Below are 113,801 nucleotides of genomic sequence, written 5' to 3' on the forward strand. Positions count from 1 at the left end.
AGCGTATAGAACGGAGCTTCATCGCAGATCTCCTGCTGAAGGTCGATGTTCTCCTTGATCTTGTGCATCGGGACGTGGCCCGGGCCCTCGATCATGGTCTGTACGTTGAAACGCTTGGCGATGGCGTTGAGTTCCCCGAGCGTACGCAGCTCCGCGAACTGCGCCTCGTCGTTGGCGTCCGCGATCGAGCCCGGCCGCAGGCCGTCGCCGAGGGAGTACGTGACGTCGTAGGCGGCGAGGATCTCGCAGAGTTCCTCGAAGTTCTCGTACAGGAACGACTCCCGGTGGTGCGCCAGGCACCACGCCGCCATGATCGAGCCGCCGCGCGAGACGATGCCGGTCTTGCGGTTCGCGGTGAGCGGTACGTACGCCAGGCGCACTCCGGCGTGGACGGTCATGTAGTCCACGCCCTGCTCGGCCTGCTCGATGACCGTGTCCTTGTAGATGTCCCAGGTCAGGTCCTCGGCCCGGCCGTCGACCTTCTCCAGGGCCTGGTAGAGCGGCACCGTGCCGATCGGGACGGGAGAGTTTCGCAGCACCCACTCGCGGGTGGTGTGGATGTTACGGCCGGTGGACAGGTCCATGACGGTGTCGGCGCCCCAGCGGGCCGCCCAGGTCATCTTCTCGACCTCCTCCTCGATGGAGGACGTCACCGCCGAGTTGCCGATGTTGGCGTTGACCTTCACCAGGAACCGCTTGCCGATGATCATCGGCTCGATCTCCGGGTGGTTGACGTTGGCCGGCAGTACGGCACGGCCGGCCGCGATCTCCTCGCGGACCACTTCCGCGGCCACGTTCTCCCGGAGTGCCACGTACTCCATCTCCGGTGTGATCTCGCCCCGCCGCGCGTACGCCAGCTGTGTGACCGCACCGCCGCCCCGCCCCCGGCGCGGCTGGCGCGGGCGCCCGGGGAAGACCGCGTCGAGATTGCGCAGGCCCCCGCGCGGTGAGGTGTGCTTGATCCCGTCGTCCTCGGGACGGACGGGGCGGCCCGCGTACTCCTCGGTGTCCCCGCGGGCGACGATCCAGTTCTCCCGCAGCGGCGGCAGCCCCCTGCGGACGTCGGTGTCGACGAGCGGATCGGTGTACGGGCCGGAGGTGTCGTACAACGTGACCGACCGCCCGTTGGTGAGGTGCACCTGACGGACCGGCACCCGCAGGTCGGGGCGCGAGCCCTCGACGTATGCCTTGTGCCAGCCGATGGACTTCCCGGCCTCCGCGGGCTCCTCCTGAGCGGAGTTCTGCGTGGAGGCAGGCGTGCGCGCGTCCTTGATGGTCATGAGACCTACTCCCTACGCCGGCATTACCCGGTAACAGGTTCGGCGGTCGACGCAGCGGCTTCCGTCTGCGGACGCTTCGTGGGATACATCACGCGGATGCGGTGACGTTTCCCGTGAAACATCGCTGGGACGAAGGTCAGCGCCCTCTCAGCCCGGTGCTCCGAGCTCCCGCGTGTACAAAGGTGCCTCCACGCTAGCGTCAATTCGGGCGCGGTGAACAGAGGGCTCCCCTCGTTCTTGCGATGATCGGTCGGTGACCACACCGCAGCATCCCCCCTTCCCGCCGCACGAGCCCCGCCGCGGACCAGCCGCCGAGGACGGCACCGGCCGCGAAGCCGGACCCGATTCCCATGGCGCCCACGGCCCACACGGCGGCGCGGGAGGCGGCAGACATGACGCCGGTGGCGGACACGGGACCGGTGGCGGACACGGGACCGGTGGCGGACACGGGCACTCCCACAGTCACGGTCCGGCGGCGCCCGTGTCCCGGCATCTGCGGAAGGTCATCGCCGCGGTCCTGATCCCGTTCGCCGCGGCGGTACTGGTCGGACTCGCGGTGCTGTGGCCGGGCGGCGCGCCTCCCCACGAGCGCACCGGGGTCGGGTTCGACCGCCAGACGGAACAGGCCACCGTCACCAAGGTGGTCGAGCTGAGCTGCCAGTCCGTCAACAGCTCGGGCGTCCCCCCGACCGGTGACACCTCCACCGCCGAGGGCTCCTCCGCGGTGCAGCAGGCGAACGGCGACTGCAAGCGGGCGACCATTCGCGTCGACAGCGGCAAGGACAAGGGCCGTACGTTCACCGAGATCGTGCAGCCGGACCAGTCACGGCAGTTGCGCCAGGGCCAGGAGGTGGTGGTCGCCTACGAGCCCTCCGCGCCGAGTGACCTGCAGTACTCGGTGACCGACATCAACCGACGACTGCCGCTGTCCCTGCTCGCCGGCATCTTCGCGGTCGCCGTCGTGGTCGTCGGACGGCTGCGCGGCCTCATGGCCCTGGTCTCGCTGGCCATCAGCTTCCTGCTGCTGAACTTCTTCATCCTGCCCGCGATCCTGCAGGGCTCGAACCCGCTGGTCGTGGCGGTCGTCGGGGCCAGCGCCATCATGCTGATCGCGCTGTACCTGTGTCACGGCCTGTCGGCGCGTACCTCCGTGGCCGTGCTGGGCACCCTCATCTCCCTGCTGCTCATCGGCGTCCTCGGGTCGCTGTTCATCGACTGGGCCGCGCTCACCGGCAACACGGACGACAACACCGGCCTCATCCACGGTCTGTATCCGACGATCGACATGAGCGGTCTCCTGCTCGCCGGGGTCATCATCGGTTCGCTCGGTGTGCTCGACGACGTGACGGTCACCCAGACGTCGGCGGTGTGGGAACTGCACGAGGCCAACCCGACGATGGGCTGGCGCGGGCTGTACCGCGCCGGCATCCGTATCGGCCGTGACCACATCGCCTCGGTCGTCAACACGCTCGTCCTCGCCTACGCGGGCGCCGCGCTGCCGCTGCTGCTGTTGTTCTCGATCGCGCAGAGCGGGGTGGGGACGGTCGCCAACAGCGAGCTGGTCGCGGAGGAGATCGTGCGCACCCTGGTCGGTTCGATCGGCCTGGTGGCGTCCGTGCCGGTCACCACGGCCCTCGCGGCACTCGTCGTGTCGGCCGATCGTCCGGCCGAAGGGAAGGCGGCCCAGGCCGCCGGGGCGGCGCCGGGCGCGGGCGCCGCCCCCCTGCGAGGCGGGCGGGGCCGCCGCCGTAAGCGCTGACGCGCCCTGGCGAAGCGTTACGCCACTCCCCGGCGAGCTGCTGGAACGGTTCAGCCCGCGCTCTGTTCCTCCGCCAGGATGCGGTCCAGAGCCTCGTCGAGGTGAGCGTCGAAGTCGGCGAGCGCCCCTTCCTGTCCCAGCGGCACCAGCTTGTCGGTCCGGTCGAGGAACGCCACCAGGGGCGCCGCCGACGAACGGAACAGCGCCTGGTCACTACCGACCTGAAGGCGGATCAGCACCTCGGCGAGCGGCTCGGGATCGACCGGTGCGATGCGCACGTCACCGTCCCCGCACGGCCTGCCCACCCCGTCGACCAACAGCTCCCGGCCGAAGGCCCACGTGACCGGAGCGTCCCCGGGCAGATGGAAGGTCAGGCGCACGGCATAGGGATCACAGGTCTCGTACCCCAGTTCCACCGGGATGCGGAACGAGAGTTCCTCGGACACGAGAAAGCTCATCATGACCTCTGCCTGTACGGACTCGCCCATCGCCTACCCCGTCATTCGCCGTCGACTGTCCGGGAATCAAACCTCTAACACTGAGGGCATCTTGCTCAACGTACACACCAGATCACAAGGAGTGAGTTTTCAGATACTGATAGAGAGCGCGAGCGACCCCAGGAGCCGCCCCACTTCGTCCTGCAGTCGCTGTGCCGCGGGAAGCAGCCGATCAGCCTGCTGAAGAGGCAGGGACAGAGCCATGGTCGCGGCCGTGGTGCCCACGGTGATCGGGAGCGCGGCGCAGACGGTCCCCAGCGCGTACTCCTGGCGCTCGGTCACCGGGGTCATCCGCCGCATGCGTTCCAGCCGCTTCAGCATGGCATTGCCATCACGCACCGTGTACGGCGTGACGGGCTGCACCGGGTAGCGGTCGAGGTGGTCGCGGCGGGCATCCTCGTCCAGCTGCGACAGGAGGCACTGCCCGATGGCATGGGCGTGCCCGGTCTCACGGAAATCCGCCCACTCCTCCACCGCCGGGTTGCCCGGGGTGTCGGAAACGCACACGACTTCGATTTCACCGTCCCGGTACACGGCGTAGTAGACGGGAACACCGATCGCATCGCGCCAGCGCGCCAGCGCGTCGACCACCGTGCTGCGACGTTTCTGCTCGGCTCCTCGGCCACTCAGCCGTTCGGTGGCCTCGCCGAGGAAGAACAGCCCCTTCTCACGGCGCAGATAGCCCTCGTGCACCAGGGTTCGCAGCAGGTGGTAGGCCGTGGGCAGCGCCAGGCGCGTCTCACGGGCCAACTGCTTGGCGGGAGCCCCGTACGTGTGCTCGGCGACACACTCCATCAGGCGCATCGCCCGCTGCACGGAGCCGATGAGGGTCGTGGAGGGAACGTCCGCGGCAGCAGTGGGGGGTGTCCGGGGCGTCGAGTGGGGCTGCGCGGGCAGGGCGAGTGGAACGCATGCGGTGTCAGCCGTGGCCAAGGGGCACTCCCGGAACGCGAGGGGGCAGCCCGTGCGGGGAACACGGGTGGGGTGTACGCCACTCGCGGGGTCGCCCCCGCGTGGAGTTCCGGACTCTAACCGCCGGTCACCGCCCGCCGACGGCCCCTGTGGGAAACTTCCCTCGCGCGAGGGAACCGGCGATTCCCGTTACCGCCACCGGTGTCCCACGGCTCTCACCAGTCGCTGCGCGACGACGAACCCGCCATGAACTTGCGTACGACGTAGATCAGTCCGCCGACGAGCGCGACGAAGACCAGCAGCTTGAACAGCAGTCCGATCACGAAGCCCACCACGCTGGCGATCAGCCCGCCGAACACGACCAGGGCGATGACCGGCACCGCGACCCACTTCACCCACCACGGCAGTCCCGTGAAGATCTCTCGCATCGCCCTCGTCCTCGTCTTTCCGCCCGTTCGAGTGCCGGGTCCTTCGTCGTCCCGGGCTTCCTCCGGGATCTTCTGGTGTCCTGCACTCGATGCTAGAGCCGCGAGGGCCGCGGCAGGGCCCTCGCACCCCTTGTCTCCCCCTGAGCGAACCCCTAGGGAACCCCGGGACTGCTGTTCAGCTCTCCGGCGGAGAGAACACCACCAGAACCCGCAGGTCCTCACTGATGTGATGGAACTTGTGGGCGACCCCGGCCGGCACGTAGACCACGCTGCCGCGGGCGACCTGGGTGGTCTCCATGCCCACGGTGATCGCGGCCCGTCCGCTCACCACGAAGTACACCTCGTCCTGCGCGTGGGGCTGCTGCGGATCGGACGTGCCCGCGTCGAGGGCGTACAGACCGACCGACATGTTCCGTTCGCGCAGGAACTGCAGATAGGCACCGTCGTTGGCGGCACGCTCCGCCTCCAGTTCGTCCAGCCGGAATGCCTTCATCGCCTCGTCCGCCCCTGCCTCACCGTTCGTCGCCGATCGTGTCTGCCACGATCAGACACATGAAGAATTTCCTAGTCAAGACGATCGCCAACGCGGGCGCCCTCGCGGTGGCCGTGTGGATGCTCGACAAGATCACCCTGACCGGAGGCAGCACCGGCGAGAAGGCCGTCACGCTGATCGTGGTCGCCCTGATGTTCGGCGTGGTGAACATGCTGGTGAAACCCGTCGTACAGGTGTTGACCTTCCCGCTGTTCATCCTGACGCTCGGCCTGTTCACGCTGGTGGTCAACGCGCTGATGCTGTTGCTCACGTCGTGGCTCGCGGACCGGCTCGACCTGAGTTTCCACGTCGACGGGTTCTGGACCGCCGTCCTGGGCGGCCTGATCATCTCGATCGTCTCCTGGGCCCTCAACGCCTTCCTGCCCGACGAGGACTGACCGCGATGACCTACCGCGTCTGCTTCGTGTGCACGGGCAACATCTGCCGCTCCCCGATGGCGGAGGCCGTCTTCCACGCGCGCGTGGCGGACGCCGGGCTGGACGGCCTGGTCGAGGCCGACAGCGCCGGCACCGGCGGCTGGCACGAGGGAGAGGGAGCCGACCCGCGCACCATGGCCGTCCTGGAGGAGAACGGCTACGTCCTCGACCACACGGCCCGCCGGTTCCAGCCGTCCTGGTTCGCCCGCCTCGACCTCGTCGTCGCCCTCGACGCCGGGCACCTGCGGGCGCTGCGCCGCCTCGCGCCCACGGAACGGGACGCGGCCAAGGTCCGGCTGCTGCGGTCCTACGACCCTGCCGCCGACCGCGCCGACCTCGACGTACCGGACCCCTACTACGGGGGCGTGGACGGCTTCACGGAGTGCCTTGAGAGGGTGGAGGCGGCGAGCACCGGACTGCTCGCCGCGGTACGCGAGCACGTGGAGGGACGGGCGGCATGAGTGATTCGGCTACGAGCAAGGGGTTCGGCACCGGCGCGGACGGCGGCCCGCGCGGCACCGGTGACGGCACGCGCGCGGTACGGGCCGGTCTGCCCGAGCCCGTCAAGCACGAGCCGACGCTGCCCGGTCCCGTGTTCGCCGCCCACTTCCACCTGCCCGGGGAGCCGACCGGTCCGTACACCTACGGCCGTGACGAGAACCCGACCTGGACCCACCTCGAGAACGCCATCGGTGAACTCGAGGGGCCCGGGCAGGACGATGTCGAGACGCTCGTGTTCGCCTCCGGCATGGCCGCGATCTCCTCGGTGCTCTTCTCCCAGTTGCGTGCCGGCGATGCGGCCGTCCTGCCCGACGACGGCTATCAGGCCCTGCCCCTGGTCCGCGCCCAGCTGGAGGCGTACGGCATCGAGGTGCGTACGGCACCGACCGGCCACGACGCCCAGCTCGACGTTCTGGACGGGGCAAAGCTGCTGTGGATCGAGACGCCGTCGAACCCCGGACTCGACGTCTGCGACGTCCGGAGGCTGGCCGAGGCGGCCCACGCGCACGGCGCCCTGGTGGCCGTCGACAACACGCTCGCCACGCCCCTCGGGCAGCGCCCGCTGGAACTCGGCGCCGACTTCTCGGTGGCCAGCGGCACCAAGCAGCTGACCGGCCACGGCGACGTCCTCCTGGGCTACGTGGCCGGCCGCGACGCCGACGCGATGAACGCCGTACGACGCTGGCGCAAGATCGTCGGCGCGATCCCCGGCCCCATGGAGGCCTGGCTCGCGCACCGCTCGATCGCCACCCTCCAGTTGCGCGTGGACCGGCAGAACGCCACCGCGCTCCAGGTGGCCGAGGCCCTGCGGGCTCGGCCCGAGGTCACCGGGCTGCGCTACCCGGGACTGCCGGACGACCCGTCGCACAAGATCGCCTCGCAGCAGATGCTGCGCTTTGGATGCGTCGTCTCCTTCACCCTGCCCACACGCGCGCGTGCCGATCGTTTCCTCGACGCACTGCGGTTCGTGGAGGGCGCGACGAGCTTCGGCGGGGTGCGGTCCACGGCCGAGCGGCGCGGCCGCTGGGGCGGTGACGCGGTACCGGAGGGCTTCATCCGGCTGTCCGTCGGTGCGGAGGACCCCGAGGACCTGGTGGCGGACCTGCTGCGCGCGCTGGAGGAATCGGCGGACTGATCGCTGCCGCGCTGCCGCCGCACGGCCGCGCGGCGCGGTACCGCCGCCGCGGACGTACTTCCTGGTCGCGCGTGCCGGCACCTTGCGATGCCGCACATCGCCCGGGCTCATCAGTGGCTGGTCCGCGCTGCCGTCGACTGGAACCGAGCCGACGCATTCACGCGATCACCCGCGATGTTTCACGTGGAACCAGCCGGGCCACATTTCTCCCATGACCGTCCGACCCGTGGTCAAGCGCACCGCCCGCGCCGTCCTCCTGGACGGCGACGATCTGATCCTGATCAAGCGCACCAAGCCTGGTGTCGATCCCTACTGGGTCACTCCCGGCGGCGGGGTCGAGCCGGACGACACCACTGTCGTGGACGCCCTGCACCGCGAGGTGTACGAGGAACTCGGCGCCAAGATCTCCGACGTGGTCCCCTGCTTCGTGGACACGGTGGAGCACATCGGCGAGGACGACGGCGCGACCGGGGTGAAGGTGCAGCACTTCTTCGTCTGCCACCTGGAGTCCATGGACTTGTCCCTGCGACACGGCCCCGAGGTCGACGAGCCCGCCGGTGAGTACGAGATCGTCCGGGTGCCGTTCACCAGGGTCGGGATCGCCTCCGTCCACCTCGTGCCCCTGTCCTTGCGGCACTACCTGGACGGCAACATCGAGGGTGTACGTGCGATGCACGCTCCCGACCTCGGCTGACCCCGGCGGTAACCGGCCGGTCGGCCCGTAGGGAGGCCGTCGGGTGGCGGGCAGCTGTGCGCTCGGCCACGACGTGGCCAAAAGCTCGGCTGTTCCACCGGAAAGTGGTGGACGCGGACGGCCCCTGTCGGACAGCCTGACCTGCGTGCCGACACCTTCCCTCGCCTCGCTGCCGATCCGCCGTCTGACGCTCCGCGACCTCAGCGCCTGCGCCGACCTGTCCGAGGACCGGGGCTGGCCCCGCGAGGAGCACAAGTGGGGGTTCCTCCTCACCGCCGGGAAGGGGTACGGCATCGACGATCCCGGCGGTGGTCTGGTCAGTGTCTGCACGGTCACCGAGTACGGGCCGCAGGAGCGTCCCTCCCTCGCCGCCATCGGCATGGTACTGGTCGCCGAGCGGCACGCTCGCCAGGGCGTCGGACGCCGGCTGATGCGGCACGTCGTCGGCGCTCTGGGAACGACGCCCCTGACGCTGCACGCGACCCCGAACGGCCGGCCGCTCTACGAGGAACTCGGCTTCAAGACCACGGGCCGGGCGGAGATGGTGCGCGGGCGGTTCACTCCTGGCGGGTCCGAGCCCACGCTCGTCACGCGCGCCGCCACCGCTGAGGACCTCACCGCGATCCTCCGCCTCGACGAGGAGGTGTTCGGCGTCGATCGCACCCCTGTCATCGCGCGGCTGCCCGCCTTCGCCGACCAACTGCGCGTCGCCGAGGAGAACGGCCGTCTCATCGGATACGCGGCGGCCTGGCCCAACATGGACACCCACGTGGTGGGCCCTCTGATCGCCCGTGACACCGGGACGGCCAAGGCGCTGCTCGGTTCCCTCGCCGCCCGCACCGACCGTCCGCTGCGCACGGACATCGACGTACGGCACGAGGAGCTGCTGGGCTGGGCCCATGAGCACGGCCTCGCCTCCGTCGCGTCCAACGCGGTCATGACGTACGGCATCACGGAGCTGCCCGGGGACTGGAACCGGCGGTTCGCTCCACTGACGGTGGCGGCGGGCTGACCTCGCGAGGGGCCGGTCCTTCAGTGGTGCGGTGCCTCGGTGCTGTGAGGCGACAGGGGCCACCGGGGCGCGGGGCGGCCCTGGCCCCGCACCCCGGTGGCCGGGTCGTTCAGTGGTGGGCGGCCGCCCGTCGCCCGGTGGGCGCGGAGCCGGTGACGACCTGGCTGGGAGCGCCGTCACGCCGTTCGAGCGCGGCCGAGAGGAAGGCAAGGACCAGAGCGGCGGCGGCGAGCACGGCTCCGACCCAGTTGGGCGCCGTGTAGCCGAAGCCGGCGGCGATGACGACGCCCCCGAGCCAGGCGGAGAGCGCGTTGCCGAGGTTGAAGGCGCCGATGTTCACGGCGGAGGCCAGGGTCGGGGCACCGTGGGCATGGTCCAGGACGCGCTTCTGCAGCGGCGGGACGGTGGCGAAGCCCAGGGCGCCGATCAGGAGGATGGTCACGGCCGACGCGATCTTGTTGTGCGCGGTCAGTGTGAAGAGGGCGAGTACGACTGCCAGCGCGCCCAGGGAGATGTACAGCAGGGGCATCAGGGCGCGGTCCGCGAACCTGCCGCCGATGAGGTTGCCGCCCACCATGCCGAGTCCGAAGAGGACCAGCAGCCAGGTGACCGAGCCGTCGGCGAAGCCCGTCACGCGGGTCATCATCGGCGCGATGTAGGTGACGGCCGCGAAGACGCCGCCGAAGCCGAGGACGGTCATGGCCATCGCCAGCAGGACCTGGACGTTCTTGAAGGCGGCCAGCTCGTGACGCAGTCGTACGCCCTCCACCCTGGGTACGTCGGGGACCAGCTTGGCGACCCCGGCCAGGCCGACGACCCCGAGGGCGGCGACGGCGGCGAAGGTGACACGCCAGCCGACGGACTGCCCGACGAGCGTCCCCAGCGGGACACCGACGACGTTGGCGACGGTCAGCCCGGTGAACATCATGGCGATCGCGCCGGCCTTCCGGTGCGGTGCGACCAGGTCGGCCGCGACGACCGAGCCGATGCCGAAGAAGGCGCCGTGGGCGAGCGAGGCGATCACCCGGCCGGTCAGCATGACGGAGAAGGCGGGGGCGAGGGCGGAGAGCAGGTTGCCGGCGATGAACAGGCCCATCAGCAGCATCAGCATCCGCTTGCGCGGGACCTTGGTGCCGAGCACCGTCATCAACGGGGCGCCGAACATCACGCCGAGCGCGTATCCGGTCACCAGGAAGCCGGCGGTGGGAATGGAGACCCCGTAGTCGCTCGCGACCTCGGGCAGCAGGCCCATGATCACGAACTCGGTCGTTCCGATTCCGAAGGCCCCGATCGCGAGAGCCAGTAGCGCGAGAGGCATGGAGAGGTGCACCTTCCCAAAGGATTGCAGGAGCGCTTTACACGCGATCACAATAGTTGCACGCGCGGGCAATAAGCAAACGCTGGCAATCGCGGCACTGGTCTACCCTGGTCTCAGCCGCTCCGGGACGGAGGAACCACATGACAGCGACGGACCCCGCGCTCACCGCCCTCTCCCAGGGCTGGTGCGCCCTCTCCCTGCTGCACGGGAGGATCGAGGCCCGCATCGAGCGCGCCCTGCAGGCCGGGCACGACCTGAGCGTGCGCGAGTACTCCCTGCTCGACGTGCTCAGCCGGCAGCACGACGGCGACGGAGGTCATCTGCAGATGAAGCAGGTCGCCGACGCCGTCGTCCTCAGCCAGAGCGCCACCACCCGCCTGGTCACCCGGCTCGAGGAGCGCGGACTGCTCGAGCGCTACCTGTGCCCCACCGACCGCCGCGGCATCTACACCAACGTCACCGCAGCGGGCCTGAAGCTGTTGGACGAGGCGCGGCCCACCAACGACGCCGCCCTGCGTGAGGCCCTCGACGAAGCCGCCGAGAACCCCGACCTGGCCCCGCTGGTCCGGGCAGTGGAGACCCTCAAGACGCCGGTGCCCGCCTAGAGCCCGACGCCCCTGTCCCGCCCGCTCCCATGGCCGCTCCGCGTAAGGTGCGGCCATGGGAGATCTGGAGATACGGCCCGCCGCCGAGAACGACGTTCCCGCGGTCGTCGCGATGCTCGCCGACGATCCGCTGGGCGCTCAACGCGAGTCTCCCGACGACCTGAGTCCTTACCTGACCGCGTTCGAACGGCTCAACGCCGACCCGAATCAGCACCTGGTCGTCGCCGTCCGCGACGGTCACGTCGTCGGCACCCTGCAGCTGACGATCATTCCCGGTCTGTCCCGCCGCGGAGCCACCCGGTCGATCATCGAAGGTGTACGCATCCACGCCGGTGAACGTGGCAGTGGCCTGGGTACACGGCTCATCGAGTGGGCGGTCGACGAGTCCCGCCGCCAGGGATGCCTGCTGGTACAGCTGACCTCCGACAAGACCCGCGTCGATGCACACCGCTTCTACGAGCGCCTCGGTTTCTCCGCCTCGCACATGGGCTTCAAGCTCCAGCTCTGAGCGGACGGTGAGACCAGCCCTCTTCGGTGGCAGGTCCGGTTGTTTCACGTGAAACGGGACGTGTCACCTGCGGGGCGCGGGCTTAGCCGATCCCCCGCCACCCCTCGGGGTCCACGCCTCCGGGCACGGCGGCCCCTTCCTCGTACGGCTGGCGCGTGAACACGAACGAGCCGAGGTCGAGGTGGCTCACGGTCCCGTCCGGTCGCCGCACGGCACGTAGTGCCTCCCCGGCGTAGTACCCCTCGAGCCCGGTCCACGTACCGTCACCGTTCGACCGGAAGCGTGAGCGGCGGCCCTGACCCGACAACGGCTCCAGCGAGACTCCCCCGTCAGGCGTCAGCCGCAGGGCGAAGGCATGTGTCCCCCAGTACCACTGCCCGGCCAACTCCAGCACGTCGGAGTCGGCCTCCGGCAACGGACGCCAGGGCTCGGGGATCCGGGGCTCCGCCTCGGCGACGATGCGGACGAGGTCGGCACCGACCCCGGCCGTCAGCGGTCCGGAGGTGCAGTTGGTCAGCACCACGGCGGCCACGTCGTCCTCGACGCCGATCGTGAGGTTGGCCAGGAAGCCCGGCAGGGACCCGGAGTGGCCCACGAGCAGCCGACCGTCCCGGTACTGGATCTGCAACCCCAGACCGTAGGCCGCGCCGTCCATGGCATCCGTGGCCTCGGCCGGTGCCGCCGGTACCCGCATCTCCCGCACGGTGTCCGCACTCAGGACCCGGTCGTCCCCCCGTGCCAGGAAGACCGCGAACCGCGCCAGGTCCCCGGTGGTGGACCAGAGCTGACCGGCCGGGGCCATCCGACCGAGATCCTCGGCGGGCTCGGCCAGCATCACGTCCGCCCACGGGTGCACCGCCCAGCCACCGGCATGCGGGGCCCGCGGTCGCCCGGTCGTACGCTCCAAGCCCAGGGGTTCCAGGACCTCGCGCCGCAGCACCTCTTCCCAGGGAGCACCGCGCAGCTCTTCGACCAACGCGCCGAGCAGGGTGTACCCGGGGTTCGAATAGTGGTGCCGGCGGCCCACCGGATGCACGAGCGGCCTTTCGCCCAGCACGTCGGCGAGCTCCGGCCGCAGGGAGCCCGGCGTCCGCTCCCACCACGGCGCGGGCGACTCGGCGGCCAGCCCGCCGGAGTGCGCCAGCAGCTCGGCGATGGTGGCCTCGCCCGCCCCGGTGCCGGGCAGGTGCTTCTCCAGCGGGTCCGTGAGGTCGAGCATCCCCTCGTCGCGCAGACGCAGGACCAGCACGGCGGTGAACGTCTTGGTGATCGAGCCGATCCGATACTGCACGTTCTCGTCCGGGTCGTACCCGTCGGCCGAGGACCGCGCTCCGTGCCACACGGCCCGCCCGCCCCGGACGACCGCCGCGACGAGCGACGGCGTACGCCCTTCCGACTGGGCCACGGCGATCCGGTGCAGGAGGGCCCGGCGGGTAGCGGGGAGCAAGTCTTCCCGAGGTGTCGTCATGCCCTCAGTCCACCGGCCCGGGCCCGGTACGTCGAGCCGATTTGTCCGCGCGGTTGTGGGCCCGCAATCAGAGTGCCCCGTTCCGTCGCAGTGGTCTGTGGGCTCTGTATGTCTCCTTCAGGGGACATCTCTTGCTGTCTCACGATCGTGTCCCTTTGAGGTTGCTGCAGGTCAGCGTCGTCCGATTCGATCCCCGCCGGGGACGACTCCAACGCGGGAAGCCCATCGACTCGAGCCGGGTATCCCCCCGTACGTAAGAGGGCTGCTCTTCGCGTGCGCCGTGCTGGTATTCGCCCTTCGCGTACTTGTCCCTGGCGTGTTCGACCTCGGCGGCGAATGCGAGAGGAGGGGCCCTGGTGGGGTCCGAGGGGCCTGGACCGTACCTGCGGTGACCGAGACGGCGTGGCAACGGCATCAGGAAGCGGGGACGGGCTCCAGCCGGTAGGCGTCCCCGTGGGCGACCACGCGGCCGGCGGTGGGCGGTGCGAAGTGGGTGCCGAGGAGGAGGGTGTCCGTGCCGGCGAGGGAGCCGAGCAGCTTGCGGCGGGTGGCCTCGGACTGCTGCGGGTCGATGTCGACGCAGGCGCCGATGACGGGGTGGGCGAGCTGGACGGGGTGGTGGATGCAGTCGCCGGAGATCAGCGCCGTCTCACCCTGGCCGGCCAGTTCCACGGCGACGTGGCCGGGGGTGTGGCCGGGAGTCGGGATCAAGCGCAGGCCGGGGGCGATCTCGGCCCCCTTGTGCGGGACGTCGACCGTGCTCAGCAGACCAGCCTGTTCGACCGGGATCACGGAGTCGCGGAACATCTGTTCGCGTGCCTCCTCCATGTCGTACGTTGCCCAGAACTCCCGCTCGGCGCGGGAGGTGAGGTAGCGGGCGTTGGGGAAGGTGGGGACCCATTCGCCGTTCACCTGCCGTGTGTTCCAGCCGACGTGATCGGCGTGCAGGTGAGTGAGGATCACCAGGTCGACGGAGTCCGGGGGGAAACCGGCGGCGGTGAGGCGCTCCAGGAAGTCGGTCCGCAGGTTGTGCCAGGCAGGGTTGGCCCGCGCCTTGCCGTTGCCGATGCCGGTGTCGACGAGAACGCGCAGCCCGTGCACGACGAACGCGAAGCTGTGGCTGTCGATGTGCAGAATCCCGTCCTGGCCGGCGAAGTGGGGGTGCAGCCAGGCCTGGGCGGTCACCACCTCAGGGGTGGCGTCGGGCAGCAGCCAGGGTCCGGTCGCGGGCGGCAGGGCGACTTCGTCGATGCGGTGGACGGTGACGCCGCCCACGGTCCAGGAGGGGATGGGGGTGGCGGCGGGGGAGGTGTGCATGGTGTGTCGTTTCCTTTGTTCTCTTCAGCGGAGGCGGTCGGCTACGGGGCGGGCCGCTCCACGTCGTGACGCGGTGAGTGCCGCCAGGGCCGTCAGGGCGAGGAGAGCGGCGGTGATGGCGTAGGCGTGCGAGGTGGTCCCCAGCCCGTAGTGCTGGGTGGCGGCGCCCGCGGCGACGGCGGGCAGGCTCATGGAGAGGTAGCTGAGGATGTAGTAGGCGGCCAGTGTCGCGGCGCGGTCCCGCTCGTCGAGCGAGGCGAGGAGCATACGCAGCGCCCCCTGGGAAACGGCGCCGAAGGCGATGCCGGCCAGCACCGCGCCGCCGTGGACGGCGGGCAGCCCGGCGCCGTGCAGACCGCTCAGGGTCAGGGCCGCGGCGGGCAGGACGGACACGCAGCCGCCGATCGCCGCGGCGCGGGGCGGTCTGCGCCGCAGCGCCCACACGGTGAGCGCGGCGGTGGCACTGAGGGTGAAGAAGACCATGCCGCGGGCTGCTTGCGGGGCGTCGGGGGCCACCAGGCGTACGAGGGCCGGGCCGAGGCAGGAGTAGAAGCCGCCCAGCGCCCAGACGGTGCCGACAGCGGCGCCCACGGCCGGCAGGGTGCGGCGGGCCGGGGGCGGGACGCCGACCCGCGGGCGCAGCGACCGCAGCGCTCCCGCGTGGCGGTGTGCTGTCTCCGTGGCGAAGGTGGCCGCGATCGCCTGGGCAAGGAACACCACCGCCAGCAGTACGTAGACGGTGACGGTGGGGGCGGGGGCGAAACGGACGAGCAGGGTGGAGACGAGCACGCCGGCGGCCATGCCGGCGGCCGGGGTGACGCTGTTGGCCAGGGCGGACCGGCCCGGGCGCCGGGGGTTTTCCAGGTCGAGGAGCGCCGCGCCCGCGGCGCTGGTGGCCGCACCGGTGGCCGCTCCTTGCAGGACCCGGGCGATGGTCAGGGAGCCCGCGCCGTCCGCTGCGGCCAGGAGGACCGTGGAGGCGGCCGCCATGAGCAGGGCGCCTGCCAGGACGGGGCGTCGCCCCAGGTGGTCGGAGAGCGCTCCGGTGGTGAGCAGGGCCAGCAACAGGGCCAGGGCATACGCGCTGAAGACCACGGTGACGGCGAGCGCGGAAAGGCCCCACTGGTCCTGGTAGAGAGGGTAGAGCGGGGTCGGAGCGCTGGACGCGGCCAGCAGGGCCGCGAGTATCGACACGTCGAGGGCGAAGGAAGCCGTGCGCCTCTTCGTACGGGCGCGGGTGGCCTGGTGAGCGATGTGCGCGGGTGCGTCGGAGATCGCGGGTGCGTCGGCCACCGCTTGTACGTCGGAGATGACGCCGGGCATGGGACTCCTTCCGTAAACGCAATGCATTTGCTTTAACCCGACCGTAGGGCCTACGGTCGGGTTAAAGCAAACCCTTAGCTTTTGTGGTGTAGTGCTTCGTTGCCGCGCCCCTGATCAGGAGAAACCTGTGCCCTCCGTTGAAATCACGCCGCCCGAGGCAGCCCGCTGGGCCGCCCGTGCCGGACTTCCGCTGCCCGACGACCGCCACGCCGCGGTCGCCGCCACCGCCAACCACATCCACTCCGTCGTCGCGGTCCTGCGTGGGCTGGACTTCGGGGACACCCCGCCCGCCGGCGCCTACCGCGCCGGAGAGGAGAAGCACGATGCAGCCGTATGAGCTGACCCTCGCCGGCGCCGCGCAGCAGATCAGGGCCCGCCGACTGTCCCCCGTCGAGCTGGTGGACTCGGTCCTCGACCGCATCGGCCAAGTGGACCCGCACGTCGAGGCGTACGTCGCGGTCACCGCTGAGCAGGCCCGCGGCGCGGCGCGGAAGGCCGAGCAGGAAGCGGCCCGCGGCGTGTTCCGGGGGCCGCTGCACGGCGTCCCGGCCGGGCTCAAGGACCTGATCGACGTCGCCGGTTCGCCCACCAGCGCCAGTTCCCGGGTCCGGGCCGGCCACCGCGCCGCCGCCGACAGCACGGTCGCCGCCCGGCTGCGGGCCGCAGGCTCCGTCCTGGTCGGCAAGACCCACACCCACGAGTTCGCCTACGGCCTGACCACCCCGCAGACGGGCAACGCCTGGGACCGCGGCCGGGTCGCGGGAGGCTCCAGTGGCGGGTCCGCCGTCGCGGTGGCGGCCGGGGCGGCGACCTTCGCCCTCGGCACCGACACCGGCGGGTCGATCCGGGTTCCCGCCGCGCTGAACGGAGTCGTCGGCCTCAAGCCGACCTACGGGCTGGTGCCGCGCCACGGCGTCACGTCGCTGTCCTGGTCGCTGGACCACGTCGGCCCGGTCACCCGCACCGTCGAGGACGCGGCCCTGGTCCTGACCGTCCTCGCCGGGCACGACCCGCGTGACCCCGCCTCGCTGGACACCCCCGCCGTCGACCACCGGCCGGAACGGAAGCCGGACCTGGCGGGCGTGCGCGTCGGGGTGCCGCGCAATTACTACTTCGACCATGTCGACGCGGAGGTGGAGACCGCCGTCCGCCAGGGCATCGCGCAGCTGGAGACGCTCGGCGCCCGTCTCGTCGAGATCGACATCCCGATGACCCGGTACATCCAGGCCACCCAGTGGGGGCTGATGGTGCCGGAGGCCACCGCCTACCACGAGGGCACCCTGCGTACGGTCCCCGAGCTGTACCAGGCGGACGTCCGCATCCTCCTGGAAGCCGGTGAGCTGATGGGCGCGGGCGACTATCTGCGTGCCCAGCGCTCCCGGACGCTCATGCAGGAGGAATGGGCCCGCATTCTGGAGAAGGTCGACGTGATCGCCGCCCCGGCGGTCCCGATGACCGCGGTGAAGGCCGGTCAGGAGAGCGTCACCTGGTCCGACGGCTCGACCGAGGCCGTCTCCGACGCCTACGTGCGTCTGTCCTCCCCGGCCAACATCACCGGAGTGCCCGCTCTGTCCGTCCCGGTGGGCCACGACACGGCGGGCCTGCCGATCGGCATGCAGCTGCTCGGACGGCCCTTCGGCGAGCGGCAGCTGCTGCGAGTGGGCCACGCCTACGAGCGGACGCGACCCGCCCGATCGCTCGCGCCGACCGCCTGAGAGCGGTGTGCGGGCCGGACGGTTCCGGCCCGCACATATGCCGCTCGGCTCCGGTCGGGGTCAGGACCGGATGTCCGCGGCGAGGAGACCGGCGAGGGGCCCTGGCGCGGCCGTCGGACAGGCACGCTCCCCTTAAACGCAATAGCTGTGCTTTAAGGTGGAGTCATGAGTCGTAAGCCGATGGTGCGCCCCGGCGGGCGCAGTGCGCGGGTCCAGGCTTCGGTGCACGCCGCTGTCCGCGAGCTCCTGTCGGAGCGGGGCCGCGACGCGGTGACCGTCCCGCTGGTCGCCCAGCGCGCCGGAGTCACCCCCTCGACGATCTACCGCCGCTGGGGCGACCTTCAGGAGTTGCTGTCGGACGTCGCGGTGGAGCGCCTGCGGCCCGACACCGCGCCGGAGAGCCACGGCGACCTGCTGTCCGACCTGACGGCCTGGGCCGAACAGTTCCTCGACGAGATGTCGTCCCCCTCCGGCCGCGCCTACATCCGTGACGCGCTGCTCGGCGACCCGGACGGCGGCAACGCCGGTCAGTGCTCGGCCTACGCGGCCGAACAGGTCGACGTCATACTGGCCCGCGCGATCGGCCGCGAGGAGGACACTCCCGACGTCGAGACGGCGATGGACCGCGTGGTCGCCCCCATGATGTACCGCATCCTCTTCCGCCCGGCCGGACTCGACGCCGCGTACGCCCGTCGGCTCGTGACCGAGCTGCTCGACGCGGGCGAAGAACCCCCCCTCCCTTGATCCACATTCCTCGCGGCCCGCACTGGAGACCGCCCAGATTCACCGTTGCTCATGCCCGCGGGCCATCGCAGCTCGGGCGAGGCGAGGGCCTTCGGCCGGTGACGAGGGCCGTGGGGCTCACCGAACCGGCCGGTATACGGCGCCGTGGCGGCCACGGGCTTCTCGCCGGGGCTGGTGAGCCGCATGGGGTGTTCGACTCCGCCGGGGACCAGGAGTTCCAGGAAATGGAAACCCACAGTCGAGCCGATGTGTCCGCGCGGCGACATCAGGTCTGTGCCATGTCCACAAAACGCGAGTAGTGGCCCTGGAAGGCAACGGTGATCGTCGCCGTGGGGCCGTTGCGGTGCTTGGCCACGATCAGGTCGGCCTCGCCCGCACGCGGCGATTCCTTCTCGTAGGCGTCTTCGCGGTGCAGCAGGATGACCATGTCGGCATCCTGCTCGATCGACCCGGACTCACGCAGGTCGGAGACCATCGGCTTCTTGTCGGTGCGCTGCTCGGGACCACGGTTCAGCTGGGAGAGCGCGATAACCGGAACCTCCAGCTCCTTGGCCAGCAGCTTGAGGTTTCGGGACATGTCCGAGACCTCCTGCTGACGGCTCTCGGCACGCTTGGAGCCGCCGGACTGCATCAGCTGGAGGTAGTCGATGACGACCAGTTTGAGGTCGTTGCGCTGCTTGAGGCGGCGGCATTTGGCGCGGATCTCCATCATCGACAGGTTGGGGGAGTCGTCGATGTAGAGCGGGGCGGCCGAGACGTCCGGCATCCGGCGAGCCAGGCGGGTCCAGTCGTCGTCCGTCATGGTGCCGGAACGCATGTGGTGCAGCGCGACGCGCGCCTCGGCGGACAGCAGACGCATGGCGATCTCGTTGCGCCCCATTTCTAGCGAGAAGATGACACTCGGCAGGTTGTTCTTGATCGAGGCGGCCCGCGCGAAGTCCAGCGCGAGCGTCGACTTGCCCATGGCGGGGCGCGCGGCGATGACGACCATCTGACCGGGGTGCAGGCCGTTGGTCAACGAGTCGAAGTCCGTGAACCCCGTGGGCACACCGGTCATCTCGCCACTGCGCGACCCGATCGCCTCGATCTCGTCGAGCGCACCTTCCATGATGTCGCCGAGCGGCAGATAGTCCTCACTGGTGCGCTGCTCGGTGACGGCGTAGATCTCCGCCTGAGCGCGGTTGACGATCTCGTCGACGTCGTCGTCGGCCGCGTATCCCATCTGGGTGATCCGCGTACCTGCCTCCACCAGGCGGCGCAGAACGGCCCGCTCGTGCACGATCTCGGCGTAGTACGCGGCGTTCGCCGCCGTCGGCACGGTCTGGACGAGGGTGTGCAGATAGGAGGCACCGCCGACCTTGTTGATCTCGCCGCGCTTGGTGAGTTCGGCGGCGATCGTGATGGGGTCGGCCGGCTCACCCTTGGCGTAGACGTCGAGGATCGCCTGGTAGACCGTCTCGTGGGCCGGCTTGTAGAAGTCGTGGCCCTTGAGGATCTCGACGACGTCGGCGATGGCGTCCTTGGAGAGCAGCATGCCGCCGAGGACGGACTGCTCGGCGTCCAGGTCCTGCGGGGGCACCCGCTCGAAGGACGCTCCACCACCGTCCCACGCGGCGTTGTCCGGGCCGCGCTCGTGCTGGTCGTCGCGGCTGCGTCCCCCGTCACCGCGGCGGCGGGAAGCGGGCAGACGATCACTGGGACCGCTGTCGGCCCACGGGTCGTCCAAGGGCTCGGAAATGCTCACCGAGCCACCTCCTCCCGTCCGCCGAGCGGACCTCGCCGTGCTCCTCATTTCTACGGCACGGCACTGACAAATAAGACGCCCAACTCCGGTTCTGGCGCGTCGGTTTTGTGATGGTTCACAAGCCGGCGGTCGGAGCGGGCGCCGGACCACCGTAGGCCTGCGGGCACCGTCAGCCAATCTGGTTATCCACAGGTCATGTGGACGACGGGCCAGATGCTGTGGAGAAGTGGTCGAAACCTGTGCACGACCCGGTGGACAGCCCTGTGAACAAGCCCTCGCCTCCCCCTTGAGAGCACCTCTGATCTGCGGCTTCGTCGTCCACGCCCTGTGCAGAAGAAAAACTTTCCCCGTCGGACCAAGATCGCTCCGAACCGTACTCGGAAGCACACACGGCGAGACCAGAGGTAAGGGTCACAAAAGCTTTACATCTCTTACCTGTGGACGATTAGATTGGTGCTCATGACACAGGCTTCCGCGCGTTCCCGGACCGTCCGGCGTCGGCACGACCGCGAGATCATCGCTCTGGCCGTCCCGGCCTTCGGTGCGCTCGTCGCCGAGCCCTTGTTCGTCATGGCCGACAGCGCGATCGTCGGCCATCTCGGCACCGCACAACTGGCCGGTCTCGGCATCGCGTCGGCGCTGCTCACCACAGCCGTCAGCGTCTTCGTCTTCCTCGCCTACGCCACCACGGCGGCTGTGTCCCGCCGCGTCGGCGCGGGTGACCTGCCATCGGCGATTCGCCAGGGCATGGACGGCATCTGGCTGGCTCTGCTGCTCGGCGCCGCCGTCATCGCCGTCGTGCTGCCCACCGCCCCCTCCCTCGTGGAACTCTTCGGCGCCTCCGACACCGCGGCACCGCACGCCATCACCTACCTGCGGATCTCCGCCCTCGGCATCCCGGCCATGCTCGTCGTGCTGGCCGCAACCGGTGTCCTGCGGGGTCTGCAGAACACCCGGACCCCGCTCTACGTGGCCATCGCCGGTTTCATCGCCAACGCCCTCCTCAACGTCGCTCTCGTCTACGGCGTCGGCCTCGGCATCGCGGGCTCCGCCTGGGGCACCGTCATCGCCCAGTGCGGCATGGCCGCGGTGTACCTGTGGGTGGTGGTCCGCGGAGCCCGCCGGCACGGTGCGTCGCTGCGCCCGGATGTCGCCGGGATCAAGGCCTCCGCTCAGGCCGGGGTGCCACTGCTCGTGCGCACCCTTTCGCTGCGGGCGATTCTCATGATCACCACGGCCGTGGCGGCTCGCCTCGGCGACGCCGACATCGCGGCCCACCAGATCATCCTGTCCCTGTGGAGTCTGCTCGCCTTCGCCCTCGACGCCATCGCCATCGCCGGGCAGGCCATCATCGGACGTTATCTGGGAGCCGGTGACGCCCAGGGGGCTCGCGCCGCCTGCCGCAGGATGATCGAGTGGGGCGTCGCGGTCGGCGTCGTACTCGGTGTGCTCGTGGTGCTGTCTCGTCCGGTCTTCCTGCCCTTGTTCACCGGCGATTCCGCGGTGACGAACACGGCCCTGCCCGCTCTCCTGATCGTGGCCGCCTCGCAGCCCATCTGCGGGGTGGTCTACGTCCTGGACGGTGTTCTCATGGGCGCGGGCGACGGTCCGTATCTCGCTGGAGCGATGCTGCTGACCCTGGCGGTCTTCACTCCCGCAGCACTCCTCGTTCCGGCACTCGGAGGAGGACTCACCGCCCTGTGGGCTGCCATGACGCTGATGATGACGGTACGCCTGGTGACCTTGTGGCTGCGCACACGATCGGGACGGTGGGTCGTCACGGGTGCGACGCGCTGACCGTTTCACGTGAAACACGTCGTTTCACGTGAGGCGCAGCCAGGAGGACGAGGGTGAAAGCCCCGCAGCGCTGGAGCCCTGGAGCCCTGGAGCGCTGGAGCCCTGGAGCCCTGGAGCCCTGAAAGCCTCGCCCCTGAGTCCCGGGCACTGGGCCCCCGGCCTCAGGGTCGGGTCCCTTGGGCCATGGAGTCAGTAGAACGTGACCATGAAAGATGGGGCCGTACCCCCGGGCGGGAGGTACGGCCCCATCTCATCGCTTCGGCGAGAGCAGAGCTCAGGCCGCGACGACCTCGATGCTGACCTTGGCGGCAACCTCGGGGTGCAGACGCACGGACGTCTCGTGAGCGCCCAGCGTCTTGATCGGCGCGCCCAGCTCGATACGACGCTTGTCGACATCGGGACCACCGGCGGCCTTGATCGCCGAAGCGACGTCGGCCGGGGTGACGGAACCGAAGAGACGACCGGCGTCGCCGGAGCGGACGGCCAGGCGGACCTTCACGCCCTCGAGCCGGCCCTTGACCTGGTTGGCCTGCTCGATGGTCTGGATCTCGTGGATCTTGCGAGCGCGACGGATCTGCTCGACGTCCTTCTCGCCGCCCTTGGTCCAGCGGATGGCGAACTTCCGCGGGATCAGGTAGTTGCGAGCGTAACCGTCCTTGACGTCGACGACGTCGCCCGCGGCACCGAGGCCGGAGACCTCGTGGGTGAGGATGATCTTCATTGGTCGGTCACCCTTCCCTTATCGCGCGGTGGAGGTGTAGGGCAGCAGCGCCATCTCACGGCTGTTCTTCACGGCCGTGGCGACGTCACGCTGGTGCTGGGTGCAGTTGCCGGTCACGCGGCGGGCACGGATCTTGCCGCGGTCGGAAATGAACTTCCGCAGCATGTTCGTGTCCTTGTAGTCCACGTACGTGACCTTGTCCTTGCAGAATGCGCAGACCTTCTTCTTCGGCTTGCGCACAGGCGGCTTAGCCATGATGTCTCTCCTGTGTGATCAAGAAGTGTGGAGGGAGCCCGCCTAGAAGGGGGGCTCGTCCGAGTAGCCGCCACCGCCGCCGGAGCCGCCGCCGGGGCCGCCGCCCCAGCCGCCGCCACCCTGGCCGCCACCGCCCTGCTGGCCACCGGCGGGAGCGCCGGTCGCCCAGGGGTCGTCGGCCGGCGCGCCGCCGCCCTGCTGGCCGCCGCCGGGGCCGCCGCCCCAGCCGCCGCCACCCTGGCCGCCACCGCCGCCGTAACCGCCCTGGCCGCCGCGGCCCTGGCCCGAGGTCTTGGTGACCTTGGCCGTGGCGCTGCGCAGGCTGGCACCGACCTCGTCGACGTCCAGCTCGTAGACCGTGCGCTTGACGCCCTCACGGTCCTCGTAGGACCGCTGCTTCAGCCGGCCCTGCACGATGACGCGCATGCCTCGCTGGAGCGACTCGGCGACGTTCTCCGCCGCCTGGCGCCAGACCGAGCAGGTGAGGAAGAGGCTTTCGCCGTCCTTCCACTCGTTCGTCTGGCGGTCGAAGGTGCGGGGGGTCGACGCGACACGGAACTTCGCGACGGCCGCACCGGACGGGGTGAAGCGCAGCTCGGGGTCGTCGACAAGATTGCCGACGACCGTGATGACGGTCTCGCCTGCCATGGGGGAACCTCTCGGCGGGTTTGCTGCTGGCTGCTTGTGCTGCTACTCGGATCCCGGGATCGACTGAGCGGGAAGGCTCAGTGCATCTCGGGACGGAGGACCTTGGTCCGGAGGACCGACTCGTTCAGGTTCATCTGGCGGTCGAGCTCCTTGACGACCGCAGGCTCGGCCTGCAGGTCGATGACCGAGTAGATGCCCTCGGGCTTCTTGTTGATCTCGTACGAGAGACGACGACGGCCCCAGGTGTCGACCTTCTCGACCTTTCCGCCGCCGTCACGGACGACAGAGAGGAAGTTCTCGATCAGCGGGGAGACAGAACGCTCCTCGAGATCGGGGTCGAGGATGACCATCACCTCGTAGTGACGCATGTGGAACCCACCTCCTTCGGACTCAGCGGCCACGGTCGTTCCGTGGCAGGAGGGTTGCGATGCGTTGGCACCGGCATCAGCGAGTAAAGCAGGACCCACTGACAATCGGGCCTCCTCCGGAGAGGCGACCCGGCCGTGGCCGGCAGCAGACACCAGTGCAGAAGGTACAGAGTACCCGGCCATCCGCCTGCGGTTGAAATCCGGCTGCGAGGGGACACAATCGGTACTCAGCGGTCGTGAAGGGCGAAGACACACTGCCTTCGGCAGGAGGTTCCCCATGGCACAGATCACGCGGTCCCCCAAGCCCCGTACCGGATTGCTGGCCACCGACGGCAAACCGCACCCCCTCCAGGACACGCTGCTGGCCGTGACCCTGGTGCTGGGCGTGCTGGCCCTGGCCACCGCGGGCTTCCGCGGCCTCCACATCCTGACCTCCTGGGCAGGTCTGCTGGGTGTCCTGACCGGCGGATACGGCCAGTTCATCTCCGTGACCACGCGTGAACGCTTCGGCCTGGTGGTGGGGCTGGGCGCCTGCGCGCTCGGGCTGTTCTTCGGCATCAACCACGGCGGGCTCTTCGGCTGAGCCCCGGCGCCCGCCCATCCGCCGGCCACCCCTTCCGCCCACCTTCCCCCCGTACGCCGAACGGGGCGCTCACAGGGCGCAGTAGGCTTCGCGCGAGAGCCGGAGCCCCTGTACCCATGGGGACACACCAGCCCGAGGAGCGCCCCGAATGAGCCTGACCCTGAGGACCATCAGCCGCGAGCAGCATCTGGCCTACATCCAGAGCCTGCCGGCGGCGAGTCACATGCAGGTCCCGGCATGGGCGGACGTGAAGGCTGAATGGCGCTCGGAGAACCTCGGCTGGTTCGACGACCGGACCGGTGAGCTGGTCGGCGCGGGCCTCGTCCTCTACCGGCAGCTTCCCAAGATCAAGCGCTACCTCGCCTACCTCCCCGAGGGCCCGGTCATCAACTGGTTCGCACCGAACCTGCAGGACTGGATGGAGCCGATGCTGGCGCACCTCAAGCAGCAGGGCGCCTTCTCGGTGAAGATGGGACCGCCGGTGATCATCCGCCGCTGGGACGCCGTCTCCATCAAGAAGGGCATCCAGGATCCCGACGTCAAGCGCCTGCGCGACATCGAGGCCGACCACATCGAGCCGCGCGCCTTCGAGGTCGCCGACAAGCTGCGGCGCATGGGCTGGCAGCAGGGCGAGGACGGCGGCGCCGGGTTCGGCGACGTGCAGCCCCGCTACGTCTTCCAGGTGCCGCTTGCCAACCGCTCGCTGGAAGAGGTCCACAAGAACTTCAACCAGCTCTGGCGCCGGAACATCAAGAAGGCCGAGAAGGCCGGTGTCGAGGTCGTCCAGGGCGGCTACCACGATCTCGAGGAATGGCAGCGCCTGTACGAGATCACGGCCGTGCGCGACCACTTCCGGCCGCGCCCGCTGTCGTACTTCCAGCGCATGTGGGCGGCCCTCAACAACGAGGACCCCAACCGCATGCGGCTGTACTTCGCCCGGCACAACGGGGTGAACCTGTCGGCGGCGACCATGCTGGTGGTCGGCGGACACGTCTGGTACTCGTACGGCGCCTCCGACAACATCGGCCGCGAGGTCCGGCCCTCGAACGCGATGCAGTGGGCCATGCTCCGCGACGCCTACGCCCTGGGCGCCACCGTCTACGACCTGCGCGGCATCTCCGACTCGCTGGACGAGAGCGACCACCTCTTCGGTCTGATCCAGTTCAAGGTCGGCACCGGCGGGCAGGCGGCCGAGTACCTCGGCGAGTGGGACTTCCCGCTGAACAAGCTGCTCCACAAGGCGTTGGACATGTACATGTCGCGCCGCTGAACCCCCTGCTCATCCCTATCCCGCACCTCTGACAGCCACGAGAAAGGTCCCAGGTCCGGCCATGGCGCTCACCCTCTACGTCGACACCGCGCGCTGGCGGGCGCACCACAAGCACGTGCAGGAGCAGTTCCCCGGACTGGTCCCGGTCTGCAAGGGCAACGGCTACGGCTTCGGGCACGAGCGGCTGGCGGAGGAGGCCACGCGGCTGGGCTCGGACGTGCTGGCCGTCGGCACGACGTACGAGGCCGCCCGGATCAAGGACTTCTTCGGTGGCGACCTGCTGGTCCTGACGCCGTACCGGCGCGGCGAGGAGCCCGTTCCGCTGCCCGACCGGGTCGTGCGCTCGGTGTCGTCCATCGACGGCGTGTACGGCCTCGTGGGCGCGCGCGTGGTCATCGAGGTGATGTCCTCGATGAAGCGTCACGGCGTCAGCGAGCAGGACCTGCCGCAGTTGCACGCCGCCATAGAGAACGTCCGGCTGGAGGGCTTCGCCATCCATCTGCCGCTGGACCGCACCGACGGCTCGGACGCCGTCGAGGAGGTCATCGGCTGGATGGACCGGCTGCGCGCGGCCCGGCTGCCACTGCACACGATGTTCGTCAGCCACCTCAAGGCGGACGAACTCGCGCGGCTCCAGCAGCAGTTCCCGCAGACCCGCTTCCGCGCCCGGATCGGCACCCGGTTGTGGCTGGGGGACCACGACGCCACCGAGTACCACGGTGCGGTCCTGGACGTCACACGGGTCACCAAGGGCGATCGCTTCGGCTACCGACAGCAGAAGGCGGCCTCGGATGGCTTCCTCGTCGTCGTGGCGGGCGGTACGTCGCACGGGGTGGGGCTCGAGGCCCCGAAGGCGCTGCACGGCGTCATGCCCCGCGCCAAGGGCGTCGCCCGGGCCGGTCTGGCCACGGTGAACCGCAACCTCTCCCCGTTCGTCTGGGGCGGCAAGCAGCGCTGGTTCGCGGAGCCGCCGCACATGCAGGTGTCCATCCTGTTCGTGCCCGCGGACGCGCCGGAGCCGAAGGTCGGGGACGAACTGGTGGCCCATCTGCGGCACACCACCACGCAGTTCGACCGGATTCTCGACCGCTGAGCATCGCGCCGGCCGCGCACCCGACGGCAGCCGAAAGGCCGTACACGCAACAGCGTGTACGGCCTTTCGCAGAGCTTCCCGGCGCTGGCCCAGCGTCCATCCTGTTCGCTCAGGGCGAACTGCTTGTCGGCCGTCCCGCCCCCCACCGCACTCGGGAAGCCTCGGAACGGGCGGTGTGCCGGGGGGACTGAGCCGCGGGGCCGAGGAGGAAGACGTCTTCCGCCCCGTCGAGCACACCGCCCGACGGGTCGTCGTCGCCCGTCCGCCGGACCGGGTCCCGGTCCGGCAGCAGGATGTCGCGCACGACCATGACGCACAGGAACAGCGTGCCCGCCAGGTGCACGCCGATGGCCCAGTGGTAGCCGTCCGTGGGCAAGCCCTTGTGGGCATCGCCGCTGGTCGTGTAGGCGAGGTACATCCAGATGCCCAGGAAGTACACGACCTCGCACGCCTGCCAGATCAGGAAGTCACGCCACTTCGGCCGGGCCAGCGCGGCCAGCGGCACCAGCCACAGCACGTACTGCGGTGAGTACACCTTGTTGGTGAGGATGAACGCCGCGACGATCAGGAAGGCGAGCTGGGCGAACCGCGGGCGTCGGGGAGCGGTCAGCGTGAGCGCGGCGATGGCTCCGCAGCACAGCAGCATCAGGAGCGTGGCGAGTGTGTTGACGGTCTCGGTGCTGGGCGGATTGTCGGTGTTGTGGACCAGGATCAGCCAGAACGACCCGAAGTCCACGCCCCGTTCCTGGCTGAACGTGTAGAACTTCGACCAGCCGTCGAAAGCGAAGAGCATGACCGGCAGGTTCACCACCAGCCAGGCGACTGCCGCGCCTCCCAGAGCCTTCCCGAAGTCGCGCCACTTGCCCGCGCGCCAGCACAGGACGAGCAGCGGGCCGAGGATCAGGAAGGGGTAGAGCTTGGCGGCCGTGGCCAGGCCCAGCAGCACGCCGAAAGCCAGCGAACGCCCCCGCGACCACATCAGGACGGCAGCCGACGTCAGGGCGACCGCCAGCAGGTCCCAGTTGACGGTCGCGGTCAGCGCGAGGGCGGGTGCGAGGGCGACCAGCAGCCCGTCCCATGGACGCCGGGCGTGCGTGCGGGTCACACAGACGGCGATGACGGCCGCGCACGCCATGAGCAGCCCGGCGTTGACCATCCAGTACCACTGTTCCTGGTCCTGAACGCTGCCGCTGCCCGGCGTGAGCCAGGACGCGACCTCCATGAACACGCCGGTCAGCACGGGGTACTCGAGGTACTCCATGTCGCCGGGGAGCTTGTCGAAGTACGGCACGAGACCGTCGACGAACCCACGCCCCTGATAGAGGTGCGGAATGTCCGAGTAACACGCGTGCGTGTACTGGGAGCTGGCGCCGAAGAACCAGGCACCGTTGTAGCACGGTGCCTTCTGGACCAGACCGAGGGCGAACATGCCGATCGCCACGAGCACGATCACCCGCACGGGCGTCCACCAGGACGCCCCGAGCAGGGCACGCCGGCCGATGGGACCGCCGATCAGCTCACTGCCCGCCGCGGCGACCGTGTCCTCACTGGTCGGCTGTACGGGATCCGGGTCGCGCACGCTCGCTGGTGTCGATTCTGCACTGGGCATGGGGCACATCCTGCCGTACACACCTGGGAAGACGCCGGGGCCGCCGCACCCTAATGGATGCGGCGGCCCCTGTTTCACGTGCAACATGCGGGTGTTTCACGTGAAACACCCATCCGGGACGTTCTGGGGTCAGCCCTCCTGGCCCGCGATGAAGCCGCCGCCCGTCTGGTTGCCTCTGCTGTCGTCCTCTTCTTCCGTGCCGCTGGGCGACACCGAGGGTGACGGACTGCTTTCCGTGCCACCGTTCTCGTTGCCGGCGTTCTCACTGCCCTCGTTGTCGCCGTCCTCGCAGTTCCACTCAAAGACGCCGCAGGTGCTGCTCGGCGAGGGCGAGGGGCTGGTCCTGCTCTCACTGGGCGACGGCGACGGCGACGGGCTCGTCTCCTCCTCCGTTTCGGAGGGCGAGGGGGACGGGCTCGGCGGCGGGGTGTCGTTGATGATCTCGCCGATGGGCTCCGGCTCCGGGAACTTCGCCTTCGGCTTCCCCTTCAGCGCTTCCGACATGTAGTCCTGCCAGATCACGGACGGGAAAGAAGCACCGTGGATCTTCTCCTCGCCACCCGTCCCGTACATCTCCAGGAACTTGCGGTCCTTGAGAGTCTCGTCGTCCGGGTAGCGGAACATGCTGATCGCGGTCGACAGCTGCGGCGTGTAGCCGACGAACCAGGCGGACTTGTTGCCGTCCGTGGTACCCGTCTTACCGGCCACCTCTCGGCCGGGCAGCTGGGCGTTGGTGCCGGTTCCGTCCTCGACCACCGTCGTCAGGACGTCGGTGACGTTGTCCGCGACCTGTGAGGTGAACGCCTGCTTCGTCTCGACCTTGTGCGTGTAGATCGGGCCGCGCTTCGTCACCTTGGTGACCGAGAAGGGCTCGCGCTGCTCGCCGCTCGCCGCGAAGGTGGCGTACGAACCCGCCATGCGGATGGCGCTCGGATCCGAGACGCCGATGGAGAACGAGGGGTAGCCGGACCCCGCCAGGCTGCTCTCCAGCAGCCCCGCGTCGACGGCGGCTTCCTTCACCTTGTCCAGACCGACGTCCATGCCGAGCTGAACGAAGGCGGAGTTCACCGACTGCCGCATGGCCTCCCGGAGGTCGATCTTGTACTGCGGCGGCTCGCCGATCGACTCCTTGCCGTCATTCTCCTGACGCCACTGCTCACCCTTCTCGTTCTGCCAGATCGTCCCGTCGTAGTTGTTGATCTTCAGGTTGTTCTTGCCGCTGTAGAGGCTCTTCGGGGAGACGCGGGTGCGTTCGTCCTGGGCCTGGACCTCACCGCCCTCGGGATCACGCACACCCCACTTCATCGCCGCCGCCAGCACGAAGGGCTTGAACGTCGAACCGACCTGGGCCCCGGTCACGTCGGCGTTGTTGGTGAAGTGCTTGGTCGCGTCCTCACCGCCGTAGATGGCCTCGATGGCCCCCGTCTCGGGGTTGACGGACGCCCCGCCGAACTGGACGTGAGTGTCCGTCTCGGGCCGCTCCTTGGAATCGATGTTCTTCTCGTAGACCTTCTGGACCGCGGCTTCCAGGTCCTCGACCTTCTTCTTGTCGAAGGTCGTGTAGATCGAGTAGCCGCCCTTCTCCAGCTGCTGCTCCGTCACCCCGGCGTTCTTGATCACGGAGGACTTGGCCAGCCTGACGAGGTAGCCGATCTGCCCGCCCAGCTGCGTGTTCGACTGCGGGTTCTGCATCTCGGGGAGTTCGGTGTACTGAGCCCGCTTCTCCTGGCTCAGGTGCTCGTACTCGACCATCTTGTCGAGCGTGTCCTGCATCTGCCGCTGGGCGCGCTCGGTGTTGGCCTGAGCGGTCGCGTTCACCGGGTCGATGGAGGGCGAACCCGCCGGGTCGTAGTACGTGGCGCCCTTGAGCACCGCCGACAGGAAGGCGCACTGGCCCGGGTTGAGGTCGACGGCGTCGACGTTGAAGTACGCGCGAGCGGCCGCCTGGATGCCGTAGGCGCCGCGTCCGTAGTACGCGGAGTTCAGGTAACCCTCGAGGATCTTGTCCTTGGGCTCCTGGGCACCGACCTTGATCGATACGAAGATCTCCTTCACCTTGCGGGAGATCGTCTGCGACTGGTCGTTCAGCATCGCGTTCTTGACGTACTGCTGGGTGATGGTGGAGCCACCCTGCGTCTCGCCACCCTTGGCCATGTTGAACACGGCACGGGCGATGCCCTTGGGGTCGATACCGCTGTCGGAGTAGAAGGTCTTGTTCTCCTGGGAGATGACCGCGTTGCGCATCTCCAGGGGGATCTGCGCGAGATCGACGCTCTGGCGGTTGCGCTCGCCGCCCGTCGCGACCATCTGGCTGCCGTCGGCCCAGTAGTAGACGTTGTTCTGCGCCGTGGCCGCCTTGCCGGGCTCGGGTACGCCCACCATGGCGTAGGCGATGCCGGCGGCGGCCACCATGGTGCCGAAGAAGGCGACGCACAGCCCGGAGACGAGCTTCCAGGAGGGCATCCAGCGACGCCACCCGTCTTTGTCGCAGCGCGGGTAATCGATCATCCGCTTCTTGCCGGACGCAGCCGTACGGCGACCGGCTGCTCCACCCGCGCCGACGGCGGCGGTCCGCCGGCCTCCGCGACCCGGCTCGGCCGCTCTGCGGCGGCCGCCTCCACTCCGCTGTGTCGCGCGCCGGGCCTCGGCACGACTTCCGTACGGACGCTCCTCGCCGTCGTCCGGACCGTACGAGCCGGACGGAGACTCTGTGGCGCCCCGCGGTGCCGCACGGCGGCCGGAGGACGAGCCGGACTGGCCGCGTCGGGCCGCGGCACGTCCGCCTCCCTGCGGCTGCGGCGGTTTGCGACGGTGCTCGCTCATCGAACGACTACTCCTCGGGCAGGCGCACCTCTTGCGCACCTGGAAAAGGCGGCTGGTTTCCGGTCCCCCCGAAGTACGGATGCGGTCTCTCCCGCATTCACCCGTACTGCACCGGGGACAAGGACGCCCCCGGGCGTCACTCGGTTCCCGGTGGTCTGCATGGCGCACAGACTACGCACCGCCAAAACCCCCGAGCCCCGAAGTTCACCTCAAATCAGGCAACTTGCTCGCGATGAAACGTTGATGTGATCCCGCTCACCAGTCCACCCCTTGTCGCACGCGGAAGCTCGTTCTATCGTGCTGATGTATCGAGTCGATACATCAGCGCTGCATAAGGGCGAGAGGAGGCGACGATGAGCCGACGTTCCGGCATCCTCGAGTTCGCCGTACTCGGCCTGCTCCGCGAATCCCCGATGCACGGCTATGAGCTGCGCAAACGACTCAACACGTCACTGGGCGTATTCCGGGCGTTCAGCTACGGGACGCTCTACCCCTGCCTCAAGACGCTGGTCGCCAACGGCTGGTTGATCGAGGAACCGGGGAACGTCGACGAGACCGCCGCCTCCCTCACCGGACGGCGAGCCAAGATCGTCTACCGGCTGACGGCCGACGGCAAGGAGCACTTCGAGCAGCTCCTCTCCCAGACCGGCCCGGACGCGTACGAGGACGAGACGTTCGCCGCCCGCTTCGCATTCTTCGGGCAGACGTCGCGCGACGTACGCATGCGTGTGCTCGAGGGCCGGCGCAGCCGGCTGGAGGAGCGCCTGGAGAAGATGAGCGCCTCCCTGGCGCGCACCCGGGAACGCCTCGACGACTACACGCTTGAGCTCCAGCGCCACGGAATGGAGTCCGTGGAGCGCGAGGTGCGCTGGCTGAACGAGCTCATCGAGAGCGAGCGGGCGGGGCGGGACCTGCGGGGTTCCGCCGCGGAGGGGACCGCTCAACAGGACACGACATCTGGAGCGACGGGCGGCCTGCCCCGGCCGGGGGACGACCCCCGGCCGGATACGCCCGGCGACACCGCCACGTGAGCGCCCGGTCGGGGCCTCACTCGTACACACAGGGAGCAACCGGAATGGGTTCGGTTCGCGTAGCCATCGTCGGTGTGGGCAACTGCGCCGCATCGCTGGTGCAGGGCGTCGAGTACTACAAGGACGCCGACCCGGCGGCCAAGGTCCCGGGCCTGATGCACGTCCAGTTCGGCGACTACCACGTCCGTGACATCGAGTTCGTCGCCGCCTTCGACGTGGACGCCAAGAAGGTCGGCCTGGACCTCGCGGACGCCATCGGCGCCTCCGAGAACAACACCATCAAGATCTGCGACGTGCCGAACAGCGGCGTCCAGGTCCAGCGCGGCCACACCCTCGACGGTCTCGGCAAGTACTACCGCGAGACCATCGAGGAGTCCGCCGAGGAGCCGGCCGACATCGTCAAGGTCCTCAAGGACAAGCAGGTCGACGTCCTCGTCTGCTACCTGCCCGTCGGTTCCGAGGACGCGGCGAAGTACTACGCCCAGTGCGCCATCGACGCCAAGGTCGCCTTCGTCAACGCCCTCCCGGTCTTCATCGCCGGCACCAAGGAGTGGGCGGACAAGTTCACCGAGGCGGGCGTCCCGATCGTCGGCGACGACATCAAGTCGCAGGTCGGCGCCACCATCACGCACCGCGTCATGGCGAAGCTGTTCGAGGACCGGGGCGTGATCCTGGACCGCACGATGCAGCTGAACGTCGGCGGCAACATGGACTTCAAGAACATGCTCGAGCGCGACCGCCTCGAGTCGAAGAAGATCTCCAAGACGCAGGCCGTCACCTCCCAGATCCCCGACCGGGACATGGGCGAGAAGAACGTCCACATCGGCCCGTCCGACTACGTGGCCTGGCTGGACGACCGCAAGTGGGCCTACGTCCGCCTCGAGGGCCGCGCCTTCGGTGACGTCCCGTTGAACCTGGAGTACAAGCTCGAGGTCTGGGACTCCCCGAACTCGGCCGGTGTGATCATCGACGCCCTGCGCGCCGCGAAGATCGCCAAGGACCGCGGCATCGGCGGACCGATCCTGTCGGCGTCGAGCTACTTCATGAAGTCCCCGCCGGTCCAGTACTTCGACGACGAGGCCCGCACCAACGTCGAGAAGTTCATCGCCGGCGACGTCGAGCGCTGACGAGCACGGACTGCGGTCCGTCGGAGGTCCCCGGGTCGCATGACCCGGGGACCTTTCCCGTGTGTGAGGCTGTGCCCCATGGCCGTCGTCCGTGACCTGCGCGTCCTGCTGCGCCTGAAGGGTTTCCGGCGCCTGCTCGCCGTACGCCTGCTCTCCCAGGGAGCCGACGGCGTCTACCAGGTCGCGCTCGCCACCTACGTCGTCTTCTCCCCGGAGAAGCAGACCTCGGCCGCCGCGATCGCCTCGGCGATGGCGGTCCTGCTCCTTCCGTACTCCCTGGTGGGCCCCTTCGCCGGCGTCCTGCTGGACCGCTGGCGGCGCCGCCAGGTCTTCCTGTACGGCAACCTGCTGCGCGCCGTACTGGCGTCGATGACGGCCGTCCTGATGGCCGCCTCCGTGCCCGACTGGCTCTTCTACGTCTCCGCCCTGTGCGTCACGGCCGTCAACCGCTTCGTCCTCGCGGGTCTGTCCGCCGCACTGCCGCGCGTGGTCGACGACGAGCGCCTGGTGATCGCCAACTCGCTCTCCCCGACCGCCGGCACCCTCGCCGCGACGCTCGGCGGCGGCCTCGCCTTCGTCGTACGCCTCGTGATCGCCGACTCCGACGCCGCCGTGGTCCTGCTCGGGGCAGCCCTGTACGTGTGCGGGGCGCTGGCGTCGCTCACCATCGCCGTCGAACTGCTGGGGCCCGACCGCGTGCGGGTCGCCCCGCACCTGGCAACGGCACTCGCCGGTACCGCCCGCGACCTGGTGGCGGGGGTACGTCACCTCGCCGCCCCCGCGCGCCGGGAAGCGGCCTGGGCCCTCGCGGGCATGACGCTGATGCGGTTCTGCTACGGCGCCCTGCTGGTCATGCTGCTCATGCTGTGCCGCTACGCCCTGACCACGGACCCGGACGAGGGGCTCGCCCTGCTGGGGCTGGCGCTGGGCGTCTCCGGCGCGGGATTCTTCGCGGCCGCGGTGATCACCCCCTGGACGGCGGGGCGGCTCGGGCCGGGCCGCTGGATGGCCGTGTGCGCGGGCGCCGCCGCGGTACTGGTGCCGGCGCTCGGACTGCCGTTCGCCACCGTGCCGCTGCTCGCCGCGGCGTTCGTCCTGGGCCTGACGACACAGGGAGCGAAGATCGCGACCGACACGGTCGTGCAGTCCTCGGTCGACGACGCCTTCCGTGGCCGAATCTTCTCCGTCTACGACGTGCTGTTCAACGTCGCCTTCGTCGGCGCGGCCGGAGTGGCCGCCCTGATGCTGCCACCGGACGGCCGTTCCGTGACGCTGGTCGTGACGGTCGCGTCGATCTACGGAGGGGTTGCGGCGGCTATGGCCTGGTTTGAGCGCCAGTAAGTGTCACATCAGTGCCACGAAGCCCCGCTGGGCTACGGAGATGTCAGTGCGGGCCGGTAGCTTACGTGCGTCTTATTCGCGTCATGTTCGCGACACGCACCTATGTTTCCAGGGGGACCCCCAGTGACCACTCCGCCGACCCAGGGCAATCCGTTCGCGCAGGGCCAGCCGCAGGCTCCTCAGCAGCCCCAGGGGCAGAACCCCTTCGCTCAGGGGCAGCCCGGTTTCCCGCAGCAGTCCGGTCAGCCCGGCTTTCCCCCGCAGGGTGCGCCGTTCGCTCCGGTCCCGCCGCAGCCGGCCCGTCGCAGGATGAGCTTCAAGACGATCAAGAACATCGTCATCGCCGTAATCGTCGTGTGCGTGGCGGTCGGTGGTTACATCACCAGCCGCGACGACGCGGACCAGGCCGGCGTGGGCGACTGCCTGAAGTCCGCCTCGTCCTCCTCGGACCGCATGGAGGTCGTCGACTGCACCTCCACGGACGCCGAGGCGAAGGTCCTCAAGAAGATCAAGGGCCACTACACCCAGCTCACCGCCGAGTCCGCATGCCGACCGGTCGAGGGAGCCACCGGTTTCTACGCGGAAACGGGCGACGGGGCGGAGTTCCTGCTCTGCCTCGGCGACGTCTAATCTGACCTGCCGCGAGACGAAGGGGCGGTGTTTCACGTGAAACACCGCCTCTTCGCATAGCCAGCACCGCGGTCGTGTTTTCCATGAAACACAACCGCACGCCCCCCGCCCCCTTCTTAGCCCCCCCCCCCTTTAGCGCCGCCACCGCCGCGTCGCGCTCCATCGGCCCGTTCTCCAGGCGGAGCTCCAGCAGGTGCTTGTAGGCCTGGCCGACGGCGGGCCCGGGACGGACACCAAGGATCTCCATGATCTGGTTGCCGTCCAGGTCGGGGCGGATCGCGTCCAGCTCCTCCTGCTGCTGAAGCTGCGCGATCCGCTCCTCCAGTCCGTCATACGCACGGGAGAGCGCCGAAGCCTTGCGCTTGTTGCGGGTCGTGCAGTCCGAACGGGTCAGCTTGTGCAGCCGGTCGAGCAGCGGGCCTGCGTCCCGGACGTACCGACGGACCGCGGAGTCCGTCCACTCACCCGTGCCGTAGCCGTGGAAGCGCAGGTGCAGTTCGACCAGGCGTGAGACGTCCTTCACCAGGTCGTTGGAGTACTTCAGCGCGGTCATGCGCTTCTTCGTCATCTTGGCCCCGACCACTTCGTGGTGGTGGAACGAGACCCGTCCGTCCTTCTCGAAGCGACGTGTGCGGGGCTTGCCGATGTCGTGCAGCAGAGCGGCCAGGCGGAGGGTCAGGTCGGGCCCGTCGCCCTCCAGCGCCATCGCCTGTTCCAGGACGATGAGCGTGTGGTCGTAGACGTCCTTGTGCCGGTGGTGCTCGTCCCGTTCCAGGCGCAGATCCGGCAGTTCGGGCAGGACGTGCTCGGCGAGCCCGGTGTCGACCAGCAGGGAGAGTCCCTTGCGGGGGTGCGCGGAGAGGACGAGCTTGTTCAGCTCGTCGCGGACCCGCTCGGCCGAAACGATGTCGAGGCGCCCGGCCATGTCCTTCATGGCCTTCACGACCTCCGGCGCCACCTCGAAGTCGAGCTGCGCGGCAAAGCGCGCGGCCCGCATCATGCGCAGCGGGTCGTCCGAGAACGAGTCCTCGGGGGTGCCCGGCGTGCGCAGCACTCGGGCCGCCAGATCGTCGAGCCCACCATGCGGATCGATGAACCGTGACTCCGGCAGCGCCAGCGCCATGGCGTTCACGGTGAAGTCACGCCGGACCAGATCCTCCTCGATGGAGTCGCCGTACGACACCTCCGGCTTGCGCGAGGTGCGGTCGTACGCCTCCGAACGGTAGGTGGTCACCTCGATCTGGTAGCCGTCCTTCTGCGCCCCGACCGTCCCGAAGGCGATCCCGACCTCCCAGACGGCGTCCGCCCACGGACGCAGGATCTTCAGGACCTCCTGGGGGCGGGCCTCGGTCGTGAAGTCCAGGTCGTTGCCGAGCCGGCCCAGCAACGCGTCCCGGACCGAACCGCCGACCAGGGCGAGGGAGTACCCGGCCTCCTGGAAACGGCGGGCGAGATCATCGGCGACAGGGGCGACCCGCAGCGGTTCCCTCACCGCTCGGTGCTGCTCCTGGTTCAGGGCACTGGGGGTGACTTCGTTGGCGTTCGGCACAACAGAACAGAGTACGTGGCCCGGGAGGACACCGGCGCCCCCGTTGATCCCGCCCGAACACACCCGTCGCGCATCGCTCCCCTTATAGGCGCACATACGGGACAGCCTCGTCCGGTGGCGGATCTTGTGGCGTACACCGCGGCACTTCCCCTCACCGCGCATCGTTACCATGCGTGGACGCACATTCCGACGACCACTGACGACGACTAGGGACGGGCGAGCGCGTGGCCGAGGCGGCAGACTTCCAGGGGACCAGTCCCTCACCTGCCCGCCGGTGGCTACGGCGCACCACGGCACTGCTCGCCGGTGCGCCCCTGCTGACCGGCCTGGTGCACCTGCCGGCCGCGAGCCCGGCGCACGCCGACGGGCGGTCCTCCGCCAAGGCCGACGCGGAGACGGGTCCGGTGGACGTGGCGGTCGACTCGCTCACCCCCTCCGCACCCACGGCCGGGGACACGGTGACCGTGTCGGGCACCGTCACCAACCACGGCAAGCAGACGGTCACCGACGCCCACGTCGGCCTGCGCCTGGGAGCCGAGGTCAACACCCGCTCGGCCGTCGACGCGATCGCCAAGGACAGTGAGGACCTGCAGGGCGCCATCGCCCCGGAGATCGACGACAAGTACACCGCGAAGTTCTCCAAGCTCACCCCCGGCGTCGCCGAGCACTTCAACATCTCCGTGCCGGTCGACGACCTCGACCTCGGCGACGACGGCGTCTACGAGTTCGCCGTCTCGCTCTCGGGGGAGACCTCCGCACAGCCGTGGGAGCAGATACTCGGCATCCAGCGGACCTTTCTGCCCTGGCAGCCCGACGAGGCCGGCACCAGGACGAAGACGACGGCTCTGTGGCCGCTCGTCTCGACCACGCACATGGCTGCCGAGACGGGCCCGAACGAGGAGCAGACACCGGTCTTCCTCAACGACGACCTGGCCAAGGAGATCTCCCCCGGAGGCCGCCTGAACCAGATGGTGGCGCTGGGCAAGGACCTCGACATCACCTGGGTGGTCGACCCCGACCTGCTGGCCTCGGTCGATGCCATGACGGGCAGCTACCGCGTCCGGGACGGTGACAGGACGGTCGCCGGCACTCACCAGGCGGTCGCCAAGCAGTGGCTCGCGGAGCTGCGGGAGGCAGTGGCCGACGAGGAGGTCGTCGCTCTTCCCTTCGCCGACCCGGACCTGGCGTCCCTGGCCCACAACGGCACGGACGTCACCGGCTCCCTGAGTCAGCTGAAGGAGGCCACGGACGTCGTCTCCAACACGGTCCCGCCGATCCTCGGGGTGAAGCCGAGCACCGACTTCGCCTGGCCCGTGGAAGGGGCCGTCGACCGGTCGATCATCAAGGTCGCCACTTCCGCGGGCGCCGACAAGGTGATCACCCGCAGCGACAGCCTCCGGGAGACCAACGACCTGCCGTACACGCCTTCCGCGGCCCGCCCCATCGGCGGTGGCACGACGGCGGTCGTCGCGGACGCCCGGTTGTCCAAGGCGTTCGAGGGCGACCTGACGAAGGCCTCCGCCTCCACGCTCTCGGTGCAGCACTTCCTCGCCCAGAGCCTGGCGCTGGGCCTCCAGACCGGCAAGCAGCGCACCGTCGTCTTCGCTCCGCAGCGCACGCCCTCCGGCAGCCAGGCGCGTGCGATGGCCGAGGCGCTGCGGGCACTGCAGGACGGCACCTGGTCCGAGTCCCAGAAGCTGGCCGCGACCGCCGCGGCCAAGCCGGACCCGGACGCCACCACGACGGTGCCGGGAACCTCCTCCTACCCCTCGGCGCTGCGCGAGAAGGAGCTGCCCAGGTCGGCGTTTGTGGAGACGGCGCAGACGCAGGACGCGCTCGACAACTTCAAGGTCGTCCTGTCCGACCCGTCCCGGGTGGTGACCCCCTTCGGGCGTGCCCTGAACCGCGAGATGTCCGCGTCGTGGCGAGGCCGTGCCGCCGAGGCCGGCTCGTTCCGCGCCGGCGTGAAGTCGTACCTGGACGGGCTGACCGGCCGGGTGCGACTGATCGACAAGTCGGAGACGAAGCTCTCCGGCCGCAGTGCCACGATCCCCGTGACGGTGCAGAACAACCTGGTGCAGGACGTCGGGCCCCTGGTCCTGCGGCTCACCTCGATGAATCCGACCCGCCTGGAGATCGGCGGCGCCGACTACGAGGAGCAGCCGATCTCGGTCTCCGGCGGCCACAGCCAGTCGGTGAAGTTCACCACATCGGCCAACGCCAACGGCCGGGCGACGGTGATCGCCCAGCTGTACACGATGGACGGGCGGAAGTACGGCGCCCCCGTCGCCTTCGACGTGAAGGTCACCGAGATCACGGCTACCGTGATGCTCGTCATCGGCGGCGGTGTCCTGCTGCTCGTCCTCGCCGGCTTCCGGATGTACACGCAGCGCAAGCGCGCCGCGGCCCGTGAGGACGAGAAGAGCGTCCCGGACGGCACGGAGGAGTCGGAGGAGCCGGACGAGTCGGAGGGCTCCGAGGTCTCCGAGAGCTCCGGGGAGGGCGCGGAGAACCCGGAGGGCTCCGACGGACGTCTCACGGAGGGGTCCGAGGCACACCGCCGGACAGACGCCCCGGAGCAGCCGAGTGACCCGACGCCGGACACCGCAGCGGAAAGCGCCGACCCGTCCGGCACGGGTGAGAGAGTGGACCGTTGAGGATGTCGTGGCCGGTCGGCCCGGGACGATGAGGTGGGGTAACCATGAACGCGCCGTACGACGGTGACCGCGGTCAGGCCGTGGACGGCTCGGGTCACGGGGGCCCGCCTCCCGACCCCGGCCAGACGCCGCCGCAGCCGCCCGCGGACATGTACCTCCAGGACGCCTACGACCAGGATCCGTACCGGGCGCAGGACCTCTCCGCCCAGGACCCGGTCTCCGAGGCGCTCTACGACCGTGCCGCGCACCCGCCACCGCCGCCGGGCACGTACCCTCCGCAGCAGCCGCTGTACTCCCAGCCCTCCCCGTCGCCCCACGCGCCCGACCCGCGGGTCTGGGCGCAGACGCCGGCTCCCGAGCCGGCGGGCCCGACGCAGTACCTCCCCTACGGCGACGATCCACGGACCACCCAGTTCGTCGGCGTCGACGACCTGGTCACCCAGGCCGGTGAGCAGCGCCACGAGCCGGACGCCTTCGTCCACCTCTTCCGCGATCAGCAGCAAGGTGGCGGCCACCCCTCGTACGACGACCACGCATCCGTACCCGCTCCCGCCCCGGCACCGGGGCAGCACGGCGGGGCGCCGGCGCCCGGGCAGTACGGCGGAATGCCGGGACCGGGCCGGCCCGGCGGGCACCAGGGACCCGATCCGTACGGGAACGCGGCGGCGCACGGCCAGTACGGCGGCCCGGCGCCGGCCCCCGGGCAGCACGCTGCGCCCGCTCCGGGCCAGTACGCCGTGGCTCCCACTCCGGAAGCGGCCGAGGCCCCCCTCCAGGAACCCGAGCCCGCCGCGCCGGCCACGGCGTCCAAGAAGGGCGGACGGGCGGGGGGCCTGCTGAAGTCGAGCGCCGTGATGGCCGCGGGCACGATGGTGTCGCGGCTCACCGGGTTCGTCCGTTCGGCGCTGATCGTCTCCGCGCTGGGCGTCGGTCTGCTCGGCGACACCTTCCAGGTCGCCTACCAGCTGCCGACCATGATCTACATCCTCACCGTCGGCGGCGGGCTCAACTCGGTCTTCGTACCTCAGCTCGTGCGGGCCATGAAGGAGGACGAGGACGGTGGCGAGGCCTTCGCCAACCGCCTGCTGACCCTCGTCATGGTGGCGCTCGGCGCGCTCACCGTGATCACGGTCTTCACCGCACCACTGCTGATCCGGCTGCTGTCCAACCCCGTCGCCAGTGACCCGGCCGCCAACGAGGTCGGCATCACCTTCGTCCGCTACTTCCTGCCCTCGATCTTCTTCATGGGCCTCCACGTGGTGATGGGGCAGATCCTCAACGCCCGCGGCCGGTTCGGCGCGATGATGTGGACCCCGGTCCTGAACAACATCGTCATCATCGTGACCCTGGGCTTGTTCATCTGGGTCTACGGAACCGCGGAGACCTCGGGGATGAAGGTGACGAGCATTCCGCCGGAGGGCGAGCGGCTGCTCGGCATCGGGGTGCTGCTGGGCCTCATCGTGCAGGCCCTGGCCATGATCCCGTACCTGCGGGAGACGGGGTTCCGGATCCGGCCGCGCTTCGACTGGAAGGGCCACGGGCTCGGCAAGGCGGCCAAGCTCGCCAAGTGGACGGTCCTGTTCGTCCTCGCCAACCAGGCGGGCGCCATGATCGTCATCCAGCTCTCCACGGCAGCGGGCAAGGCCTCGCCCGTCGACGGAACCGGCTTCGCCGCCTATGCCAACGCGCAGCTGATCTGGGGGCTGCCGCAGGCCATCATCACCGTCTCCCTGATGGCCGCCCTGCTGCCCCGTATCTCCCGTTCGGCGTCCGAGAACGACGGCGGGGCGGTCCGGGACGACATTTCCCAGGGGCTGCGCACCACAGCCGTCGCCATCGTTCCCGTCTCCTTCGGGTTCGTCGCGCTCGGCATCCCGATGTGCACGCTCATGTTCGGCTCCTCGGGTACCAGTGAGGCCACCAACATGGGCTACATGCTGATGGCCTTCGGTCTCGGTCTCATCCCCTACTCGGTGCAGTACGTTGTCCTGCGCGCCTTCTACGCCTACGAGGACACCCGGACGCCCTTCTACAACACCGTCATCGTGGCCGTGGTCAACGCCCTGGCCTCGGGACTGTGTTACTTTCTGCTGCCCTCGCGCTGGGCCGTCGTGGGCATGGCGGCCTCCTACGGCCTCGCCTACGTGATCGGGGTGGGGATCGCCTGGCGCAGGCTGCGCAATCGGCTCGGCGGGGACCTGGACGGCGCACGGGTGCTGCGGACGTACGCCCGGCTGTGCATCGCGTCCGTTCCGGCCGCCCTGCTCAGCGGTGCGGCCTGCTACGCGATCAGCAAGGCGCTCGGCCAGGGCGCCGTGGGGTCGTTCGCCGCGCTGCTGGCCGGCGGGCTGCTCCTCTTCGCCGTCTTCTTCGTCGCCGCCCGTCGCATGCGCATCGAGGAAGTGAACTCACTGGTCGGCATGGTGCGCGGGCGCCTGGGACGCTGAGGCCTGGGGTAGGCGCACAACCATCGTCCGCCCCCGTGTGTCGTGCATAGCGGCGGACTGTGGGCACAATTGGGTTCGGCGTCGGACTGCGCGCATCGGAGTCGGTCGGCGCGCATCGAATGGGGAGGCAGGAACGGCGGTGGCGGAACGGAGCACAGCTGCCGTCGACGTGGCAGACAACAGTGGTGACGAGCCGCTGACCGCACAGGCGGACCAGTCCACGGCCGACGAGGTGGCCAACAACCGGGAGCGGGACACGGACAGCGACGAGGCACAAGGGAGCCCCACGAGCGAGGACGCCGGCAAGACCTCGCCTCCCGAACTGCACAGCGGGCACAAGCTCGCCAGACGCTACCGCCTCGAGGAATGCGTCACCCGTCTGGACGGCTTCAGCAGTTGGCGGGCCGTCGACGAGAAGCTGCGTCGCGCCGTCGGCGTCCACATCCTTCCGTCGGACCACGCGCGCGCCCGCTCCGTGCTGGCCGCGGCGCGGTCCTCCGCCCTGCTCGGCGATCCCCGCTTCGTCCAGGTCCTCGACGCCGTCGAGGACAACGACCTGGTCTACGTCGTGCACGAGTGGCTCCCCGACGCCACCGAACTGACCGCGCTTCTCGCCTCCGGACCGCTGGAGGTGTACGACGCCTACCAGATGGTCAGTCAGGTCGCGTCCGCCATGGCGGCAGCACACCGGGAGGGTCTCGCCCACCTGCGTCTGAGCCCGACCGCGGTTCTGCGGACGTCGACGGGCCAGTGGCGGATCCGCGGCCTCGCCGTCAACGCCGCGCTGCGCGGCATCAGTTCCGACTCCCCCCAGCGCACCGACACCGAGGCCATCGGTGCCCTCCTGTACGCCACGCTCACCCAGCGCTGGCCCTACGAGAGCGACGCACACGGCCTGGCCGGCCTGCCCAAGGACATCGGACTGATCCCGCCGGACCAGGTGCGCGCGGGCGTCCACCGCGGGCTGTCCGAACTCGCCATGCGGGCCCTCGCCAACGACGGCGCGACCGCCTCCCGCCACGAGTCGCCGTGCACGACACCGGAGGAGCTGGTGAAGGCGATCGGGGAAATGCCCCGTATCCGCCCGCCGGAGCCGGCCTACACAGCCCCGCCCACCTACCCGCGCGCGGCCTACCAGCAGGGCGCCTACGGCCGTCCGGCGCCGCATCCCGGTGTCACCCAGTCGGTGCCGGCCCCACCACCGCCGCTCCAGAGCCCTACCGGCAAGGCGCTGAAGTGGGGCGTCTCCGCTCTGCTCATCGCCGCACTCGGTCTGGGCAGCTGGCAGCTCGCGGACGCGCTCATGGAGCGGGGCGGCAAGGCCGACGACCAGAACCAGACGCAGACGGTGGACGGCGACGACAAGAACGACCAGCAGCCCAGGCCGGTGAAGCCGATCGTCGTCCAAGGGGCCCAGGAGTATGTCGCCTCGGGTGAGGCCCAGGCTCCGGGAGACGTCGCCAACACCTACGACGACGACACCTCCACGTACTGGCGGACGAAGCGGTACAACGAGGGTCCGGTGCTCGCGCCGTACAAGCCCGGTGTCGGCATCGTCTACGACCTCGGCTCGCCGCAGGAACTCTCTGCGGCGTCGATAGACCTCCGGTACAGCGGTGATCACACGACCGCGCACCTCTATGCCACCGACTCCCTGTCTCCGTCGACGGGGATCGAGGGAATGCAGGAGATCGGGAGCACCACCACCAGTGGCACTTCGCTCACCATCAAGGCGTCGAAGCCGGTGAAGAGCCAGTACGTCCTCCTGTGGGTCACCGCCGTGCCGAACGCACCGTCCGACGGTTACAGCGGGTCCGGCTACAAGCAGGCCATCACCGACGTGACGTTCAAGGGCTGAGGGCCCGCCGGCCGAAGGGGGAGGGGTCCGATGGCAGACGGCACCGTCCACGGCGACGTCAGCGACCGGGACCTCCTCGCCCTCCATGTCGAAGGTGACCCCGAAGCCTTCGGCGAGCTCGTACGCCGTCACCGCGACCGGCTCTGGGCCGTGGCCCTGCGGACACTGGGAGACCGCGAAGAGGCCGCCGACGCCGTTCAGGACGCCCTCGTCTCCGCCTACCGGGCCGCCCACACCTTTCGCGGCCAAGCGGCCGTCACGACCTGGCTGCACCGGATCACGGTGAACGCCTGTCTGGACCGCGCCCGCAAGGCTGCCTCCCGGAAAACCGCTCCCGTCGACGACACCGAACGCCTGGAGCAGCTCCTGGAGCCGCATGAGTCGGCGTCGGCACCCGCCGAGCGCAACGACCTGCACCGCCAACTGCTGGCCGCTCTGGCCACCCTTCCCGCCGACCAGCGGGCGGCCCTCGTCCTCGTGGACATGCAGGGCTACCCCGTCGCCGAGGCCGCGCGCGTCCTGGACGTGCCGACCGGAACGATCAAGAGCCGGTGCGCTCGTGGCAGAGCGAGACTCCTGCCGCTGATCACCCACCTGCGCCCGGACGGCAGCGGCGAGGACAGAAAGCCTGGCGCGGAACGGAACCGGCCGCAGGAGACATCCGTCCCACCCGCAGCGGGACCCGACCGTGCGGGTCCCCCGGATGCGGACCCGAGCGATTCAGCCGCAGTGAAGGGCGGAGGTGGACGAGCGTGACGTCGTCGACGACAGACATGGCCGGGCATCCGGACGTCACCGAGATCTCCGACCTCGCCGAAGGCCTCCTTCCGCCCTCGCGGACCACGGAAGTACGAGGGCACCTGGAGACCTGCGAGCCCTGCGCGGACGTCTACGCGTCACTGGAGGAGATCCAAGGACTGCTCGGAACGCTCCCGGGGCCGACGCGGATGCCCGCCGACGTGGCCGGCCGTATCGATGCCGCCCTCGCGGCGGAGGCGCTGCTGAGCGCATCCGCGCCCGAGCCCCCGGAGCAGATGGCCACCGCTATGTCGCCCGACGGCGGGGACGACGTCAGCGACGGCCCACGACACGTTTCACGTGAAACACCGGCGTCCGGCAGCCGACCCGCCGGTCACGCTCGCGCCTCCTCCGTCGGCCCGGGCCGCAAGGACCGTCGGCGAGGCGGACGGCGCCGGATCGCCGTCCTCAGCGCGGTGGCCGCCGCTGCCGTCCTCGGGCTCGGTTCCGTGATCGTCTCCTCAGTAACCGGGGAGAGCCCGTCCGACGGCACGGCACTCGCGGACACCTTCTCCGAGGGGAAGCTGAAAGCAGAGGTCACCGCCCTCGTCGACGAAGAGCAAGGCGCCCAGAACGGGCCGCGTTCGCCGCGCAGCTTCGGGATGGAGTCCGAGACCGGTGCGGAGAACCACGTGTTCAAGCAGCCGACGGTGCCCGAGTGCGTGCAGCAGGGCATCGGTCGTGACGACGCGGCGCTCGCCACGAAGGAGGGCGTCTACAAGGGCAAGGAAGCGCTGCTCGTGGTACTGCCCAATGCCTCCGACGACAGAGCGGTGACCGCCTACATCGTCGAGTCGAGCTGTGTGGATCAGCCCTCCCTCGGTGAGGGCGAGGTTCTTCTGAAGCACTCCTACGCGCGTTCCTGAGCACCGGGCGAGCACCGATCTCCGTTCCTCTTCCCGCACCGCCCGGACACTCGGCCCCGTGTGCCCGGGCACAGCGGGAATGCACGCCCCGTAGGATCCGTTGGGTGGGGTGAGAGTTCCGAGAGAAGCTCCACCCGGCCCTGAAGACGCAGTCCAGAGACGAGGAATGAAGCCGTGAGCGACGTCCGAAACGTGATCATCATCGGCTCCGGGCCCGCCGGCTACACGGCGGCGCTCTACACCGCGCGCGCGTCCCTGAAGCCGCTGGTGTTCGAGGGTGCCGTCACCGCGGGCGGAGCACTGATGAACACCACCGAGGTGGAGAACTTCCCTGGCTTCCAGGACGGCATCATGGGCCCCGAGCTCATGGACAACATGCGGGCCCAGGCGGAGCGCTTCGGCGCCGAGCTGATCCCGGACGATGTCGTCGCCGTCGACCTGACCGGTGAGATCAAGACCGTCACCGACACCGCCGGCACGGTCCACCAGGCCAAGGCCGTCATCGTCACCACCGGCTCCCAGCACCGCAAGCTGGGCCTGCCGAACGAGGACGCCCTGTCCGGGCGCGGCGTCTCCTGGTGCGCGACCTGTGACGGCTTCTTCTTCAAGGACCAGGACATCGCCGTCATCGGCGGCGGTGACACCGCGATGGAGGAGGCCACGTTCCTCTCCCGCTTCGCCAAGTCCGTGACGATCGTCCACCGCCGTGACACGCTGCGCGCCTCCAAGGCGATGCAGGAGCGCGCCTTCGCCGACCCCAAGATCAAGTTCGTCTGGGACAGCGAAGTGGCCGAGGTGCAGGGCAACCAGAAGCTGTCCGGCCTGAAGCTGCGCAACGTCAAGACCGGCGAGCTCTCGGACCTGGCGGTGACCGGCCTGTTCATCGCCATCGGCCACGACCCGCGTACCGAGCTCTTCAAGGGCCAGCTGGACCTGGACCCGGAGGGCTACCTGAAGGTCGAAGCTCCGTCGACCCGTACCAACCTCACCGGTGTCTTCGGCGCCGGTGACGTGGTCGACCACACCTACCGCCAGGCGATCACCGCCGCCGGCACCGGCTGCTCCGCCGCACTCGACGCCGAGCGCTTCCTCGCCGCGCTCAGCGACGAGGACAAGGCCGAGCCCGAGAAGACCGCCGTCTGACCCCGTTCCTCCCCACGCACGCACCAACCAGTTAAGGAGCCCGCCGTGGCCGGCACCCTGAAGCAAGTGACCGACGACTCCTTCGAGCAGGACGTCCTCAAGAGCGACAAGCCCGTCCTGGTGGACTTCTGGGCCGCCTGGTGCGGCCCGTGCCGCCAGATCGCGCCGTCCCTCGAGGCGATCGCCGCCGAGTACGGCGACAAGATCGAGATCGTCAAGCTGAACATCGACGAGAACCCGGGTACGGCTGCCAAGTACGGCGTCATGTCCATCCCGACGCTGAACGTCTACCAGGACGGCGAGGTCGCCAAGACCATCGTCGGTGCCAAGCCGAAGGCCGCGATCGTCCGCGACCTCGAGGACTTCATCGCCGACTGACGTTTCACGTGAAACAGAAGGGGCCGACCCGGATGGGTCGGCCCCTTCTGTCACCGCGTTGCTCGACACCATGCCGCCGCTACAGGGGCCGCAACGCCGGCTCCTTCTGAACGGCTCCGAGCAGGCGGTCCAGGGCCATCTCCACATCTTCCTTCCAGGACAGTGTGGACCGGAGATCCAGCCTCAGCCGCGGGTGGCTCGGATGGTGCCGGACCGTCTTGAAGCCCACGGCCAGCAGATGGTCCGCCGGAAGGACACAGGCGGGCTCCTTCCAGCGAGCATCCCCGAACGCCTCGATCGCCTTGAAGCCCCGGCGCAACAGATCTTTGGCGACCGTCTGCACCATCACCCGGCCCAGCCCCTGCCCCTGATAGCCCGGCATTACGAGCGCGGTCATCAACTGCACCGCGTCAGGCGAGACGGGGCTGGTGGGAAATGCCGTCGAGCGCGGCACGTACGCCGGGGGCGCGTAGAGGACGAAGCCCACCGGCACCTCGTCGACGTAGACCACGCGGCCGCATGACCCCCAGTCCAGCAGGACGGCCGAGATCCAGGACTCCTTCTCCAGGGCCGCCGTACCCGTGTTTACTGCGGTTTCGCCGCTGACAGGGTCCAGCTCCCAGAAGACGCACGAGCGACAGCGTTGGGGAAGGTCCTGAAGATTGTCCAGCGTGAGCGGTACGAGCCGGCGCCCCATGAAGGCTGTTCCTCGCTTCCTTCGCCCGCGGCGATGCGGGCGGCCGTCAAAGCGGTCCGTTCCCTGAGCAGGCTGCCGAAGAACCCACCGACCGCGGCCAGCCCCAAGCCCACGCTCACCAGTCCGGTGCGGCTCAACATGCGCATGGCTCCTGCCTTCCTCTGCGAGGTACCGCCAGGTGATCGCGCCATCCCGCTCGCATCGTATCCACGATGCCGCGGCCCCGACACCGACGCAAAGCAAAGGGCGGAGCGTGTCCGGTACGCACCGCACACGCTCCGCCCCGTCGGCAGGTGGGGCACCGTCAAGGCGTCCACCTGCCCGAGTTTCAGGAGTCGCGCTCTTCCGCTTCGTCCTCCACCAGACTCTTCTGCAGCACGGGGCCCTCACCGGGAGCGAGGCTCCCAAGAATCCGCTCAAGGTCCTCCATGGAGGCGAACTCCACGGTGATCTTGCCCTTCTTCTGACCGAGATCGACCTTCACCCGCGTCTCGAAGCGGTCCGAGAGCCGTGTCGCCAGGTCGGACAGTGCCGGCGACACCAGGGAGCCGGCCCTCGGGCCCTTGGCTCGTTGCGGCTTCTGCGGCCGGGAGCCCATCAGGGTGACGATCTCTTCGACCGCCCGCACCGAGAGTCCCTCGGCGACGATCCGGTGCGCCAGCCGCTCCTGCTCCTCCGAGTCCTCGACGGACAGCAGCGCCCGGGCATGACCGGCGGAGAGCACTCCGGCAGCCACCCGGTTCTGGACCTTTGGGGACAGCCTCAGCAACCGCAGGGTGTTGGAGACCTGAGGACGCGAACGACCGATGCGGTCAGCCAACTGGTCATGCGTGCAGTTGAAGTCCTTGAGCAGCTGGTCGTAGGCCGCAGCTTCTTCCAGCGGGTTCAGCTGGGCCCGGTGCAGGTTCTCCAGCAACGCGTCCAGAAGAAGCTTCTCGTCCTCCGTGGCTCGCACGATCGCCGGAATGGCTTCCAGACCGGCCTCACGGCAGGCCCGCCACCGGCGCTCACCCATGATCAGCTCGTAGCGCCCCGGCCCCACCTGCCGGACGACGACCGGCTGGAGGAGACCGACTTCCTTGATGGAAGTGACCAGCTCGGCCAGGGCACCACTGTCGAAGACCACACGCGGCTGATGCGGGTTCGGCGTGATGTCGTCGAGCGGGATCTCGGCGAAGTGGGCCCCCGGGGGAGCCGCGGAGGCATCCGCGCCACCCCATACCGACGGCTCCTCTGTTTCACGTGGAACCGGCGGCAGCGTGGTCACCTTCGCCGCAGCCACACCACGGTCGGTCGGCAGCAGAGGCACCGCCCCGGGGGATGCGGAAGCCGCATTCCCCAGCGCCGCCGAAGCCACCGACTTTTCCGTCGGAGCATTGGGGATCAGTGCGCCCAGACCTCGGCCCAGCCCCCTCCGTCGCTCACTCACTGAGTCCCCTCCACCATGCTCGGGTCGTTCTGTGCACCGATGTGGGCGTGCGTCGCTTCATAGCTGACACCCACTCCCTTCAGCGCGATTTCGCGTGCCGCCTCCAGATAGGAGAGGGCACCGCTCGATCCTGGATCGTAGGTCAGTACCGTCTGCCCGTAGCTCGGAGCCTCGGAGATACGGACCGAGCGGGGGATGCTCGTGCGCAGCACCTCGTCGCCGAAGTGGCTGCGGACCTCGTCGGCGACCTGAGACGCGAGTCGCGTCCGGCCGTCGTACATGGTGAGCAGGATCGTCGACACATGCAGGGTGGGGTTGAGATGTCCCCGGACGAGGTCGACGTTGCGCAGCAGCTGCCCCAGTCCCTCCAGTGCGTAGTACTCGCACTGGATCGGAATGAGCACCTCTTGGCCTGCGACGAGTGCGTTGACCGTCAGCAGCCCCAGGGAAGGCGGGCAGTCGATGAGGATGTAGTCCAGCGGCTGCTCGTACGCCTGGATCGCCCGCTGAAGTCGGCTCTCCCGGGCCACCAGAGACACCAGCTCGATCTCCGCACCGGCGAGATCGATCGTGGCGGGTGCACAGAAGAGACCTTCGACGTCGGGGACCGGCTGGACCACCTCCGAGAGCGGCCTGCTGTCGACCAGCACGTCATAGATGGATGGGACGTCGGCGTGGTGGTCGATGCCCAGCGCGGTGGAAGCGTTGCCCTGCGGATCGAGATCGACGACCAGGACCCGGGCGCCGTGCAGGGCGAGCGACGCGGCCAGGTTGACGGTCGTCGTCGTCTTGCCCACTCCGCCCTTCTGGTTGGCGACCACCATGAGCCTGGTCTGCTCCGGACGGGGCAGACCCTCGCCGGCGCGCCCCATAGCCTCCACCGCCAGTTGGGCAGCACGACCGATCGGTGTGTCGTCCATCGGAGGCGGTGTTTCACGTGAAACATCCGCCCCCATCGACTCGGTACGGGGACCGGGGACCGGATCGGTCATCGGTCCCGCGATATTGGCGTCGGACCGCAAGGATTCACTCTCCTCGACTTCAGGCTCGCAATGAACAGAGCCTCCCATGCCTTCGGGGTCATGAACCAGTGAGGTCTGGTCTTCTGTGGAGAAATCCACCTCTGTGGACAACTCCTTGCCCTCTCCCAGCGACCCGAGAGGCCTTCGGTCGCGGGGGTCGGCCGCAGCGCGGCCGCGACTGATGATGCCGTGCAGCAGTGAGCGACGTTTCACGTGAAACACGATGCACAGCGTCCGATGCCGAACAGACGCGACACTCCGGCATGCAGGTGTTTGGCAGGCTGTGTGGAGTAGGGGCGGCCATCATCACGCAGGAACACTGCCGATTCGCACTGCGCCCCACCTCAAGGGCTATCCGCGCCTCCGCCTCGCCCGTCCCGTCCGGGCCGCCTTGGCACGCTTGGCGGCGAACCGCACACCACCGGGGCTCTCCCCGACCTCGACCCGCACCACGGTGGACATGGGTTCCACCACGCCTTCACCGACATGCAGGATGGACGTCCCCACCGCGCCCAACTTGCTCAGCGCGGTAGCCGCGGACTTCAGCTCCTCCTCAGCCGTATCGCCCTTGAGAGCGAGCATCTCGCCGTATGGACGCAGCAGCGGAATCCCCCACGTGGCCAGGCGGTCAAGCGGAGCAACGGCACGAGCCGTCACCACATGCACCGGCTGCATCGTGCCCATGACCTCCTCGGCCCGGCCCCGCACCACGGTGACATGGTCCAGGCCCAGCAGCTCCACCACCTCCATCAGGAAGTTCGTGCGTCGCAGCAGCGGCTCCAGAAGAGTGATCTTCAAATCGTCCCGCACCAGCGCCAGCGGGATCCCGGGGAGGCCGGCACCCGAGCCGACGTCACACACGGTGACGCCTTCGGGCACGACCTCCGAGAGCACCGCGCAGTTCAGCAGGTGCCGCTCCCACAGGCGGGGCACTTCACGCGGGCCGATCAGGCCGCGCTTCACCCCCGCCTCGGCGAGCAGCTCCGCGTAGCGAACGGCGTCCGCGTAGCGATCGCCGAACACGTCACGTGCTTTTTCGGGCACGGGGGGAAGCTCCGCTGCCTCCGTCACGGGGACCGTCCTTCCGTACGGCGCCGGCGCGCCAGACGCCGCTACCAGAACCATCAGAACTATCAGGCTGACAAAATTCGGCCCCGCCTGCGCGCAACAGACGGGGCCGGAGAACGTGGGGACCGATCAGGCGGGGAGTACGACGACGAAGCGCTCCGGCTCCTCGCCCTCGGACTCGCTGCGCAGCCCCGCGGCCTTGACCGCGTCGTGCACGACCTTGCGCTCGAACGGCGTCATCGGCTTCATCCGCACGGACTCGCCGCTGCTCCTCACCTCGGCCGCGGCCTCGGCGCCCAGCTCGGACAGCTCGGCGCGCTTCGTGGCCCGGTAGCTCGCGATGTCGAGCATCAGCCGGCTGCGATCACCCGTCTCCCGGTGCACGGCCAGGCGCGTGAGCTCCTGCAGAGCCTCCAGCACCTCGCCGTCACGGCCGACCAGCTTCTGCAGATCACGGCTGTTCGTGTCGCTGATGATCGAGACAGAGGCACGGTCGGCCTCGACGTCCATGTCGATGTCACCGTCGAGGTCGGCGATGTCGAGCAGACCCTCCAGGTAGTCCGCAGCGATCTCACCCTCCTGCTCGAGGCGGGTCAGGGTGTCTGCACCCTCGGCAGCGGCGGAGGTGGTGCCTTCCGTCACGGGATGGACTCCTTCTTACTTCTTCGACGGGGACTTGGGCCGCTGCGGGCCCTTGCGCTGTCCGGACTGAGCCTTGCTGCGGCCACCGCCGCCGGACTTCTGACCCGGCTTCTTGGCGGCAACGGCAGGCTTGGTGTCCTGCTTGTCGTCCTGCGGCTCGTCCGATTTGGTCAGCGAGGTCTTGGGCTCGGACTCGCCGACGGCCTTGGACTGGCGCTGGGACTTGCTCTGCCGCTTGGGCTGCTGACGCCGGGGCGCGGCGGTGGCCACGGCCGCGCCGTCCTCGCTCTGGGCAGCGACAGCCGTGTCGCTCTTCATCACGGTGCCGTCGGCCTGGGCCGCCAGGCCCGCCTTGTTCAGACCGTTGATGAACTTGCGCTCGAACTCGTTGCGGTCCCGGCCCTTGGTGACGATGGCCTTCACGATGGCCCGCTCACCACGACCACGCGTCTTGCCGTGTTGGGTGACGCTCTTGTGCAGGCGCTCCAGGTAGGCGGCCTGGGCCTTGGAACCCGGCGTCGGGTTGTTGCGGATGACGTACATCTGCTGGCCCATGGTCCACACGTTCGTGGTCAGCCAGTAGACGAGGACACCGACGGGGAAGTTGATGCCGAAGACGGCGAACATGACCGGGAAGACGTACATCAGCATCTTCTGCTGCTGCATGAACGGCGTCTTCACCGTGGTGTCGACGTTCTTGGTCATCAGCTGGCGCTGCGTGAAGAACTGCGACGCCGACATCAGCACGATCATGATCGCGGTGACGACACGGACGTCCGTCAGCGTGGAGCCCAGGGACTCCACCTTGGAGGCGCCGTCGGTGAACTTCGAGGCCAGCGGCGCGCCGAAGATGTGGGCCTTCTGGGCACTCTCCAGCAGGCGGTCGTTGATCACGCCGATGGTGTCGTTCGACGCGATGCTGTTGAGCACGTGGTACAGGGCGAAGAAGAACGGCGACTGCGCCAGGATGGGAAGGCACGAGGAGAGCGGGTTGGTACCCGTCTCCTTGTACAGCTTCATCATCTCTTCGGACTGGCGCTGCTTGTCGTTCTTGTAGCGCTCCTGGATCTTCTTCATCTCCGGCTGGAGCGTCTGCATCCCGCGCGTCGCCTTGATCTGCTTCACGAAGAGCGGGATCAGGCAGATACGGATGAGAATCACCAGGGACACGATGGACAGGCCCCAGGCCCATCCCGTGTCAGGGCCGAAGAGGGCGCCGTACACGCTGTGGAACTGGACGATGACCCAGGAGACAGGTGTCGTGATGAAGCTGAAGAGGCTGGCAATCGTGTCCACTAATCATGCTCCTTGGGCATGGGACTGGGTCTCTGCGGCCGGGCTCGAGGGACCGGGCGGACTCGCGTGAGAGGCCTGTCCTTCGATGGCCGGTTCGGCGGCGGAGGGCCCGCCCTTGCGTGCACGCCACGCGCCGCGCAGCAGTTCGTGCCACCGCGGGCGCTTGCGCTGCGGGACATGGTCCACACCGCCCGGCGACCACGGGTTGCACCGCAGGATGCGCCAGGCGGTGAGCGCCGTGCCCTTGACGGCACCGTGCCGGTCGATGGCCGTGTAGCCGTAGTGGGAGCACGACGGGTAGTACTTGCACACCGGCCCCAGCAGCGGACTGATCGTCCACTGGTACAGCTTGATCAGAGCCAGCAGCGGGTACTTCATCGCGCGCCCCCTCCCAGTAGCCGCTCCAGGGCGGCGTCCAGGTCTCGGGCCAGCTGTGCATGGTCGGCGTCACCCGCACCGGGTAGCGCTCGTACGACTACCAGGCTACCGGGGGGCAACAGGTCGATCCGGTCGCGCATCAGATGGCGAAGCCTGCGCTTCACCTTGTTGCGCACCACCGCTCCACCCACGGCTTTGCTCACGACGAAACCCGCACGTGTCGGGGGAGCGCTCTCCCCAGGCGCGTGCGGGTCCGTGGCACCGCTTCGAAGGTGGACGACGAGGGCCGGGCGACCGGCCCGGCGACCTCGTCGTACCGCGGTCGTGAAGTCCTCGCGCCGCCTCAGCCGGTTCTCGGTGGGCAGCACGATGTCATGACCTGACCGGGATCAGGCGGACAGACGGGCGCGACCCTTGCTGCGGCGGGTCGCGAGAATCGCGCGGCCGGCACGGGTGCGCATACGCAGCCGGAAGCCGTGGGTCTTGGCGCGACGACGGTTGTTCGGCTGGAAGGTGCGCTTGCTCACTCGGGGGCTCCAGAAAGAATCGGGGTTGGCGGGGTGCCGTCCTGGCTGTCACCGTGCGCCCACGAGTAGCTCGCGTTACGCCCGTGTGCACCGCTTTTGGATCACCTTGGACGTGACCTGTGCCCATCGGAGGCAGGCGGCAGCAGCCATCGACAACTCGACCTGGTTACGGTACGTGGGACTGCGCCATTCGGTCAAACCAACGATGACCGGGGGACACTTGTCCACAGGCTGGGGACAACAACTTGAACCCTACCGGCCGCGCTGACTACCGTGGCTGGACTCCGATTCGTTCCCTTATCCCTGCACCACCCGAGTTTCATCCCAACCCGTCCCCGGATCACACCTTCGAGGGACTCGTGAGAGAGCGTGCCCTGTGGCTGACGTACCTGCCGATCTTGCCGCAGTGTGGCCACGCGTACTGGAGCAACTCCTCGGAGAGGGCCGCGGGCAAGGGGTCGAGTCGAAGGACGAGCACTGGATCCGACGCTGCCAGCCCCTCGCGCTGGTCGCCGACACCGCCCTGCTCGCCGTACCGAACGAGTTCGCGAAGGGCGTACTGGAGGGCCGCCTCGCCCCGGTCGTCAGCGAGACACTGAGCCGCGAGTGCGGCCGCCCCATCCGTATCGCGATCACCGTCGACGACACCGTCGGCGAGCCCCAGGCCCCGGCCCCGCAGGCGCCGCACACCCGCCCGCAGCCCCGCTACGAGGAGCCCGAGCTCCCCGCTCCCGGCCAGGGCCAGGGGGGCCGCGACGAGTACGAGGGCTACGGCCGCCACCGCGCGGACCAGCTCCCCACCGCCCGCCCCGCCTACCCGCAGGAGTACCAGCGCCCCGAGCCCGGCTCCTGGCCCCGCCCGGCGCAGCCGGACGACTACGGCTGGCAGCAGCAGCGCCTCGGCTTCCCCGAACGGGACCCGTACGCGTCGCCGCCGCAGGAGTCGTACGGCCAGGAGCCGTACGCGCAGGACTACCGCCCGCAGGCGCAGGAGCGTCCGCCGTACGACTCGCAGCGCGGCGACTACGACCAGCCCCGCAAGGACTACGAGCGCGGCGACTACAAGCAGTCCCGCAAGGAGTACGAGCAGCAGCGCGGCGACTACGAGCCGCCCCGGAACGACTACGAGCAGCAGCGCGGCGACTACGACCAGCGCAGGCCCCGCCGGGACCTGCCGGAGCCGCCCTCGGCCCCCGGGCACGTCCACCGCGGCGGCCCCGTCGGACCGGGCCCCACCACCGGCGCCCCGGGCCCGCTGGCGGCGCAGCCCGCGCCGGCGACCGGGCCGGGCGAGCCGACCGCCCGGCTGAACCCGAAGTACCTCTTCGACACCTTCGTCATCGGCGCCTCCAACCGCTTCGCCCACGCGGCGGCCGTCGCCGTCGCCGAGGCGCCCGCCAAGGCGTACAACCCCCTCTTCATCTACGGGGAGTCCGGGCTCGGCAAGACCCACCTCCTGCACGCCATCGGGCACTACGCCCGCAGCCTCTACCCCGGCACGCGCGTGCGCTACGTCAGCTCCGAGGAGTTCACCAACGAGTTCATCAACTCCATCCGCGACGGCAAGGGCGACAGCTTCCGCAAGCGCTACCGCGAGATGGACATCCTGCTCGTCGACGACATCCAGTTCCTGGCGGACAAGGAGTCGACGCAGGAGGAGTTCTTCCACACCTTCAACACGCTCCACAACGCCAACAAGCAGATCGTGCTGTCCTCCGACCGGCCGCCCAGGCAGCTGGTGACGCTGGAGGACCGGTTGCGCAACCGCTTCGAGTGGGGCCTGACCACCGACGTCCAACCGCCCGAGCTGGAGACGCGCATCGCGATCCTGCGCAAGAAGGCGGTGCAGGAACAGCTCAACGCCCCGCCGGAGGTGCTGGAGTTCATCGCCTCCCGGATCTCGCGCAACATCCGCGAGCTGGAGGGCGCGCTGATCAGAGTGACGGCGTTCGCGTCGCTCAACCGGCAGCCGGTCGACCTGGGCCTGACGGAGATCGTCCTGAAGGACCTGATCCCGGGCGGCGAGGACTCGGCCCCCGAGATCACGTCCACGGCCATCATGGGCGCGACCGCCGACTACTTCGGCCTCACCGTCGAGGACCTGTGCGGCACCTCGCGCGGACGCGCGCTGGTGACCGCCCGGCAGATCGCCATGTACCTGTGCCGCGAGCTGACGGACCTCTCGCTGCCGAAGATCGGCGCGCTGTTCGGCGGCCGGGACCACACCACGGTGATGCACGCCGACCGCAAGATCCGCAACCTCATGGCCGAGCGGCGCTCCATCTACAACCAGGTGACCGAGCTGACCAACCGCATCAAGAACGGCTGACGGCCACCGGGCCGGCCGGCCACACGGCTTTCCCGCACGCACACCCGACAGTCCGGCCTGGCGCCCCCGAGGAGACCCTGGGGGCGCCTTTTCACGCCCCGCTTCCCCGGCCCTCTGCGGAGGGCCGCGCACCGGCCCGCTCCCGGCCCCAGACCGCCCGCTCCCGGCCCCAGACCGCCCGCTCCCGGCCCCAGACCGCCCGCTCCCGGCCCCAGACCGCCCGCTCCCGGCCCCAGACCGCCCGTTCCCGGCCTCCAACCGTCCTGTCCGCCCTCGATCCGCCGTCGATCCGCCTTCTCCCGGCCCGGAACCAGAGCCCTCCGACCCCCGCTCGCTCGCCCCCGCGCAACCCCCCGCCCCGCAACGCGCCCTCCCGGCTGTTCGAATACTCGCCGGGTTACGGCCGCCCTCCACAGATTCGGTGACTTTTTTCCGTCCACACCTTGGGGACTGAAAAGTTGTCCCGATGATGTCCACAGGCCAGGCTCACGAGACATCATCGGGCCAGGTCAGCTCCCTGTGGATTCGTGGACGAACGATCTCCACAGCCTGTGGACAAGGAAATGATCCACAGGCTGTGCATCGAGTTGTCCACGGGCGACCCACAGGCTGGGGCCGGTTGTCCCCAGCGATCCCCAGCTTCTCCACAAGCCTGTCCACTGTTCGGCAACGGGACGCGACTCCTCACCGTGTCGAGTGAAAGGCGTCACACCGAGGTGCCGGACCGGCCTGTGGGAAAGACGCGGAAACCTGGGGACGGGTCTGGGGAGAAGTCGCCGTTCCCTGTGCACGGAGTGTGCAGAACTTTCTGTTCTCCACAGACACGCCTGGTTGTCCACCGGCTCCGCCCACAGGACCAGTGGACAAAATTCCTGCTCTGACCTGGGCAAACGAGGTTATCCACGGTTTCCACAGGCCCTACTACTACTCCCGACTAGAGAGAGAGCGAGATCCGTTTCGAAGCGGGGCCTGTGCACAACTCGGCCTCTCGGGCCCGACCGCCCCTCGTCGCGACTTGACCCCGAACGGCACCTACTGTCAGTGGGGTGCGTCAGACTGGTCCCCGGTGTTCTGCCCCCCAGCGGGACCGATGACACCGACCCAGACGACGAAGGCCAGGCAGGGCGAGCAGCGCCGGCAACAGCAGGAGGCGGCAACAGTGAAGATCCGGGTGGAACGCGACGTACTCGCGGAGGCAGTGGCCTGGGCGGCCCGCAGCCTCCCGGCCCGTCCGCCGGCGCCGGTCCTCGCGGGCCTGCTGCTGAAGGCCGAGGAGGGGCAGCTGAGCCTGTCCAGCTTCGACTACGAGGTCTCCGCGCGGGTGTCGGTGGAGGCGGAGGTCGAGGAGGAGGGCACGGTCCTCGTCTCCGGCCGCCTGCTCGCCGACATCTCCCGCGCCCTCCCCAACCGGCCGGTGGAGATCTCCACAGACGGTGTACGGGCGACGGTGGTCTGCGGCTCCTCGCGCTTCACCCTCCACACCCTGCCGGTGGAGGAGTACCCGGCCCTGCCCCAGATGCCGGAGGCGACGGGCACCGTGCCCGGCGAGGTCTTCGCCTCGGCCGTGCAGCAGGTCGCCATCGCCGCCGGCCGCGACGACACGCTCCCCGTCCTCACCGGTGTGCGGATCGAGATCGAGGGAGACTCGGTCACGCTGGCCTCCACCGACCGCTACCGCTTCGCGGTCCGCGAGTTCCTGTGGAAGCCGGAGAACCCGGAGGTCTCCGCCGTCGCCCTGGTGCCCGCCAAGACGCTCCAGGACACCGCCAAGGCGCTGACCAGCGGCGACCAGGTCATCCTGGCGCTGTCCGGCTCGGGCGCGGGCGAGGGCCTGATCGGTTTCGAGGGCGCGGGCCGCCGGACGACGACGCGCCTGCTGGAGGGCGACCTCCCGAAGTACAAGACGCTGTTCCCGACCGAGTTCAACAGCGTCGCCGTGATCGAGACCGCCCCCTTCGTGGAGGCCGTCAAGCGCGTGGCCCTGGTCGCGGAGCGCAACACCCCGGTGCGGCTCAGCTTCGAGCAGGGCGTGCTGATCCTGGAGGCCGGCTCCAGTGACGACGCACAGGCTGTGGAAAGGGTCGACGCGCAGCTGGAGGGCGACGACATCTCGATCGCCTTCAATCCGACGTTCCTGCTGGACGGTCTGAGCGCGATCGACTCGCCGGTGGCCCAGCTGTCCTTCACGACCTCCACGAAGCCGGCGCTGCTCAGCGGCAAGCCCGCGGTGGACGCCGAGGCGGACGAGGCGTACAAGTACCTGATCATGCCGGTGCGGCTGAGCGGCTGAGCGGCTGAGCGGCTGAGCGCCCCGGTCCGGCAGGGGCTCGGCGTCGGTTGTCCACAGGGTGAGGACAAACGCGCAGGTAGGGGCGTACGTCTGAGCGCGTACGCCCACAACTGTGCACGGACGGTCCGGGTTTAGGCTCGGACGCGGGTACGTAAGTGCCGCGGCACGCATCCGGCGGGTCAGGACGTGCCGTCCCGCCACCTCGCACACCTAAGGAACGCAACTGATGGAGCTCGGTCTCGTCGGCCTCGGCAAGATGGGCGGCAACATGCGCGAGCGGATCCGCCGCGCGGGCCACACCGTCGTCGGATACGACCGCAACCCGGACCTCGCCGACGTCCACAGCCTGGAAGAGCTCGTGGGCAAGCTGGAGGCCCCCCGCGTGGTCTGGGTCATGGTCCCGGCCGGCGAGGCCACCCAAGCCACCGTCGACCGGCTCGGCGAGCTGCTGGAGCCCGGTGACGTCGTCGTGGACGGCGGCAACTCCCGCTGGACGGACGACGAGAAGCACGCGGAGGAGCTGGCCGCCAAGGGCGTGGGCTTCGTCGACTGCGGCGTCTCGGGCGGCGTGTGGGGCCTGGAGAACGGATACGCGCTGATGTACGGCGGCGCCGCGGAGAACGTCGCCAAGGTGCAGCCGGTCTTCGACGCCCTCAAGCCGGAGGGCGACTTCGGTGCCGTGCACGCCGGCAAGGTCGGCGCGGGCCACTTCGCGAAGATGGTCCACAACGGCATCGAGTACGCCATGATGCAGGCCTACGCCGAGGGCTGGGAGCTGCTGGAGAAGGTCGACTCCGTGGACAACGTCCGCGAGGTCTTCCGCTCCTGGCAGGAGGGCACGGTGATCCGTTCCTGGCTGCTGGACCTGGCCGTCAACGCGCTCGACGAGGACGAACACCTGGACGAGCTGCGCGGTTACGCACAGGACTCCGGCGAGGGACGCTGGACCGTGGAGGCCGCGATCGACAACGCGGTGCCGCTGCCGGCGATCACGGCGTCGCTGTTCGCGCGGTTCGCGTCCCGGCAGGACGACTCCCCGCAGATGAAGATGATCGCCGCGCTGCGCAATCAGTTCGGCGGCCACGCGGTCGAGAAGAAGTAAGCAACACCCGAAGGTGGGGAGGTCGGCGAACGACCATGCACGTCACGCATCTGTCGCTGGCCGACTTCCGCTCGTACGCCCGGGTCGAGGTGCCGCTGGACCCGGGCGTCACCGCCTTCGTCGGCCCGAACGGGCAGGGCAAGACCAATCTCGTCGAGGCGGTCGGCTATCTGGCCACCCTCGGCAGCCACCGGGTCTCCTCCGACGCCCCCCTGGTGCGCATGGGCGCCGAGCGGGCGGTGATCCGCGCCCAGGTCCGGCAGGGCGAGCGGCAGCAGCTGATCGAGCTGGAGCTGAACCCGGGCAGGGCCAACCGCGCCCGCATCAACCGGTCCACCCAGGTCAAGCCGCGTGACGTGCTCGGCATCGTGCGCACCGTGCTGTTCGCGCCGGAGGACCTCGCGCTGGTGAAGGGCGACCCCGGTGAGCGGCGCCGCTTCCTGGACGAGCTGATCACCGCCCGCTCCCCGCGCATGGCCGGGGTGCGCTCCGACTACGACCGGGTCCTCAGGCAGCGCAACACCCTGCTGAAGTCGGCCGCGCTCGCCCGTCGGCACGGCGGGCGCACCATGGACCTGTCCACGCTCGACGTCTGGGACCAGCACCTCGCGCGCGCGGGCGCCGAGCTGCTCGCGCAGCGCCTGGACCTGATCTCCGCGGTGCAGCCGCTGGCCGACAAGGCGTACGAGCAGCTGGCCCCGGGCGGCGGACCCGTGGCCCTGGAGTACAAGCCGTCGGCGCCCGGCGAGGCGCACACGCGGGACGGTCTCTTCGAGCAGCTGATGGCCGCGCTCGCCGAGGCCCGCAAACAGGAGATCGAGCGGGGCGTCACCCTGGTGGGGCCGCACCGGGACGATCTGCTGCTCAGGCTCGGTGAGCTGCCCGCCAAGGGGTACGCCTCCCACGGCGAGTCGTGGTCCTACGCGCTGGCGCTGCGGCTGGCGTCGTTCGACCTGCTGCGGGCGGAGGGCAACGAGCCGGTGCTGGTGCTCGACGACGTCTTCGCCGAGCTGGACGCACGGCGCCGTGAGCGGCTGGCCGAGCTGGTGGCGCCGGGCGAGCAGGTGCTGGTGACGGCCGCGGTCGACGACGACGTACCGGGGGTGCTGGCGGGTGCCCGGTACACGGTGGCCGAGGGGTCGGTGGAGCGCGTATGAGCGCGGACGCACCGGTCCCCGGGAAGCCCTCCGGGAGCGGAGGGAACCCGGAGCCGTCCGGCGTCGATCTGGCGCGGGTGGCGCTCAGGGCGGCGCGGGAGGCGGCACGCGCGCGGGGGGACGCGGCGCTGCAGAAGAAGCAGGCACGGCGTGGTGGTCTGCGTTCCGGTGCGCGCGCGGACGGCCGTGACCCGATGGCGCTGGGTTCGGCGATCAACCGGCTGATCACCGAGCGGGGCTGGGAGACGCCGGCTGCGGTCGGCGGGGTGATGGGGCGCTGGCCGCAGATCGTCGGTGAGGACCTGGCGAAGCACTGTGTGCCGGAGCGGTACGACGAGGACGAGCGGGTGCTGGTCGTCCGCTGCGACTCGACGGCCTGGGCGACGAACCTGCGGCTGCTCGCGCCGACGCTGGTGGCCCGTCTGAACGAGGACCTGGGGCACGGGTCGGTACGGGTGATCAAGGTGCTCGGCCCGGGCGGTCCCGGCGGCCCCGGCCGTCGTTACGGGCCGTTGCGCGCGCCCGGCAGCCGGGGCCCGGGCGACACCTACGGGTGATCCGGCACCCCGTCAGAGACGGGTGATGTACCTCACATGAAGGGGCGTCAACGGTCGGTGTGAACCGTTGACGCCCCTTTCGTCGTACAACCGCACACGGTGGCGAATCGGGCTCCGACTCCCCAGTAGCCAAGGGTTGACGTCTCGAAGCGCTGAGTGCCGTCGTGAGCCTCTTGAGGCCCCCTTCCGCATATCGGGAGTCGGACGAGCCGGGTTCAGGGCGGCACATGCGGACTCAGGTACCGGCAAACCCCCATCAGTGTCAGTGCTACCGGTAGAATGGAAGACAATCCCGCCCCGAACGTGGGGACCGTCCGGGACAAGCTGAGCAACGCTGATCCAGGCTTACCAACGCAACATGCCGCAGCCGCTCCGGCAATCCGCCGACGAGCCCGGCTCGTGCTGTGCCAGAAAGGGCGCTTCGTGGCCGATTCCGGCAACCCCAACGAGAACAACCCGTCCACCGACACCGGCGTGAACGACGCGGTGGGCACCTCGTCCGGCGAGGTGCCCACCTCGTACGACGCCAGTGCCATCACCGTCCTCGAGGGTCTGGACGCGGTCCGCAAGCGTCCCGGTATGTACATCGGTTCGACCGGTGAACGTGGCCTGCACCACCTGGTGCAGGAGGTCGTGGACAACTCCGTCGACGAGGCGCTGGCCGGCCACGCGGACACCATCGACGTCACGATCCTCGCCGACGGCGGGGTCCGGGTCGTCGACAACGGCCGCGGCATCCCGGTGGGCATCGTCCCCTCCGAGGGCAAGCCCGCCGTTGAGGTCGTACTGACCGTGCTGCACGCGGGCGGCAAGTTCGGTGGCGGCGGTTACGCGGTCTCCGGTGGTCTGCACGGCGTGGGTGTCTCCGTGGTCAACGCCCTTTCCACCAGGGTCGCCGTCGAGGTCAGGACCGACGGCCACCGCTGGACGCAGGAGTACAAGCTGGGCGTCCCCACGGCGCCGCTCGCCCGGCACGAGGCCACCGAGGAGACCGGTACGTCGGTCACCTTCTGGGCCGACGGCGACATCTTCGAAACCACCGACTACTCCTTCGAGACGCTGTCCCGGCGCTTCCAGGAGATGGCCTTCCTCAACAAGGGCCTGAAGATCAACCTCACCGACGAGCGGGAGTCGGCCAAGGCCACCGCCGGCGCGGACGAGGCCGGTGAGGACGAGAAGCACGAGGTCAAGACCGTCTCGTACCACTACGAGGGCGGCATCGTCGACTTCGTGACGTACCTCAACTCCCGCAAGGGAGACCTGGTGCACCCCACGGTGATCGATCTCGAGGCCGAGGACAGGGACAAGGGCCTGTCCCTCGAGATCGCGATGCAGTGGAACGGCGGCTACACCGAGGGCGTGTACTCCTTCGCCAACATCATCCACACGCACGAGGGCGGCACGCACGAAGAGGGCTTCCGCGCGGCGCTCACCTCGCTGATCAACAAGTACGCGCGCGACAAGAAGCTGTTGCGGGAGAAGGACGACAACCTCACGGGTGACGACATCCGCGAGGGTCTGACCGCCATCATCTCGGTGAAGCTGAGCGAGCCGCAGTTCGAGGGCCAGACCAAGACGAAGCTGGGCAACACCGAGGTGAAGACCTTCGTCCAGAAGGTCGTCTACGAGCACCTGACCGACTGGCTCGACCGCAATCCGAACGAGGCCGCGGACATCATCCGCAAGGGCATCCAGGCGGCCACCGCGCGCGTGGCGGCCCGCAAGGCCCGGGACCTGACGCGTCGTAAGGGCCTGCTGGAGACGGCGTCCCTGCCGGGCAAGCTGTCCGACTGCCAGTCGAACGACCCGACCAAGTGCGAGATCTTCATCGTCGAGGGCGACTCCGCCGGCGGCTCCGCCAAGTCCGGCCGGAACCCGCAGTACCAGGCGATCCTCCCGATCCGCGGCAAGATCCTCAACGTCGAGAAGGCGCGCATCGACCGGATCCTGCAGAACCAGGAGATCCAGGCGATGATCTCCGCGTTCGGCACCGGTGTGCACGAGGACTTCGACATCGAGAAGCTCCGCTACCACAAGATCATCCTGATGGCGGACGCCGACGTCGACGGCCAGCACATCAGCACCCTGCTGCTGACCTTCCTGTTCCGTTTCATGCGGCCCCTGGTCGAGGCCGGGCACGTGTACCTCTCCCGCCCGCCGCTCTACAAGATCAAGTGGGGCCGGGACGACTTCGAGTACGCGTACTCCGACCGCGAGCGCGACGCGCTGATCGAGCTGGGGCGCAACGCCGGCAAGCGCATCCGCGAGGACTCCGTCCAGCGCTTCAAGGGTCTCGGCGAGATGAACGCCGAGGAGCTGCGCGTCACGACCATGGACCAGGAGCACCGCGTCCTCGGCCAGGTCACGCTCGACGACGCCGCGCAGGCCGACGACCTGTTCTCGGTGCTGATGGGCGAGGACGTCGAGGCCCGGCGCGCGTTCATCCAGCGCAACGCCAAGGACGTCCGCTTCCTCGACATCTGAGTCGGTCTCAGCTGACCGCCCAGGGAAGGATCTTCACCAGCAATGACCGACGAGAACACTCCTGTGACGACGCCCGAGGGTGACGCCCTGGCCATGCGTGTCGAGCCCGTCGGGCTCGAGACGGAGATGCAGCGCTCCTACCTCGACTACGCGATGTCCGTCATCGTCTCGCGTGCGCTGCCCGACGTCCGCGACGGCCTCAAGCCCGTGCACCGCCGCGTGCTGTACGCGATGTACGACGGGGGCTACCGTCCCGAGCGCGGCTTCTACAAGTGCGCCCGCGTCGTCGGCGACGTCATGGGCAACTACCACCCGCACGGTGACAGTTCCATCTACGACGCCCTGGTGCGCCTCGCCCAGCCGTGGTCGATGCGCATGCCGCTCGTCGACTCCAACGGCAACTTCGGTTCGCCGGGCAACGACCCGGCGGCGGCCATGCGGTACACCGAGTGCAAGATGGCGCCGCTGTCGATGGAGATGGTCCGCGACATCGACGAGGAGACCGTCGACTTCACGGACAACTACGACGGCCGCTCCCAGGAGCCGACCGTCCTGCCCGCCCGCTTCCCGAACCTGCTGATCAACGGCTCGGCCGGCATCGCGGTCGGCATGGCGACCAACATCCCGCCGCACAACCTGCGCGAGGTCGCGGCCGGCGCCCAGTGGTACCTGGAGAACTACGAGGCCTCGCACGAGGAGCTGCTCGACGCCCTCATCGAGCGCATCAAGGGCCCCGACTTCCCGACCGGCGCCCTGGTGGTGGGCCGCAAGGGCATCGAGGAGGCCTACCGCACCGGGCGCGGTTCGATCACCATGCGCGCGGTGGTCGAGGTCGAGGAGATCCAGAACCGCCAGTGCCTGGTGGTCACGGAGCTGCCGTACCAGACCAACCCGGACAACCTGGCGCAGAAGATCGCCGACCTGGTGAAGGACGGCAAGGTCGGCGGCATCGCGGACGTCCGCGACGAGACCAGCTCGCGCACCGGTCAGCGCCTGGTCATCGTGCTGAAGCGGGACGCGGTCGCCAAGGTCGTGCTGAACAACCTGTACAAGCACACCGACCTGCAGTCCAACTTCAGCGCGAACATGCTGGCCCTGGTGGACGGGGTGCCGCGCACCCTCTCCCTGGACGCGTTCATCCGGCACTGGGTGAACCACCAGATCGAGGTCATCGTCCGGCGGACCAGGTTCCGCCTGCGCAAGGCCGAGGAGCGCGCCCACATCCTGCGCGGTCTGCTCAAGGCCCTGGACGCCATCGACGAGGTCATCGCGCTGATCCGGCGCAGCGACACCGTGGAGATCGCCCGCGGCGGTCTGATGGACCTCCTGGAGATCGACGAGATCCAGGCCAACGCGATCCTGGAGATGCAGCTGCGCCGCCTGGCGGCCCTGGAGCGCCAGAAGATCGTCCAGGAGCACGACGAGCTCCAGGCGAAGATCAGCGAGTACAACCGGATCCTCGCCTCCCCGGCCCGCCAGCGCGAGATCGTCAGCACGGAGCTGACGGCGCTCGTCGACAAGTACGGCGACGACCGCAAGACGAAGCTGATCCCGTACGAGGGCGACATGTCCATCGAGGACCTGATCGCCGAGGAGGACATCGTCGTCACGGTCACCCGGGGCGGCTACATCAAGCGCACCAAGACCGACGACTACCGTGCCCAGAAGCGCGGCGGCAAGGGCGTACGGGGCACGAAGCTCAAGGAAGACGACATCGTCAACCACTTCTTCGTGTCCACCACGCACCACTGGCTGCTGTTCTTCACCAACAAGGGCCGGGTCTACCGGGTGAAGGCCTACGAGCTGCCCGACGCCGGCCGGGACGCGCGCGGTCAGCACGTGGCGAACCTGCTGGCCTTCCAGCCGGACGAGACGATCGCCCAGATCCGCGCGATCCGCGACTACGAGGCGGTGCCCTACCTGGTCCTGGCCACCAAGGCCGGCCTGGTGAAGAAGACGTCGCTGAAGGACTACGACTCGCCCCGTTCCGGTGGTGTCATCGCCATCAACCTGCGCGAGCAGGAGGACGGAAGCGACGACGAACTGATCGGTGCCGAACTCGTCTCGGCCGAGGATGATCTGCTGCTGATCAGCAAGAAGGCGCAGTCGATCAGGTTCACCGCCTCGGACGACACGCTGCGTCCCATGGGCCGTGCCACCTCGGGCGTCAAGGGCATGAGTTTCCGCGAAGGGGACGAGCTGCTCTCGATGAATGTTGTTCGAGCCGGTACGTTCGTGTTCACTGCCACTGACGGCGGTTACGCGAAGCGGACCACCGTCGACGAGTACCGCGTCCAGGGCCGCGGCGGCCTCGGCATCAAGGCTGCCAAGATCGTCGAGGACCGCGGGTCGCTCGTGGGCGCGCTGGTGGTCGAGGAGCACGACGAGATCCTCGCCATCACCCTCTCGGGCGGTGTGATTCGTACGCGAGTCAGCGGAGTCAGGGAGACGGGCCGTGACACCATGGGCGTCCAACTGATCAATTTGGGCAAGCGCGATGCCGTCGTCGGCATCGCACGCAACGCCGAGGCGGGTCGCGAGGCGGAGGAGGTCGACGGCGATGTGGTCGTCGACGAGACCGCCGAGGGTGCCGCGACCACCGGCACGGACGAGGGTGAGGCGCCCTCGTCCGAGTAGCACGAGGAGAGAGTCATCGTGAGCGGAGCCACGGGCGCCGGGTCGGCCGGTACCTCAAGGGGTACGGAAACGGACGGCGGCGGCCGTGGCTCCGCCGCGCGTGCGACGGATTCGCACACGACTCAACTGCGCAAGATCGACGACGGAACGCCCGATTCGCACGCGGCGAGCTCGTCCAAGACGCATGGATCCCAGGGGGGAACTGTGACGGACACCCGAGGCCAGCAGACTCAGGCGGCCTCGCCGCTGCCGGGAGAACGGCAGCCCCAGCAGCCCGGCGGGCCGTACCACCCGCCGCAGGCGTACCAGACCCAGGGCGGCAGCACGTCCACCGCCGTGCGCCGCCCGCGCACCGGCGCGCGCACCACGCCCCGGGTCCGCAAGGCGCGCCTGCGCGTGGCGAAGGCCGACCCGTGGTCGGTGATGAAGGTCAGCTTCCTGCTCTCCATCGCGCTCGGCATCTGCACGATCGTGGCGTCCGCGGTGCTGTGGATGGTCATGGACGCCATGGGCGTCTTCTCGACCGTCGGCGGCACGATCTCCGAGGCGACCGGCTCGAACGAGTCCAACGGCTTCGACCTGCAGTCGTTCCTGTCGCTGCCCAACGTGCTCCTGTTCACCACGATCATCGCGGTCATCGACGTCGTCCTCGCGACGGCGCTGGCCACGCTGGGTGCGTTCATCTACAACCTGTCCGCCGGCTTCGTCGGCGGTGTGGAGCTGACGCTCGCCGAGGACGAGTGATCCCCGCTCGCGGGCCCGCGCCAACCGATTTTGGGACTGCCCGCCTCGTGCGCTAATCTTCAGGAGTCAGCGCGCGGGACGTACACCGCAGAGCGCGGCGGGGCTATAGCTCAGTTGGTTAGAGCGCATCCCTGATAAGGATGAGGCCACAGGTTCAAATCCTGTTAGCCCCACCAGCGAAAAGACCCCCAGTCGATATCGGCTGGGGGTCTTCGCCGTCCACGGCTGACCTCGACGGCCGTGACGGAACCGGCCTCGGCTTTCCGGCGTCGTGCGCGGCGGATGCTGCGCCGAAGAGGACTTCGGCCGGTCCGGGATGAGGGGGTGGCACCAGGGCTTACCTCCGAAGTCATTGAGGCGTGCGACGCTCCTGGCTACCTTCGCGTTCTCCACCGGAACGAACGAAGGAGCCGTACGTGCCCGCATATGGTTTCGCGCATTTACGTGAACGTCGCCACCACCCGGACGTCCTGGAGTACCTCGGACGTATCCAGGGCACCCTCGACCCGTTCCACGGCCGTTTCCTGGTCCACGGCCCGCCGACGGCGGTGGTGGAGGGCAGCTGGCCGGGCAGCATGGTGCTGATCGAGTTCCCCGGCATGGCCGAGGCCAGCGCCTGGTACGAGTCCCCCGCGTATCAGGAGATCCTGCGGCTGCGGGCCGACCACATCAGCGGAGACCTCGTCCTGGTCGAGGGTGTCGGCCCCGGGTACGACCCGCGTGAACGTGCGGAGAAACTCCGGGCCCAGACACCTGGGCAGCACACCCAATACGCTGTCCGGGCTCCGTGAGGGTGAGGATCCCAGCAGGCCGGTGAGCACGCCCACCGCCTCCCGCGCACTGTCGCCGGCGACGTGCGTGCGGGACGTCCGTGGTCGTGCCACGGGGGTGCGAGGGACCGGCAAGCGAGATCGGTGAAGGCTTCCTGATCAAGGAACTGCGCCGTCCGGCCCGCTGCGGGAGGATTCCGGCACCGCACCCCTGGAAGACGAAGACGACAAGGTGGTTGACCTCATGAGACCGACTCGCGTGATCCTTGCTGTGGCCGCAGGTGCTCTCGCCCCGGCGCTGTTGCTCGCCACGCCGTCCATGGCCGTGGACACCGTTCCCACGGCGTCCACCGCCCCCGCGGCCACCGTCGCGACGGCCGGCTCGCCCTACGACGGGATGAGCGCGGACGACCTGCGGGTGGCGACAGCCCGCGTCCTCGCCGACCCCGACAGCGGCAGGCGCGTGATCCGGGAGGCGAACGCGCTCCTCGACAGCGGCACCGCGGAGGACATGCGCGCCTGGCTGGAGACGGGCTACCCCCTCGCCCAGGCCGAGGACGACCGGGTCGCGCTCACCAGGATCCTCGCCGACCCGGACAGCGGCAGGCGCGTCATCGCGGAAGTCAACCGGCTCCTCGACGAGGACGACCCCCAGCAGACGCACGCCTGGCTGGAGACGGGGTACCGCCTGGCCCAGGCCGAGGACGACCGGGTCGCCATCGCCCGGATCCTCGCCGGCCCCGGCATCAGCGACGCCCTGCGCGCAGCGGCCGGCGCCGCCCTCGACGACAACACCCCGGAAGCACTGCGCCACTTCCTGGAGGTCGGCCGGTACGAGGTCGGCTAGCGGCGGGCCCGACGGGCCGGGTCGCGGCGTGGGGCTGCCCCCGCGCCGACGGTCCGTCCGCGAGCCGTCGGACGTACGGCTCGCGGTCCGTGAGCCCCCTCGGCGCCGCGAAGGCCCCCGGTCGGATGCGACCGGGGGCCTTCGGCGGTGCTGGACGCGGGCGGTGCTGGACGCGGGCGGTGCGGGACCTGACGGCCGACCGGCCGGTGACGGACGGCGGGCGGGCGGGTCACCGGTCACCGGACACCGGACACCAGTGACCGGTCACCGGTCGCACGGTTGCTCGTACGACAGGCGCGGCAGGTGTTCGTGCCACTTCTCCTCGGTGAGTACGCCCCGGGTGGCCGAGCAGATGCGGTCGATGGCGTCGTCCACGTCGAGGTTCCACAGCCGGACGGTGTCCGTGCCGCTGGACACTCCGAGCATGTGACCGACGGGGCTGAAGGACAGGAAGGTGCCCGTCTGGGCGTTGGGGCTCATCGACTCCCCGATGGGGGCGGCCGCGGCGGGGGTGCCGACGTCCCAGAGCCGGACCGTGTTGTCGTTGGCCCCGCTGGCCAGGGTGTCGTCGTCCTCGCCGAACGTCAGCGACACCACCGAGTCGGTGTGTCCGGACAGGGTGGAGTCGGGCCGGAGCGGGCCGGACGGGTCGGTGACGTTCCACAGCCGCACCGTGCCGTCGTCGCTGCCGCTGGCCAGCGTGCGACCGTCGGGACTGTAGGCCAGTACGTTGACGGGCCCCAGGTGGTCCGTCCCGGGGGTGCCGAGGCCGACGGCGTGTGCGCGGTCGCGCACGTCCCAGAGGCGGACGGTGGCGTCCGCGCTGCCGCTGGCGAGGGTGCGGCCGTCGGGGCTGAAGGCGAGGGTGTTGACGTATCCCGTGTGGCCGGTGAGCGGCACGCCGAGCGGGCGGGGGCGGGACGGGTCGGCGGTGTTCCACAGCTGTACGGTGCGGTCCTCGTAAGCCGTGGCCAGTGTGTCGCCGTCGGGGCTGAACGCCAGGGTGTCGGGGCCGGCGTAGCGGGTGCGCAGCGCCACGGGTGGTCCGTGGGCGGTGGGCCGGGCGGGGTCGGAGACGTCCCACAGGTGCACCGCGCGGCTGCCCGTCAGCACCGCGAGCGTGCCGCCGTCCGGGGAGAACACCAGCGACCGTACGTCGCCCTCCGCGGGTCTGAAGGGGGCGCCCAGTGACGTGGGCCGGCCGGGGTCCGACACGTCCCACAGCCGGACCCTGCCGTCGCGTGCCGCCGTGGCCAGCACGTGCCCGTCCGGCCGGAACGCGCCGGTGCGGCCGATCACGTCCGACGTCGGGATCGTCCACAGGCGCACCTTGCTGTCGCCGCTGCCGGTGGCGAGGGTGCGGCCGTCGGGGCTGAACCCCAGGGCGTACATCTCACCGCTGCTCCCCGCGAGGGGCACGCCGACCTGCGAGGGGTGGGCCGGGTCGCTGACGTTCCAGAGGCTGGCCGTGCTGTCCGCGCTGCCGGCGGCGAGCATGTCCCCCCGGGGGCTGAAGGCCACCGACCAGACGGGCCCGGTGTGCCCGGTCAGCGGCGTGCCGATCCGTGCGGCGTCCCGCGGGTCGGCCACGTCCCAGAGCCGGACGGTGTCGTCCGCGCCGCCGCTGGCGAGGGTGCTGCCGTCGGGACTGAAGGCCACGGAGTGCACCAGGCCGGTGTGCCCGGTCAGGTTCCGGCCGACGCGGGTGCCGTCGCGCGGGTCGGCCACGTCCCAGAGCCGGACCGTGTCGTCGTCGCCGCCGGCCGCCAGCGTTCGTCCGTCGGGGCTGAACGCCACCGAGCGCACTGCCGCGGTGGGACCGGTCAGGGTGTCGAGCCGCTCCGGCCGGCGCGGGTCGGTGACGTCCCACAGGCGGACGGCGTGGTCGTCGTGGGCGGAGGCCAGGGTGTGCCCGTCCGGACGGAAGGCGAGCAGGTAGACGGTGCCGCCGCGGCCGGGCACGGGAGGGCCGAGCGGGCGCGGGCGGCCGGGGTCGCCGACGTCCCACAGCCGGATGGTGCCGTCGTCGGAGGCGCTGGCCAGGGTGCGTCCGTCCGGGCTGAACACCGCGGCGGTCACCCAGCTCGTGTGGCCGGTGAGGGGCGCGCCCAGCGGTTCGGGGCGAGCGGGGTCCGACACGTCCCACAGGCGTACGGTCCGGTCGTAGCTGGCCGTCGCCAGGAGCCGGCCGTCGGGGCTGAAGGAGGTGAGGTAGACGGCGCCGGTGTGGCCGAGGAGCGGCGTGGCCAGGGGGGCGTTCACGATCGAGAGCAACCGGTTCTTCACGTTCTCGTCGTCCGGCCGCAGGCGGTGCGCCGCCAGGTCGAGCTGGGCCGACAGCGAGGGGTCCGTGTGCTGGGCCTGGTCCGCTTCGGCGACCACCTGCTCGAAGACCGCGTCGTTGCGCTGCTGCCAGGCGATCACCGCCGAGCCGACCGCCAGCAGTGCCAGGACGACCAGCGCCGACACCGCGGCACGTCTGATCAGGACGGTACGCCGGTGCAGCCTGACCGCCGCGGCGAGGAACTCCAGCGCGCCGCGGGTGAGGAAGGTGTCACCGGCCGAATCCGCCCAGCCGCGGGCCTGTTCCAGGCGGGAGCCCCGGTAGAGCAGGGAGGCGTCCCGTTCCGACTCCTCCCAGGTCCGGCCGTCCTCCTCCAGCCGCTGGCGCAGCAGGTTGTCGGCGCGGTCCTCGTCGATCCAGTCGCGCAGGCGCGGCCAGGCGTGGAGCAGCGCCTCATGGGTGATCTCCACGGTGTCCGCGTCGAGGGTCACCAGCCGGGCCCGCACCAGCGCCTCCAGCGACTCCTCCGTCTTGCCGGGGTCCCTGGACTCCTGCGCGAGCCGGCGCCGGGCGCCCCGCCTGCGGGTGGCCTGGGTGTCCTCGCCCACCCGGACCAGCCTCAGCAGGAGCAGTCGCGCGGCCGTGCGGGCCGCCGGGTCGAGGCCGGACCAGGCCCGCTCCGCGGTCGCCGCCACCGCTCCCTGGATTCCGCCGGCCGCGCGGTAGCCGGCCAGGGTCAGTCTGCCCGCCTTGCGCCGCTGCCAGGTGGCGAGCAGGGCGTGGGACAGGAGCGGCAGCGCGCCCGCGTGGTGCGCCCCGCGCGGGCCGTCGCTGCTGACCTCCCGGACGATCAGTTCCGCCAGGCCCGGTTCGAGTTCCATGCCCACGGCCTTGGCCGGGCCGGTCACCGCTTCGCGCAGTTCCGCGGTGGTCAGCGGTCCGAGCACCATGTGCCGGTGCTGCAGCGCGTCGGCCAGCTCGGGGTGGCGCAGGCACTGCTCGTAGAAGTCGGCGCGCACGCCGAGGGCCACCAGCACGGGTGCGGGGTCCCCGGGACCGCCGGGGGTGCAGGCGGCCTGGAGGAGCCGGACGAACAGGCGCCGGTCCGGTTCCCCGGGGCAGAGGGTGAAGACCTCCTCGAACTGGTCCACGATGACGACCGGGCGGGCGGGCCACGACGCCCTGCCGCGGGCCCACGCCGTGACGGCCTCCCGCGCCGCACCCGTGACGTCCGGGGCACCGGGCCCGTGCGCGGCGGGAGCCTCCGCGGCGGCGACGACGGACGCGAGCCCGGGTATCCGGCGGGTCAGTTCACCGAGTGGATCGCCTCCCGGCACCAGCTGGAGGACGTCCCGGCGGGGGCCGCCCCCCTCGTCCAGCGCGCCGTCGCGCAGGGCGGGCACCAGACCGGCGTTGAGCAGCGACGACTTCCCCGCCCCGGAGGCGCCCACGAGCATGACCAGGCCGCCCGTCTCCTCGGTGGCGCGGAGCTGGGCGACCAGGGCGTCGGTGCTCCGCCGCCGCCCGAAGAACCAGCCGGCGTCCTCCTGCCGGTACGCGGCCAGCCCGCGGTAGGGGCACACCCCGCCGGGGGAGGCCGCGGACCCGGACGCGGGGTGGTCCTCGTCCGGGGCGGACGGCGCCGGGCGTTCGCCGGTCGGGTCGGCCACCGCCCGCTCCCACAGGCGCTGCCACTGCGCCAGGTCGTACAGGCCGGCGGAGACCGGTACGGGGCGTGCGCGCCGCGCCTGGGGGATGAGGACGTGCAGGACCGCCGCGAGGGCGGGGAACTGGGCGGGCACGTTCCTGGCCCGCCGCCAGTCGCTGATCCGCTGGGCGGAGACCCGTACCGGACGCCCTCGTTCGTCGACCCGCTGGAGCCGGACGACCGCTTCGGAGACGCGTTTGAGGGGAGGGTTGCCGGCCTCCCTGTACAGCAGTGCGAGACGTTCGGCGAAGGCCGTTCGTGCCCCTGAGTCGAAACCCAAGGTTCCCACTCCTTACTTCCCTCGCACCTGGACGTCCGGACCGGAAAACTCACTCTATATGTCTGACCTGCGGCTACGTCATGATCGCGGGTTTCCGGCCTCCTCGGCGGCGACCTCGGCTGGCAGGATCGCGTCGCAGTGGCGAGTCGGCCGCCCGGTACCTGGACAGGTCAGCGGCCCAGCGCCCGCAGAGCCACCCGGCGGGGCCGCATGTTCTCGGTCAGCTTTCGGCGGCCCGGCCCCCGTCCCGGTCCGTACGGCGTGCGACACGCCGCCGGCGCGGGTCGGCACCGGTCCCCACGAGGGGAGGGACCGGTGCCGCGCGATGCCGGCGGACGCCTGCGACCGGACGGGCGGCGGCCGGTGCCCGGTGGGCGGCTGCCGGGCGGGCGGGGCGGGTTCGGGGAGCCGGCCGGCGGGCAGGCACGTCGTGATGGTTCCGATGCCGACCGCCGCTGGAGTGCGTATGAGGATCTCCGTCGACCCCGAGCAGTGTTACGGCTCCGGTGACTGCGTCCACCGGGCGCCGGCCGTCTTCACCCAGGTGGACGGACTGGGCGCCGTGATACCCGGCCGTGAGAACGACGTCGACGCGCCCCGGGTGCGGGAGGCGGTCGAGGGGTGCCCCGCCGCGGCGATCACCGTGACGGGGACGGACTGAGGACCGCGGGGGGACCGGGTATGCCCGTGCCGGAAGTCCTGGTCACGCTCGGCAGCCGTTACGTGCGGCACGCCCCCGGCGGGTTCGGGAAGGCGGCGCTCGCCGCACGCCGGCTCGACCCCCATCTCCGCGATCACCCCCGCCGCCGAGTCGTCCGGGTGCGCTCCGGCGACCTGTTCGCCGTGGACACCCGGGACCTCATCCAGCGGTACCTGTACCTGTTCGGCGTATGGGAGCCGCACATGACGGCCTGGCTGCGGCGCCGGCTGCGGCCGGGGGACGGCTTCGTGGACGTCGGGGCCAACATCGGCGTCTTCAGCGTCCTGGCCGCACGACTCGTCGGTGACGCGGGCCGGGTCGTCGCGATCGAGGCCTCCCCCGATCTGCACCGCCGCCTGGTGGGGCACGGCCGGCTCAACGACCGGGCGAACATCCGGGCGCTCAATGCCGCCGTGTCCGACGGCCGCAGGACACTGACCTTCGTGCTCGCCAGCTCCCGCAACACGGGCGCGAACAGCGTCGTCCCGTACGACGGCCCGGCGGAGTCCACCTTCGAGATCGAGGCCCGGCCGCTGCCCGAACTCCTCGATCCGGCCGAGATCGCGAACGCCCGGGTGATCAAGATCGACGTCGAGGGCGCGGAGGGAGGCGTCGTCCGCGGAATGGCGCCGATGCTGGACTGCCTGCGGGCCGACGCCGAGATCAGCGTCGAGGTGACGCCGGAGCGGATGGCGCGGCTCGGGGACTCCGTCGGTGAACTGCTGGCGGTGATGCGCGACGCGGGGTTCCACGTCTACCGGCTGGCCAACGACTACGCGCCCGCGAGCTACCCCCCGGCCCTGAGCGGCAAGGCCGGCGTGGCGGTCCGCTGGCGCGGGCCCGTGACCGGGGAGAGCGACCTGATCTTCTCGCGGGTGGACGCGGAGACGCTTCCCTGACCCGCGAGGGTCTGCCCCCGAAGCCCCGCCCGGTTCACGGACGTGCGCGCGGGCCGTCGGCCCCGGGCGGGAAACGCCAGCCGGTGGAGGCCAGGGCCAGCGCCCTGGCCTCCACCACCGCCATCCGGGCGGCACGTTCGGCGGGGTCCACATGGGCCGCCTGACCGGTCACCTGCCCCTCCCACTTGCGGTAGAGGAGGCCGGGCTGCCGGGAGAACCAGCCCCGGCTCACGCAGTTGAGCGCCAGCAGCAGGCCGGTGTCCTCGGACGCGGGCAGCGCCGTCCAGCCGCCGAGCGCGAGCAGCAGGTCGCGCCGTACCAGGAGGGTCGCCGGGTGGACCTGGGCGCGGAAGTCGTTCGCCCTCCAGTGGTCGAGCACCTCGCCGAGCTCGATCGGTCCGTGGTCCGGGTCGTCCGGGAAAGCGGTCGTCGACCCGTCCGGCAGCAGGTCCAGGGCGCGTGACGTGGCCCACCCGATGGCCGGGTCGGCCTCGAGAGCGGCCAGATCACGGGCCAGGGTCCCCGGCGGAAGCCGGTCGTCGGCGTCCAGGGTCTTCACGTACTCGCCGTCCGCGTGGGCCAGGGCGAGGGTGCGGGCGACTCCGGGGCCGCCCTGCCGCTCCCGCCGCCCCTGCCGGAAGACGACGCGCGGGTCGTCGGGCACGTGCGGCCGTACGTCGTCCGTCCGCCCGTCCTCCTGGACGACCCAGCGCCATTCCCAGCCGTCGGGCAACTCCTGCGCGCACAGGGACGCGTGGGCCTCGGCGAGGAAGGGGGCCGAGGGGCCGTGGACGGCCGTGACGATGACGACGTACCTGCTCACGCCGGCACTCACCCTCCTTTCCGTCGTGGGCCTGCGGCTGTGTCTGGGCCTGCGGCTGTGTCCGGGGTTTGTGTCCGTGTCTGTGGGGTGTGGACGCGGGCCGGGGTCCGGTCCGGCTCCAGGGTACGGCTCCTGACGGCGCCCTGATGAAGAGGACTGGAGGCGAGGGCCGGGTGCAGGGGGTCGGTGAAGGGGCTTGGTGGCGTGGGGTTTTGGGGCCATGAGGCCATGAGGCCTCGGGGAAGGGGCCGGATCACGGACGCGACCGAGGCCGGCCGCATCCATGGCGGCGGCCCGGCTGCTCTGTCGAGCGGCCGGGCCGTTTCTCGCGTGCGGTGCTGTACGCAGATCGCCGTGACGTCGGGGCGGGTCGGCGGGGCGGCGCCGGGTTGCGGGCGCGCGCCGGGGCGCTCAGCGCTGCAGGGGGGAGGTGTGCTGGGCCGGGGACTCCGCGGTGTCGTCGCACAGGGGGCCGGTGGCCGAGGCGGCGTCGGCGAGCGGGCGGTGGCGGCAGCTCGGGGCCTTTCCGTGGGCCTCGGCGCGGATGCGCTGCTTCATCGTGGGGGGCAGGGAGCCGGTACGTGACCAGGACCAGGGTGCCGCCGCCGCGGGTGCCGCCTCGGGGGAGGCGCTCTCGCTGTTGCTGTGCGTGCCGGTCTGCGGTACGGCCGCGGAGGCGGTCGTCGTGATGAGTCCGAGCGCCGTGCACAGCGCGAGGAAGGCGGTGACGATGGTGGTCCACAGCGTCATGACCTTGTTCCGGGCCATAACCCCTCACTTTCGGGTTGGGCGATTTGCGTACTTTCCTCATGATGTGTATCCGGGCCGCGATGTGGTGGACCTCCGTACGTGGCGCGGCGATGTTCAGATGAACACCACTCGGATGGCCGCAAGAGGCTGAAAAAGGTCCCCAGACGGGAGGGATGCGGGCAAAAGTCACCATCCGTGGAAGGGTGATCACCCTCCGGTCGGAAGGGTTTCATCCGTCCCGGGAGGGCTCCGGCGGCGGCGAGTTGGCCCCTCGACGCAGGTCACCGATCGGTATCGGCCGGTGTGTATAGTCGGGCGCCAGAGGTCCCCTACGTCAAGGAAAGACGAGGTCGCGCGGTGAAGAAGCTTCTCCTGGTCGCACTGGCCGCCATCGGCGGGCTCCTCGTGTACCGCCAGATCCAGGCGGATCGCGCCGAGCAGGATCTGTGGACGGAGGCGACTGACTCCGTGCCCACGGGTTCGTGAGTACGACCGGCATCCGGTCCTGAGCAGACCCCGGCCGTCCTACGGTCGGGGTTTTGTGTTGTCCGGATTCCGCCCGGGGGCGCGCGCGGGCGCGCGGCAGGATGGGCCACGTTCCGGTCCGGGCGGCGGCGCGGATGCCGGTGAGTGCGAGGGGTGGCGGATGGTGGGACGGTGGGGTACGGCTCGACGGGGCGGCCGGTCGGGGGGTGACCGGCCGTCTGCGCTCGCGTCGGGTGGCGGGTCGGGGGGTGACCGGCTGCCGGTGGACGCGACCGGACGGCGCGTGCCGGGGCGGCGGCGGGTGCCGGAGCGGGGCGTGCCGGGGCGGCGGGTGTTCGTGCGCGGCCTTCCCGTGGGCGGGGCACGTGCACGGTCGGCCGTCCTGACCGCCGTAGCCGTTCCGACCGCCGTACTGGCCACGGCCGCCGCCCTGCTCGGCGGCCCGGCCGCCGCGGCCGGTACGCCCGCCGACTACGGCTTCGCCGAGGACGCCCGGCCGGTCGAGGGCGCGAACGGCACCTCGGACGCCGCACCACTGGAACCCGGCGCCACGTACCGCAGCTCCCTGCCGCGGAACGGCGTCCTCTATTACCGCGTCGAACTCGACGCCGCCTCCGACGCCCACGTCTCCGTCACCGCCGTACCCGGCTCCGTCGGCGACGTCACCGCCGTCGACGGCATCCGGGTCACCGTGCGCGACGCCGACGGCGGCTCCTGCTCCTCCGACAGCGCCACCTTCGGCGCCGCCCACAGTCCGCGCCCGGTCACCGCCTGGGGCGTCCGTGAGATCGCCCCCGGCGCGACACGCTGCCAGGACGCCGGGACCTACTACGTCACCGTCGAGCGGACCCGGCCCCAGGACTCCCCGCCCCGGGCCTGGGACCTGGAACTCACCGCCGTCACCGAGCCGCGGTCCGAAGGCGCCGGCGCGACCACCGCGCCGGGCACCTGGGACTCCGCCTCGCCCGGACCCCTCGCGGGCGAGCCGCAACACCGCCCGGGCGGCAACGGCTTCGCCCACGCCACACCCGTCGGGCAGGGAGTGTGGCGCGACGCCGTCCGACCCGGACAGACCCTCTTCTACGAGGTGCCGGTCGACTGGGGCCGCCGGCTGCACGCGACCGCCGAACTCGACGCCTCCGCCGACGCCTCCGGCTACGCCACCAGCGGCTTGCGCCTGGCCCTCCACAACCCCGTGCGCGGCGAGGTCGACGACACCGCCAAGGGGTACGCCGGCCGCCGGACGACGGTCGGCCTCGCTCCTCTGCCTCCGGTGGACTACGCCAACCGGTACGCCACCGGCGGGCAGGCCGGCGGGATGCGGTTCGCCGGCTCCTACTACCTCGTGGTGCACCTCGCGGCACAGGTCGCCGACGACTTCGGCGAGGGCCCCTTCGGGCTGACACTGCGGGTACGGCTCGACGGAGCGGGGCGGGCCGGGCCGGAGTACGCGGGGGAGTCCCGGCCGAAGGGCGTCTTCGAGGTCTCGGCGCAGGACCGGGTGGCCGCGCCGGAGGGCGGTGCCCCGGACGGCGGACTCGCCCTGAGAGCGGTCGCCGTGGGCGGGATCGGCACCGGCAGTCTGCTGCTCGTGGGCCTGGGGGTGTGGACGGCGGTGGCGCGGCGCGGACCCGGCAGGGGCTAGGGGAGGCCCGGGCCCGGGTTCAGATACGGGCCAGTGCCCAGAAGCCCACGGCGTAGCAGGCCAGCGCGAGGAGCAGGAGCGGGACCGCGATCCTGGCCGGAGGACCACCGGAACGGCGCCGCCGTGCCGCGCGGTGCTGGGGACGGGCCTGGGCCGGTGACCTGCGCGACCGCGGGCCCTGAGCGGTGTACGAGGCGGTGGGGACATCGGCGCGCTGCCGCGGTGTCGGCGCCGGGCCGGGGGCGGGGGACGACGGTGTGTGCGGTGGCTGCCGGTACTGCGGGCGGTCCGGGCGTTGCGGGCTGTCCGGGAACTGCGGGGCCGGTGCAGGAGCGTGCGCCTGCTCCCACGGGCCGGCCGGGGGGAGCGGCGGTGCCTGCGGCTCCGGGGAGTACGCGTGCGTCTGTGGGGGGCCGGGCGCGGGCGGGGGAGTGACGGTTTGCCCCGGGGGCGGCAGACGGAAGCTGCCGGTCTCCGACATGGCGGACGGCTGTGCGGCCGAGGGCGACACCGACGGGATGCCGTTCGAGGCCGAGGGCGACACCGTCGGGGCGCCGTCCGGAGCGGAAGGGGGCCGGCCGAGAACCGACGGGGCGCCGTCCGGCGCAGGCGGCACGGGGCGGTGCGGGGCGCCGTCCGGCGCGGGCGGTGCGAGGTCGGGAGGCGGCGGGGCTTCGGCCGGGGACGAGGCCGCGCCGGGGGTGGACGGCGTGCGGTCGGGGGCCGGCGTGCCGTGCGCGGGTTCCGGATCACGGCGCAGGGCCGGCGGCGTGGCGTCCGGCCTCGGCGGAGTGGCGGCGGGGGCCGGGGTGGGACGGTCGGACAGTGGCCGTCGGGGGGTTGTCGGGGTCTCGTCCACCCCCGACGCCTGGCCGAGCGGTCCGTCGGGACCGAACCCCGGCGGCAGCGGGCCGACTTGGTCGAAGATCTCGATCAGTTCGTCGTCGGGGCCGGGCTCCGGCAGCAGCTCGGCCGCCGCGGCCAGCGCCTTGCGGGTCCCCGTGGCGGTGCGGAACCGCGCCGGCGGGTCCGGTTGCACCAGCGTCGCCACGACCTGCCACAGCGGCTCGGGAATCCCCTGCGGCGCGGGCGGCGTCCCGTGCTCGGCGAAGTACTGCACCAGCGCCTTGGTGTCCGGCTTGGCCCCCTCCAGCAGGTACAGGGCGACCAGGCCCACGGCGAACAGGTCCGCGGGGAAGTCCGGTTCGGCGCCCATCATCTGCTCCGGCGCGAGGTAACCGGGCGTCCCGACCACGAGGTCGGTCTCCGTCAGCCGGGGCTCGCCCAGCCGCATCGCGATCCCGAAGTCCGACACCCGCAGCCGGGGCCGGCCCGTCCCGGTCGCCTCCAGCAGGAGGTTGGCGGGCTTGACGTCACGGTGCACCACGCCCTCCGCGTGGACCGCCGCCAGGCCCGCCAAGAGCTGGTCGAGCAGCGTGCACACGAAGGCCGGCGGCAGGGGGCCGTAGTCCCCGACCAGGTGGACGAGGGAACCGCCCGTGACCAGGTCCATGGTGAACAGGACCTTGTCGTCGTCGGCGGCCCAGCTGGCGGGCGCGACCACATGGGGGTGGTCGATCCGCAGCGCCTGTTCGCGTACGAACCGCAGCAGCGAGTGCGCGTCCCGCTGCTGGAGCACCTTGGCGGCCACGTAGCGCCGGCGGCGGTGGTCCCAGGCACGCCAGACGGCACCGACCCCGCCCCGGCCGATCGGGTCGACCAGCTCGTACCGGCCCGCGAAGACCTCACCCATGGCTGTGCGCCGCTCCTCCCCTGGGACCTGTCGCGCCACTCCCGCGGCCCGGCCGCCACACCCCCTCGCGGCGACCGGGTCCGGGATCAGTTCTGGTGGGACTGGTAGTGCGCCACCGCGTCCGAGGTGCGGCCCGCGCCGTACACGCGCAGGAACTCCGCCAGCTCCGGGTGGGAGGGGGACAGGGCGTCCGCCGCGTCGATGATGTCCCCGGCCGCCGCCACCGAACGCAGCAGCGACTGGATCTCGCGGACCACCCGCTTGACCGTGGGTGCGCCCGAACCGGTCGTGGTCGTGGTGGTGTTGCTGAGCACCGAGCCCCCCTGGGACCTCTTGATCTCGTCCATGCGTTCCGTCGCCTCGGCGGCGCTCACGCTGCCGTCCGCGACCTGCCCCGCCAGGTCCTGCAGCAGCTGCACCCGCTGGACCACCGCGGGATTGCCGATCTTGGCCCGCTGACCGCTCATCAGCTGCGACAGCATCGGCGCGGACAGCCCCAGCACCCCCGCGAGACGAGCCTGGTTGAGGCCGAGATCGTCGATGAGCCTACGGAAGAGCGCCCCCAACGGCTCCCCGTACCAGTTCCGCTGCAGTTCCCGCGCTCTTGCGGTGGCTTCCTGCTGTGCGGCGTCCATTGCGTCTCCCCATCGCTTCCCCATAAACCGCAGTTCGCTCCAGCGAACCACGCCGAGCATCTTACGGAGCGTGGTTGTTCCCCGGGAGCCCCAATCATTTGTGAGATACGGGGGGCGACCCGGTACTCTTGTCTGCGGCGCCCGCCGGTACGCGGTACCTCCGGCCGGAGCCACCTGCGGGGCCTTAGCTCAGTTGGTAGAGCGCTGTCTTTGCATGGCAGATGTCAGGGGTTCGACTCCCCTAGGCTCCACCCATGAAATGCCCTCTGAACTGCGAAAAGCGGTTTCAGGGGGCATTTTCCGTGCCCATCGGCGGGGCGCGTCGGTGCCCACCGGCCGACTCCGGGGGGACCGCTGAGGCGACCGCGCCCGGGTCGGCAAGGGTGAGTTCTCCGGGTTCATCGCTGTGGCCGTCGAGCGGGAGCTGCACGGCCAGGGGCTGGACGAGCCCTCGACCACGACCTCCGCCCAGGAACCGGGCCCCGCCCGTCTCACCGTTTCCCTGCTCCCGCGGGACGGCGCCGCGCCCACGCCCCCACGCCACCCGTCCACGGCATCGTCCGACGGCTCACCGCGGTCGCCCGAACCGGCGCCCCCGCAGGGGATCAACCCGCCTGCGGGCCCGGCCGGGTGAACCGCCGCAGGCCTGACCGGACGGACCGCCGCAGGCCCGGCCGAGCACGGGGGCCGCGCTGTCTGCTCTTGATATCGTCACCCCACAGGGCACCAGCGCCACACCCCTGCGGCGCGGTGCCACGCGGCTCATCGCCGTCGGAGCCGTCCGGTCGCTGCCGACGAGGTGGAAGGGGTAACCATGCGGGCGAAGGTACGAGCCGCTCTCGACAAGCTCTACATGAAGCGCCTGGTCAGGGAGTTGGAGGGACGTCCGCGCCCCCAGCACATCGGCATCATGCTCGACGGCAACCGCCGGTGGGCCAAGATGTCGGGCATCGACGACCCCCGCGAGGGATACCGGGCCGGCGGAGCGAAGGTGCTGGACTTCCTGCGCTGGTGCGACTCCGCGCAGATCGAGCACGTCACCCTGTTCATGCTCTCGGACGACAACCTCCACCGGCCCGAGGACCAGCTGAACCCGCTCATCGACATCATCGCCGAGGTCGTCGAGCAGCTCGCCGCCCCCGGGAACCCCTGGCCCGTCGAAGCGGTCGGTGCCATGGACCTGCTGCCCGCCGAGTCCGCGAGCCGCCTGAAGACCGCCACCGCGGCCACCCAGGGCCGCAAGGGCGGCACCAAGGTCGATGTCGCCGTGGGCTACGGAGGCCGACGGGAGATCGTCGACGCCGTACGCTCCGCCCTGACCGAGCACAGCTCCCAGGGCGGGGACATCGACGAGTTCATCGAGACCTTCACCATGGAGCACATCTCCAAGCACCTGTACTCCAAGACCCGGTCCGAGTCCGACCTCATCATCCGCACGTCGGGCGAACAGCGCCTCTCCGGGTTCCTGCTCTGGCAGTCCGCCTACGCCGAGGTCCACTTCTGCGAGACCTACTGGCCGGACTTCCGGGAGATCGACTTCCTGCGTGCCCTGCGCTCCTACTCCCTGCGCGAGCGCCGCTACGGCCGCTGAACCACGTTTCACGTGAAACGACGCCGTGGGGCGGGAGACCCTGAAGTCTCCCGCCCCAACGGCGTCGCACATCCGCCCGGCGAAGGTCAGCGGGGCTCCTCGCCCTCCACCGCCTCGTCCTGCGCCTGCTTGGCCTGGACCTCGGGGTCGAGGATCGCCTCACCGGTGCCGTCCACCGACGTCAGCCGCCCCGACTCGGGCACCTCGGTCGCCTCCGGCGGCTCCACCAGCCAGTCCGGGTTGGCCTGCTTGTCCCACCACTTCCAGGCGGCGAAGGCACCGCCCGCGACGACACCGGCCACCGCCAGGGCCTTGGCGAGACGCCCGGCCCTCGCCCGCCGCCGGTGCTTGCGCGTCAGCTTCTCGATCTCCTTGGCCGTGACCTGGCCCCGCAGCGCGGCCAGTGCGGCGGCACCCCGCGCGGCGGCCTCGTCCCTGACGGGCGTCGCCGCGGCCACCGCCTGCTCGATCATCGGCCTGGAGTAGTCGGCCGCCTGCCGGGCGGCCAGACGGGTACGGACGGCAGCCTCCTGAGCGGCCGCGTCCATCTTCGGCGGCACATGCGTACGGGCCTGCTCCAGCCGCGGCGCGACGTACGCGCCGTACTGGAGACGAGCCTGGCATGCCGCCTGCGACACCTTGGGCGCCAGCCGTACGCGCGCCTCCTGTGCGTAGTGCGCGGCCCTGTCCTTGGCCGTGTCGGCGTAGGGCGCCACCACTTCCGCGGCGTGCAGCACGCTGTCCTTCGCCGAACCGGTCGCGGCGCGCACGCTGTCGATGCGGGTCACGGGTTCCTCCTCCTCGGTGGCGTACGGTAATTCGACTTTCCACCCTTTTACGGATCATGCCTGCGGACGCACTGCCAGGCATGTGAGGGCGGGCATCCGGGTCACGGATGATGTCTCCGGGCTCTGTGGGGCACAGGGTGATGAACGTGCGAACAAGAGCCGATCAATCTCAACAACGGATGAATACCGGGCAACGGGAGCCTGCCGACGACCATGTCACGGATCGGCGCCCCGCGCTCGTGACCCAGTAGTACTCGTCGCGACCCCCTCCTCTCGTCCTCCGGGCGGGTATCCACAACCGGCCTCCCCGAATCGGAGCAGGACCCGCCCGCCGGACGACGTACGCGTCTTGGACCGTGCGAGGATCGGTGGGCACGAAAAGACGACGGAAGGCACCTCGTGGCCGAGCAGCTCTACGCCACCCTGAAGACCAACCACGGCGACATCGAGATCCGGCTCCTGCCGAACCACGCCCCCAAGACGGTCAGGAACTTCGTCGGGCTCGCCACGGGCGAGCGTGAGTGGACCAACCCCGAGACCGGGGAGAAGACCACGGGCAGGCTCTACGACGGCACGGTCTTCCACCGGGTGATCAGCGGCTTCATGATCCAGGGCGGCGACCCGCTGGGCAACGGCACCGGTGGCCCCGGCTACCAGTTCGAGGACGAGTTCCACCCCGACCTCGCCTTCGACAAGCCCTACCTCCTGGCCATGGCCAACGCCGGCCCCGGCACCAACGGCTCGCAGTTCTTCCTCACCGTCTCCCCGACGACCTGGCTGAACCGCAAGCACACGATCTTCGGCGAGGTCACCGGCACCGCCGGCCGCAAGACCGTGGACACCATCGCCGCCGTACCGACCAACCCCCGCACCGACCGCCCCCTCAACGACGTCGTCATCGAGTCGGTCCTCGTCGAGACCCGCGCAGGCTGACCGGAGGCGGCAGGCACCGGCAGGAACCAAACGCCCCGCTCATCCGTAAAGATGGGCGGGGCGGTGCATGCGCGCACACCGCTCGCACGACGACCGAGGGGAAGCCATGGACCACGCGGCAGCCAGCTCACCCGATGCCCGGAGCCTGCCCGGCTGCTACCGCCATCCGGACCGCGAGACCGGCATCCGCTGCACCCGATGCGAACGCCCGATCTGCACGGACTGCATGGTCAACGCGTCCGTCGGCTTCCACTGCCCCGACTGCGCCGCCGGCCGCACGGGCGGCCACGGACCCGCCCCGGCCGCGTCCCGGCCCCGCACCCTGGCGGGCGGCACCATCGCCGCCGACCCCCATCTCGTCACCAAGATCCTCATCGGGGTCAACGTGGCGGTGTTCCTCGCCGTCCACGCCCTGTCGGAGTCGTTCCTGGGCGACATGGTGCTGATCGGACGCTGGCCCCCCGCCCCCTACGTCCCCACCGAGGGCGTCGCCGAGGGCGAGTGGTACCGCCTGGTCACCACGGTGTTCACGCACCAGGAGATCTGGCACATCGGCTTCAACATGCTCAGCCTCTGGTTCCTCGGCGGGCCCCTGGAGGCGGCGCTCGGCAGAGCCCGCTACCTCACGCTCTACCTCGTCTCCGGCCTGGCCGGCAGCGCCTTCACCTACCTGCTCGCCTCGCCCACCACCGCCACCCTCGGCGCCTCCGGTGCGGTCTTCGGCCTCTTCGGAGCCACCGCGGCGCTCGTGCGCCGGCTCAACGCCGACATGCGCCCGGTCGTCATCCTGCTGGCGATCAACCTGGTCTTCACCTTCACCTGGGCCAACATCGCCTGGCAGGCCCACATCGGCGGCCTGGTCGCCGGTGCCGTGGTCGGGTACGCCATGCTGCACGCCCCGCGCGAGCGGCGGTCCCTCATTCAGTACGGCACCTGTGCGCTGGTCCTCGTGGCCGTCGTCGGACTGACCCTGCTGAGGACCGCCCAGCTCACCTGAGCGCGCGTTGTCCACAGCGGGTGGCGAATCTTGTGCACAGTGTGCGGGAACAGGTGTGCCCCCTGTCGCTGACCAGTGTTTCCGCAGGTCAGGCAGGGGGCGAACATGTTTTCGGTTACCGGTACTTCCGTCACACCGGCGTCAATGCCCGGCGGGTTATCCACAGATCGTCTTTCTTTTCCCCACCGTGTGGACAGGGCCTGTGGATAACTCCGTGGATAGCCCTGGGCAGAGCTACTCCCGCGCTACTTCCACTGCGTGGAGACACCGAATCCGGCGGCGATGAAACCGAAGCCCACCACGATGTTCCAGTTGCCCAGCGAGTCGACGGGAAGCGAACCGTCGGTGACGTAGAAGAGGACGATCCAGGCGAGGCCGATGACGAACAGGGCCAGCATGACGGGCGCGACCCAGCTGCGGCTCGTCAGTTTGATGTTGGTCGCCTGCTTCGAGGGCGGCGGCGTGTAATCGGCCTTCTTGCGGATACGTGACTTCGGCACGAGGGTCTCTCCTGTCGATGCGCTGCGTGGCCGCGCAGGGAACGGGGTCGGGGACTTGGAGCGCTCCCCCGGGCGTCCGTTAGCGTAGTGCTTCCGCGGCGCCGAAGGAGATAAGGGTACGTTGAGCAATTCTGCCGACTCCCCCCGGGCGGGATCCAGCCCTGTCCCGAGGCGCCGTTTCCGGCCCGTGCGGGTCCTGACGGCAGCCGTCTTCGCTCTCGCGGGACTCATTTTCTTCACCAGCTTCAACACCGCGAAAGGCACCAATATCCGGACGGACGCCTCTTTGCTCAAGTTGTCCGACCTCATCCACGAGCGCAGCCAGGCGAACGGCGGGCTGGAGGAGTCCAACGCGGCCCTGCGCGAGGACATCGAGGCGCTCGCCGAGCGGGACGACGGCAGCACGAAGGCGGAGGACGACAAGCTCGCGGCGCTGGAACGGAAGGCGGGTACGCACGAGCTGGAGGGCGAGGCGATATCGGTCACCCTCGACGACGCCCCGCCGGACGCCACCGCCAAGCTGCCCGGCTACCCGGAACCGCAGCCCGACTACCTGGTGATCCACCAGCAGGACCTCCAGGCGGTCGTGAACGCGCTGTGGCAGGGCGGCGCCGAGGGCATCAAGGTCATGGACCAGCGGCTGATCTCCACCAGCGCGGTGCGCTGCGTGGGCAACACCCTGATCCTGCAGGGACGCGTCTACTCACCGCCGTACAGGATCCAGGCGGTCGGTGATCCGAAGCAGCTGAAGAAGGCCCTGGCCGCCTCCCCGGCGATCCAGAACTACATGGTGTACGTCAACGTCTACGGGCTGGGCTGGAAGGTCGAGGAGGACGGGGCGGTGACGCTGCCGGGGTACGCGGGCACGGCGGACCTGCACTATGCCCAGCCTGTGGAGTGACGCCTTTCCGGAGGGCCCCGCGCCGCTAGTCTGGTGCGGTACGGCGTGAGTCTGGCGCCGTGGTGCGACGGAAGGGACGGCATGTACGGCTGGATCTGGCGGCATCTGCCGGGGAACGCGTGGGTGAAGGCGCTGCTCTCGCTCGTGCTGGCGGTGGCCGTGGTCTACGTCCTCTTCCAGCACGTCTTCCCGTGGGCCGAACCGCTGCTTCCCTTCAACGATGTGACGGTGGACAACCAGTGAGCGCGCGCATCCTCGTCGTCGACAACTACGACAGCTTCGTCTTCAACCTGGTCCAGTACCTCTACCAGCTGGGCGCCGAGTGCGAGGTGCTGCGCAACGACGAGGTGTCGACGGCCCACGCGCAGGACGGCTTCGACGGCGTACTGCTCTCTCCCGGCCCGGGCGCGCCGGAGCAGGCGGGGGTCTGCGTCGACATGGTCCGGCACTGCGCGGCGACCGGGGTGCCGGTCTTCGGCGTCTGCCTCGGCATGCAGTCGATGCAGGTGGCGTACGGCGGTGTGGTGGACCGGGCACCGGAGCTGCTGCACGGCAAGACCTCGCCGGTCGAGCACGCGGGCCGGGGCGTCTTCGCGGGCCTGCCCTCGCCCTTCACGGCGACGCGCTACCACTCGCTGGCGGCCCGGCCGGCCACGGTGCCGGCGGAGCTGGAGGTGACGGCCCGTACGCCCGACGGGATCGTGATGGGCCTGCGCCACCGGGAACTGCTCGTCGAGGGCGTGCAGTTCCACCCGGAGTCGGTGCTGACCGAGCACGGGCACCGGATGCTGGCCAACTGGCTGGCGGAGTGCGGCGACCGGGACGCGGTGGCGAGGTCGGCGGGGCTCGCCCCGGTGGTGGGCAGGGCCACGGCGTGACCGCGCTGCGCCCCGAGCGTGATTCCGGCGCGGCCGGTGACCAGGGATCCTCGTACGGGCGGCCGTACGGGGATTCCGGTGCGTTCGGGGGCGGTTGGCACGAGGATTTCCCGTCCGGCGGGGCGCACCGGCCGGTCGTCGACGACGAGACGGTGGCGCTGCGGCTCCCGGAACCGCCGCCGGAGCACGGGCCCGCCGCCTCCCCCGCGGGGGGCGGGCGCGCGGCCCGCAGGAAGGCCGCGAAGGGGCGTCACGGGCGTCGTGCGGCCTCCCGGGGGCCGTCGCCGGTGTCCGAGTCCGCCGCGGAGCCGAAGGCACACCTGTCGCGGGTGGAGGCGCGGCGGCAGGCCCGTGCGCGCAAGCCGGGTGCCGCGGTGCTCGCCAGCCGGGCGATAGGCGAGGTCTTCATCACGACCGGTGTGCTGATGCTGCTGTTCGTCACGTACCAGCTGTGGTGGACGAACGTGCGGGCGCAGGCGCAGGCGGACCGGGCGGCGAGCAGCCTGCAGGACGACTGGGCGAACGGCAGACGGAACCCGGGGGCCTTCGAGCCGGGGCAGGGGTTCGCACTGCTGCACATTCCCAAGCTGGACGTCGTGGTGCCGATCGCGGAGGGCATCGACAGCAAGAAGGTGCTGGACCGGGGCATGGTCGGGCACTACGCCGAGGGTGCGCTGAAGACGGCGATGCCGGACGCGAAGGCGGGCAACTTCGGGCTGGCGGGGCACCGCAACACCCACGGGGAGCCGTTCCGGTACATCAACAAGCTGAGCCCGGGCGATCCGATCGTCGTGGAGACGCAGGACGAGTACTTCGTCTACAAGATGGCGTCGATCCTCCCGGTGACGTCACCGGGCAACGTCAGCGTCCTCGACCCGGTGCCGGAGCAGTCGGGTTTCACGGAGCCCGGCCGCTACATCACCCTCACCACCTGCACGCCGGAGTTCACGAGCAAGTACCGGATGATCGTCTGGGGCAAGATGGTCGAGGAACGGCCGCGCAGCAAGGGCAAGCCGGATGCGCTCGTCAGTTAAGGGCGGATGACCAGTGGCATCGACCACCGAAACGCAGCACCAGGAGCACGCCGGCGAGGACGGCCCGCCGGAGCCCGCGGCACGCCGCCGCGGACGCGGTCCCGGGCGGGTCGTCGCCCAGGCCGTCAGCGTCCTGGGCGAACTCCTCATCACCGCGGGTCTGGTGCTCGGTCTGTTCGTCGTCTACTCCCTGTGGTGGACGAACGTGGTCGCCGACCGCGCGGCGGACGAGCAGGCCGACAAGGTCCGCGACGACTGGGCCCAGGACCGGGTCGGACCGGACGGCCCGGGTGCGCTGGACACCAGGGCGGGCATCGGCTTCCTGCACGTGCCGGCGATGGGCGACGGCGACATCCTGGTGGAGAAGGGCACGTCGATGGACGTCCTCAACGACGGTGTGGCCGGCTACTACACCGACCCGGTCAAGTCGGTGCTGCCGACCTCGGGCAAGAAGGGCAACTTCTCGCTGGCGGCGCACCGGGACGGGCACGGGGCGAAGTTCCACAACATCGACAAGATCGAGAAGGGCGACCCGATCGTCTTCGAGACGAAGGACAAGTGGTACGTCTACAAGACCTACGCGGTCCTTCCCGAGACGTCGAAGTTCAACGTCAAGGTGCTCGACGCGGTCCCCGAGGAGTCCGGCAGGAAGAAGGCCGGCCACTACATCACGCTGACGACCTGCACGCCGGTGTACACGAGCCGGTACCGGTACGTGGTGTGGGGGGAGCTGGTGCGCACGGAGAAGGTGGACGGGGACCGGACCCCGCCGGTGGAACTGCGCTGACCGCCGGCCCCGTGGCCGCCGCGCGCCGGGACGTGCCCGTGGTCGTTGCTACGGCAACGCCTCCTTCTTGTCATGTCCAGCGAATTCGGCAGGGTGATCCTCGGGCTGACCACCTGGGGGAGACGCTGTTCTCGACCGCCGTGCCGCTGCCGTCCCGTCCTGCGCGGACGTCATCGGATCCATGCCGCTGACGCGGCGCGGCGCGACTCCTCGTACCCCTGGCCGTGGTGGAACGCGTGCGAGGGGCCGCTCCCGGCCGGCCGCTCCCGGGACCCCGGGCCCCGCCGCACGAGCCGGCCGGCCCGGCGCGCCCGGTCACGCCCGATCCAACGGAAGAGAAGTGCTCCGGCGTGCCCGGGGCCGCTCCGCCATGCCCGAAAACAAGCCAGGAGGAGCTCCCGTATGACCAAGAAGTCGCTGGTCGCAGGCATATTTCGCGCTCGCCGCCGCCCTTCTGCCCCTGAGCGCGGCGCCGGCCCAGGCCGCGTCGAACCCGTGCGGCGGCCCGTACCAGGCCATCGCCCATGTCGACGGCCGGCTGCCGGGCGACAGCGGCAACGACGACGGCGACATGGTCGCCCACGCGGGCGGCACCGGATACCTGTGCGTCGTCTTCTGCAACGGGACGCCGGGCGGGGCGAACGAGATGTACTTCACCGTCTGCCCCGGCAGGACGAGCGGGGCGGGGTGCGGCACCGACCACGGTGACTACGCCTCGTACGCCGGTCCGATCCGCATCACCGACACCGGCTGCTTCACTGCTGCGTACATGACTACTTCATCCGGCGCTGGGGCAACGCCACCGACTGCAAGCAGTCCGCCCACAACGCGCTGGCCGCGTCCGACACCGTCCCGGGCCCGGCCCGCAAGCAGCTCATCAGCCTCAAGGGTGCGGTGCTGCCGGCCGTCTACCAGAATGCCCCGGGTGGTTTCGACAAGCTCCAGAACTTCGAGCAGGGATTCGTGGACGCTCTTCTCGCCCGCATGGGCATGGAGAAGAGCAGGGCGGCGCAGTACCGGTCCCGCCACGAGGCCTTCCTCGAGGCGGCCCGCAGCCGTACCGCCTCGCGTTCCGCCGAGGGCTGACGCATGACTGAGGGGAACAAGACCTTCCGGCCCGAGCGGCTCGCCTGCCTGGGCGGGCTCGCGGCGATGGGCATCGCGCTGCTTCTCCTGCTCGGCACCGGCGGTCTCGTCGTGGCCGCCGTGGCCGGGAGCCTGTGCCTCGGTATGGTCGCGGGAGGCCGCAGCGGCGTCCGGGCCGTCCGCGCGCGCAGATGGGCGCACCCCCGAACCTGGCTGGCCCTGGGCGTGGCCTGCGTGTCGACCGGTGTCGGCGGATTCGCGGTCGCCTACCTGACCGGCATTCTCTCCGGGGGACTGGACGTCGAGGAGGCCTGCGTCCACGGCCACGGCGTCCGTTACGACGACGCCTACCGGGGAGCGCACGCGCAGGAGTTCAGCCGCTGGTTCCCGCTGCACAGCAAGTGCAACGAGGACTTCGACCTTGTTCCCTTCTGGGTCAACCCGGCCATTGTGTTCTTCGCCCTGCTGGCGGCGATCGGCGTGCTGTGCCTCGCCGCCGCGGTGGTGACTGCTCTGAGACCAAGGAGAGACGGATGAAGAGGGGCGAACTGACGAGGCGCCGTGTCGTCGGCGTCACGGCCGGCGTGGCGGGTACGGCGGCCCTGGGGCCGCTGCCGGCCGCCGGGCAGGCCGCCGCGGCCGAGGGGTCCGGCGCCGCCGGTTCCCGGACCAGGGACCGCACCGGCAACGGCTGGCCCGTCCTGGAGGAGGCGGAGTCGTTCGGTGTCGAGGGCAGCGGCCAGGAGGTCAGACTCGCCGGCGGTGACGCGGCCGTGGTCCTGCTGCACGTGGCGCGCCGGTTCCACTACGAGATCGGCACGCTGCGGGACGGCGACGTCCACGGCTGGGCACGGGAGCGCCGGGTCTCGGCGGACTACGAGTCCAACTATCTGTCGGGCACGGCGATCGCCGTCCGTCCGCTGTCGTACCCGGTCGGTCCGGTGAACGGCCTGTACCCGAACGAGCTCGTCGTGGTGCGGGACATCCTCGCCGAGCTGGACGGCGTCGTCGCCTGGGGCGGGGACTTCACGCCGGCGAAGGAGTCCCACTTCGAGAATGCCGTCAGGCCCGGACACCCGCGGCTGAAGGGGGCCGCCCGCAAGATCGGCGGCCGGCGGCAGGGCCCCGGGGACGAGGGCGCCGGCGCGACGGACGCGTTCGATCCCGCACGGCGGGCCTTCGCACGATGCTCGGCGTAGGAGGCGTAGGAGGCGTAGGAGGCGTAGGAGGCGTAGGAGGAGCGCGCGGTACCGTCTTGGACCGGTGAGAGCCCCGGTCCCTCCGCTCGGAGGGACCGGGGCTCTCACCGTGTCCGGGTGTTGCCGGGGCGCGTCAGTCGTCGTCGCCGCGGAGGCCGCCGATGAAGCCGCCGCCGTTGTCACCGCCGCCGTTGTTGTTGCCGTTGCCGCCCGTGGTCGTGAGCGTGATCTGCGTGGCGGCCGGGTCCTCGACCTCGGTCCCGGGCTGCGGGTCCATGGCGATCACCAGCGCGTCGTCCTCGCCCGGGGCGCCCGCCGCCACCTGGACGTTGGTGAAGCCGCTCTGCTGCAGGATCTGCCGGGCCTCGGCGAGGGACTTGGTGCGGACCTCCGGCACCTTCGTCTTCTCCACGGCCTTGCCGACGACGATCGTGACCTTCGAACCCGGGTCGACCTGCTGGTTCGCCGAGGGCGTGGTGGAGATGACCTTGTCCACCTGGCTCGGGTCGTTCGTCGGCTGCTCGGTGCAGGTGGCTTCCAAGTCACCGCTGCTTTCCACCTGGGCCTTGGCCTCGTCGCAGCTGCGGCCGACGACGTCCGGCACGGTGGCCTTCTCCTCGGCCTTGGCGACCTCCAGGGTCACCGTGGAGCCCTTCTCCAGCTCGGTGCCCGGGTCGGGGTCCTGGCTGAGGACGGTGCCCTCGTCCTGGGAGGACTCGGTCTGCTTGGTCTCGACCTTGAAGCCCTTGTCCTCGAGCTGCCGGGTGGCCTCGTCGACGTTCTTGTCGATGACGTTCGTGACGGCGACCTTGGGGGCGCCGGTCGAGACGACCAGGTTGACGGTGGTCTTCTTGTCGACCTCGGTGCCCTGCTCGGGATCCTGCGAGCAGATGTCGCCCTTCTTCTGGTCCTCGCAGGGCTTCTGCGTGAAGGCCAGTTCCAGGTCGGCGTTGACGGCCTGTTGCTCGGCGTCGGCTTTGGTGAGGCCGACGAAGGCGGGGACGCCGACCGTGTCGTTGTCCGGTCCGCCGCCGCCGACCGCGTACTTGCCGATGAGGATCGCGCCGACGAGGACGAGGATGCCGGCCAGCACCAGGAGGATGGTGGAGGTGTTCGACTTGCGCGGCTGCTGGCGGCGCCGGTCGGGGCGGTCGTCGTAGCCGTAGCCGCCGTCGTCCGGGTTCATCGGCGGCAGCATGGTGGTGGCGCCCGCGCCGGCGTCGGAGCGCAGGGCGGTGGTCGGCTGTTCGTCGGGGTAGGCGCCGTAGCCCCCCGCGGCCATGGCGCCCAGCGCGGCGGTGGCGCCGACCGGCTGGCCGTCGAGGCAGGCCTCGATGTCGGCGCGCATCTCGTCGGCCGACTGGTAACGGTAGTCGGGGTCCTTGACCAGGGCCTTCAGCACGATCGCGTCCATCTCGGGCGTGATCTCGGGATCGAAGACGCTGGGTGCCTGCGGTTCCTCGCGCACGTGCTGGTAGGCGACGGCGACCGGGGAGTCGCCGACGAAGGGCGGCCGGACCGTGAGCAGCTCGTACAGGAGGCAGCCCGTGGAGTACAGGTCGGAACGGGCGTCGACCTGCTCGCCCTTGGCCTGCTCCGGGGAGAGGTACTGGGCGGTGCCGATGACCGCCGCGGTCTGGGTCATCGTCATGCCGGAGTCGCCCATGGCGCGGGCGATGCCGAAGTCCATGACCTTGACCTGGCCGCCCCGCGTCAGCATGACGTTGGCCGGCTTGATGTCGCGGTGGACGATGCCGGCCCGGTGCGAGTACTCCAGGGCCTGGAGGATGCCGATGGTCATCTCCAGCGTCCGCTCGGGCAGCAGCTTGCGGCCGGAGTGGAGCAGCTCGCGGAGGGTGGAGCCGTCGACGTACTCCATGACGATGTACGGGATCGACACGTTGTCGATGTAGTCCTCGCCCGTGTCGTAGACCGCCACGATCGCGGGGTGGTTGAGCGAGGCGGCCGACTGGGCCTCCCGGCGGAAGCGGGCCTGGAAGGACGGGTCGCGCGCGAGGTCCGCGCGCAGCGTCTTCACCGCCACCTGGCGACCGAGCCGGGTGTCATGCGCGTGGTAAACCTCCGCCATGCCACCACGGCCGAGCACCGGGCCCAGCTCGTACCGGCCGCCGAGGCGACGCGGCTCTTCCATGGTTACTACCAGCCCTCTCCGTCGGTCCCGACCGGCACGCGTGTACGGTCGGAGGCTGCCGTCCGGCCTACCGTACCCGGCTCGTTCCGGGTGACCTGGCCAAGCTCGATACCCGATACCGGACCGGTATCGCAACGTGCGCCTATGTGAAGGGGACGTGACAGGAGTCACGTCCTGTTCAGCCCGTGGTCACTTCCTGCTGTCCAGAACGGCCTCCATCACGTTCTTCGCGATCGGGGCCGCGAGGCCGCCGCCGGAGATGTCGTCACGGACGGCGTTCTCGTCCTCGATCACCACGGCCACGGCGACGGGCGAGCTGCCGTCGTCGCCCTTGGCGTACGAGATGAACCAGGCGTAGGGGTTCTCCTTGTTGTCCACGCCGTGCTGCGCCGTACCGGTCTTGCCACCCACGGTGACGCCGTCGATCCGCGCGTTGGTTCCCGTGCCGTCCTCGACGACGGTCTCCATCATGTCCTGGAGGATCCGGGCGTTGTCCGCGGACAGCGGCTCGCTCATCTCCTCGGGGTCCGTCTTCTCGATGGTGTCGAGGTTGGGGGCCTGGAGTTCGTCGACCATGTACGGCTTCATCAGGGTGCCGTTGTTGGCGACGGCGGAGGCGACCATGGCCATCTGCAGCGGGGTCGCGGCGGTGTTGAACTGGCCGATGGAGGAGAGTGCGACCTCCGAGGGCGCCATGTCGTCGGAGAAGACCGAGGCGCTGGAGCGGACGGGGACGAACTGCTCCTCGGTGAAGCCGAACTTCTTGGCCGTCTCGAGCATCTTGTCGTTGCCGAGGTCGGCGCCGATCTTGCCGAAGACGGTGTTGCAGGACACCCGGAGGGCCTCGCGGAGGGTGGCGTCCTCGCAGGGGAGGTCGCCCTCGTTGGGCAGTTCGGTGGTGGTGCCGGGCATCGTCCACGGCAGCGGCGAGTCGGTCTTCTCGTCCGCCGAGTCGTACAGCCCGTGCTCCAGGGCGGCGGCCGCGGTGAGCACCTTGAAGGTGGAGCCGGGCGGGTAGACCTCGCGCAGGGCGCGGTTGAGCATCGGGTCGTCCGGGTCGTTCTTCTTCTGGAGCCCGTTCCAGGCCTCCCCGGCCGCTTCGTTGCTGCCGGCGATCGAGGTGGGGTCGTACGACGGGTAGGAGGCCATCGACAGGACCTTGCCCGTGGAGGGTTCGAGCGCGACGACGGCTCCCTTGGCGCCCTGCTTCTTCAGGCCGTCGTAGGCGGCCTTCTGGGCGGCGCTGTTGAGGGTGGTGACGACGTTGCCGCCCTCGCGCTTCTTACCGGTGATCATGTCGAGGGTGTTGCGGAAGAAGAGCCGGTCGTCGTTGCCGGTGAGGATGCCGTCGTTGATGGCCTCCAGCTGGGTGGCGCCGTAGGCCTGGGAGACGTAGCCGGTGACGGGCGCCCACATGGCGCCGTCCTTGTAGGTGCGCTTGTACTTGAAGTCGCCCTTGGTGGTGGCGTGCCCGGTGATGGCCTTGCCGTCGACGATGATGTCGCCGCGCGGGGTGGCGTACCGCTCGATGGCGACGCGGCGGTTGTGCTCGTCCTCCTTGAGCTCGTCGGCCTGGACGTACTGGAGCCAGTTGTCGCGGACGAGCAGGGTGAGGATGAGGAGGCCGCAGAAGATCGCGATGCGGCGCAGTGGCTTGTTCACGGTCGGACCACCTGGGTCATCTCGGCATCCGGGTTGGCGGGAGCGGCGGGTGCCGGTCTGCGGGCGGTGTCGCTGATGCGCAGCAGGATGCCGATCAGGGCCCAGTTCGCGATGACGGAGGAGCCTCCGTACGCCAGGAAGGGCATGGTCATACCGGTGAGCGGGATGAGGCCCATGACGCCGCCGGCGACGACGAAGACCTGGAGGGCGAAGGCGCCGGAGAGGCCGATGGCGAGGAGCTTGCCGAACGGGTCGCGGGCGGCGAGGGCGGTGCGCACACCGCGTTCCACGATCAGCGCGTAGAGCAGGAGCAGGGCCATGAGGCCGGCCAGGCCCAGTTCCTCGCCGAAGGTGGCGAGGATGAAGTCGGAGTTGGCGGCGAAGCGGATCAGCTCGGAGTGGCCCTGGCCCCAGCCGGTGCCGAGGGTGCCGCCGGAGCCGAACGCCCACAGGGCCTGCATGGCCTGTTCGGAGTGGCCGCCCTGGCCGGCGCGGGAGAGCGTGTACTCCTTCATCGGGTCGAGCCAGGCGTCGACGCGCTGCTGGATGTGGGGTTCGAAGGTGGCGACGCCGACCGCGCCGACGGCGGACATCAGCAGACCGAAGACGATCCAGCTCGTCCGCTCGGTGGCGACGTACAGCATGATCACGAACATGCCGAAGAACAGCAGCGAGGTGCCGAGGTCGGTCTCGAAGACCAGGATGAGGATCGAGACCATCCAGACGACCAGGATGGGGCCGAGGTCGCGGCCGCGGGGCAGGTAGAGGCCGATGAAGCGGCGGCTGGCCAGGGCGAGCGCGTCGCGCTTCACCATCAGGTAGCCGGCGAAGAAGATCGCCAGGACGATCTTGGCGAACTCGCCGGGCTGGATGGAGAAGGAGCCGACCTGGATCCAGATCTTGGCGCCGTAGATGTTCTTGCCGAGACCCGGCACCAGCGGCAGGAGCAGCAGGAACAGCGCGGTGACCATGGAGATGTAGGTGTAGCGCTGCAGGACGCGGTGGTCCTTGAGGAAGACCATCACGGCGACGAACAGGGCGATGCCCATCGCGGTGTACATCAGCTGGCGGGGCGCGGCGGTGCCGGCCTGCTTGATCTCCTGGAGGAGTTCGGACTGGTCCAGGCGCCAGATGGCGACGAGTCCGAGTCCGTTCAGCAGGGTGGCCAGCGGCAGCAGCAACGGGTCCGCGTAGGGCGCGAACCTGCGCACGACGAGGTGGCCGACGCCGGCCAGGAGGCCGAGGCCGAGGCCGTAGCTCAGCAGGCCGGCGGGCACCTCGTCGTTGATGGCCAGTCCCACGTTGGCGTAGGCGAAGACCGGGATGAGGACGGCGAACACGAGCAGGGCCAGCTCGGTGTTGCGCCGGCTCGGGGCGCCGATGGCGCCGATCGTGGACGTGTGGTGCGTCGGCGAGTTGGTAGTACTGCTCATCGTGTGACAGGGCCTCTCACGGCTTGCCTACTGCTTACCGCACAACGAGACGACCTTCTGCTCTTCCTCCGAGAGGGTCGGTCCTGAGCCTGGAGTGGGTGCGGTCGTGGACGGGGACTCGGACGATTCGGGTGCCTTCGGCGACTGCGACTCGTTCGGTGACGCGTTCGGTGTCGGTGAGGCCTTGGACGTGAAGGAGGCGGGAGTGGTTCCCGTGGTGCCTCCGGCCTCGCCCTCGCCCGTCTGCGCGTTCTGCTCGGTCTCGGCGGTGCGCCGGTCGGCCTGCTTCCGGCAGGCGGACGCCTGCACCGCCAGCTCCTCGATCTTGGCCCGGGCGTTGTTCAGGTCGCTCTCGGGGATGGTGGCCTCGACCAGCTTCTGCTGGTAGGGCGGCAGGTACTTGAGTTCGATCTCGGGGTGGTCCTTCTGGACCTTCGAGAGCGACACCCAGGCGAGGTCCTGGCTGATGCCCCGGTACAGCGCGAGGTGGTCGTCCTTGGCGCCGACGTAGTACTGGGTCTGGGTCCAGCGCCAGCCGCCGTAGACGCCGCCGCCGATGACGGCGAGGGCGAGCACGGTGTACAGGGACCTCTTCAGCCACCGGCGGTTCTTGCGGGGCTTGACGAAGTCGTCGGGACCGTAGTCGTCGAAGTCGCCGTCGGGGACGTAGCCGGTGGTGTCGCCGCTGCCGGGCGGGCCGAACTCGCCGCCTGCGCCGCGCTGTCCGCCGCCGCCCTGGCGGCCGAGGCCGGCGGCGCGGCCGGCCGGGGTCTGCATGATGCCGTTGTCGCCGAACTGCGCCTGGTTCTCGGCGACGGCGCCGACCACGACGGGGGTGTCGGAGAGCTGTCCGGCGAGGGTGTCGCCGGTGTCGAGGTCGAGGACGTCGGCGACGATGACGGTGATGTTGTCGGGGCCGCCGCCGCGCAGGGCGAGCTGGATCAGCTCCTGCACGGTCTCCTGGGGTCCCTGGTAGCTGGCGAGGGTGTCCTCCATCGTCTGGTGGGAGACGACGCCGGAGAGTCCGTCGGAGCAGATGAGGTAGCGGTCGCCGGCCCTCACCTCGCGGATGGACAGGTCGGGTTCGACGTGGTCGCCGCTGCCGAGCGCGCGCATCAGCAGGGAGCGCTGCGGGTGGGTGCCCGCCTCCTCCTCGGTGATGCGGCCCTCGTCGACGAGGCGCTGCACCCAGGTGTGGTCCTGCGTGATCTGGGTGAGGGCGCCGTCGCGCAGGAGGTAGGCGCGGGAGTCGCCGACGTGCACGAGGCCGAGGCGCTGGCCGGTCCACAGCAGGGCGGTGAGGGTGGTCCCCATGCCTTCGAGGGCGGGGTCCTCCTCGACCATCTGCCGCAGCTGGTCGTTGGCGCGCTGCACGGCGGTGCCGAGGGAGGTGAGGATGTCGGAGCCGGGCACGTCGTCGTCGAGGGCGACGATGGTGGAGATCACCTCCGAGGAGGCGACCTCGCCGGCGGCCTGGCCGCCCATGCCGTCGGCGATGGCGAGCAGGCGCGGACCGGCGTAACCGGAGTCCTCGTTGCCCTCCCGGATCATGCCCTTGTGCGATCCGGCGGCGAAACGCAGTGACAGACTCATGCGCACCTCGCCCGTCGGCTCCGACTGCAGCCGGTCGTGTCGAGCCACACTGCCCACCCTCCGGTCGGGAGCGCGCCGGGGCCCGGGGTGCCGGCCGCCGCTGCGTGCTCGCTCCGCTCGCGCTCATTCATTGGTGTAGCACTACTTCCGCAGCTCGATGACGGTCTTGCCGATGCGGATCGGCGCGCCCAGCGCGACGGGCGTGGGAGTCGTCAGCCGGGACCGGTCCAGGTAGGTGCCGTTCGTGGAGCCCAGGTCCTCGACGATCCACTGGCCGTTCTGGTCCGGGTAGATCCTGGCATGGCGGCTGGAGGCGTAGTCGTCGTCCAGCACGATCGTCGAGTCGTGTGCCCGGCCGAGCGTGATGGTCTGGCCCTGGAGGGCGACGGTGGTGCCGGTGAGCGTGCCCTCCGTCACGACCAGCTTGGTGGGAGCGCCCCGGCGGCCCCGGCCGCCGCTCTGCTGCTGGCGCTGCGGTGGAGGCGCCTGGCCCTGGCGCGTGGCGGCCTGTTGTGGTCGGGCGGCTTCGCGCCGCGCCCCGCGCTGGGTGACCCGCGTGCCGAACAGGTCACTGCGGATGACCTGCACGGCCACGATCACGAACAGCCACAGTACGGCGAGAAAACCCAGCCGCATGACCGTGAGGGTCAGCTCTGACATTGCCCCCGGATCACCCTTCGGCTTGCCTGTAGATAACGGTGGTGCTGCCCACGACGATCCGCGAGCCGTCGCGGAGCGTAGCGCGGGTGGTGTGCTGCCCGTCCACCACGATGCCGTTGGTGGACCCGAGATCCTGGATCGTCGAGGGCGTTCCGGTCCGGATCTCGCAGTGCCGGCGGGAGACACCGGGGTCGTCGATCCGCACGTCGGCCTCGGTGCTGCGTCCGAGCACGAGGGTCGCGCGGGAGATCTGGTGGCGGGTGCCGTTGATCTCGATCCAGTGGCGGGTGCGTCCGCCGGACGCGGCGGCGGCCGGGGGCTGCTGGCCGCCCGCGGGCTGCGGGTAGCCGTATCCGCCGGGCCGGCCGGGCGGCGGCGCGCTCGGCATGGGCGGAGGGCCCGCGGGGGCGGCGGGCTGCGGGTACCCGTAGCCACCGCCCGGCGCTCCGGGCCGCCCGGGCGGGTCGGCGGGGGCGGCCGGACCCGCGGGTGCCGGTCCGCCCTGGTGGCTGCTGGAGGAGGCGAGCGTACGGCTGCGCACCCGGTACAGACCGGTGTCCAGGTCGTCCGCCTTCTCCAGGTGGACCTTGATCGGTCCCATGAAGGTGTAGCGCTGCTGCTTGGCGTAGTCCCGGACCATGCCGGCCAGCTCGTCGCCGAGCTGTCCGGAGTAGGGGCTGAGGCGCTCGAAGTCGGGCGTGCTCAGCTCCACGATGAAGTCGTTGGGCACGACGGTGCGGTCGCGGTTCCAGATGGTCGCGTTGTTGTCGCATTCGCGCTGGAGCGCTCCCGCGATCTCCACGGGCTGCACCTCGGACTTGAACACCTTCGCGAAGGTGCCGTTGACCAGACCTTCGAGACGCTGCTCGAACTTCTTCAGGACTCCCATGGGGCACCTCCTCCGTCGCTGTCGTCCTGTCCACTGCCCTGCGTACTGCGGTCCTGCGTCCTGCGGTCCTGCGTCCTGCTGTCGCGCATGGCGCCCGGGTGCGTACCGCTCACCCGCGCACTGTCCACCTGGTACTGCTTACTGATCGTATCCACGCGTCGGTCGATCGGCCGGTTCCCCCGTCGGCCCGGTCGGCGGGTGTCGACGCCTCTCGGAGTTCCCGCCGGAGCTCGTCTTCGAACTTCCCCGAGTCCTGCGCGACGCGCTCCCACGGATACTCATGCCCAGGATCGTAGAGGCGGCCGCAGACCAGTGTCCCGCACCTCACCGCGGACCCCTACCGGCTCCCGGGGAGACGGGCCGGACCGGTACGAGGTTGATACGTGAACGGGCGGGGGCCGGAGCACGTGCCCGAAGGAGGGCGGGCGCCCCGGTCCGGTCCTCTCCCGCCTGGGAAGGGATGTGAATCCACCCCTTCCAGCGTGCTAATGTTCTCGTGTCGGAAGGCGCCGGACCGCAAGGAAAGGCCCCGAGGACACACCCAATGCGCGGGTGGCGGAATAGGCAGACGCGCTGGATTCAGGTTCCAGTGCCCGAAAGGGCGTGGGGGTTCAACTCCCCCCTCGCGCACCAGCCGAAAGCCCCCCAGGTCCCGGACCTGGGGGGCTTTCGCATGTCTGCGCGTGGTGCGGTGGTGAGGGGTGCCTGTGAGGAAAGTCTCAGGGCAGCGGGCGCCACGGGGCGGGCACGCAGGGCGGTTCCCAGCCCGCCGCCGTCGAGGTGTGCGCCCGGAGGCAGCGGCAGGAGCCGGCGCCGTAGGTCGCGCGGTCGCCCGCCGCGTACGGTCGGCCGGCCAAGTGCCCTCCAAGTGCCGCTCGGCGGGTCGGTCGACGGGTCGGTCGACGGGTCGGTCGACGGGGCGATGGGGTGCGGGCACCCCTGTCCCGCCCTCTGCCCGGCGGTGTGCGGGCGGTGGGGCGGGGCCGTGTACCGGCGGTCCGTCCGGGGGTACGGTCGTGGCGCGTCGACGCCGGTGGACCCGGCACGGTGCCGGACGGGGCGGACGGCTCGGTCGGGCGTGGTGCGGGCGGGTGCGGCTCGCTTCGGTCGGGGGTCGGTCCGGGCCGGTCCGGGAGCGGCTCGGTTCGGGCGCGGTGTGGTCCGGGCGTGGGGCGCTTCGGGCGCGGTGTGGTCCGGGCGTGGGGCGCTTCGGGCGCTGCGGTCCGGGCGTGTTCGCTTTGGGCGCTGCGGTCCGGGCATGTTCGCTTTGGGCGCTGCGGTCCGGGCGTGGTGCAGGTACGGAGAGCGGGGAGGGTGGCCGGGATGACCGAGTCGATGTCGGGTGCGGGCGCGCAGGAGCGTGAGGGCGCGGGGGCGCACGCGGAGGAGGGCGGGCGGCTGCCGGTCGTACCGGGGTTCGCGCGGAGGAGCGGGGGCGGCTCGCCGAAGGCCGAGGGCAAGGCGCTGCGCACGCGCGTCCCGCGGTCCGCGCACGCCGTCCTCGACCTGGACGCCCGCCGGCCGGACGCGGTGAGCGCCGTCGAGGAGTCCAACCGCGGCCGGATACCGGGACTCGTGCCCCTGCGGGTCGGACGGATGGTGGCCACGCCGTTCGCCTTCCTGCGGGGGACGGCCGGGCTGATGGCGTACGACCTGGCGCGCACGCCCGTGACCGGGATCGGCGCGCAGATCTGCGGCGACGCGCACGCCGCCAACTTCGGTCTCTACGGAGACGCCCGCGGCGGCCTGGTCATCGACCTGAACGACTTCGACGAGACGGTCGACGGGCCCTGGGAGTGGGACCTCAAGCGGCTCGCCACCTCCCTCGTCCTCGCGGGCCGGGAGGCCGGCGCCGACGAGGACACCTGCCGCGAGGCCGCCCACGACGCGGCCGGCGCCTACCGGCGCACCATGCGGCTGCTGGCCAAGCTTCCGGCACTGGACGCCTGGAACGCCATCGCGGACGAGGAACTCGTCTCCCACACCGACGCCCACGACCTGCTCGGCACGCTGGAACGCGTCTCCGAGAAGGCGCGGGCCAACACCAGCGGGCGCTTCGCCGCCCGGTCGACCGAGCCGGCCGAGGACGGCGGGCGGCGCTTCGTGGACGCCCCGCCGGTGCTGCGCCGGGTCCCGGACCGGGAGGCGGCGGCGGTCGCGGCCTCCCTGGAGCAGTACCTGACCACCCTGTCCGAGGACCGGCTTCCGCTGCTGGCCCGGTACGCGGTGCACGACGTCGCCTTCCGTGTCGTGGGCACCGGCAGCGTGGGCACGCGGTCGTACGTCGTGCTGCTCCTGGACCACCGAGGAGAGGCGCTCGTGCTCCAGGTGAAGGAGGCCCGGCCCTCCGCGCTGCTTCCCCACCTGGCGACCGCGGGCTTCGAAGCCCCCGGGGTCGCGCACGAGGGGCGCCGGGTGGTCATGGGGCAGAAGCGGATGCAGGTGGTCAGCGACATGCTGCTGGGCTGGACGACGGCCGACGGACTGCCCTACCAGGTACGGCAGTTCCGCAACCGCAAGGGCAGCGTCGACGCCACGGCCCTGGCCGCCGACCAGATGGACGACTACGGGCGCATGACCGGGGCCCTGCTGGCCCGCGCCCACGCGCACAGCGCCGACCCGCGGCTCATCGCCGGCTACTGCGGCAGGAACGGCGAACTGGACGAGGCGGTGGCCGCCTTCGCCGTGGCCTACGCCGACCGTACGGAGGCCGACCACACCGAGCTGGTCGCCGCGGTGCGGACGGGGCGGCTCGCGGCGGAGCTGGGGGTGTGAGGACGGCCCCGAACCTCCCGCGGTCCGCCGCGCGGGCCGGACGGGGCGGGCGGATCGTGGCCTAGGCTGGACGGGTGACGACGCCGGAAGCTGAGCCCGAGCAGGGGGGTGCGCCGCGTCCCGAGGAACGGCTGGAACAGGCCGTACGGGCCGCCGAGCAGGCACTCATCGAGTACGAGATCGCGCTGGAGACCTTCCGCGTGGAGGTCGAGAACTTCTCGCGGCTGCACGAGCAGCGGCTCGGCCCGGTCTACGCCCGGCTGGAGGAGCTGGAGGCGCAGATCCTGGAGGCCCGGGCGGCCCGTACCGGGGACGCCGAGGACCGGCGCCGGGCCGACGAGGCGCGGGCCGCGGTGATGCCGATCCCCGGTGTCGAGGAGCTGCTGCACGGCTGGATGGACGGGAGCGGGCTCTTCCCGGAGGCCTCGGCGATGCTCACGGACCAGGCGGTGCGCCCGCCGCAGCGGGTGCGGCCCGGCGAGGAGGCCCGTCGGCTCTACCGCGAGCTGGCCCGCAAGGCCCACCCCGACCTGGCGCAGGAGGAGGACGAGCGGGTCCGGCGTGAGGAGTTCATCACCCGGGTCAACGCCGCCTACGCCCGCGGTGACGCGGCTCGGCTGCGGGAACTGGCCGAGGAGTGGGCAGCCGGCCCGGCGCCCGAGCGGCGCCCCAGCCGTGGCGAGGAGCTGTACGCCCGCCTCGAATGGCTCGACCGTCGCAAGGAGATGCTCACACTGCTCGCCAAGGAGCTGGAGGAGAGTGCGATCGGCGCCATGCTCCGGCTGGCTCCGGACGATCCCGACCGTCTGCTGGAGGAGATCGCCGAGCAGCTGACGGCCCAGGTGCGGGAGCGGGAGTCGGAGCTGGCGGCGGCGCTCGGGCGGGACTGAGGCGGGCGGTGGCTCCGGTAGCGTCTGGGGCATGAGTTTCGGAGCTGGTGTGCCCACGGTGGAGGTCGCGGACCTCGAGGACGGCGACTTCCTGCTGGACGTCCGCGAGGACGACGAGTGGCGGGCGGGACACGCCGCCGGGGCGCTGCACATCCCCATCAGCGAGTTCGTGGCCCGGTACGGCGAACTGACCGAGGCCGCGCCGCAGGACGGCCGGGTCCACGTGATCTGCCGGTCCGGCGGACGTTCGGCCCAGGTCGCCATGTACCTGGTCCAGCAGGGCGTCGACGCCGTGAACGTCGACGGCGGCATGCAGGTGTGGGCCGCGGCCGGGCGGCCCGTGGTGGACGGGAAGGGCGAGCCGGGGTACGTCCTCTAGGGCCGTCCGGACGGGCCCTCCACGGCCGTCCGGACGGTCTCCGCGCCACCGCGGGCGCCGGTGCGCGGCGGGGGTGTGGCGACGGCCACGGTACGGCCGGTCCGGCAGGGGCTGTGCGGGCGGGCGGTCCTGAGTACCGTTCCCGTTCGAACGCCGCCGAGCAGCCGCACGAGTGGCGCCCGCGTGCCCCGCGGTGGGGCGGGGGCGGGGTGGAACGACGGATCGGGACCGGAACGGGGCGGGATGGACGCGTACGACACGGGCTCGGACGCCCGGCGGGGGCGGGACGAGCGGGAGGGCCGGGCCGGGCGGGAGCGCTCGGACGGACCTGACCGGCCAGGCCCGCCCGACCGGCCGGAACAGTCGAAGCCGCCGGGGCAGTCGGGTCCGCCGGGGCAGTCCGGTCCGCCCGAACGGTCCGACCTGCCGGGGCAGCCGGTACGGCCGGGAGGGACGGGCGAGCCGGAACGGTCGCGGGGACCGGGCGGGGCGGGCGGTGGTCGCGGATCCTCCGGTGAGCCCGGTGAGCCCGGTGAGCCCGGTGAGCCCGGTGAGCCCGGTGAGCCCGGTGAGCCCGGTGAGCCCGGTGAGCCGGCCGGGCCCAGGGCCGCCGAGCCCCGTACCGGTGTCGCCGCGCTCTCCCCGCGCTACCGGATCGGTGCCGTGGCCGCCCTCGCGGTCGTCGCCGCCGCCGTCTGCGCCCACCTGGGCCTGGTGTTCCTGCACGTGGCCCCGTCCAACACGCTCACCAAGCAGCACGGTGCCGCGGTCGACGAGTGGGTCTTCCCGGAGTTCGAGCAGAACTGGAAGCTGTTCGCGCCCAACCCGCTCCAGCAGAACGTCGCCGTACAGCTCCGCGCCGAGGTGAGCACGGCGGACGGTTCGGTACGCACGACCGGCTGGTACGACCTGTCCGCCGAGGACGGCCGGGCCATCGACGGCAACCCGCTGCCGAGCCACACCCAGCAGAACGAACTGCGCCGGGCCTGGGACTTCTTCATCGCGAGCCACGACTCCGACGACCGCCCGGTGGGCCTGCGGGGCACCCTGTCCGAGACCTACCTGCGGCGCATCGCGACGGTGCGCCTGGAGCGCACCCAGGCCGCCGAACCGGGCGGCGTCGTCGAGCGCGTCCAGTACCGCTCCCGGACCACCCCCGTGGAGCCGCCCTCGTGGAGCGGCGAGAAGGTCTCCGGCCGGGCGACGTACCGTGAGCTGCCCTGGTGGCCGGTGCCCGCCGGCGAGAAGGAAGGGGGCGCCGCGTGAACGGCATCGCCTCCTCGGTCTCCCGCGGCGTCGCCCGCCTCACCGGGGCCGCCCTCGGCCCGTACCAGACCGCGGTGATCCGCATCGGTTTCAGCGCCACCTGGCTGCTCTTCCTGCTGCGCGAGCTTCCGCACCGGGACGAGCTGTACGGGCCCGGCAGCCCCTGGAGCCACGGTCTCGCCGAGCAACTGGTCGCGGACAACGGTGCCTTCACGGCGCTGATGTGGTCGGACGGGCGGGCCTGGTTCGAGATCGTCTACGCGCTGGCCGTGCTGAGCAGCGTGCTGCTCCTGCTGGGGTGGCGTACCCGGACCATGTCCGTCCTCTTCATGGTCGGCGTGCTCTCGCTGCAGAACCGCAGCGTCTTCATGGGGGACGGCGGCGACAACGTCCTGCACCTGATGAGCATCTACCTGGTCCTCACGCGCTGCGGCCGGGTGTGGTCGCTGGACGCGCGACGGGCGCGGCGGGAGAACGCGGCACGCGCGCGCGGGGAGCGGGTCGTGGACCGGGTCGGTCCGGCGCTGTGGTGCGTGTTCGGGTTCGCGCTGCTCACGGTGACGCTGGCGGGCGGGCTGGACGGCGACTGGTTCGTCCCGGCGCTGTTGTGGGCGGTCTGGGCGGCGCAGGGCCTGTGGTGGGCGGTGGGGCGGGTCGCCGGAAACGTTGAGCCGCGCCTGCTGCTCGACGTGGTCACCAACATCGTGCACAACGGCGCGCTGGTCGTGATCATGGCCGAGGCGTGCCTGATCTACGCGACCGCGGGCTGGTACAAGATCCAGGGATCGCGCTGGCAGGACGGCACCGCGGTCTACTACCCGCTGCACCTGGACTACTTCTCGCCCTGGCCCGCGCTCTCCGACGCCCTGTCCGCCAGCGGCACGATGGTCATGCTCATCACCTACGGCACGGTCGCCGTGCAGGTCGCCTTCCCGTTCACGCTGTTCAACCGGCGGGTCAAGAACGTGCTGCTGGCGGTCATGATGACCGAGCACGCGGTGATCGCCGTGGTGCTGGGACTGCCGTTCTTCTCGCTGGCGATGATCGCCGCCGACGCCGTCTTCCTGCCGACCTCGTTCCTGCGCCGCGCGGGGGGCCGGGCGGCGCGCGTGCGGGACCGGCTGACGGGCCGGCCGCGGGCCGGCCGCGGGGGCGGCGCGGCGGCGGTGGTGCAGGGGGCAGGATACAAATCCGGTGAGCAGCGTGCCAGGGACGCCGCAGGGAGCGGCACGGGGGACGGGGCCGGAGACGCGAAGGACGCCGGGCAGGCGCACGTAGGCTTCGGGGCATGACCGACCCCGACCCGCTGGGCGCCTGGCGCCGGCACGCCGGTGCGTGCGTGCTGCTCGACGGCTTCCACGTCCTCAAGCACGCGCTGCGCTTCGGCGCCGAGGTTCCGGTGGCCGTCACCGGCGACCGCGCGGGCGCCCTGGCCCTCGCCGACGAGCTGGCGCCGGACGTACGGGACGCCCTGGACGGTCTGCTGGCCGAGGTGCCCCATCGGACGTACGCCTCCCTCGTGCCGCGCCCGCACCCCACCGCGGTGGCCGCCCTGGCCGTACGGCCCGCCCGTACGGCCAGCCTGAGGGCGCTGGGGCACGTGCCCCGCACCGCGCCCGTCGTGGTCCTCGACCAGCCGCGCAACCTCGGCAACGCGGGAGCGGTGATCCGGCTCGCCGCCGGTTTCGGGGCGACGGGTGTCGTCACCACCGGCACGCTCGACCCGTGGCACCCCACGGTGGTGCGCGGTGGGGCGGGGCTGCACTTCGCGACCGCCGTGGAGCGGCTGGACGTCGGGGAACTGCCCGCGGGGCCGGTGTTCGCCCTGGACCCGGAGGGCGAGGACATCCGCGGGCTGACGCTGCCGGACGACGCGCTGCTCGCGTTCGGCTCCGAGCGCAGCGGGCTGTCGGGTGAGCTGCGCGCGCGTGCCGACCGCCTGGTGGCGTTGCCGATGCGTCCCCAGGTCTCCAGCTACAACCTCGCGACCAGTGTGGCCATGACGCTGTACCACTGGAGCGCCACCGGGGACGCGGTCCGGGCCTCCTAGGACGCCGGTCCAGCACCCGGGGCCAGTCTGCCCGGCACCCCGGAGGCCGGTCCGCCCGGCATTCCGGGGCCGGTCTTCCCCGTACCCCGCCCGCCCGCGCTCCGGGCGGGCGGGACGGCGGGACGGGGACGGCGGGCGGGCTACGCCTCCCGGCGGACCTCCACCACCCGGAAGCGGTTCGCGACGAACGCGCCGTCGCACAGGGCCGCGTTGGCCGCCGGGTTGCCGCCCGAGCCGTGGAAGTCGGAGAAGGCCGCCGTCTGGTTGACGTACACCCCGCCCGTGAGGTTGACGGAGAGCTGGGCCGCCTCCTCCAGGCAGACCTCCTGGACGGCCTGCTCGACCTCGCTGTCGGTCGTGTACGCGCCCACCGTCATCGCGCCCTTGGTCCGGATGCTGTGCCGCAGCAGCTCCAGGGCGTGGCCGGCGGAGTCGACGGCGACGGCGAAGGAGACGGGGCCGAAGCACTCGCTGGTGTAGGCGGCCTCGTCGTCCGGCTTCGCGCCGTCCAGCTTGACGATCACCGGGGTCCGCACGACCGCGTCGGGGAAGTCCGGGTTGGCCACCTCGCGGGAGGCCAGGGCGACCTCGCCGAGGCCGGCGGCGGCCTCCAGGCGGGCCTTGACGTCCGGGTTGACGATCGCGCCGAGCAGGGCGTTGGCGCGCGCGTCGTCGCCCAGGAGGCCGTCGACGGCCCGCGCGAGGTCGGCGGTCACCTCGTCGTAGGACTTGGCGCCCTGGTCGGTGCGGATGCCGTCGCGGGGGATCAGCAGGTTCTGCGGGGTGGTGCACATCTGGCCGCTGTAGAGGGACAGGGAGAAGGCCAGGTTGGCGAGCATCCCCTGGTAGTCGTCGGTCGACTCCACGATCACCGTGTTGACGCCGGCCTTCTCGGTGAAGACCTGTGCCTGGCGGGCGTTGGACTCAAGCCAGTCGCCGAAGGAGGTCGAGCCGGTGTAGTCGATGATCCGGATCTCGGGGCGGGTCGCGAGGGTCCTGGCGATGCCCTCGCCGGGGCGCTCGGCGGCCAGCGCGACCAGGTTCGGGTCGAAACCGGCCTCGGCGAGGACGGCGCGGGCGGCCCGCACGGTCAGCGCGAGCGGCAGCACCGCGCGCGGGTGCGGCTTGACCAGGACCGCGTTGCCGGTGGCGAGGGAGGCGAACAGGCCCGGGTAGCCGTTCCAGGTCGGGAAGGTGTTGCAGCCGATCACGAGGCCGATGCCGCGCGGGACCGGCGTGAACCGCTTGGTCAGCGCCAGCGGGTCGCGCTTGCCCTGCGGCTTGGTCCACTCCGCGGTGCCGGGGGTGCGGGTCTGCTCCACGTACGCGTACGCCACGGCCTCCATGCCGCGGTCCTGCGCGTGCGGGCCGCCGGCCTGGAAGGCCATCATGAAGGCCTGTCCCGAGGTGTGCATGACGGCCTGCGCGAACTCCGTCGTCCGGTCGTTGATCCGCTTGAGGATCTCCAGGCAGACCATCGCGCGCAGCTCCGGGCCCGCGTCCCGCCACGCCTGCTGCCCGGCCTTCATGGCGGGCAGCAGCACGTCGAGGTCCGCGTGCGGGTACGTCACGCCCAGTTCGAGGCCGTACGGGGAGACCTCGCCGCCCACCCAGTCGTCGGTGCCGGGCTGATCGAGGTCGAGGCGGGTGCCGAGCAGGGCGTCGAAGGCGGCCTTGCCCGCGGCCGTGTCCAGGCTGCCGTTCTCCCCGTAGGCCTTCGGGTGCTCGGGGTGGGGGGACCAGTACGCGCGGGTGCGGATCGTCTCCAGCGCCTGGTCCAGGGTCGGCCGGTGCCGGTCGATCAGCTGGTGCGCGGTGAGTGCGGCGGCCATGCGGGACCAACTCCTCGTCTCACGAGCTCTCCGTCGAGTCGTGACCTGGGGGAAACCTGGGCAGAAACAGTCGGAGGCGGGGCGCGAAGCGCCTCGTTCGGGGCGGTGGTGGGCGACGGACGGGCGGATACGGCTAGAGTAACCGAACGATCGGTCGGGACAAGGGGGACCGCCGCATCTGTGGAAAACCCCGTGCGGGAGGATCGCGCACATGACAGCACTCGACCTCAGCAGTCCCGTGGCCGTCGTCGGTACCGGCACCATGGGTCAGGGCATCGCCCAGGTGGCGTTGGTCGCGGGCCACCCCGTACGGCTGTACGACGCCGTCCCCGGGCGGGCCCGGGAGGCCGCCGACGCGATCGGCGCCCGGCTCGACCGGCTCGTCGAGAAGGAACGGCTCACCGGCGCCGGGCGGGACACGGCCCGCGCCCGGCTGGAGCCCGCCGAGGACCTCACCGGCCTCGCCGACTGCGCGCTGGTCGTCGAGGCGGTACTGGAGCGGCTGGACGTCAAGCAGGAGCTGTTCCGCGCGCTGGAGGACGTCGTCGGCGACGACTGCCTGCTCGCCACCAACACCTCCTCCCTGTCCGTCACCGCCATCGGCGGCGCGCTGCGCGTCCCCGGCCGCTTCGTGGGCCTGCACTTCTTCAACCCCGCGCCGCTGCTGCCGCTGGTGGAGGTGGTCTCCGGGTTCGGGACCGACGCCGCGTCGGCCACGCGCGCGTACGAGACGGCTCGCGCCTGGGGCAAGACCCCGGTGGCCTGCGCCGACACCCCGGGCTTCGTCGTCAACCGCATCGCCCGGCCCTTCTACGCGGAGGCCCTCGCGGTGTTCGAGGCGCGCGCCGCCGACCCCGCCACCGTCGACGCGGTGCTGCGCGAGTCGGGCGGCTTCCGGATGGGCGCCTTCGAACTGACCGACCTCATCGGGCAGGACGTCAACGAGTCCGTCACGCACTCCGTGTGGCAGGCGTTCTTCCAGGACGCGCGCTTCACGCCGTCGCTGGCCCAGCGCCGCCTGGTGGAGTCCGGCCGGCTCGGCCGCAAGAGCGGGCGGGGCTGGTACGACCACCGGGGCGGGGCCGAGCGCCCCGCGCCGCACACCGCCGAGCCCGCCGGCCCGCCCGCGTACGTCGTCGTCGACGGGGACCCCGGGCCCGCCGCCGGGCTGGTCGCGCTGATCCGCGAGGCGGGCGTCGAGGTCCGCGAGGAGCACGGCGGCACCGGATCGTTCGTGCTGCCCGGCGGGGGCGCGCTGCACCTCGCCGACGGGCGGACCGCGGTGGAGCGCGGCGACGTCGTCCACTTCGACCTCGCCCTCGACTACCGGACGGCCACGCGCATCGCCCTGGCCTCCTCCGCGACCGCCTCGCCCCGCACCCTCGCCGAGGCCACCGGCCTCTTCCAGGCGCTCGGCAAGAAGGTCAGCGTCATCGGCGACGTCCCCGGCCTGATCGTGGCGCGCACGGTCGCGCGGATCGTCGACCTGGCACTCGACGCGGTGTCCCGGGGCGTGGCGTCGGCCGAGGACGTCGACACCGCGATGCGCCTCGGCGTGAACTACCCGCTCGGACCCGTCGCATGGGGTCGTGCGCTGGGGCTCCGGTGGGTGTACGAACTACTCGGCGAGCTGCACCTGCGCGAGCCGTCCGGGCGCTACGCCCCGTCCCTCGCGCTCCACCGCCAGGCGCACGCATCCGACGCCGGGGAGGGCACCTGCTCATGAGCACCGCCAAGCGCGACACCTACACACCCGAGACGCTGCTGTCCGTCGCCGTGCAGGTCTTCATCGAGCGCGGCTACGACGGCACCTCCATGGAGCACCTCTCCAGGGCGGCCGGCATCTCCAAGTCGTCGATCTACCACCACGTCACGGGCAAGGAGGAACTCCTGCGCCGGGCCGTGAGCCGGGCCCTTGACGAGCTGTTCGGCATCCTCGACGAGGAGCACGCGCGCGTGGGGTCCGCCGCCGAGCGGCTGGAGTACGTCGTGCGCCGCATGGTCGAGGTGCTCATGGCGGAACTGCCCTACGTGACGCTGCTGCTGCGCGTGCGCGGCAACACGGACACCGAGCGGTGGGCGCTGGAACGGCGGCGCGCGTTCGACCACCGGGTCGCCGACCTGCTGAGGGCCGCGGCGGCCGAGGGGGACGTGCGCGCGGACGTGGAGGTGCGGCTCGCGACCCGTCTGGTCTTCGGCATGATCAACTCGATCGTGGAGTGGTACCGCCCCGAGGGCGCCGTCGGCGGGGGCGGCGCGCGGGAGCGGGAGGTGGTCGACGCGGTGGCGCGCCTGGTGTTCGGAGGGCTGCGCAAGGTCTCCTGAGCCGTGCGGACCTCGGTCCGGCCCCCGTCCGGCGGTCAGCTCTGCGGCTCCAGGTCCTCGGTCTCGAATACCAGCAGGGTGCGCGTGCTGAGCACCTCCGGGATGGCCTGGAGCCGGGTGAGCACCAGCTCGCGCAGGGCCCGGTTGTCGGGGGTGTGCACCAGGAGCAGGACGTCGAAGTCGCCTCCCACCAGGGCGATGTGGGAGGCGCCGGGGAGCTGCCGCAGCTGCGCCCGGACGGTGCGCCAGGAGTTCTGGACGATTTTCAGGGTGATGTAGGCCGAGGTGCCGTGCCCCGCGCGCTCGTGGTCGACGCGGGCGCCGAAGCCGCGGATGACGCCGTCCTCGACGAGCCGGTTGATGCGCGCGTAGGCGTTCGCGCGGGAGACGTGCACCCGCTCGGCGACCGAGCGTATCGAGGCCCGGCCGTCCGCCTGGAGCATGCGCAGGATGTCCTGGTCGATGGCGTCCAGCGGGCGCGGGGGCGGCGGGGGGCCGGCGTCGTCCGGGCCGTCGGCTTCCCCCGGGCGTTCGGCCATTTGTTCAGATGCCATGGGCCCCCGCCTTCCCGCCGTGGACGTAGTGCGTCCATCTCAGGCTGTGGAGAACCGTTTGTCCACAGCCTGGGGCCGCGTGTAGCCAAAGTGCGCCGGCGACCGAACAATCGGTAGGTGAGGCCCGTCACATCCGTGGCGAGCCCGAAGCCGCTCCCACGAGGAGGTGCCGTCATGACGGTCATGGAGCAGCGGGGCGCTTACCGGCCCACACCGCCGCCCGCCTGGCAGCCCCGCACCGACCCCGCGCCGCTGCTGCCCGACGAGGAGCCGTACCGCGTCCTCGGCACGGAGGCCGCCGGGCACGCCGACCCCGAGCTGCTGCGCACGCTGTACGCCCGGCTGGTCAGCGGCCGGCGCTACAACGCGCAGGCCACGGCGCTGACCAAGCAGGGCCGGCTGGCCGTCTACCCCTCCAGCACCGGTCAGGAGGCCTGCGAGGTCGCCGCCGCACTGGCCATCGAGGAGCGGGACTGGCTCTTCCCCAGCTACCGCGACACGCTCGCCGTGATCGCCCGCGGGGTCGACCCCGTCGAGGCGCTCACCCTGCTGCGCGGTGACTGGCACACCGGGTACGACCCCTACGAGCACCGGGTCGCCCCCCTGTCCACGCCGCTCGCCACCCAGTTGCCGCACGCCGTCGGGCTCGCGCACGCCGCCCGCCTCAAGGGCGACGACGTGGTCGCGCTCGCCATGGTGGGCGACGGCGGCACCAGCGAGGGCGACTTCCACGAGGCGCTGAACTTCGCCGCCGTCTGGCAGGCACCGGTCGTCTTCCTCGTGCAGAACAACGGCTTCGCGATCTCCGTGCCGCTCGACAGGCAGACCGCGGCCCCGTCGCTGGCCCACAAGGCCGTCGGCTACGGGATGCCCGGCCGCCTGGTCGACGGCAACGACGCCGCCGCCGTGCACGAGGTCCTGTCCGACGCCGTGCGCCACGCGCGCGCGGGGGGCGGCCCCACGCTGGTGGAGGCGGTGACGTACCGCGTCGAGGCGCACACCAACGCCGACGACGCCACGCGCTACCGGGGCGACGCCGAGGTCGAGGCCTGGCGCCGGCACGACCCGGTCGAGCTGCTCCGGCGGGAGCTGACCGAGCGCGGCCTGCTCGACGAGGACGGCGAACGGGCGGCCCGCGAGGACGCCGAGGCGATGGCCGCCGACCTGCGCGCCCGTATGAACCAGGACCCGGTGCTCGACCCGATGGCCCTGTTCGCCCACGTCTACGCCGAGCCCACGCCGCAGCTCCGGGAACAGCGGGACCGGCTGCGCGCCGAGCTGGCGGCGGAGGCCGAGAGCGGGACCGGGCCGGAAGGGACGCACCGATGACCACGGTCGCCGCCAAGCCGGCCACCATGGCGCAGGCCCTCACCCGCGCGCTGCGCGACGCCATGGCCGCCGACCCGGGCGTGCACGTCCTGGGCGAGGACGTGGGCGCCCTCGGCGGCGTCTTCCGGGTCACCGACGGACTGGCCGCGGAGTTCGGCGAGGACCGCTGCACGGACACTCCGCTCGCCGAGGCCGGCATCCTCGGCACGGCCGTCGGCATGGCGATGTACGGGCTGCGTCCGGTCGTGGAGATGCAGTTCGACGCCTTCGCCTACCCGGCCTTCGAGCAGGTCGTCAGCCACGTCACCAAGATGCGCAACCGCACGCGCGGGAGGATGCCCCTGCCGCTGACCATCCGCGTCCCCTACGGCGGCGGCATCGGCGGCGTCGAGCACCACAGCGACTCGTCCGAGGCGTACTACATGGCGACTCCGGGGCTCCATGTCGTCACGCCCGCG

104 protein-coding genes, 3 tRNA genes and 1 pseudogene (2 of these 108 running past the window's edge) are annotated in these 113,801 nt (G+C 70.7%); 65 read left to right on the forward strand and 43 right to left on the reverse strand.

Annotated elements, in window-relative coordinates; translation table 11 throughout:
* Positions 1-1,280, reverse strand: the 5' portion of a protein-coding gene (gene thiC, locus ACVV2G_RS07375; protein ID WP_453841776.1) for a phosphomethylpyrimidine synthase ThiC. It extends 514 nt beyond the left edge of the window; the window shows 1,280 of its 1,794 coding nt (coding positions 1-1,280); it begins with the start codon at positions 1,278-1,280; its stop codon lies beyond the left edge, outside the window.
* 253 nt (positions 1,281-1,533) lie between these two features.
* On the opposite strand from thiC, the gene ACVV2G_RS07380 reads away from it, so the two are divergent.
* Positions 1,534-3,039, forward strand: a complete 1,506-nt coding sequence (locus ACVV2G_RS07380; protein WP_453841777.1) for a YibE/F family protein — start codon at positions 1,534-1,536, stop codon at positions 3,037-3,039.
* 50 nt (positions 3,040-3,089) lie between these two features.
* Here ACVV2G_RS07380 and ACVV2G_RS07385 read toward each other — a convergent pair whose 3' ends face one another.
* From ACVV2G_RS07385 to ACVV2G_RS07400, 4 genes are all read right to left on the reverse strand, one after another.
* Positions 3,090-3,527 (reverse strand): SsgA family sporulation/cell division regulator, encoded by a 438-nt coding sequence (locus ACVV2G_RS07385; RefSeq protein ID WP_453841778.1) that lies wholly within the window; start codon positions 3,525-3,527, stop codon positions 3,090-3,092.
* Between the two features lie 99 nt (positions 3,528-3,626).
* Positions 3,627-4,352: an IclR family transcriptional regulator gene (locus ACVV2G_RS07390; protein WP_453841779.1), complete on the reverse strand. Its 726-nt coding sequence runs from the start codon at positions 4,350-4,352 to the stop codon at positions 3,627-3,629.
* 311 nt (positions 4,353-4,663) lie between these two features.
* Positions 4,664-4,876, reverse strand: a complete 213-nt coding sequence (locus ACVV2G_RS07395; RefSeq protein WP_453841780.1) for a DUF5326 family protein — start codon at positions 4,874-4,876, stop codon at positions 4,664-4,666.
* A gap of 175 nt (positions 4,877-5,051) precedes the next feature.
* Positions 5,052-5,369: a cupin domain-containing protein gene (locus ACVV2G_RS07400; RefSeq protein ID WP_043382483.1), complete on the reverse strand. Its 318-nt coding sequence runs from the start codon at positions 5,367-5,369 to the stop codon at positions 5,052-5,054.
* A 59-nt stretch (positions 5,370-5,428) separates the two neighbouring features.
* Here ACVV2G_RS07400 and ACVV2G_RS07405 point away from each other — a divergent pair, with 59 nt between their 5' ends.
* The 6 genes and pseudogenes from ACVV2G_RS07405 (at position 5,429) to ACVV2G_RS07430 (ending at position 9,187) form a co-directional block, all read left to right on the forward strand.
* Entirely contained in the window at positions 5,429-5,806 is a 378-nt protein-coding gene (locus tag ACVV2G_RS07405) for a phage holin family protein (RefSeq protein ID WP_453841781.1), read from the forward strand.
* 5 nt (positions 5,807-5,811) lie between these two features.
* Positions 5,812-6,306: a low molecular weight protein-tyrosine-phosphatase gene (locus tag ACVV2G_RS07410; RefSeq protein ID WP_453841782.1), complete on the forward strand. Its 495-nt coding sequence runs from the start codon at positions 5,812-5,814 to the stop codon at positions 6,304-6,306.
* Positions 6,303-7,481, forward strand: a complete 1,179-nt coding sequence (locus tag ACVV2G_RS07415; RefSeq protein ID WP_453841783.1) for a cystathionine gamma-lyase — start codon at positions 6,303-6,305, stop codon at positions 7,479-7,481. Before ACVV2G_RS07410 ends, ACVV2G_RS07415 begins: the two co-directional genes overlap by 4 nt.
* 37 nt (positions 7,482-7,518) lie before the next feature.
* Positions 7,519-7,622 (forward strand): annotated as a pseudogene (locus tag ACVV2G_RS07420) (LysR family transcriptional regulator); the annotation flags it as partial.
* 70 nt (positions 7,623-7,692) lie between these two features.
* Complete coding sequence (locus ACVV2G_RS07425) at positions 7,693-8,175, forward strand: NUDIX domain-containing protein (protein ID WP_453841784.1); 483 nt, start codon at positions 7,693-7,695, stop codon at positions 8,173-8,175.
* Positions 8,176-8,320: 145 nt separating this feature from the next.
* Positions 8,321-9,187 (forward strand): GNAT family N-acetyltransferase, encoded by an 867-nt coding sequence (locus ACVV2G_RS07430; protein WP_453841785.1) that lies wholly within the window; start codon positions 8,321-8,323, stop codon positions 9,185-9,187.
* A 109-nt stretch (positions 9,188-9,296) separates the two neighbouring features.
* Here ACVV2G_RS07430 and ACVV2G_RS07435 read toward each other — a convergent pair whose 3' ends face one another.
* Positions 9,297-10,505 carry an MFS transporter gene (locus tag ACVV2G_RS07435; RefSeq protein WP_453841786.1) on the reverse strand — a complete coding sequence of 403 codons (1,209 nt, stop codon included), beginning with the start codon at positions 10,503-10,505 and terminating at the stop codon, positions 9,297-9,299.
* 140 nt (positions 10,506-10,645) lie between these two features.
* Between ACVV2G_RS07435 and ACVV2G_RS07440 the strand changes: the two genes are divergently transcribed.
* On the forward strand, positions 10,646-11,110 hold the full coding sequence (locus ACVV2G_RS07440; RefSeq protein WP_453841787.1) for a MarR family winged helix-turn-helix transcriptional regulator: 465 nt from the start codon (positions 10,646-10,648) through the stop codon (positions 11,108-11,110).
* Positions 11,111-11,165: 55 nt separating this feature from the next.
* A complete protein-coding gene (locus tag ACVV2G_RS07445; RefSeq protein ID WP_453841788.1) occupies positions 11,166-11,618 on the forward strand; it encodes a GNAT family N-acetyltransferase in 453 nt (150 codons plus the stop codon).
* Between the two features lie 82 nt (positions 11,619-11,700).
* On the opposite strand, the gene ACVV2G_RS07450 is transcribed toward ACVV2G_RS07445, so the two are convergent.
* The 3 genes from ACVV2G_RS07450 to ACVV2G_RS07460 form a co-directional block, all read right to left on the reverse strand.
* Positions 11,701-13,086: a serine hydrolase domain-containing protein gene (locus ACVV2G_RS07450; RefSeq protein WP_453841789.1), complete on the reverse strand. Its 1,386-nt coding sequence runs from the start codon at positions 13,084-13,086 to the stop codon at positions 11,701-11,703.
* Positions 13,087-13,500: 414 nt separating this feature from the next.
* On the reverse strand, positions 13,501-14,403 hold the full coding sequence (locus tag ACVV2G_RS07455) for an MBL fold metallo-hydrolase (protein ID WP_453841790.1): 903 nt from the start codon (positions 14,401-14,403) through the stop codon (positions 13,501-13,503).
* 24 nt (positions 14,404-14,427) lie between these two features.
* Positions 14,428-15,726 carry an MFS transporter gene (locus ACVV2G_RS07460; protein ID WP_453841791.1) on the reverse strand — a complete coding sequence of 433 codons (1,299 nt, stop codon included), beginning with the start codon at positions 15,724-15,726 and terminating at the stop codon, positions 14,428-14,430.
* A gap of 127 nt (positions 15,727-15,853) precedes the next feature.
* Here ACVV2G_RS07460 and ACVV2G_RS07465 point away from each other — a divergent pair, with 127 nt between their 5' ends.
* From ACVV2G_RS07465 to ACVV2G_RS07475, 3 genes are all read left to right on the forward strand, one after another.
* Positions 15,854-16,063, forward strand: coding sequence for a hypothetical protein (locus ACVV2G_RS07465; protein WP_453841792.1), 210 nt, complete (start codon positions 15,854-15,856; stop codon positions 16,061-16,063).
* Positions 16,050-17,441, forward strand: coding sequence for an amidase (locus tag ACVV2G_RS07470; protein ID WP_453841793.1), 1,392 nt, complete (start codon positions 16,050-16,052; stop codon positions 17,439-17,441). The genes ACVV2G_RS07465 and ACVV2G_RS07470 overlap by 14 nt, the downstream gene beginning before the upstream one ends.
* Positions 17,442-17,606: 165 nt before the next feature.
* Complete coding sequence (locus ACVV2G_RS07475; RefSeq protein WP_453841794.1) at positions 17,607-18,185, forward strand: TetR/AcrR family transcriptional regulator; 579 nt, start codon at positions 17,607-17,609, stop codon at positions 18,183-18,185.
* A 265-nt stretch (positions 18,186-18,450) separates the two neighbouring features.
* On the opposite strand, the gene dnaB is transcribed toward ACVV2G_RS07475, so the two are convergent.
* The gene (dnaB, locus tag ACVV2G_RS07480; protein WP_453841795.1) at positions 18,451-19,929 is read right to left on the reverse strand and encodes a replicative DNA helicase; all 1,479 of its coding nucleotides are present in this window, start codon (positions 19,927-19,929) and stop codon (positions 18,451-18,453) included.
* A gap of 459 nt (positions 19,930-20,388) precedes the next feature.
* Between dnaB and ACVV2G_RS07485 the strand changes: the two genes are divergently transcribed.
* Entirely contained in the window at positions 20,389-21,726 is a 1,338-nt protein-coding gene (locus ACVV2G_RS07485) for an MATE family efflux transporter (protein WP_453841796.1), read from the forward strand.
* A 274-nt stretch (positions 21,727-22,000) separates the two neighbouring features.
* Here the strand turns inward: ACVV2G_RS07485 and rplI are convergent, their stop codons facing one another.
* From rplI to rpsF, 4 genes are all read right to left on the reverse strand, one after another.
* Positions 22,001-22,447 (reverse strand): 50S ribosomal protein L9, encoded by a 447-nt coding sequence (gene rplI / locus ACVV2G_RS07490; protein WP_453841797.1) that lies wholly within the window; start codon positions 22,445-22,447, stop codon positions 22,001-22,003.
* An 18-nt stretch (positions 22,448-22,465) separates the two neighbouring features.
* Entirely contained in the window at positions 22,466-22,702 is a 237-nt protein-coding gene (rpsR, locus tag ACVV2G_RS07495) for a 30S ribosomal protein S18 (protein ID WP_003949403.1), read from the reverse strand.
* A gap of 42 nt (positions 22,703-22,744) precedes the next feature.
* A complete protein-coding gene (locus ACVV2G_RS07500) occupies positions 22,745-23,350 on the reverse strand; it encodes a single-stranded DNA-binding protein (RefSeq protein ID WP_453841798.1) in 606 nt (201 codons plus the stop codon).
* 77 nt (positions 23,351-23,427) lie between these two features.
* A complete protein-coding gene (gene rpsF, locus ACVV2G_RS07505; RefSeq protein ID WP_453841799.1) occupies positions 23,428-23,718 on the reverse strand; it encodes a 30S ribosomal protein S6 in 291 nt (96 codons plus the stop codon).
* A 277-nt stretch (positions 23,719-23,995) separates the two neighbouring features.
* Here rpsF and ACVV2G_RS07510 point away from each other — a divergent pair, with 277 nt between their 5' ends.
* The 3 genes from ACVV2G_RS07510 to ACVV2G_RS07520 all read left to right on the forward strand — a co-directional run bounded on the left by ACVV2G_RS07510 (position 23,996) and on the right by ACVV2G_RS07520 (position 26,664).
* Complete coding sequence (locus ACVV2G_RS07510; protein WP_453841800.1) at positions 23,996-24,301, forward strand: hypothetical protein; 306 nt, start codon at positions 23,996-23,998, stop codon at positions 24,299-24,301.
* A 148-nt stretch (positions 24,302-24,449) separates the two neighbouring features.
* On the forward strand, positions 24,450-25,571 hold the full coding sequence (femX, locus tag ACVV2G_RS07515) for a peptidoglycan bridge formation glycyltransferase FemX (protein ID WP_453841801.1): 1,122 nt from the start codon (positions 24,450-24,452) through the stop codon (positions 25,569-25,571).
* A gap of 61 nt (positions 25,572-25,632) precedes the next feature.
* A complete protein-coding gene (locus tag ACVV2G_RS07520; RefSeq protein WP_453841802.1) occupies positions 25,633-26,664 on the forward strand; it encodes an alanine racemase in 1,032 nt (343 codons plus the stop codon).
* A 109-nt stretch (positions 26,665-26,773) separates the two neighbouring features.
* Here ACVV2G_RS07520 and ACVV2G_RS07525 read toward each other — a convergent pair whose 3' ends face one another.
* Together ACVV2G_RS07525 and ACVV2G_RS07530 are read right to left on the reverse strand one after the other, a co-directional pair.
* A complete protein-coding gene (locus ACVV2G_RS07525; protein ID WP_453841803.1) occupies positions 26,774-28,282 on the reverse strand; it encodes a glycosyltransferase family 87 protein in 1,509 nt (502 codons plus the stop codon).
* Between the two features lie 120 nt (positions 28,283-28,402).
* The gene (locus tag ACVV2G_RS07530; protein ID WP_453841804.1) at positions 28,403-30,781 is read right to left on the reverse strand and encodes a transglycosylase domain-containing protein; all 2,379 of its coding nucleotides are present in this window, start codon (positions 30,779-30,781) and stop codon (positions 28,403-28,405) included.
* Between the two features lie 668 nt (positions 30,782-31,449).
* Here ACVV2G_RS07530 and ACVV2G_RS07535 point away from each other — a divergent pair.
* The 4 genes from ACVV2G_RS07535 to ACVV2G_RS07550 all read left to right on the forward strand — a co-directional run bounded on the left by ACVV2G_RS07535 (position 31,450) and on the right by ACVV2G_RS07550 (position 35,225).
* Complete coding sequence (locus ACVV2G_RS07535) at positions 31,450-32,127, forward strand: PadR family transcriptional regulator (protein ID WP_453841805.1); 678 nt, start codon at positions 31,450-31,452, stop codon at positions 32,125-32,127.
* Between the two features lie 44 nt (positions 32,128-32,171).
* Complete coding sequence (locus tag ACVV2G_RS07540; RefSeq protein ID WP_453841806.1) at positions 32,172-33,254, forward strand: inositol-3-phosphate synthase; 1,083 nt, start codon at positions 32,172-32,174, stop codon at positions 33,252-33,254.
* A gap of 78 nt (positions 33,255-33,332) precedes the next feature.
* Positions 33,333-34,595 carry an MFS transporter gene (locus tag ACVV2G_RS07545; protein ID WP_453841807.1) on the forward strand — a complete coding sequence of 421 codons (1,263 nt, stop codon included), beginning with the start codon at positions 33,333-33,335 and terminating at the stop codon, positions 34,593-34,595.
* Positions 34,596-34,718: 123 nt separating this feature from the next.
* Positions 34,719-35,225, forward strand: coding sequence for an LppU/SCO3897 family protein (locus tag ACVV2G_RS07550; RefSeq protein ID WP_453841808.1), 507 nt, complete (start codon positions 34,719-34,721; stop codon positions 35,223-35,225).
* On the opposite strand, the gene ACVV2G_RS07555 is transcribed toward ACVV2G_RS07550, so the two are convergent.
* Positions 35,125-36,774, reverse strand: a complete 1,650-nt coding sequence (locus tag ACVV2G_RS07555) for a CCA tRNA nucleotidyltransferase (RefSeq protein WP_453841809.1) — start codon at positions 36,772-36,774, stop codon at positions 35,125-35,127. The genes ACVV2G_RS07550 and ACVV2G_RS07555 overlap by 101 nt on opposite strands.
* 224 nt (positions 36,775-36,998) lie before the next feature.
* Between ACVV2G_RS07555 and ACVV2G_RS07560 the strand changes: the two genes are divergently transcribed.
* The 7 genes from ACVV2G_RS07560 to trxA all read left to right on the forward strand — a co-directional run bounded on the left by ACVV2G_RS07560 (position 36,999) and on the right by trxA (position 46,921).
* Positions 36,999-39,431 (forward strand): DUF6049 family protein, encoded by a 2,433-nt coding sequence (locus ACVV2G_RS07560; protein WP_453841810.1) that lies wholly within the window; start codon positions 36,999-37,001, stop codon positions 39,429-39,431.
* Between the two features lie 44 nt (positions 39,432-39,475).
* Positions 39,476-41,878 (forward strand): murein biosynthesis integral membrane protein MurJ, encoded by a 2,403-nt coding sequence (gene murJ, locus ACVV2G_RS07565; RefSeq protein WP_453841811.1) that lies wholly within the window; start codon positions 39,476-39,478, stop codon positions 41,876-41,878.
* 139 nt (positions 41,879-42,017) lie between these two features.
* Positions 42,018-43,736 carry a protein kinase family protein gene (locus tag ACVV2G_RS07570; RefSeq protein WP_453841812.1) on the forward strand — a complete coding sequence of 573 codons (1,719 nt, stop codon included), beginning with the start codon at positions 42,018-42,020 and terminating at the stop codon, positions 43,734-43,736.
* A 30-nt stretch (positions 43,737-43,766) separates the two neighbouring features.
* On the forward strand, positions 43,767-44,492 hold the full coding sequence (gene sigM, locus ACVV2G_RS07575) for an RNA polymerase sigma factor SigM (RefSeq protein WP_453841813.1): 726 nt from the start codon (positions 43,767-43,769) through the stop codon (positions 44,490-44,492).
* A 17-nt stretch (positions 44,493-44,509) separates the two neighbouring features.
* Positions 44,510-45,400, forward strand: coding sequence for an anti-sigma factor family protein (locus ACVV2G_RS07580; protein WP_453842046.1), 891 nt, complete (start codon positions 44,510-44,512; stop codon positions 45,398-45,400).
* Between the two features lie 174 nt (positions 45,401-45,574).
* A complete protein-coding gene (gene trxB / locus ACVV2G_RS07585) occupies positions 45,575-46,543 on the forward strand; it encodes a thioredoxin-disulfide reductase (protein ID WP_453841814.1) in 969 nt (322 codons plus the stop codon).
* 45 nt (positions 46,544-46,588) lie between these two features.
* Positions 46,589-46,921 (forward strand): thioredoxin, encoded by a 333-nt coding sequence (trxA, locus tag ACVV2G_RS07590; RefSeq protein WP_453841815.1) that lies wholly within the window; start codon positions 46,589-46,591, stop codon positions 46,919-46,921.
* Between the two features lie 79 nt (positions 46,922-47,000).
* Here the strand turns inward: trxA and ACVV2G_RS07595 are convergent, their stop codons facing one another.
* From ACVV2G_RS07595 to rpmH, 9 genes are all read right to left on the reverse strand, one after another.
* Complete coding sequence (locus tag ACVV2G_RS07595) at positions 47,001-47,618, reverse strand: GNAT family N-acetyltransferase (protein ID WP_453841816.1); 618 nt, start codon at positions 47,616-47,618, stop codon at positions 47,001-47,003.
* A gap of 328 nt (positions 47,619-47,946) precedes the next feature.
* On the reverse strand, positions 47,947-49,047 hold the full coding sequence (locus tag ACVV2G_RS07600) for a ParB/RepB/Spo0J family partition protein (RefSeq protein WP_453841817.1): 1,101 nt from the start codon (positions 49,045-49,047) through the stop codon (positions 47,947-47,949).
* Complete coding sequence (locus ACVV2G_RS07605; protein ID WP_453842047.1) at positions 49,044-50,117, reverse strand: ParA family protein; 1,074 nt, start codon at positions 50,115-50,117, stop codon at positions 49,044-49,046. Before ACVV2G_RS07605 ends, ACVV2G_RS07600 begins: the two co-directional genes overlap by 4 nt.
* Positions 50,118-50,420: 303 nt before the next feature.
* Positions 50,421-51,140: a 16S rRNA (guanine(527)-N(7))-methyltransferase RsmG gene (gene rsmG / locus ACVV2G_RS07610; protein WP_453841818.1), complete on the reverse strand. Its 720-nt coding sequence runs from the start codon at positions 51,138-51,140 to the stop codon at positions 50,421-50,423.
* Between the two features lie 126 nt (positions 51,141-51,266).
* Complete coding sequence (locus tag ACVV2G_RS07615) at positions 51,267-51,779, reverse strand: Jag family protein (RefSeq protein WP_453841819.1); 513 nt, start codon at positions 51,777-51,779, stop codon at positions 51,267-51,269.
* Positions 51,780-51,794: 15 nt separating this feature from the next.
* Positions 51,795-53,075 carry a membrane protein insertase YidC gene (yidC, locus tag ACVV2G_RS07620; protein WP_453841820.1) on the reverse strand — a complete coding sequence of 427 codons (1,281 nt, stop codon included), beginning with the start codon at positions 53,073-53,075 and terminating at the stop codon, positions 51,795-51,797.
* Between the two features lie 3 nt (positions 53,076-53,078).
* On the reverse strand, positions 53,079-53,453 hold the full coding sequence (gene yidD / locus ACVV2G_RS07625; protein ID WP_453841821.1) for a membrane protein insertion efficiency factor YidD: 375 nt from the start codon (positions 53,451-53,453) through the stop codon (positions 53,079-53,081).
* Positions 53,450-53,821 (reverse strand): ribonuclease P protein component, encoded by a 372-nt coding sequence (rnpA, locus tag ACVV2G_RS07630; RefSeq protein WP_453841822.1) that lies wholly within the window; start codon positions 53,819-53,821, stop codon positions 53,450-53,452. The genes yidD and rnpA overlap by 4 nt, the downstream gene beginning before the upstream one ends.
* Before the next feature lie 21 nt (positions 53,822-53,842).
* Positions 53,843-53,980 (reverse strand): 50S ribosomal protein L34, encoded by a 138-nt coding sequence (gene rpmH / locus ACVV2G_RS07635; protein ID WP_003975051.1) that lies wholly within the window; start codon positions 53,978-53,980, stop codon positions 53,843-53,845.
* 376 nt (positions 53,981-54,356) lie between these two features.
* Between rpmH and dnaA the strand changes: the two genes are divergently transcribed.
* The 11 genes from dnaA to ACVV2G_RS07690 all read left to right on the forward strand — a co-directional run bounded on the left by dnaA (position 54,357) and on the right by ACVV2G_RS07690 (position 68,897).
* Positions 54,357-56,309, forward strand: coding sequence for a chromosomal replication initiator protein DnaA (gene dnaA / locus ACVV2G_RS07640; protein ID WP_453841823.1), 1,953 nt, complete (start codon positions 54,357-54,359; stop codon positions 56,307-56,309).
* A gap of 1,159 nt (positions 56,310-57,468) precedes the next feature.
* The gene (gene dnaN / locus ACVV2G_RS07645) at positions 57,469-58,599 is read left to right on the forward strand and encodes a DNA polymerase III subunit beta (RefSeq protein ID WP_453842048.1); all 1,131 of its coding nucleotides are present in this window, start codon (positions 57,469-57,471) and stop codon (positions 58,597-58,599) included.
* 226 nt (positions 58,600-58,825) lie between these two features.
* Positions 58,826-59,701: a phosphogluconate dehydrogenase (NAD(+)-dependent, decarboxylating) gene (gene gnd, locus ACVV2G_RS07650; protein ID WP_453841824.1), complete on the forward strand. Its 876-nt coding sequence runs from the start codon at positions 58,826-58,828 to the stop codon at positions 59,699-59,701.
* A 35-nt stretch (positions 59,702-59,736) separates the two neighbouring features.
* On the forward strand, positions 59,737-60,858 hold the full coding sequence (recF, locus tag ACVV2G_RS07655) for a DNA replication/repair protein RecF (protein WP_453841825.1): 1,122 nt from the start codon (positions 59,737-59,739) through the stop codon (positions 60,856-60,858).
* Positions 60,855-61,415 (forward strand): DciA family protein, encoded by a 561-nt coding sequence (locus ACVV2G_RS07660; protein ID WP_453841826.1) that lies wholly within the window; start codon positions 60,855-60,857, stop codon positions 61,413-61,415. Before recF ends, ACVV2G_RS07660 begins: the two co-directional genes overlap by 4 nt.
* Positions 61,416-61,838: 423 nt before the next feature.
* Positions 61,839-63,899, forward strand: a complete 2,061-nt coding sequence (gene gyrB / locus ACVV2G_RS07665) for a DNA topoisomerase (ATP-hydrolyzing) subunit B (protein ID WP_453841827.1) — start codon at positions 61,839-61,841, stop codon at positions 63,897-63,899.
* A gap of 42 nt (positions 63,900-63,941) precedes the next feature.
* Positions 63,942-66,536, forward strand: coding sequence for a DNA gyrase subunit A (gyrA, locus tag ACVV2G_RS07670; protein WP_453841828.1), 2,595 nt, complete (start codon positions 63,942-63,944; stop codon positions 66,534-66,536).
* An 18-nt stretch (positions 66,537-66,554) separates the two neighbouring features.
* Positions 66,555-67,280, forward strand: coding sequence for a DUF3566 domain-containing protein (locus ACVV2G_RS07675; RefSeq protein ID WP_453841829.1), 726 nt, complete (start codon positions 66,555-66,557; stop codon positions 67,278-67,280).
* Between the two features lie 99 nt (positions 67,281-67,379).
* Positions 67,380-67,456 (forward strand) — tRNA-Ile (locus ACVV2G_RS07680).
* Positions 67,457-67,696: 240 nt separating this feature from the next.
* Positions 67,697-68,071, forward strand: a complete 375-nt coding sequence (locus ACVV2G_RS07685) for a DUF1330 domain-containing protein (RefSeq protein WP_453841830.1) — start codon at positions 67,697-67,699, stop codon at positions 68,069-68,071.
* Between the two features lie 223 nt (positions 68,072-68,294).
* Entirely contained in the window at positions 68,295-68,897 is a 603-nt protein-coding gene (locus ACVV2G_RS07690) for an ALF repeat-containing protein (RefSeq protein ID WP_453841831.1), read from the forward strand.
* A gap of 264 nt (positions 68,898-69,161) precedes the next feature.
* On the opposite strand, the gene ACVV2G_RS07695 is transcribed toward ACVV2G_RS07690, so the two are convergent.
* Complete coding sequence (locus ACVV2G_RS07695; protein WP_453841832.1) at positions 69,162-73,178, reverse strand: NACHT and WD repeat domain-containing protein; 4,017 nt, start codon at positions 73,176-73,178, stop codon at positions 69,162-69,164.
* Between the two features lie 457 nt (positions 73,179-73,635).
* On the opposite strand from ACVV2G_RS07695, the gene ACVV2G_RS07700 reads away from it, so the two are divergent.
* Both ACVV2G_RS07700 and ACVV2G_RS07705 read left to right on the forward strand, forming a co-directional pair.
* The gene (locus tag ACVV2G_RS07700; protein ID WP_453841833.1) at positions 73,636-73,830 is read left to right on the forward strand and encodes a ferredoxin; all 195 of its coding nucleotides are present in this window, start codon (positions 73,636-73,638) and stop codon (positions 73,828-73,830) included.
* 20 nt (positions 73,831-73,850) lie between these two features.
* Positions 73,851-74,768 (forward strand): FkbM family methyltransferase, encoded by a 918-nt coding sequence (locus tag ACVV2G_RS07705; protein ID WP_453841834.1) that lies wholly within the window; start codon positions 73,851-73,853, stop codon positions 74,766-74,768.
* A 34-nt stretch (positions 74,769-74,802) separates the two neighbouring features.
* Here ACVV2G_RS07705 and ACVV2G_RS07710 read toward each other — a convergent pair whose 3' ends face one another.
* Complete coding sequence (locus ACVV2G_RS07710; protein WP_453841835.1) at positions 74,803-75,591, reverse strand: glycosyltransferase family 2 protein; 789 nt, start codon at positions 75,589-75,591, stop codon at positions 74,803-74,805.
* A 411-nt stretch (positions 75,592-76,002) separates the two neighbouring features.
* Positions 76,003-76,359: a DUF6344 domain-containing protein gene (locus tag ACVV2G_RS07715; RefSeq protein ID WP_453841836.1), complete on the reverse strand. Its 357-nt coding sequence runs from the start codon at positions 76,357-76,359 to the stop codon at positions 76,003-76,005.
* 339 nt (positions 76,360-76,698) lie between these two features.
* Between ACVV2G_RS07715 and ACVV2G_RS07720 the strand changes: the two genes are divergently transcribed.
* Both ACVV2G_RS07720 and ACVV2G_RS07725 read left to right on the forward strand, forming a co-directional pair.
* Positions 76,699-76,827 (forward strand): DLW-39 family protein, encoded by a 129-nt coding sequence (locus ACVV2G_RS07720; protein WP_003999697.1) that lies wholly within the window; start codon positions 76,699-76,701, stop codon positions 76,825-76,827.
* A gap of 262 nt (positions 76,828-77,089) precedes the next feature.
* Entirely contained in the window at positions 77,090-78,472 is a 1,383-nt protein-coding gene (locus ACVV2G_RS07725; RefSeq protein WP_453841837.1) for a hypothetical protein, read from the forward strand.
* A gap of 19 nt (positions 78,473-78,491) precedes the next feature.
* On the opposite strand, the gene ACVV2G_RS07730 is transcribed toward ACVV2G_RS07725, so the two are convergent.
* Entirely contained in the window at positions 78,492-80,225 is a 1,734-nt protein-coding gene (locus ACVV2G_RS07730; RefSeq protein ID WP_453841838.1) for a protein kinase domain-containing protein, read from the reverse strand.
* A gap of 86 nt (positions 80,226-80,311) precedes the next feature.
* Positions 80,312-80,860: a helix-turn-helix domain-containing protein gene (locus tag ACVV2G_RS07735; RefSeq protein WP_453841839.1), complete on the reverse strand. Its 549-nt coding sequence runs from the start codon at positions 80,858-80,860 to the stop codon at positions 80,312-80,314.
* A 178-nt stretch (positions 80,861-81,038) separates the two neighbouring features.
* On the opposite strand from ACVV2G_RS07735, the gene ACVV2G_RS07740 reads away from it, so the two are divergent.
* Together ACVV2G_RS07740 and ACVV2G_RS07745 are read left to right on the forward strand one after the other, a co-directional pair.
* A tRNA-Ala gene (locus tag ACVV2G_RS07740) sits at positions 81,039-81,111 on the forward strand.
* Between the two features lie 563 nt (positions 81,112-81,674).
* The gene (locus ACVV2G_RS07745) at positions 81,675-82,451 is read left to right on the forward strand and encodes an isoprenyl transferase (RefSeq protein WP_453841840.1); all 777 of its coding nucleotides are present in this window, start codon (positions 81,675-81,677) and stop codon (positions 82,449-82,451) included.
* An 86-nt stretch (positions 82,452-82,537) separates the two neighbouring features.
* On the opposite strand, the gene ACVV2G_RS07750 is transcribed toward ACVV2G_RS07745, so the two are convergent.
* Positions 82,538-83,239 (reverse strand): DUF5324 family protein, encoded by a 702-nt coding sequence (locus ACVV2G_RS07750; RefSeq protein WP_453841841.1) that lies wholly within the window; start codon positions 83,237-83,239, stop codon positions 82,538-82,540.
* A 399-nt stretch (positions 83,240-83,638) separates the two neighbouring features.
* Here ACVV2G_RS07750 and ACVV2G_RS07755 point away from each other — a divergent pair, with 399 nt between their 5' ends.
* Both ACVV2G_RS07755 and ACVV2G_RS07760 read left to right on the forward strand, forming a co-directional pair.
* Positions 83,639-84,172 (forward strand): peptidylprolyl isomerase, encoded by a 534-nt coding sequence (locus ACVV2G_RS07755; protein ID WP_453841842.1) that lies wholly within the window; start codon positions 83,639-83,641, stop codon positions 84,170-84,172.
* Positions 84,173-84,278: 106 nt separating this feature from the next.
* A complete protein-coding gene (locus ACVV2G_RS07760; protein ID WP_453841843.1) occupies positions 84,279-85,169 on the forward strand; it encodes a rhomboid family intramembrane serine protease in 891 nt (296 codons plus the stop codon).
* Positions 85,170-85,414: 245 nt separating this feature from the next.
* Here ACVV2G_RS07760 and crgA read toward each other — a convergent pair whose 3' ends face one another.
* Positions 85,415-85,669, reverse strand: a complete 255-nt coding sequence (gene crgA / locus ACVV2G_RS07765) for a cell division protein CrgA (protein WP_453841844.1) — start codon at positions 85,667-85,669, stop codon at positions 85,415-85,417.
* A 121-nt stretch (positions 85,670-85,790) separates the two neighbouring features.
* On the opposite strand from crgA, the gene ACVV2G_RS07770 reads away from it, so the two are divergent.
* The 8 genes from ACVV2G_RS07770 (at position 85,791) to ACVV2G_RS07805 (ending at position 91,554) form a co-directional block, all read left to right on the forward strand.
* The gene (locus tag ACVV2G_RS07770; RefSeq protein WP_453841845.1) at positions 85,791-86,570 is read left to right on the forward strand and encodes a DUF881 domain-containing protein; all 780 of its coding nucleotides are present in this window, start codon (positions 85,791-85,793) and stop codon (positions 86,568-86,570) included.
* Positions 86,571-86,651: 81 nt separating this feature from the next.
* On the forward strand, positions 86,652-86,813 hold the full coding sequence (locus ACVV2G_RS07775) for a hypothetical protein (protein WP_351387548.1): 162 nt from the start codon (positions 86,652-86,654) through the stop codon (positions 86,811-86,813).
* Positions 86,810-87,448, forward strand: coding sequence for an aminodeoxychorismate/anthranilate synthase component II (locus ACVV2G_RS07780; protein WP_453841846.1), 639 nt, complete (start codon positions 86,810-86,812; stop codon positions 87,446-87,448). The genes ACVV2G_RS07775 and ACVV2G_RS07780 overlap by 4 nt, the downstream gene beginning before the upstream one ends.
* Positions 87,445-88,482 carry a class E sortase gene (locus tag ACVV2G_RS07785; protein ID WP_453841847.1) on the forward strand — a complete coding sequence of 346 codons (1,038 nt, stop codon included), beginning with the start codon at positions 87,445-87,447 and terminating at the stop codon, positions 88,480-88,482. The genes ACVV2G_RS07780 and ACVV2G_RS07785 overlap by 4 nt, the downstream gene beginning before the upstream one ends.
* Before the next feature lie 13 nt (positions 88,483-88,495).
* Positions 88,496-89,269 (forward strand): class E sortase, encoded by a 774-nt coding sequence (locus ACVV2G_RS07790; protein WP_453841848.1) that lies wholly within the window; start codon positions 88,496-88,498, stop codon positions 89,267-89,269.
* A gap of 894 nt (positions 89,270-90,163) precedes the next feature.
* Positions 90,164-90,355 carry a hypothetical protein gene (locus tag ACVV2G_RS07795; protein WP_453841849.1) on the forward strand — a complete coding sequence of 64 codons (192 nt, stop codon included), beginning with the start codon at positions 90,164-90,166 and terminating at the stop codon, positions 90,353-90,355.
* A 3-nt stretch (positions 90,356-90,358) separates the two neighbouring features.
* Positions 90,359-90,892: a hypothetical protein gene (locus tag ACVV2G_RS07800; protein WP_453841850.1), complete on the forward strand. Its 534-nt coding sequence runs from the start codon at positions 90,359-90,361 to the stop codon at positions 90,890-90,892.
* A complete protein-coding gene (locus tag ACVV2G_RS07805) occupies positions 90,889-91,554 on the forward strand; it encodes a hypothetical protein (protein WP_453841851.1) in 666 nt (221 codons plus the stop codon). The genes ACVV2G_RS07800 and ACVV2G_RS07805 overlap by 4 nt, the downstream gene beginning before the upstream one ends.
* A gap of 133 nt (positions 91,555-91,687) precedes the next feature.
* Here ACVV2G_RS07805 and pknB read toward each other — a convergent pair whose 3' ends face one another.
* The 7 genes from pknB to ACVV2G_RS07840 form a co-directional block, all read right to left on the reverse strand.
* The gene (gene pknB, locus ACVV2G_RS07810) at positions 91,688-93,706 is read right to left on the reverse strand and encodes a Stk1 family PASTA domain-containing Ser/Thr kinase (protein ID WP_453841852.1); all 2,019 of its coding nucleotides are present in this window, start codon (positions 93,704-93,706) and stop codon (positions 91,688-91,690) included.
* 189 nt (positions 93,707-93,895) lie between these two features.
* A complete protein-coding gene (locus ACVV2G_RS07815) occupies positions 93,896-95,368 on the reverse strand; it encodes a peptidoglycan D,D-transpeptidase FtsI family protein (RefSeq protein ID WP_453841853.1) in 1,473 nt (490 codons plus the stop codon).
* Positions 95,365-96,801, reverse strand: coding sequence for an FtsW/RodA/SpoVE family cell cycle protein (locus ACVV2G_RS07820; RefSeq protein ID WP_453841854.1), 1,437 nt, complete (start codon positions 96,799-96,801; stop codon positions 95,365-95,367). The genes ACVV2G_RS07815 and ACVV2G_RS07820 overlap by 4 nt, the downstream gene beginning before the upstream one ends.
* A gap of 27 nt (positions 96,802-96,828) precedes the next feature.
* Positions 96,829-98,394 (reverse strand): Stp1/IreP family PP2C-type Ser/Thr phosphatase, encoded by a 1,566-nt coding sequence (locus ACVV2G_RS07825; RefSeq protein ID WP_453841855.1) that lies wholly within the window; start codon positions 98,392-98,394, stop codon positions 96,829-96,831.
* Between the two features lie 141 nt (positions 98,395-98,535).
* A complete protein-coding gene (gene fhaB / locus ACVV2G_RS07830; RefSeq protein WP_453841856.1) occupies positions 98,536-99,054 on the reverse strand; it encodes an antibiotic biosynthesis regulator FhaB in 519 nt (172 codons plus the stop codon).
* A 10-nt stretch (positions 99,055-99,064) separates the two neighbouring features.
* On the reverse strand, positions 99,065-99,943 hold the full coding sequence (fhaA, locus tag ACVV2G_RS07835) for an antibiotic biosynthesis regulator FhaA (protein WP_453841857.1): 879 nt from the start codon (positions 99,941-99,943) through the stop codon (positions 99,065-99,067).
* Positions 99,931-100,098, reverse strand: a complete 168-nt coding sequence (locus tag ACVV2G_RS07840; protein WP_453841858.1) for a hypothetical protein — start codon at positions 100,096-100,098, stop codon at positions 99,931-99,933. The genes fhaA and ACVV2G_RS07840 overlap by 13 nt, the downstream gene beginning before the upstream one ends.
* Positions 100,099-100,489: 391 nt before the next feature.
* On the opposite strand from ACVV2G_RS07840, the gene ACVV2G_RS07845 reads away from it, so the two are divergent.
* Positions 100,490-100,576: transfer RNA gene (locus ACVV2G_RS07845), tRNA-Leu, on the forward strand.
* An 86-nt stretch (positions 100,577-100,662) separates the two neighbouring features.
* Here ACVV2G_RS07845 and ACVV2G_RS07850 read toward each other — a convergent pair.
* Positions 100,663-100,989: a carbohydrate-binding protein gene (locus ACVV2G_RS07850; RefSeq protein WP_453841859.1), complete on the reverse strand. Its 327-nt coding sequence runs from the start codon at positions 100,987-100,989 to the stop codon at positions 100,663-100,665.
* Between the two features lie 277 nt (positions 100,990-101,266).
* On the opposite strand from ACVV2G_RS07850, the gene ACVV2G_RS07855 reads away from it, so the two are divergent.
* From ACVV2G_RS07855 to ACVV2G_RS07880, 6 genes are all read left to right on the forward strand, one after another.
* Positions 101,267-102,718, forward strand: coding sequence for a DUF2252 domain-containing protein (locus ACVV2G_RS07855; protein ID WP_453841860.1), 1,452 nt, complete (start codon positions 101,267-101,269; stop codon positions 102,716-102,718).
* A gap of 74 nt (positions 102,719-102,792) precedes the next feature.
* The gene (locus tag ACVV2G_RS07860) at positions 102,793-103,608 is read left to right on the forward strand and encodes a hypothetical protein (RefSeq protein WP_453841861.1); all 816 of its coding nucleotides are present in this window, start codon (positions 102,793-102,795) and stop codon (positions 103,606-103,608) included.
* A gap of 49 nt (positions 103,609-103,657) precedes the next feature.
* On the forward strand, positions 103,658-103,987 hold the full coding sequence (locus tag ACVV2G_RS07865) for a rhodanese-like domain-containing protein (RefSeq protein ID WP_453842049.1): 330 nt from the start codon (positions 103,658-103,660) through the stop codon (positions 103,985-103,987).
* Between the two features lie 243 nt (positions 103,988-104,230).
* Positions 104,231-105,253 (forward strand): DUF5819 family protein, encoded by a 1,023-nt coding sequence (locus ACVV2G_RS07870; protein ID WP_453841862.1) that lies wholly within the window; start codon positions 104,231-104,233, stop codon positions 105,251-105,253.
* Complete coding sequence (locus ACVV2G_RS07875; protein WP_453841863.1) at positions 105,250-106,545, forward strand: HTTM domain-containing protein; 1,296 nt, start codon at positions 105,250-105,252, stop codon at positions 106,543-106,545. The genes ACVV2G_RS07870 and ACVV2G_RS07875 overlap by 4 nt, the downstream gene beginning before the upstream one ends.
* Positions 106,542-107,303, forward strand: coding sequence for a TrmH family RNA methyltransferase (locus ACVV2G_RS07880; protein ID WP_453841864.1), 762 nt, complete (start codon positions 106,542-106,544; stop codon positions 107,301-107,303). Before ACVV2G_RS07875 ends, ACVV2G_RS07880 begins: the two co-directional genes overlap by 4 nt.
* Positions 107,304-107,443: 140 nt before the next feature.
* Here the strand turns inward: ACVV2G_RS07880 and paaN are convergent, their stop codons facing one another.
* Positions 107,444-109,135, reverse strand: coding sequence for a phenylacetic acid degradation protein PaaN (gene paaN, locus ACVV2G_RS07885; RefSeq protein WP_453841865.1), 1,692 nt, complete (start codon positions 109,133-109,135; stop codon positions 107,444-107,446).
* Between the two features lie 211 nt (positions 109,136-109,346).
* Here paaN and ACVV2G_RS07890 point away from each other — a divergent pair, with 211 nt between their 5' ends.
* Both ACVV2G_RS07890 and ACVV2G_RS07895 read left to right on the forward strand, forming a co-directional pair.
* On the forward strand, positions 109,347-110,861 hold the full coding sequence (locus ACVV2G_RS07890) for a 3-hydroxyacyl-CoA dehydrogenase (protein WP_453841866.1): 1,515 nt from the start codon (positions 109,347-109,349) through the stop codon (positions 110,859-110,861).
* Positions 110,858-111,460 carry a TetR/AcrR family transcriptional regulator gene (locus tag ACVV2G_RS07895; RefSeq protein WP_453841867.1) on the forward strand — a complete coding sequence of 201 codons (603 nt, stop codon included), beginning with the start codon at positions 110,858-110,860 and terminating at the stop codon, positions 111,458-111,460. The genes ACVV2G_RS07890 and ACVV2G_RS07895 overlap by 4 nt, the downstream gene beginning before the upstream one ends.
* Positions 111,461-111,495: 35 nt before the next feature.
* Here the strand turns inward: ACVV2G_RS07895 and ACVV2G_RS07900 are convergent, their stop codons facing one another.
* On the reverse strand, positions 111,496-112,014 hold the full coding sequence (locus tag ACVV2G_RS07900) for an Lrp/AsnC family transcriptional regulator (protein ID WP_453841868.1): 519 nt from the start codon (positions 112,012-112,014) through the stop codon (positions 111,496-111,498).
* A gap of 174 nt (positions 112,015-112,188) precedes the next feature.
* Between ACVV2G_RS07900 and pdhA the strand changes: the two genes are divergently transcribed.
* Both pdhA and ACVV2G_RS07910 read left to right on the forward strand, forming a co-directional pair.
* Positions 112,189-113,343, forward strand: coding sequence for a pyruvate dehydrogenase (acetyl-transferring) E1 component subunit alpha (gene pdhA / locus ACVV2G_RS07905; RefSeq protein WP_453841869.1), 1,155 nt, complete (start codon positions 112,189-112,191; stop codon positions 113,341-113,343).
* Positions 113,340-113,801, forward strand: the start of a protein-coding gene (locus ACVV2G_RS07910; RefSeq protein ID WP_453841870.1) for an alpha-ketoacid dehydrogenase subunit beta. The gene runs 543 nt beyond the window's last position; 462 of the gene's 1,005 nt are visible here — the first part of the coding sequence; the start codon lies at positions 113,340-113,342; the stop codon falls past the right edge of the window. Before pdhA ends, ACVV2G_RS07910 begins: the two co-directional genes overlap by 4 nt.

It is taken from the genome of Streptomyces sp. JK94 (genome assembly GCF_053613315.1).

Excerpts from the sequence above, each read along its gene's own strand:
- ACVV2G_RS07385 (WP_453841778.1), bottom strand. The coding sequence starts at position 3,527 with ATGGGCGAGTCCGTACAGGCAGAGGTCATGATGAGCTTTCTCGTGTCC.
- ACVV2G_RS07395 (WP_453841780.1), bottom strand. The coding sequence starts at position 4,876 with ATGCGAGAGATCTTCACGGGACTGCCGTGGTGGGTGAAGTGGGTCGCG.
- ACVV2G_RS07400 (WP_043382483.1), bottom strand. The coding sequence starts at position 5,369 with ATGAAGGCATTCCGGCTGGACGAACTGGAGGCGGAGCGTGCCGCCAAC.
- ACVV2G_RS07405 (WP_453841781.1), top strand. The coding sequence starts at position 5,429 with ATGAAGAATTTCCTAGTCAAGACGATCGCCAACGCGGGCGCCCTCGCG.
- ACVV2G_RS07410 (WP_453841782.1), top strand. The coding sequence starts at position 5,812 with ATGACCTACCGCGTCTGCTTCGTGTGCACGGGCAACATCTGCCGCTCC.
- ACVV2G_RS07415 (WP_453841783.1), top strand. The coding sequence starts at position 6,303 with ATGAGTGATTCGGCTACGAGCAAGGGGTTCGGCACCGGCGCGGACGGC.
- ACVV2G_RS07425 (WP_453841784.1), top strand. The coding sequence starts at position 7,693 with ATGACCGTCCGACCCGTGGTCAAGCGCACCGCCCGCGCCGTCCTCCTG.
- ACVV2G_RS07435 (WP_453841786.1), bottom strand. The coding sequence starts at position 10,505 with ATGCCTCTCGCGCTACTGGCTCTCGCGATCGGGGCCTTCGGAATCGGA.
- ACVV2G_RS07440 (WP_453841787.1), top strand. The coding sequence starts at position 10,646 with ATGACAGCGACGGACCCCGCGCTCACCGCCCTCTCCCAGGGCTGGTGC.
- ACVV2G_RS07445 (WP_453841788.1), top strand. The coding sequence starts at position 11,166 with ATGGGAGATCTGGAGATACGGCCCGCCGCCGAGAACGACGTTCCCGCG.
- ACVV2G_RS07450 (WP_453841789.1), bottom strand. The coding sequence starts at position 13,086 with ATGACGACACCTCGGGAAGACTTGCTCCCCGCTACCCGCCGGGCCCTC.
- ACVV2G_RS07455 (WP_453841790.1), bottom strand. The coding sequence starts at position 14,403 with ATGCACACCTCCCCCGCCGCCACCCCCATCCCCTCCTGGACCGTGGGC.
- ACVV2G_RS07460 (WP_453841791.1), bottom strand. The coding sequence starts at position 15,726 with ATGCCCGGCGTCATCTCCGACGTACAAGCGGTGGCCGACGCACCCGCG.
- ACVV2G_RS07470 (WP_453841793.1), top strand. The coding sequence starts at position 16,050 with ATGCAGCCGTATGAGCTGACCCTCGCCGGCGCCGCGCAGCAGATCAGG.
- ACVV2G_RS07475 (WP_453841794.1), top strand. The coding sequence starts at position 17,607 with ATGAGTCGTAAGCCGATGGTGCGCCCCGGCGGGCGCAGTGCGCGGGTC.
- ACVV2G_RS07485 (WP_453841796.1), top strand. The coding sequence starts at position 20,389 with ATGACACAGGCTTCCGCGCGTTCCCGGACCGTCCGGCGTCGGCACGAC.
- rplI (WP_453841797.1), bottom strand. The coding sequence starts at position 22,447 with ATGAAGATCATCCTCACCCACGAGGTCTCCGGCCTCGGTGCCGCGGGC.
- rpsR (WP_003949403.1), bottom strand. The coding sequence starts at position 22,702 with ATGGCTAAGCCGCCTGTGCGCAAGCCGAAGAAGAAGGTCTGCGCATTC.
- ACVV2G_RS07500 (WP_453841798.1), bottom strand. The coding sequence starts at position 23,350 with ATGGCAGGCGAGACCGTCATCACGGTCGTCGGCAATCTTGTCGACGAC.
- rpsF (WP_453841799.1), bottom strand. The coding sequence starts at position 23,718 with ATGCGTCACTACGAGGTGATGGTCATCCTCGACCCCGATCTCGAGGAG.
- ACVV2G_RS07510 (WP_453841800.1), top strand. The coding sequence starts at position 23,996 with ATGGCACAGATCACGCGGTCCCCCAAGCCCCGTACCGGATTGCTGGCC.
- femX (WP_453841801.1), top strand. The coding sequence starts at position 24,450 with ATGAGCCTGACCCTGAGGACCATCAGCCGCGAGCAGCATCTGGCCTAC.
- ACVV2G_RS07520 (WP_453841802.1), top strand. The coding sequence starts at position 25,633 with ATGGCGCTCACCCTCTACGTCGACACCGCGCGCTGGCGGGCGCACCAC.
- ACVV2G_RS07525 (WP_453841803.1), bottom strand. The coding sequence starts at position 28,282 with ATGTGCCCCATGCCCAGTGCAGAATCGACACCAGCGAGCGTGCGCGAC.
- ACVV2G_RS07530 (WP_453841804.1), bottom strand. The coding sequence starts at position 30,781 with ATGATCGATTACCCGCGCTGCGACAAAGACGGGTGGCGTCGCTGGATG.
- ACVV2G_RS07535 (WP_453841805.1), top strand. The coding sequence starts at position 31,450 with ATGAGCCGACGTTCCGGCATCCTCGAGTTCGCCGTACTCGGCCTGCTC.
- ACVV2G_RS07540 (WP_453841806.1), top strand. The coding sequence starts at position 32,172 with ATGGGTTCGGTTCGCGTAGCCATCGTCGGTGTGGGCAACTGCGCCGCA.
- ACVV2G_RS07545 (WP_453841807.1), top strand. The coding sequence starts at position 33,333 with ATGGCCGTCGTCCGTGACCTGCGCGTCCTGCTGCGCCTGAAGGGTTTC.
- murJ (WP_453841811.1), top strand. The coding sequence starts at position 39,476 with ATGAACGCGCCGTACGACGGTGACCGCGGTCAGGCCGTGGACGGCTCG.
- sigM (WP_453841813.1), top strand. The coding sequence starts at position 43,767 with ATGGCAGACGGCACCGTCCACGGCGACGTCAGCGACCGGGACCTCCTC.
- ACVV2G_RS07580 (WP_453842046.1), top strand. The coding sequence starts at position 44,510 with ATGGCCGGGCATCCGGACGTCACCGAGATCTCCGACCTCGCCGAAGGC.
- ACVV2G_RS07595 (WP_453841816.1), bottom strand. The coding sequence starts at position 47,618 with ATGGGGCGCCGGCTCGTACCGCTCACGCTGGACAATCTTCAGGACCTT.
- ACVV2G_RS07605 (WP_453842047.1), bottom strand. The coding sequence starts at position 50,117 with ATGGGAGGCTCTGTTCATTGCGAGCCTGAAGTCGAGGAGAGTGAATCC.
- yidD (WP_453841821.1), bottom strand. The coding sequence starts at position 53,453 with ATGAAGTACCCGCTGCTGGCTCTGATCAAGCTGTACCAGTGGACGATC.
- gnd (WP_453841824.1), top strand. The coding sequence starts at position 58,826 with ATGGAGCTCGGTCTCGTCGGCCTCGGCAAGATGGGCGGCAACATGCGC.
- recF (WP_453841825.1), top strand. The coding sequence starts at position 59,737 with ATGCACGTCACGCATCTGTCGCTGGCCGACTTCCGCTCGTACGCCCGG.
- ACVV2G_RS07660 (WP_453841826.1), top strand. The coding sequence starts at position 60,855 with ATGAGCGCGGACGCACCGGTCCCCGGGAAGCCCTCCGGGAGCGGAGGG.
- gyrA (WP_453841828.1), top strand. The coding sequence starts at position 63,942 with ATGACCGACGAGAACACTCCTGTGACGACGCCCGAGGGTGACGCCCTG.
- ACVV2G_RS07690 (WP_453841831.1), top strand. The coding sequence starts at position 68,295 with ATGAGACCGACTCGCGTGATCCTTGCTGTGGCCGCAGGTGCTCTCGCC.
- ACVV2G_RS07700 (WP_453841833.1), top strand. The coding sequence starts at position 73,636 with ATGAGGATCTCCGTCGACCCCGAGCAGTGTTACGGCTCCGGTGACTGC.
- ACVV2G_RS07705 (WP_453841834.1), top strand. The coding sequence starts at position 73,851 with ATGCCCGTGCCGGAAGTCCTGGTCACGCTCGGCAGCCGTTACGTGCGG.
- ACVV2G_RS07715 (WP_453841836.1), bottom strand. The coding sequence starts at position 76,359 with ATGGCCCGGAACAAGGTCATGACGCTGTGGACCACCATCGTCACCGCC.
- ACVV2G_RS07730 (WP_453841838.1), bottom strand. The coding sequence starts at position 80,225 with ATGGGTGAGGTCTTCGCGGGCCGGTACGAGCTGGTCGACCCGATCGGC.
- ACVV2G_RS07735 (WP_453841839.1), bottom strand. The coding sequence starts at position 80,860 with ATGGACGCCGCACAGCAGGAAGCCACCGCAAGAGCGCGGGAACTGCAG.
- ACVV2G_RS07745 (WP_453841840.1), top strand. The coding sequence starts at position 81,675 with ATGCGGGCGAAGGTACGAGCCGCTCTCGACAAGCTCTACATGAAGCGC.
- ACVV2G_RS07760 (WP_453841843.1), top strand. The coding sequence starts at position 84,279 with ATGGACCACGCGGCAGCCAGCTCACCCGATGCCCGGAGCCTGCCCGGC.
- ACVV2G_RS07775 (WP_351387548.1), top strand. The coding sequence starts at position 86,652 with ATGTACGGCTGGATCTGGCGGCATCTGCCGGGGAACGCGTGGGTGAAG.
- ACVV2G_RS07800 (WP_453841850.1), top strand. The coding sequence starts at position 90,359 with ATGACTGAGGGGAACAAGACCTTCCGGCCCGAGCGGCTCGCCTGCCTG.
- ACVV2G_RS07805 (WP_453841851.1), top strand. The coding sequence starts at position 90,889 with ATGAAGAGGGGCGAACTGACGAGGCGCCGTGTCGTCGGCGTCACGGCC.
- pknB (WP_453841852.1), bottom strand. The coding sequence starts at position 93,706 with ATGGAAGAGCCGCGTCGCCTCGGCGGCCGGTACGAGCTGGGCCCGGTG.
- ACVV2G_RS07820 (WP_453841854.1), bottom strand. The coding sequence starts at position 96,801 with ATGAGCAGTACTACCAACTCGCCGACGCACCACACGTCCACGATCGGC.
- ACVV2G_RS07825 (WP_453841855.1), bottom strand. The coding sequence starts at position 98,394 with ATGAGTCTGTCACTGCGTTTCGCCGCCGGATCGCACAAGGGCATGATC.
- fhaB (WP_453841856.1), bottom strand. The coding sequence starts at position 99,054 with ATGTCAGAGCTGACCCTCACGGTCATGCGGCTGGGTTTTCTCGCCGTA.
- fhaA (WP_453841857.1), bottom strand. The coding sequence starts at position 99,943 with ATGGGAGTCCTGAAGAAGTTCGAGCAGCGTCTCGAAGGTCTGGTCAAC.
- ACVV2G_RS07855 (WP_453841860.1), top strand. The coding sequence starts at position 101,267 with ATGACCGAGTCGATGTCGGGTGCGGGCGCGCAGGAGCGTGAGGGCGCG.
- ACVV2G_RS07870 (WP_453841862.1), top strand. The coding sequence starts at position 104,231 with ATGGACGCGTACGACACGGGCTCGGACGCCCGGCGGGGGCGGGACGAG.
- ACVV2G_RS07880 (WP_453841864.1), top strand. The coding sequence starts at position 106,542 with ATGACCGACCCCGACCCGCTGGGCGCCTGGCGCCGGCACGCCGGTGCG.
- paaN (WP_453841865.1), bottom strand. The coding sequence starts at position 109,135 with ATGGCCGCCGCACTCACCGCGCACCAGCTGATCGACCGGCACCGGCCG.
- ACVV2G_RS07890 (WP_453841866.1), top strand. The coding sequence starts at position 109,347 with ATGACAGCACTCGACCTCAGCAGTCCCGTGGCCGTCGTCGGTACCGGC.
- ACVV2G_RS07895 (WP_453841867.1), top strand. The coding sequence starts at position 110,858 with ATGAGCACCGCCAAGCGCGACACCTACACACCCGAGACGCTGCTGTCC.
- ACVV2G_RS07900 (WP_453841868.1), bottom strand. The coding sequence starts at position 112,014 with ATGGCATCTGAACAAATGGCCGAACGCCCGGGGGAAGCCGACGGCCCG.
- pdhA (WP_453841869.1), top strand. The coding sequence starts at position 112,189 with ATGACGGTCATGGAGCAGCGGGGCGCTTACCGGCCCACACCGCCGCCC.